The organism is Brevibacterium sp. UMB1308A, from assembly GCF_030230605.1.
In the GTDB taxonomy this organism is placed as follows: domain Bacteria; phylum Actinomycetota; class Actinomycetes; order Actinomycetales; family Brevibacteriaceae; genus Brevibacterium.
On the sequence record NZ_JASPDO010000005.1, the window covers coordinates 1 to 115,059 of the forward strand.

113 protein-coding genes and 1 rRNA gene (1 of these 114 only partly in view) are annotated in these 115,059 nt (G+C 57.2%); 44 read left to right on the forward strand and 70 right to left on the reverse strand.

The annotated features are described in order from the left end of the window. Positions 1 to 74, reverse strand: a 16S ribosomal RNA gene (locus tag QP868_RS03770); the annotation flags it as partial. A 510-nt stretch (positions 75 to 584) separates the two neighbouring features. Between QP868_RS03770 and QP868_RS03775 the strand changes: the two genes are divergently transcribed. Further along, positions 585 to 1,628: an LLM class flavin-dependent oxidoreductase gene (locus tag QP868_RS03775; protein WP_284925296.1), complete on the forward strand. Its 1,044-nt coding sequence runs from the start codon at positions 585 to 587 to the stop codon at positions 1,626 to 1,628. A gap of 42 nt (positions 1,629 to 1,670) precedes the next feature. On the opposite strand, the gene QP868_RS03780 is transcribed toward QP868_RS03775, so the two are convergent. Next, positions 1,671 to 3,188 (reverse strand): glutamate-cysteine ligase family protein, encoded by a 1,518-nt coding sequence (locus QP868_RS03780; protein WP_284925297.1) that lies wholly within the window; start codon positions 3,186 to 3,188, stop codon positions 1,671 to 1,673. 106 nt (positions 3,189 to 3,294) lie between these two features. Between QP868_RS03780 and QP868_RS03785 the strand changes: the two genes are divergently transcribed. Together QP868_RS03785 and menC are read left to right on the forward strand one after the other, a co-directional pair. Continuing rightward, entirely contained in the window at positions 3,295 to 4,428 is a 1,134-nt protein-coding gene (locus QP868_RS03785) for a M20 family metallopeptidase (protein ID WP_284925298.1), read from the forward strand. A 23-nt stretch (positions 4,429 to 4,451) separates the two neighbouring features. Beyond that, positions 4,452 to 5,576, forward strand: a complete 1,125-nt coding sequence (menC, locus tag QP868_RS03790) for an o-succinylbenzoate synthase (protein WP_284925299.1) — start codon at positions 4,452 to 4,454, stop codon at positions 5,574 to 5,576. 64 nt (positions 5,577 to 5,640) lie between these two features. Here the strand turns inward: menC and QP868_RS03795 are convergent, their stop codons facing one another. Further along, a complete protein-coding gene (locus QP868_RS03795; protein WP_284925300.1) occupies positions 5,641 to 6,135 on the reverse strand; it encodes a hypothetical protein in 495 nt (164 codons plus the stop codon). Between the two features lie 88 nt (positions 6,136 to 6,223). After that, positions 6,224 to 6,676, reverse strand: coding sequence for a DUF3817 domain-containing protein (locus QP868_RS03800; RefSeq protein ID WP_284925301.1), 453 nt, complete (start codon positions 6,674 to 6,676; stop codon positions 6,224 to 6,226). Between the two features lie 123 nt (positions 6,677 to 6,799). On the opposite strand from QP868_RS03800, the gene QP868_RS03805 reads away from it, so the two are divergent. After that, positions 6,800 to 7,873 carry a VIT1/CCC1 transporter family protein gene (locus tag QP868_RS03805; protein ID WP_284925302.1) on the forward strand — a complete coding sequence of 358 codons (1,074 nt, stop codon included), beginning with the start codon at positions 6,800 to 6,802 and terminating at the stop codon, positions 7,871 to 7,873. A 96-nt stretch (positions 7,874 to 7,969) separates the two neighbouring features. Here the strand turns inward: QP868_RS03805 and QP868_RS03810 are convergent, their stop codons facing one another. Next, positions 7,970 to 9,712 (reverse strand): M20/M25/M40 family metallo-hydrolase, encoded by a 1,743-nt coding sequence (locus QP868_RS03810; RefSeq protein WP_284925303.1) that lies wholly within the window; start codon positions 9,710 to 9,712, stop codon positions 7,970 to 7,972. Between the two features lie 190 nt (positions 9,713 to 9,902). Here QP868_RS03810 and QP868_RS03815 point away from each other — a divergent pair, with 190 nt between their 5' ends. Together QP868_RS03815 and QP868_RS03820 are read left to right on the forward strand one after the other, a co-directional pair. Continuing rightward, positions 9,903 to 10,802 carry an aminotransferase class IV gene (locus QP868_RS03815; RefSeq protein WP_284925304.1) on the forward strand — a complete coding sequence of 300 codons (900 nt, stop codon included), beginning with the start codon at positions 9,903 to 9,905 and terminating at the stop codon, positions 10,800 to 10,802. 51 nt (positions 10,803 to 10,853) lie between these two features. After that, positions 10,854 to 11,150 carry a DUF4235 domain-containing protein gene (locus tag QP868_RS03820; RefSeq protein ID WP_005882781.1) on the forward strand — a complete coding sequence of 99 codons (297 nt, stop codon included), beginning with the start codon at positions 10,854 to 10,856 and terminating at the stop codon, positions 11,148 to 11,150. A 4-nt stretch (positions 11,151 to 11,154) separates the two neighbouring features. On the opposite strand, the gene aroD is transcribed toward QP868_RS03820, so the two are convergent. From aroD to dcd, 16 genes are all read right to left on the reverse strand, one after another. After that, positions 11,155 to 11,964, reverse strand: a complete 810-nt coding sequence (gene aroD / locus QP868_RS03825; protein ID WP_284925305.1) for a type I 3-dehydroquinate dehydratase — start codon at positions 11,962 to 11,964, stop codon at positions 11,155 to 11,157. 84 nt (positions 11,965 to 12,048) lie between these two features. Further along, complete coding sequence (locus tag QP868_RS03830; RefSeq protein ID WP_284925306.1) at positions 12,049 to 13,317, reverse strand: Dyp-type peroxidase; 1,269 nt, start codon at positions 13,315 to 13,317, stop codon at positions 12,049 to 12,051. Next, positions 13,310 to 13,966 carry a copper chaperone PCu(A)C gene (locus QP868_RS03835; RefSeq protein ID WP_284925307.1) on the reverse strand — a complete coding sequence of 219 codons (657 nt, stop codon included), beginning with the start codon at positions 13,964 to 13,966 and terminating at the stop codon, positions 13,310 to 13,312. The genes QP868_RS03830 and QP868_RS03835 overlap by 8 nt, the downstream gene beginning before the upstream one ends. Before the next feature lie 85 nt (positions 13,967 to 14,051). Next, positions 14,052 to 14,618, reverse strand: a complete 567-nt coding sequence (locus tag QP868_RS03840; protein ID WP_284925308.1) for a hypothetical protein — start codon at positions 14,616 to 14,618, stop codon at positions 14,052 to 14,054. Between the two features lie 79 nt (positions 14,619 to 14,697). Then, positions 14,698 to 15,087: a cysteine hydrolase family protein gene (locus QP868_RS03845; RefSeq protein WP_284925309.1), complete on the reverse strand. Its 390-nt coding sequence runs from the start codon at positions 15,085 to 15,087 to the stop codon at positions 14,698 to 14,700. A gap of 12 nt (positions 15,088 to 15,099) precedes the next feature. After that, positions 15,100 to 15,777 (reverse strand): hypothetical protein, encoded by a 678-nt coding sequence (locus QP868_RS03850; RefSeq protein ID WP_284925310.1) that lies wholly within the window; start codon positions 15,775 to 15,777, stop codon positions 15,100 to 15,102. After that, on the reverse strand, positions 15,774 to 17,174 hold the full coding sequence (locus tag QP868_RS03855) for an ATP-binding protein (RefSeq protein ID WP_284925311.1): 1,401 nt from the start codon (positions 17,172 to 17,174) through the stop codon (positions 15,774 to 15,776). Before QP868_RS03855 ends, QP868_RS03850 begins: the two co-directional genes overlap by 4 nt. Positions 17,175 to 17,182: 8 nt before the next feature. Continuing rightward, positions 17,183 to 17,914 carry a response regulator transcription factor gene (locus QP868_RS03860; protein ID WP_005882773.1) on the reverse strand — a complete coding sequence of 244 codons (732 nt, stop codon included), beginning with the start codon at positions 17,912 to 17,914 and terminating at the stop codon, positions 17,183 to 17,185. Then, entirely contained in the window at positions 17,911 to 18,318 is a 408-nt protein-coding gene (gene mnhG, locus QP868_RS03865) for a monovalent cation/H(+) antiporter subunit G (protein WP_284925312.1), read from the reverse strand. The genes QP868_RS03860 and mnhG overlap by 4 nt, the downstream gene beginning before the upstream one ends. After that, positions 18,315 to 18,716 carry an MrpF/PhaF family protein gene (locus QP868_RS03870; RefSeq protein ID WP_284925313.1) on the reverse strand — a complete coding sequence of 134 codons (402 nt, stop codon included), beginning with the start codon at positions 18,714 to 18,716 and terminating at the stop codon, positions 18,315 to 18,317. The genes mnhG and QP868_RS03870 overlap by 4 nt, the downstream gene beginning before the upstream one ends. Next, positions 18,713 to 19,312, reverse strand: a complete 600-nt coding sequence (locus QP868_RS03875) for a Na+/H+ antiporter subunit E (protein ID WP_284925314.1) — start codon at positions 19,310 to 19,312, stop codon at positions 18,713 to 18,715. Before QP868_RS03875 ends, QP868_RS03870 begins: the two co-directional genes overlap by 4 nt. Next, positions 19,312 to 20,889, reverse strand: coding sequence for a Na+/H+ antiporter subunit D (locus tag QP868_RS03880; protein WP_284925315.1), 1,578 nt, complete (start codon positions 20,887 to 20,889; stop codon positions 19,312 to 19,314). Before QP868_RS03880 ends, QP868_RS03875 begins: the two co-directional genes overlap by 1 nt. Further along, positions 20,886 to 21,386 (reverse strand): Na(+)/H(+) antiporter subunit C, encoded by a 501-nt coding sequence (locus tag QP868_RS03885; protein ID WP_284925316.1) that lies wholly within the window; start codon positions 21,384 to 21,386, stop codon positions 20,886 to 20,888. The genes QP868_RS03880 and QP868_RS03885 overlap by 4 nt, the downstream gene beginning before the upstream one ends. Next, complete coding sequence (locus tag QP868_RS03890; RefSeq protein WP_284925317.1) at positions 21,383 to 24,403, reverse strand: Na+/H+ antiporter subunit A; 3,021 nt, start codon at positions 24,401 to 24,403, stop codon at positions 21,383 to 21,385. The genes QP868_RS03885 and QP868_RS03890 overlap by 4 nt, the downstream gene beginning before the upstream one ends. A 111-nt stretch (positions 24,404 to 24,514) precedes the next feature. Further along, positions 24,515 to 25,381 (reverse strand): hypothetical protein, encoded by an 867-nt coding sequence (locus QP868_RS03895; RefSeq protein ID WP_284925318.1) that lies wholly within the window; start codon positions 25,379 to 25,381, stop codon positions 24,515 to 24,517. Beyond that, positions 25,378 to 25,968 (reverse strand): dCTP deaminase, encoded by a 591-nt coding sequence (dcd, locus tag QP868_RS03900; protein WP_005882765.1) that lies wholly within the window; start codon positions 25,966 to 25,968, stop codon positions 25,378 to 25,380. Before dcd ends, QP868_RS03895 begins: the two co-directional genes overlap by 4 nt. A 173-nt stretch (positions 25,969 to 26,141) precedes the next feature. On the opposite strand from dcd, the gene QP868_RS03905 reads away from it, so the two are divergent. Together QP868_RS03905 and QP868_RS03910 are read left to right on the forward strand one after the other, a co-directional pair. Continuing rightward, complete coding sequence (locus tag QP868_RS03905) at positions 26,142 to 27,917, forward strand: LPXTG cell wall anchor domain-containing protein (RefSeq protein WP_284925319.1); 1,776 nt, start codon at positions 26,142 to 26,144, stop codon at positions 27,915 to 27,917. A gap of 7 nt (positions 27,918 to 27,924) precedes the next feature. Further along, positions 27,925 to 28,959: a hypothetical protein gene (locus QP868_RS03910; protein WP_284925320.1), complete on the forward strand. Its 1,035-nt coding sequence runs from the start codon at positions 27,925 to 27,927 to the stop codon at positions 28,957 to 28,959. 42 nt (positions 28,960 to 29,001) lie between these two features. Here QP868_RS03910 and QP868_RS03915 read toward each other — a convergent pair whose 3' ends face one another. Beyond that, complete coding sequence (locus QP868_RS03915; RefSeq protein WP_284925321.1) at positions 29,002 to 29,991, reverse strand: acyl-CoA thioester hydrolase/BAAT C-terminal domain-containing protein; 990 nt, start codon at positions 29,989 to 29,991, stop codon at positions 29,002 to 29,004. Between the two features lie 85 nt (positions 29,992 to 30,076). On the opposite strand from QP868_RS03915, the gene QP868_RS03920 reads away from it, so the two are divergent. After that, positions 30,077 to 31,030, forward strand: a complete 954-nt coding sequence (locus QP868_RS03920; protein WP_284925322.1) for a hypothetical protein — start codon at positions 30,077 to 30,079, stop codon at positions 31,028 to 31,030. A gap of 9 nt (positions 31,031 to 31,039) precedes the next feature. Here the strand turns inward: QP868_RS03920 and QP868_RS03925 are convergent, their stop codons facing one another. Beyond that, positions 31,040 to 32,956 (reverse strand): NHL domain-containing thioredoxin family protein, encoded by a 1,917-nt coding sequence (locus QP868_RS03925; protein ID WP_284925323.1) that lies wholly within the window; start codon positions 32,954 to 32,956, stop codon positions 31,040 to 31,042. Positions 32,957 to 33,077: 121 nt separating this feature from the next. Between QP868_RS03925 and QP868_RS03930 the strand changes: the two genes are divergently transcribed. Genes QP868_RS03930 through QP868_RS03955 form a run of 6 tightly spaced genes read left to right on the forward strand, consistent with a single transcriptional unit; the run spans position 33,078 to position 37,704 of the window. Next, a complete protein-coding gene (locus tag QP868_RS03930; RefSeq protein ID WP_284925324.1) occupies positions 33,078 to 34,391 on the forward strand; it encodes a molybdopterin molybdotransferase MoeA in 1,314 nt (437 codons plus the stop codon). Positions 34,392 to 34,442: 51 nt separating this feature from the next. Continuing rightward, entirely contained in the window at positions 34,443 to 35,015 is a 573-nt protein-coding gene (gene moaC / locus QP868_RS03935) for a cyclic pyranopterin monophosphate synthase MoaC (protein ID WP_284925325.1), read from the forward strand. Beyond that, complete coding sequence (locus QP868_RS03940) at positions 35,008 to 35,409, forward strand: TOBE domain-containing protein (protein WP_284925326.1); 402 nt, start codon at positions 35,008 to 35,010, stop codon at positions 35,407 to 35,409. Before moaC ends, QP868_RS03940 begins: the two co-directional genes overlap by 8 nt. A gap of 38 nt (positions 35,410 to 35,447) precedes the next feature. Beyond that, complete coding sequence (gene modA, locus QP868_RS03945) at positions 35,448 to 36,197, forward strand: molybdate ABC transporter substrate-binding protein (protein ID WP_284925327.1); 750 nt, start codon at positions 35,448 to 35,450, stop codon at positions 36,195 to 36,197. Continuing rightward, positions 36,194 to 37,048 carry an ABC transporter permease gene (locus QP868_RS03950; protein ID WP_350309963.1) on the forward strand — a complete coding sequence of 285 codons (855 nt, stop codon included), beginning with the start codon at positions 36,194 to 36,196 and terminating at the stop codon, positions 37,046 to 37,048. The genes modA and QP868_RS03950 overlap by 4 nt, the downstream gene beginning before the upstream one ends. After that, complete coding sequence (locus tag QP868_RS03955) at positions 37,045 to 37,704, forward strand: ATP-binding cassette domain-containing protein (RefSeq protein ID WP_284925328.1); 660 nt, start codon at positions 37,045 to 37,047, stop codon at positions 37,702 to 37,704. The genes QP868_RS03950 and QP868_RS03955 overlap by 4 nt, the downstream gene beginning before the upstream one ends. A 186-nt stretch (positions 37,705 to 37,890) precedes the next feature. Here the strand turns inward: QP868_RS03955 and QP868_RS03960 are convergent, their stop codons facing one another. Both QP868_RS03960 and QP868_RS03965 read right to left on the reverse strand, forming a co-directional pair. Further along, a complete protein-coding gene (locus QP868_RS03960) occupies positions 37,891 to 39,087 on the reverse strand; it encodes a ThiF family adenylyltransferase (RefSeq protein WP_284925329.1) in 1,197 nt (398 codons plus the stop codon). A gap of 8 nt (positions 39,088 to 39,095) precedes the next feature. Beyond that, positions 39,096 to 40,094 carry a molybdenum cofactor biosynthesis protein MoaE gene (locus tag QP868_RS03965; protein WP_284925330.1) on the reverse strand — a complete coding sequence of 333 codons (999 nt, stop codon included), beginning with the start codon at positions 40,092 to 40,094 and terminating at the stop codon, positions 39,096 to 39,098. Between the two features lie 39 nt (positions 40,095 to 40,133). On the opposite strand from QP868_RS03965, the gene moaA reads away from it, so the two are divergent. From moaA to QP868_RS03990, 5 genes are all read left to right on the forward strand, one after another. After that, positions 40,134 to 41,276 carry a GTP 3',8-cyclase MoaA gene (moaA, locus tag QP868_RS03970; protein WP_284925331.1) on the forward strand — a complete coding sequence of 381 codons (1,143 nt, stop codon included), beginning with the start codon at positions 40,134 to 40,136 and terminating at the stop codon, positions 41,274 to 41,276. A 1-nt stretch (position 41,277) separates the two neighbouring features. Continuing rightward, a complete protein-coding gene (locus QP868_RS03975) occupies positions 41,278 to 41,571 on the forward strand; it encodes a MoaD/ThiS family protein (RefSeq protein ID WP_473964624.1) in 294 nt (97 codons plus the stop codon). A gap of 102 nt (positions 41,572 to 41,673) precedes the next feature. Next, positions 41,674 to 42,519 carry a fumarylacetoacetate hydrolase family protein gene (locus QP868_RS03980; RefSeq protein ID WP_284925332.1) on the forward strand — a complete coding sequence of 282 codons (846 nt, stop codon included), beginning with the start codon at positions 41,674 to 41,676 and terminating at the stop codon, positions 42,517 to 42,519. Continuing rightward, positions 42,516 to 43,763 (forward strand): MalY/PatB family protein, encoded by a 1,248-nt coding sequence (locus QP868_RS03985; RefSeq protein ID WP_284925333.1) that lies wholly within the window; start codon positions 42,516 to 42,518, stop codon positions 43,761 to 43,763. The genes QP868_RS03980 and QP868_RS03985 overlap by 4 nt, the downstream gene beginning before the upstream one ends. Then, positions 43,760 to 44,476, forward strand: a complete 717-nt coding sequence (locus tag QP868_RS03990; RefSeq protein WP_284925334.1) for a YggS family pyridoxal phosphate-dependent enzyme — start codon at positions 43,760 to 43,762, stop codon at positions 44,474 to 44,476. Before QP868_RS03985 ends, QP868_RS03990 begins: the two co-directional genes overlap by 4 nt. Positions 44,477 to 44,569: 93 nt before the next feature. Here QP868_RS03990 and mmsB read toward each other — a convergent pair whose 3' ends face one another. The 10 genes from mmsB to rpmB form a co-directional block, all read right to left on the reverse strand. Continuing rightward, a complete protein-coding gene (gene mmsB / locus QP868_RS03995) occupies positions 44,570 to 45,478 on the reverse strand; it encodes a 3-hydroxyisobutyrate dehydrogenase (RefSeq protein WP_284925335.1) in 909 nt (302 codons plus the stop codon). A 69-nt stretch (positions 45,479 to 45,547) separates the two neighbouring features. Beyond that, positions 45,548 to 46,432 (reverse strand): LysR family transcriptional regulator, encoded by an 885-nt coding sequence (locus tag QP868_RS04000; protein WP_284925336.1) that lies wholly within the window; start codon positions 46,430 to 46,432, stop codon positions 45,548 to 45,550. Between the two features lie 118 nt (positions 46,433 to 46,550). Beyond that, the gene (locus tag QP868_RS04005; RefSeq protein ID WP_284925337.1) at positions 46,551 to 47,315 is read right to left on the reverse strand and encodes a 3-hydroxybutyrate dehydrogenase; all 765 of its coding nucleotides are present in this window, start codon (positions 47,313 to 47,315) and stop codon (positions 46,551 to 46,553) included. Continuing rightward, positions 47,312 to 48,661: an MFS transporter gene (locus QP868_RS04010; protein WP_284925338.1), complete on the reverse strand. Its 1,350-nt coding sequence runs from the start codon at positions 48,659 to 48,661 to the stop codon at positions 47,312 to 47,314. Before QP868_RS04010 ends, QP868_RS04005 begins: the two co-directional genes overlap by 4 nt. 136 nt (positions 48,662 to 48,797) lie before the next feature. Beyond that, the gene (locus QP868_RS04015; RefSeq protein WP_284925339.1) at positions 48,798 to 50,858 is read right to left on the reverse strand and encodes a bifunctional copper resistance protein CopD/cytochrome c oxidase assembly protein; all 2,061 of its coding nucleotides are present in this window, start codon (positions 50,856 to 50,858) and stop codon (positions 48,798 to 48,800) included. Positions 50,859 to 50,966: 108 nt separating this feature from the next. Beyond that, entirely contained in the window at positions 50,967 to 51,833 is an 867-nt protein-coding gene (locus tag QP868_RS04020; protein ID WP_284925340.1) for a nitrilase-related carbon-nitrogen hydrolase, read from the reverse strand. A 124-nt stretch (positions 51,834 to 51,957) separates the two neighbouring features. Further along, entirely contained in the window at positions 51,958 to 52,242 is a 285-nt protein-coding gene (locus QP868_RS04025) for an HU family DNA-binding protein (RefSeq protein WP_005882699.1), read from the reverse strand. A gap of 60 nt (positions 52,243 to 52,302) precedes the next feature. After that, positions 52,303 to 52,608 carry a 30S ribosomal protein S14 gene (gene rpsN / locus QP868_RS04030; RefSeq protein ID WP_102239482.1) on the reverse strand — a complete coding sequence of 102 codons (306 nt, stop codon included), beginning with the start codon at positions 52,606 to 52,608 and terminating at the stop codon, positions 52,303 to 52,305. A 3-nt stretch (positions 52,609 to 52,611) separates the two neighbouring features. Then, positions 52,612 to 52,779 carry a 50S ribosomal protein L33 gene (gene rpmG, locus QP868_RS04035; protein ID WP_005882695.1) on the reverse strand — a complete coding sequence of 56 codons (168 nt, stop codon included), beginning with the start codon at positions 52,777 to 52,779 and terminating at the stop codon, positions 52,612 to 52,614. Then, a complete protein-coding gene (gene rpmB, locus QP868_RS04040) occupies positions 52,779 to 53,015 on the reverse strand; it encodes a 50S ribosomal protein L28 (protein WP_005882693.1) in 237 nt (78 codons plus the stop codon). The genes rpmG and rpmB overlap by 1 nt, the downstream gene beginning before the upstream one ends. Positions 53,016 to 53,409: 394 nt before the next feature. Here rpmB and QP868_RS04045 point away from each other — a divergent pair, with 394 nt between their 5' ends. Further along, positions 53,410 to 54,231: a hypothetical protein gene (locus QP868_RS04045; RefSeq protein ID WP_284925341.1), complete on the forward strand. Its 822-nt coding sequence runs from the start codon at positions 53,410 to 53,412 to the stop codon at positions 54,229 to 54,231. A gap of 95 nt (positions 54,232 to 54,326) precedes the next feature. Here the strand turns inward: QP868_RS04045 and QP868_RS04050 are convergent, their stop codons facing one another. From QP868_RS04050 to QP868_RS04075, 6 genes are all read right to left on the reverse strand, one after another. Beyond that, positions 54,327 to 55,697, reverse strand: coding sequence for a dihydrolipoamide acetyltransferase family protein (locus QP868_RS04050; RefSeq protein WP_284925342.1), 1,371 nt, complete (start codon positions 55,695 to 55,697; stop codon positions 54,327 to 54,329). 9 nt (positions 55,698 to 55,706) lie between these two features. After that, positions 55,707 to 56,681: an alpha-ketoacid dehydrogenase subunit beta gene (locus tag QP868_RS04055; protein WP_284925343.1), complete on the reverse strand. Its 975-nt coding sequence runs from the start codon at positions 56,679 to 56,681 to the stop codon at positions 55,707 to 55,709. A gap of 2 nt (positions 56,682 to 56,683) precedes the next feature. Further along, the gene (gene pdhA / locus QP868_RS04060; protein WP_284925344.1) at positions 56,684 to 57,820 is read right to left on the reverse strand and encodes a pyruvate dehydrogenase (acetyl-transferring) E1 component subunit alpha; all 1,137 of its coding nucleotides are present in this window, start codon (positions 57,818 to 57,820) and stop codon (positions 56,684 to 56,686) included. Positions 57,821 to 57,962: 142 nt separating this feature from the next. After that, positions 57,963 to 59,405, reverse strand: coding sequence for a lipase family protein (locus tag QP868_RS04065; RefSeq protein WP_284925345.1), 1,443 nt, complete (start codon positions 59,403 to 59,405; stop codon positions 57,963 to 57,965). Beyond that, entirely contained in the window at positions 59,405 to 59,965 is a 561-nt protein-coding gene (locus QP868_RS04070; RefSeq protein ID WP_284925346.1) for a hypothetical protein, read from the reverse strand. Before QP868_RS04070 ends, QP868_RS04065 begins: the two co-directional genes overlap by 1 nt. Continuing rightward, positions 59,962 to 60,216, reverse strand: coding sequence for a hypothetical protein (locus QP868_RS04075; protein ID WP_284925347.1), 255 nt, complete (start codon positions 60,214 to 60,216; stop codon positions 59,962 to 59,964). Before QP868_RS04075 ends, QP868_RS04070 begins: the two co-directional genes overlap by 4 nt. A 245-nt stretch (positions 60,217 to 60,461) precedes the next feature. Here QP868_RS04075 and purB point away from each other — a divergent pair, with 245 nt between their 5' ends. Next, the gene (purB, locus tag QP868_RS04080) at positions 60,462 to 61,880 is read left to right on the forward strand and encodes an adenylosuccinate lyase (RefSeq protein WP_284925348.1); all 1,419 of its coding nucleotides are present in this window, start codon (positions 60,462 to 60,464) and stop codon (positions 61,878 to 61,880) included. A 98-nt stretch (positions 61,881 to 61,978) separates the two neighbouring features. On the opposite strand, the gene QP868_RS04085 is transcribed toward purB, so the two are convergent. From QP868_RS04085 to QP868_RS04105, 5 genes are all read right to left on the reverse strand, one after another. After that, complete coding sequence (locus tag QP868_RS04085) at positions 61,979 to 62,704, reverse strand: response regulator (protein WP_284925349.1); 726 nt, start codon at positions 62,702 to 62,704, stop codon at positions 61,979 to 61,981. 103 nt (positions 62,705 to 62,807) lie between these two features. Next, complete coding sequence (locus QP868_RS04090; protein WP_284925350.1) at positions 62,808 to 64,562, reverse strand: sensor histidine kinase; 1,755 nt, start codon at positions 64,560 to 64,562, stop codon at positions 62,808 to 62,810. Next, entirely contained in the window at positions 64,559 to 66,712 is a 2,154-nt protein-coding gene (locus QP868_RS04095) for a heavy metal translocating P-type ATPase (RefSeq protein WP_284925351.1), read from the reverse strand. Before QP868_RS04095 ends, QP868_RS04090 begins: the two co-directional genes overlap by 4 nt. Continuing rightward, positions 66,713 to 66,919, reverse strand: coding sequence for a heavy-metal-associated domain-containing protein (locus tag QP868_RS04100; RefSeq protein WP_284925352.1), 207 nt, complete (start codon positions 66,917 to 66,919; stop codon positions 66,713 to 66,715). A gap of 54 nt (positions 66,920 to 66,973) precedes the next feature. Then, positions 66,974 to 67,231 (reverse strand): hypothetical protein, encoded by a 258-nt coding sequence (locus tag QP868_RS04105; protein WP_284925353.1) that lies wholly within the window; start codon positions 67,229 to 67,231, stop codon positions 66,974 to 66,976. A 46-nt stretch (positions 67,232 to 67,277) separates the two neighbouring features. On the opposite strand from QP868_RS04105, the gene QP868_RS04110 reads away from it, so the two are divergent. The 3 genes from QP868_RS04110 (at position 67,278) to QP868_RS04120 (ending at position 70,039) form a co-directional block, all read left to right on the forward strand. Continuing rightward, positions 67,278 to 67,898, forward strand: a complete 621-nt coding sequence (locus QP868_RS04110; protein ID WP_284925354.1) for a hypothetical protein — start codon at positions 67,278 to 67,280, stop codon at positions 67,896 to 67,898. Between the two features lie 68 nt (positions 67,899 to 67,966). After that, the gene (locus QP868_RS04115) at positions 67,967 to 68,767 is read left to right on the forward strand and encodes a response regulator transcription factor (RefSeq protein WP_284925355.1); all 801 of its coding nucleotides are present in this window, start codon (positions 67,967 to 67,969) and stop codon (positions 68,765 to 68,767) included. Between the two features lie 45 nt (positions 68,768 to 68,812). Further along, positions 68,813 to 70,039 carry a sensor histidine kinase gene (locus QP868_RS04120; protein WP_284925356.1) on the forward strand — a complete coding sequence of 409 codons (1,227 nt, stop codon included), beginning with the start codon at positions 68,813 to 68,815 and terminating at the stop codon, positions 70,037 to 70,039. On the opposite strand, the gene QP868_RS04125 is transcribed toward QP868_RS04120, so the two are convergent. Then, a complete protein-coding gene (locus tag QP868_RS04125) occupies positions 70,036 to 70,608 on the reverse strand; it encodes a hypothetical protein (RefSeq protein ID WP_284925357.1) in 573 nt (190 codons plus the stop codon). The genes QP868_RS04120 and QP868_RS04125 overlap by 4 nt on opposite strands. Positions 70,609 to 70,720: 112 nt before the next feature. Between QP868_RS04125 and QP868_RS04130 the strand changes: the two genes are divergently transcribed. From QP868_RS04130 to QP868_RS04145, 4 genes are read left to right on the forward strand one after another with little or no spacing between them, the layout of a single operon-like run. After that, a complete protein-coding gene (locus QP868_RS04130) occupies positions 70,721 to 71,365 on the forward strand; it encodes a hypothetical protein (RefSeq protein WP_284925358.1) in 645 nt (214 codons plus the stop codon). Between the two features lie 25 nt (positions 71,366 to 71,390). Further along, a complete protein-coding gene (locus tag QP868_RS04135; RefSeq protein ID WP_284925359.1) occupies positions 71,391 to 71,966 on the forward strand; it encodes an ArsR/SmtB family transcription factor in 576 nt (191 codons plus the stop codon). 33 nt (positions 71,967 to 71,999) lie between these two features. Continuing rightward, complete coding sequence (locus QP868_RS04140; protein WP_284925360.1) at positions 72,000 to 73,049, forward strand: serine hydrolase domain-containing protein; 1,050 nt, start codon at positions 72,000 to 72,002, stop codon at positions 73,047 to 73,049. Then, positions 73,046 to 73,468 (forward strand): hypothetical protein, encoded by a 423-nt coding sequence (locus QP868_RS04145; protein WP_284925361.1) that lies wholly within the window; start codon positions 73,046 to 73,048, stop codon positions 73,466 to 73,468. Before QP868_RS04140 ends, QP868_RS04145 begins: the two co-directional genes overlap by 4 nt. Positions 73,469 to 73,508: 40 nt before the next feature. Here QP868_RS04145 and QP868_RS04150 read toward each other — a convergent pair whose 3' ends face one another. Genes QP868_RS04150 through QP868_RS04160 form a run of 3 tightly spaced genes read right to left on the reverse strand, consistent with a single transcriptional unit; the run spans position 73,509 to position 75,862 of the window. Further along, positions 73,509 to 73,919 (reverse strand): Rieske (2Fe-2S) protein, encoded by a 411-nt coding sequence (locus QP868_RS04150; RefSeq protein ID WP_284925362.1) that lies wholly within the window; start codon positions 73,917 to 73,919, stop codon positions 73,509 to 73,511. Between the two features lie 32 nt (positions 73,920 to 73,951). Then, positions 73,952 to 75,025: a phosphotransferase gene (locus tag QP868_RS04155; protein WP_284925363.1), complete on the reverse strand. Its 1,074-nt coding sequence runs from the start codon at positions 75,023 to 75,025 to the stop codon at positions 73,952 to 73,954. A gap of 9 nt (positions 75,026 to 75,034) precedes the next feature. Then, positions 75,035 to 75,862, reverse strand: coding sequence for a trimeric intracellular cation channel family protein (locus QP868_RS04160; RefSeq protein WP_284925364.1), 828 nt, complete (start codon positions 75,860 to 75,862; stop codon positions 75,035 to 75,037). A gap of 164 nt (positions 75,863 to 76,026) precedes the next feature. Here QP868_RS04160 and udk point away from each other — a divergent pair, with 164 nt between their 5' ends. Then, positions 76,027 to 76,632 (forward strand): uridine kinase, encoded by a 606-nt coding sequence (udk, locus tag QP868_RS04165; RefSeq protein ID WP_284925365.1) that lies wholly within the window; start codon positions 76,027 to 76,029, stop codon positions 76,630 to 76,632. 29 nt (positions 76,633 to 76,661) lie between these two features. Here the strand turns inward: udk and dnaB are convergent, their stop codons facing one another. The 4 genes from dnaB to QP868_RS04185 form a co-directional block, all read right to left on the reverse strand. Next, positions 76,662 to 78,038: a replicative DNA helicase gene (gene dnaB / locus QP868_RS04170; RefSeq protein ID WP_005882633.1), complete on the reverse strand. Its 1,377-nt coding sequence runs from the start codon at positions 78,036 to 78,038 to the stop codon at positions 76,662 to 76,664. Between the two features lie 51 nt (positions 78,039 to 78,089). Further along, positions 78,090 to 79,595 (reverse strand): ABC transporter permease family protein, encoded by a 1,506-nt coding sequence (locus tag QP868_RS04175; protein WP_284925366.1) that lies wholly within the window; start codon positions 79,593 to 79,595, stop codon positions 78,090 to 78,092. Then, entirely contained in the window at positions 79,592 to 80,398 is an 807-nt protein-coding gene (locus tag QP868_RS04180) for an ABC transporter ATP-binding protein (protein WP_284925367.1), read from the reverse strand. The genes QP868_RS04175 and QP868_RS04180 overlap by 4 nt, the downstream gene beginning before the upstream one ends. 107 nt (positions 80,399 to 80,505) lie before the next feature. Then, positions 80,506 to 81,816 carry a DUF445 domain-containing protein gene (locus tag QP868_RS04185; protein WP_284925368.1) on the reverse strand — a complete coding sequence of 437 codons (1,311 nt, stop codon included), beginning with the start codon at positions 81,814 to 81,816 and terminating at the stop codon, positions 80,506 to 80,508. Positions 81,817 to 82,103: 287 nt separating this feature from the next. On the opposite strand from QP868_RS04185, the gene QP868_RS04190 reads away from it, so the two are divergent. Beyond that, positions 82,104 to 83,024 (forward strand): endonuclease domain-containing protein, encoded by a 921-nt coding sequence (locus tag QP868_RS04190; protein ID WP_284925369.1) that lies wholly within the window; start codon positions 82,104 to 82,106, stop codon positions 83,022 to 83,024. 154 nt (positions 83,025 to 83,178) lie between these two features. Here QP868_RS04190 and rplI read toward each other — a convergent pair whose 3' ends face one another. From rplI to QP868_RS04230, 8 genes are all read right to left on the reverse strand, one after another. After that, the gene (rplI, locus tag QP868_RS04195; RefSeq protein ID WP_284925370.1) at positions 83,179 to 83,637 is read right to left on the reverse strand and encodes a 50S ribosomal protein L9; all 459 of its coding nucleotides are present in this window, start codon (positions 83,635 to 83,637) and stop codon (positions 83,179 to 83,181) included. A gap of 17 nt (positions 83,638 to 83,654) precedes the next feature. Continuing rightward, on the reverse strand, positions 83,655 to 83,894 hold the full coding sequence (rpsR, locus tag QP868_RS04200; RefSeq protein WP_040347790.1) for a 30S ribosomal protein S18: 240 nt from the start codon (positions 83,892 to 83,894) through the stop codon (positions 83,655 to 83,657). A gap of 26 nt (positions 83,895 to 83,920) precedes the next feature. After that, complete coding sequence (locus QP868_RS04205) at positions 83,921 to 84,556, reverse strand: single-stranded DNA-binding protein (RefSeq protein WP_284925371.1); 636 nt, start codon at positions 84,554 to 84,556, stop codon at positions 83,921 to 83,923. An 88-nt stretch (positions 84,557 to 84,644) separates the two neighbouring features. Continuing rightward, entirely contained in the window at positions 84,645 to 84,935 is a 291-nt protein-coding gene (gene rpsF / locus QP868_RS04210) for a 30S ribosomal protein S6 (RefSeq protein WP_284925394.1), read from the reverse strand. A gap of 107 nt (positions 84,936 to 85,042) precedes the next feature. After that, positions 85,043 to 86,356 carry a hypothetical protein gene (locus QP868_RS04215; protein ID WP_284925372.1) on the reverse strand — a complete coding sequence of 438 codons (1,314 nt, stop codon included), beginning with the start codon at positions 86,354 to 86,356 and terminating at the stop codon, positions 85,043 to 85,045. A gap of 83 nt (positions 86,357 to 86,439) precedes the next feature. Next, positions 86,440 to 88,746 carry a transglycosylase domain-containing protein gene (locus QP868_RS04220; protein ID WP_284925373.1) on the reverse strand — a complete coding sequence of 769 codons (2,307 nt, stop codon included), beginning with the start codon at positions 88,744 to 88,746 and terminating at the stop codon, positions 86,440 to 86,442. Between the two features lie 233 nt (positions 88,747 to 88,979). Then, positions 88,980 to 90,692, reverse strand: a complete 1,713-nt coding sequence (locus QP868_RS04225) for an AMP-binding protein (RefSeq protein WP_284925374.1) — start codon at positions 90,690 to 90,692, stop codon at positions 88,980 to 88,982. A gap of 42 nt (positions 90,693 to 90,734) precedes the next feature. Next, positions 90,735 to 92,252, reverse strand: coding sequence for a tRNA nucleotidyltransferase/poly(A) polymerase-related protein (locus QP868_RS04230; RefSeq protein WP_284925395.1), 1,518 nt, complete (start codon positions 92,250 to 92,252; stop codon positions 90,735 to 90,737). A gap of 107 nt (positions 92,253 to 92,359) precedes the next feature. On the opposite strand from QP868_RS04230, the gene QP868_RS04235 reads away from it, so the two are divergent. The 7 genes from QP868_RS04235 (at position 92,360) to QP868_RS04265 (ending at position 101,711) form a co-directional block, all read left to right on the forward strand. Next, positions 92,360 to 92,851, forward strand: a complete 492-nt coding sequence (locus QP868_RS04235) for an NUDIX hydrolase (protein WP_040347783.1) — start codon at positions 92,360 to 92,362, stop codon at positions 92,849 to 92,851. Further along, entirely contained in the window at positions 92,848 to 94,971 is a 2,124-nt protein-coding gene (locus tag QP868_RS04240) for a DUF6049 family protein (protein WP_284925375.1), read from the forward strand. Before QP868_RS04235 ends, QP868_RS04240 begins: the two co-directional genes overlap by 4 nt. Positions 94,972 to 95,038: 67 nt before the next feature. Further along, positions 95,039 to 96,652 (forward strand): murein biosynthesis integral membrane protein MurJ, encoded by a 1,614-nt coding sequence (murJ, locus tag QP868_RS04245; RefSeq protein ID WP_284925396.1) that lies wholly within the window; start codon positions 95,039 to 95,041, stop codon positions 96,650 to 96,652. A 96-nt stretch (positions 96,653 to 96,748) separates the two neighbouring features. Next, the gene (locus QP868_RS04250; protein ID WP_284925376.1) at positions 96,749 to 99,163 is read left to right on the forward strand and encodes a hypothetical protein; all 2,415 of its coding nucleotides are present in this window, start codon (positions 96,749 to 96,751) and stop codon (positions 99,161 to 99,163) included. Between the two features lie 70 nt (positions 99,164 to 99,233). After that, positions 99,234 to 100,172 (forward strand): thioredoxin-disulfide reductase, encoded by a 939-nt coding sequence (gene trxB, locus QP868_RS04255; protein ID WP_284925377.1) that lies wholly within the window; start codon positions 99,234 to 99,236, stop codon positions 100,170 to 100,172. A gap of 14 nt (positions 100,173 to 100,186) precedes the next feature. Further along, on the forward strand, positions 100,187 to 100,507 hold the full coding sequence (gene trxA, locus QP868_RS04260) for a thioredoxin (protein ID WP_005882597.1): 321 nt from the start codon (positions 100,187 to 100,189) through the stop codon (positions 100,505 to 100,507). Between the two features lie 67 nt (positions 100,508 to 100,574). Next, positions 100,575 to 101,711 carry an N-acetylmuramoyl-L-alanine amidase gene (locus QP868_RS04265; protein ID WP_284925378.1) on the forward strand — a complete coding sequence of 379 codons (1,137 nt, stop codon included), beginning with the start codon at positions 100,575 to 100,577 and terminating at the stop codon, positions 101,709 to 101,711. A 54-nt stretch (positions 101,712 to 101,765) separates the two neighbouring features. Here QP868_RS04265 and QP868_RS04270 read toward each other — a convergent pair whose 3' ends face one another. From QP868_RS04270 to rpmH, 8 genes are all read right to left on the reverse strand, one after another. Continuing rightward, a complete protein-coding gene (locus tag QP868_RS04270) occupies positions 101,766 to 102,893 on the reverse strand; it encodes a ParB/RepB/Spo0J family partition protein (protein ID WP_284925379.1) in 1,128 nt (375 codons plus the stop codon). After that, the gene (locus tag QP868_RS04275; protein WP_284925380.1) at positions 102,886 to 103,782 is read right to left on the reverse strand and encodes a ParA family protein; all 897 of its coding nucleotides are present in this window, start codon (positions 103,780 to 103,782) and stop codon (positions 102,886 to 102,888) included. Before QP868_RS04275 ends, QP868_RS04270 begins: the two co-directional genes overlap by 8 nt. Positions 103,783 to 103,934: 152 nt before the next feature. Beyond that, the gene (gene rsmG, locus QP868_RS04280) at positions 103,935 to 104,567 is read right to left on the reverse strand and encodes a 16S rRNA (guanine(527)-N(7))-methyltransferase RsmG (protein WP_284925381.1); all 633 of its coding nucleotides are present in this window, start codon (positions 104,565 to 104,567) and stop codon (positions 103,935 to 103,937) included. Next, positions 104,567 to 105,070, reverse strand: coding sequence for a Jag family protein (locus QP868_RS04285; RefSeq protein ID WP_284925382.1), 504 nt, complete (start codon positions 105,068 to 105,070; stop codon positions 104,567 to 104,569). The genes rsmG and QP868_RS04285 overlap by 1 nt, the downstream gene beginning before the upstream one ends. Before the next feature lie 6 nt (positions 105,071 to 105,076). Further along, a complete protein-coding gene (yidC, locus tag QP868_RS04290) occupies positions 105,077 to 106,036 on the reverse strand; it encodes a membrane protein insertase YidC (RefSeq protein ID WP_284925383.1) in 960 nt (319 codons plus the stop codon). 11 nt (positions 106,037 to 106,047) lie between these two features. After that, positions 106,048 to 106,347 (reverse strand): membrane protein insertion efficiency factor YidD, encoded by a 300-nt coding sequence (yidD, locus tag QP868_RS04295; protein WP_350309966.1) that lies wholly within the window; start codon positions 106,345 to 106,347, stop codon positions 106,048 to 106,050. 89 nt (positions 106,348 to 106,436) lie between these two features. Beyond that, positions 106,437 to 106,781: a ribonuclease P protein component gene (gene rnpA / locus QP868_RS04300; RefSeq protein WP_284925385.1), complete on the reverse strand. Its 345-nt coding sequence runs from the start codon at positions 106,779 to 106,781 to the stop codon at positions 106,437 to 106,439. After that, positions 106,782 to 106,919: a 50S ribosomal protein L34 gene (gene rpmH, locus QP868_RS04305; RefSeq protein WP_284925386.1), complete on the reverse strand. Its 138-nt coding sequence runs from the start codon at positions 106,917 to 106,919 to the stop codon at positions 106,782 to 106,784. A gap of 452 nt (positions 106,920 to 107,371) precedes the next feature. Between rpmH and dnaA the strand changes: the two genes are divergently transcribed. The 6 genes from dnaA to gyrA form a co-directional block, all read left to right on the forward strand. Beyond that, positions 107,372 to 108,802 (forward strand): chromosomal replication initiator protein DnaA, encoded by a 1,431-nt coding sequence (dnaA, locus tag QP868_RS04310; protein ID WP_284925387.1) that lies wholly within the window; start codon positions 107,372 to 107,374, stop codon positions 108,800 to 108,802. Positions 108,803 to 109,266: 464 nt separating this feature from the next. Then, complete coding sequence (gene dnaN, locus QP868_RS04315; RefSeq protein ID WP_284925388.1) at positions 109,267 to 110,406, forward strand: DNA polymerase III subunit beta; 1,140 nt, start codon at positions 109,267 to 109,269, stop codon at positions 110,404 to 110,406. Positions 110,407 to 110,418: 12 nt separating this feature from the next. Then, complete coding sequence (gene recF, locus QP868_RS04320) at positions 110,419 to 111,537, forward strand: DNA replication/repair protein RecF (RefSeq protein WP_284925389.1); 1,119 nt, start codon at positions 110,419 to 110,421, stop codon at positions 111,535 to 111,537. Further along, positions 111,537 to 112,058 (forward strand): DciA family protein, encoded by a 522-nt coding sequence (locus QP868_RS04325; protein ID WP_284925390.1) that lies wholly within the window; start codon positions 111,537 to 111,539, stop codon positions 112,056 to 112,058. Before recF ends, QP868_RS04325 begins: the two co-directional genes overlap by 1 nt. 206 nt (positions 112,059 to 112,264) lie before the next feature. Then, positions 112,265 to 114,259, forward strand: a complete 1,995-nt coding sequence (gene gyrB, locus QP868_RS04330; protein WP_005882568.1) for a DNA topoisomerase (ATP-hydrolyzing) subunit B — start codon at positions 112,265 to 112,267, stop codon at positions 114,257 to 114,259. A 60-nt stretch (positions 114,260 to 114,319) separates the two neighbouring features. Continuing rightward, on the forward strand, positions 114,320 to 115,059 hold the 5' end (the start) of the coding sequence (gene gyrA, locus QP868_RS04335; protein ID WP_473964625.1) for a DNA gyrase subunit A. The gene runs 1,909 nt beyond the window's last position; only the first 740 of its 2,649 coding nucleotides appear in the window; the start codon lies at positions 114,320 to 114,322; the stop codon falls past the right edge of the window.

Below are 115,059 nucleotides of genomic sequence, written 5' to 3' on the forward strand. Positions count from 1 at the left end.
CTTCAGCGTTCGACTTGCATGTGTTAAGCACGCCGCCAGCGTTCGTCCTGAGCCAGGATCAAACTCTCCACAAAAAAAGAAAGAAAAACCCCAGCACCCAAAAAGAAAAGACAAGAAAAATAATCAAGCCAAAATCAATTTGAGAACCAGAAAAAATAAAATAAAACTGGCATCACAAAAACAAACAAACACGCTATTGAGTTGAAAAAGAACAGACGCACAGCAACCTTCTCACCAGGAGTTTTGGTGTTCCAGCCGCGGCGGCCGAGTCACTACTCTAAACCATTAGATCTCATTTCGCAAATCAGCCAAGTGCAGTAATTCCGCACAGCTAAAATCGTCGATTCATCGAATCTATCGAAATGGAATCTGCTTGATTGACGTTCGGTTCCAGTGGAAACGGGGCCGCGCTTGATTCTGAACGAATCTTGTATTGGGGCCCGCTCGCTTCGGTGTTTTCCCGCCTGAGCAGTGATAACTAATTTACACACCTCGGGCACCCAAGGCAACTCGAAATGGTGTGATCCCCATCTCTATTCCCCTGCCGGAATAAACACACCGCACTCATCGCTATTAGTGACACCATGAACAGTATGAGTGCACCCACGGCAAACAACAGCTACCAACCCAACCCAGACAAAACACCTCTGTCTCTGATCGACTTCGCCACCATCTTTTCCGGCGAGCACCCCGCAGACTCCTACGCCCGGTCCGTCACGCTTGCTCAGCGCGCAGAGGAACTCGGCTACTCGCGCATCTGGTACGCCGAACACCACAACATGTCCTCTATCGCCTCGGCCGCCCCTGCCGTCCTCATTTCCCACGTGGGTGCACACACCTCCCGCATCCGCCTCGGCGCAGGTGGGGTCATGCTTCCCAACCATTCGCCACTCGTCGTCGCAGAACAGTTCGGCACTCTGGCGGAGCTGTACCCAAACCGGATCGACCTCGGCCTTGGACGTGCCCCAGGCACCGACCAACGCACCCTCCTGGCGCTCCGCCGCGACCCCAGCGCAGCCGACCACTTCCCCTCAGACGTCGCCGAACTCGCCGGCTACCTGAGCGACGAATCCCGTATTCACGGCATCAACGCCACCCCTGGGCAAGGCACGCACGTGCCACTCGTCATCCTGGGGTCATCGCTATTTGGCGCCAGCCTGGCCGCGCAAATGGGACTGCCGTACAGCTTCGCCTCGCACTTTGCTCCGCAGGCGCTCGAAGAAGCCGTGGCCCACTACCGGGGCAACTACCAGCCGTCAGAGCGCTTCCCGGAACCGTACGTCATCGCCGCCGTCAATGTGACAGCCGCGGACACCGCCGAGGTCGCTGAAGAACACGCTGAGCATGTCCGCCGAGGTCGCGTCAAGGCGTTCTTGGGACGGCAGGCTGGGCGCCGCCTTTCCGACGAAGAAATCGACATGCTGGTCGAATCACCACAGGGCAAGCAGATTATTGCCATGCTCAAGTACTGGGCGATCGGCACTGGTGAAGAGGTGCGTTCGTACTTGACCGACTTCACCCAAACGGCTCGCGCTGATGAACTCATGATCTCGCTACAGTCCCCAGACACCGACTCAACTATGCGGTCTCTGGAGATCCTGGCTGACGTGTGGGGGATCAGCGGTTGATCGACGCGTGGCCCTGGCTACGCCTAGTTGCTCAGACCATTCCTAGTTGGAGCGGTACTCCGGTTCAATGACGGGCCACGTGTGCACCGGCTTACCCGACTCCTGGTTTTCGATGTACACGTCCACCAGGCGGGTAAGGGCTTCACGGCGGGCCTCAGTATCAGGCTTTGACACACTTGGGTTCATTGCCGACAACGTGCGCATCTGCCACACCGCACCGTTCTGGCGGGTGGCGGCGCGTTGGTCAATAATGCCCAAGTAATAGTCGATGAGCTCAGGGTCGACTTTGAGGTCCTCCAGACCCTTGCGGGCTCGGTCAAGCAGGTGATTCCGCACCAGCTTGGCAACATCAATCTTGCCCAAGGTGGGCCATTTGACGCGCGCAAACATACCGTTGCGGCATCCTTCATAAAAGTTGGCGCGCGCTTCGTTAAACGACATGCGCGACCACACCGGCCGGTTCTGTTCACTTAAGTAATTGACCATGCCGTAGTAAAACGCGGCGTCAGCGACCATGTCAGTTGCAGTGGGCCCTGCTGGGAGCAGGCGGTTTTCCACGCGTACGTGGGCTGTTCCATCTCCTGAGTCACTGGGGGCGTAAATTGGCCGGTTCCACCGCCACACAGTGCCGTTGTGCAGGTTCAAGTAGTGCAAGGCCGGAGCCTTGCCTTTCATGATGGGTGCGCCGGAATCTTCCCGCGACTCCGGCAACAGGGGCGGGAAGTACCGCACGTTTTCTTCAAAAAGGTCAAAGATCGAGGTAATCCAGCGTTCCCCAAACCACACCCGAGGTCGTACCCCCTGGACCACAAGCTCCGGGGTTCGCGTGTCAATCGACTGCTCGAACACCGGGACCCTGGATTCATGCCAGAGTTTGCGACCCAAGAACAGAGGAGAGTTAGCGCTTAAGGCTGCTTGCACACCGGCGATCGCCTGCGACGCGTTCCATGCATCAGCGAAGCGGTTGGGTGCTACCTGCAAGTGCAGCTGCATCGACGTGCACGCCGCCTCTGGGGCAACGTCGTTGAACTCGGCTGCAAACGACTCACGGTTGCTCAGGTCAATGTGGACGAGTTCACCGCGGGATTGCACCACCATGTTGGACAGTGCACGGTACCGGTTTTCATCCGTGATCCACTCTGGCGCGTCCAAGAACTCCTTGGTGAGCGTGGGCAATGTGCCAATTGAAGCAACACGCGCGCCACATTTCTTGGCCCCAGCGCGCGCCGCCAAAAGTCGGGCGTCCAAACCGTTTTCCAGGTTTTTCAGTCCCGCGCCCTCAACAGACAACACCGGGTGGTTGAGTTCGAAGTTAAATGACCCGATCTCTGTTTGAAAGTCAGGGTTATCGATTGCTTCCAACACTTGTTGGTTCACCGGCGCCGGCTGCTGGTTCTCATCCACCAAGTTGAGTTCGAGCTCCAGTCCAATGGTTCCACGCGCCAAGAAATCCGCGTCCTGCAAATACGCGTCAAAGGTTTCGAGGTCGTGGCCCAGCTGTTTGCGGTAGTCAGTCCGCTGGCGAGGCGTGTAGCTCTGTGCGGAAATTGCGTCACCCATACCCATAGCCTTGCATAACTTGTCACGAATGTGGGACCACAAGCACTAAAGAAAACTGCGAGACTACTATGAAGGCAGCGATGTTTGACAAGGGAGGAAACCCAACATGAATTTTGAACACATTTTGCAACAGTCACACGACCGACTCCCCCAGATGCTCGCCGACATCGAACGAGTCATCAACATCGAAACTCCATCATCGGACAAAGAAGCCGTCAAGCGTGGAGCACAAGACTTCGCCACACTCATGATTGAGCGGCTGGGCGCCACACCCGAACTCGTTGAGATTGACGGGGTGACCCACGTTCGCCTGCGGTTTGGCGACGGGGCCCGCAAAGTCATCCTGGTCAACCACCAAGACACCGTGTGGCCTCACGGAACCCTGGACCGTCTCCCCTTCAGCAACAAGGACGGCGTTCTCCGTGGCCCCGGCGTTTTCGACATGATCACCGGCGCCATCATGAGCGTCCACGCCACTGCGCTCTTACAGGAAAACGGAACAGACTTAGATGGACTCACCATCCTGGTGACGGGCGACGAAGAAGTGGGGTCAACCACCTCGGCGGACTTCATTGTCAACGAAGCGAAAGGCGCGGCCGCAGCGTTTGTCCTGGAAGCCTCCCAACACGGTGCGCTCAAAGTGGAACGTAAGGGTTCGTCGATCTACACGGTCAACGTTCACGGAAAAGCCGCCCACGCGGGACTCGAACCAGAAAAAGGCATCAACGCCGGGCTGGAACTTGCCCACCAAATGCAGGTCATCGCAGGCTTCGCCGACGCTGGGGCCGGCACCACCGTGACACCCACCGTGTTCTCCGGCGGAACCACTACCAACACCGTCCCCGCATTCGCGACAGTCAACGTGGACGTGCGTGCTAAGACCACAGAAGAACAAGAACGCGTGGACGCACTCATGCGCGGGCTCACCCCGTCTGTTGAAGGCGCGCGGATTGAACTCATCGGTGGCATCAACCGTCCCCCAATGGAACGCAACATGGCGCAGGGACTGTTCGACCGGGCAGTTGAACTGGCTGAGAAACTGGGCATCGAAACCCCGACAGCGGTTGCCGTGGGCGGAGGCTCGGACGGAAACTTCACTGCCGGAGCCGGCGTCCCCACCCTGGACGGACTGGGTGCAGTAGGAGACGGCGCCCATGCCGAACACGAGCACGCGCTGGTCGACCAGATAGCACCTCGGACGGCGCTCCTCGCAGCCCTGATCGCAGACCAACTCGCCTAACCACCCACGCCCAAGGAGGAACTGTGAAACTGTCATCCATCCGACTGCACAATGTAGCCGTACCGCTCGTCACCCCGTTCGAAACGTCGTTCATGCGCGAAACCGAAAAAGAGTGCTACCTCATTGAGGCGACCTTCGACACCGACTCTGGCCAAGTCACTGGTTGGGGCGAGTCCGTAGCGATGTCGGCACCCCTGTACTCCTCGGAGTATGTGGAAGGCGGGATCGACGTGACCCGCCGGTGGATCGCTCCCATCTTGTTTGACGTGGAAGACCTGCGCGCCGAACGCGTGGCCTGGCACCTGCGCCACATCATTGGCCACCAGATGGCTAAGTCGGCCATGGAAATGGCCGTCCTGGATGCTCAGCTGCAGGCCACGGGGCTGTCTTTCAAGGACTACCTGGGTGGCGTGACGGACACGGTTCCATCCGGTGTGAGCGTGGGAATCCAGGACTCCATCCCTGAACTGCTCAAGGTCATTGGCGGGTACATGGAAGAGGGTTACGCCCGCATCAAGCTCAAGATCAAGCCGGGCAAAGACATCGAACCTGTTGCGGCTGTGCGCAAGGAGTTCGGTGACGACTTCCTGTTCCAGGTCGACGCCAACGCCGCCTATACCCTGGTCGACGCCGCTCACCTTAAGAAGCTGGACGACTACGGGTTGCTACTCATCGAACAGCCCCTGGGTGAGGCAGACATCCGCCAGCACGCGTTGCTCGCCAAGCAGATGAGCACGCCCATGTGCCTAGACGAATCAATTGTGTCCGCTGAAGCCGCCGCCGACGCAATCTCGCTGGGTGCCGCCGACGTCATCAACATCAAGCCAGGCCGCGTGGGTGGCTACCTCGAAGCGAAGAAGATCCACGACCTGGCCTCAGCCCACGGTGTCGCGGTGTGGCACGGCGGAATGTTGGAGCTGGGAATCGGACGCGCTGCTAACGCTGCGATGGCGTCCCTGCCCGGGTTCACCCTGCCCGGCGACATTTCCGGGTCCAAGCGTTTCTTCCACGAAGACATCACGGAAGAAATCGTTCAGCACGACGGTGTTGTCGACGTCCCTACCGGACCTGGATTCGGCGTCACTGTCAACCGCGAGACACTTGCGAAGTTCACCCGCGAAACAATCGACATCACGCCTCAGAAGTAACAGGTTGAGTGAGACGAAACGGCGCAAAGCGAGCGATACGGCGCATTATATTGCGCAGTTTCGCTCACTTTGCGCCGTCTGAGTCGTCGTCAGCGTTGTGGTCGCCACGACCTCGGCGGTCACGTTCCGCAAGCGCGTCACTGATGAACTTAGCGATCTCAGCGGCACCCGGGTAAGAACTTGGGCGGGGGTCCTGTTGAGACGCTGGCTGAGACTCCGGCTGTAAGTCTGAGTGGGATTCCGGCCGAGGTGGCCCCTGGGGGTCTGCAGAAAAACCTGCCCTGCGCGATGGGCGAGGATCTTCGCCCCAAGTGAAAGGGAAATCGCGCATGAGATCCCCCAGAAGTTCCTGTATCTGTGCGGGTGGAGCGCAACGTTCGGCGTGGGTGCGGGGTTCGCGTTCGCGCTGGTCAGAGCCTTTCGCTCCTGACTGTTCGCCCGAGTCGTGCTCTTCGTCAACGTCACCCAAGTGACGGCGCAGGGACGCAACTTCACGGCGCAACGACTGCAATTCTGCTCGGATGTGGGTCAGTTCATACATGATGTCGTCAGAGTCCATGCTTCAAGGCTCCCACATGAACTCACCCCGCGCGATGCAGTTTTCCCCCGCATAAACCACAGAGTGAACGTGGCCCACCTACTGCGAACTAGTTTTGCGGAATGGGCGGTCCCAGGATGAGCAGAACAGTGAACAGAATTGCCACGCCTACGAACCCAACAAGAACTGCCAAGAACGGGTGAGTGATCGCCCAGCCACACAAGCGTTCAAACCAGTTGCGTGCCTGGCGGTTGTGGGGCAGTTCCCAGTCGCCGTCCAACACGCCAGCCTTGTTGGCGTTGATTTCAAAGGGAATGGTTGCGTACGGCACGACCGCACTCACCAACCCAAGCAGGGTCCGTCCCAGTTTCCAGCGCTGCGAGGTTCCTACCAGAACAGTCACCACACAGTAAGCAAGAAACACAAAACCGTGGATACTTCCACCGATTCGCACGCCCACTTCAGTCACTCCGGTGTATTTCAGGATCATTCCCGCGATTAGAAGCGTCCATGTCACGGCTTCCGCAAAGGCGAAAAGAGAGAATAGTTTTTTCGGTGTCACGCAGATAAGTATGACGGATCTGTCTGACAACCGGATCAGCCAAACGGTTGATCTCCGAGCACCCAACATTTAATCAATTGCGCAAATGTTGAATTAATCAACGAATGCTCATACAGTTATGCCGTGAGCACTCAAGCACAAGACATTCGTCGCTGGAAAAAACACCTGGCCAATGAGCGCGTCGAAGAGCGCGTGTACCGTTCCTTGGCCCAGAAACGGCAGGGTGAAGAACGTGAAATCCTGCTCGAACTCGCCGATGCCGAACGGCGCCACCAAGACCACTGGATCGCCCGACTTGGAGAGCATGCACATGACACCGTGCGCCCGTCACTCAGCATTCAGCTACTAGCCCTGATGGCTCGAATGTTCGGGTCGATTTTCGTGCTTGCTCTGGCGCAGCAGGCAGAAAGTCGCTCGCCTTATGACAGTGAGTCTGGCGCCACTGCACAGATGGCGGCTGATGAGAGGGTGCACGCCGAGGTCGTTCGGGGTCTCGCTGCGAAGTCGCGTGCCCGCATGTCGGGAAACTTTCGAGCAGCAATCTTCGGAGCTAATGATGGTCTCGTGTCCAACGTGGCCTTGGTGCTGGGTGTGGGTGCTGCGGGGGTAAGCCCGCAGATTGTGCTCCTCACTGGTGTTTCTGGCTTGTTAGCTGGCGCGCTTTCAATGGCGGCCGGGGAGTACATTTCAGTGTCTTCGCAGCGCGAACTTATTGAAGCGGGGAACCCTAATCCCCACGCCGCTGATGGCCTGACCAGGTTGGACATAAATGCGAATGAGTTGGCTCTAGTGTTTAGGGCTCGAGGCATGGATGCGCAAGAATCTGAGGTGGCGGCGCGCACCGCGATCAGCAAAGCCAACGATCAGCGTAACCCCACTTTTTTGCCAAAGACGATGACTGAACAAGACACCGAGGATCTGGGAACAGCGATGGGGGCAGCCACCAGTTCGTTCGTGTTTTTTGCAACGGGAGCGATCATTCCCATCTTGCCGTACATCTTTGGAATGGAAGGCATCCCGGCAATGGTGGTTTCTGCTGTCCTCGTGGGTATCGCGTTGATGTTCACTGGTGGAGCGGTCGGCGTGTTGTCCGGGAAGGCGCCTACACCTCGGGCGTTCCGCCAACTTGCGATTGGCTATGGCGCAGCCCTGATCACGATTCTTCTGGGCATGCTTTTTGGAACTGTGACCGGATAGCAGGACAAGCAGACAACTGGATACGAAAAGCGCGTCTTGAGAAACAACTCAAGACGCGCTTTTCTATCTAATTTCTAGCGCTGGTTCGCACTATTTTTACTGACGCTTGCGTCGGGTGAGCACCACTGTTGCCGAACCAACGGCTACGAGCACTGCAGCCCCAGCGACCCACGGCATCATTTCGCTACCGGTGCGTGGCAGGTTGGCGTCGCCAGCCTTGGCGTCGTCTTCCTTAGCGTCGCCCGAGTCGTCCTTGGCGTCACTTTCTGGCTTTTCGCCCTTAGGGTCTTCTTCCTTCGGCTTGTCTTCGCCCGGAGCTTCCTTTTCAGGAGCTTCCTCTTCTGGAGCTTCTTCCTCAGGAGCTTCTTCTTCAGGCTTCTGAGCGTCTTCAGCCTTGTGTTCATCGGTGTACGCCAGCTGGTACGTAGCGTTCGCCATCGATGGAACAATCGCGTTGACGGAGTCGACGTTCACGTTCTCCAGGGTGTCGGTGATCTTGTGGTAGTTGGTGTCAAGCTGCTTGCCAACTTCACCACCGAACAGCTTGGCTTCTTCTTCCGTCTTGACTTCGTCAGCACCGGAGTTCACACCACCAACGGGGATACCGGCGTCCATGAACGCCTGGTAGTCGGAGCGACCGGAGAAAGCGGCACCAATGTATGGCTGGTCAACCGAGTCGAAGTAGTCAGTGTAGAGCTGTTCAAGCTCAACCGAGCCCTCAGGAACAGTGACGCCTTCAGGAATGTCACGGTAGTCACCGTTAGCGTCCAGAGTGGAAACTGCGTAGTTGTTTGAGCCGATCATGTCGTAGTTGAGGTATGACGTGATCTTGCCCAGCTCTTCTTCAGACAATGATTCGACGTAGTGAGTGGATCCAACGAGTCCGACTTCTTCAGCGCCCCAAATACCGATGCGAACCTTGTTGTCGACTTCGCGTTCCTGGTTGGCAAGGCCTTTAGCAACGGTGAGAACACCGGCTACACCTGAGGCGTTGTCGTTAATACCTGGTCCTTCTGGAACGCTGTCCAGGTGCGCACCAAGCATGTGGACGTTGTTGGGGTCACCGGCCTTGGTTTCAGCCAGAATGTTCCACGTCTTGGATTCCGTGAATTCGGTTTCCAGGGTGAGCGAAGCCTTGACGTCAGCGTCTTCTGCAGTCACCTTGTCGCGAAGCGAGTCACCTGTAGCTTGGTCCACAGAAACTGCCGGAGCAGACCCTTCAAAGCGTTCACCAAGGGTACCGTTCAGGTCGCCCTCAGTGTTGTTGTAAATAACTACACCGGCCGCACCCTTTTCAGAAGCATTCTTTACCTTGTCAGAGAATGCGCACTCACCGCGCTGAACCAGCACGATTGCATCTTTCACCGTTTCGTCGAAGTCGTCGGTTGAGCATCCAAGCTCACCACCGGCGCTGTCACCGTACTTGTCATCAACAGGCAGAACGAGGGCCGCATCGGTGATGGGGTCCTTAGTTCCCTCTGTGTACGACAGGGACTTCGCCTTAACGTTTTCGCCGTCGACTGTCAGTTCGATCTTTCCGAACTTCTGGCTAGGAACGGTGAACTCTTGGCGCTCGACCTCATAGCCGAGGTCGGTCAGCACCTTTTCGACGTATTCGCTGGCTTCTTCGTAACCCTTGGTTCCGAGTGCGCGGAACTCTTCATCTTTGTGCTTCAACGTGATGTCTGAAATGTCTTTCAGATACGCCATGGCGTCCTCACCTGTGACGCCCATGGTGTTGAAGTGGGTTTCAGGTGCGGCTAGTGCTGGCGATGCCACCGAGGCACCTAACGCCAGAGCAGCAACGCTGGCTCCGGCTCCGTAAAGGAATCGCTTCATTGTGATTTCTTTCGCTAGTTTCCAGGAATGCAATGTAACTTACATCACAGAAACATAACAGTAACCTGTTTTTTCCTGAGGTCGAGAGTTTTGTAACTTTTTTTCACATGAACTCTCACCCGACGCACTCCACGACCCGAGTCCGCAAACCTACTCGTCTACCAGCACTTCACCTGCTTAAATGAGGCGTATGACCGTGAAAAACACCGCTGCACTCATCGACGTTGAAGCGAACAACTTCGCCTTAAGCGATCCATCACAATTGTTGCTTTCACTTGACGATTTAGCCGCCCACCGGGGTGACGGAATCTTCGAAACTGTGCTGGTGACATATCGCGACGACGCCACCTACATCCACAACCAGGCACTCCACCTCCAGCGCTTCATCGAGTCGGCCCGCATGCTTGAGCTCCCTTCTCCAGACCCCAAACTGTGGGAAGAAGCGCTGCACGCCACGGCCAAGCAGTACAAAGAACTCAACCCAGACGCCCACACCGTCTCAATCCGCTACACCTTAAGCCGCGGGCACGACAGCGACACCACTGCGCACACACCTCACGGTTGGGTTGTCACAGCACCCGTGCCACGCCCCGAACCCACCGAAATCACCGTCATCACCTTGAACTCTGGCCTCGATTCCAGCATCGCAGAGTCAGCCCCCTGGCTCCTCCGAGGCGCAAAAACCCTTTCATACGCCACCAACCAGGCCGCGAAACGGTATGCACTCAGCAACGGAGCCGACGACGCGCTCTTCCATACCACCGACGGCTACGCCTTAGAGGGCCCCAACTCCACACTCATCCTGCGCATAGGCGACCAACTCATCACCCCAGACCCCAAAATCGGGATCCTGCACGGCACCACCCAACGGTGCATTTTTGAAAACGCAAGCTCACAGGGCCTTCTCGCCCAGTACGCCAACGTCACGTTGGACGACCTCGGCAACGCCCAAGGAGCGTGGCTCGTGTCCTCCGTCCGCGGCTGCCGGCCCATCTCAACGATCCTTTCAAGCACCTCGGGCCCTGCCACCCACATCCCTGTCGATCACGACCTCACCGAACACATGCTGCAGTGGGTTCTGTCTAGCTGACAGAACGCGATAGCCTGGGTCTGTACAGACATCGATTCAAGAAGGTCTCTCATGGGTAAACTCGCGTATCAGTTGCTTGGTGTTGGTGGAGGCGCGCTGGCAGCTCTGGCTGCACGTAAAGCGCTCCAGGTCGTGTGGGAAAAGACCATGGACCGCCCTACCCCTAACCAGGACACTGACGACGACTCGACACTGGCCGAAGCACTCGCCTGGACCATCGTTTCCGGTGTGGGCGTAGCCGTGGCTCAGCTGGTCGTACAGCGTTACGCAGTCCAGACGGTGCGCAACAACTTTGGCGAAAGCGCACTGCCAAAGAAGCTCCGCAAGAAGAACGAAGAAGAGGCTTAAGCCTTTACGCCTTCAGCACCTGGGCCAGTTGCCTCACCTGAGCGACTGAATACTGCCCAGGGGCTGAGGCCCCTTGCGGTCCTGTTGCGAACGTTGCGCAGGACCCAAACTCAGCGCCCATGAGCCGGGTGACGGCTCCCATGCGTCCCATCGAGATCGCAATCACTGGGATATTCAGTGCGTCCTGGGCCCGATTCGTCACGTCCAGGACTCTGATCACATCGTCCATGCTGGTGGGTGTCACTGCGATTTTCGCGACGCTCGCCCCGATCTGTTCCATGATGCGCATGCGTTCCAGCAGATCGTGTGGCGTAGCCGAAAAGTCATGAAATGACGCAATCACATGTGTTCCCTGCGCACGGGCCTTCTCAATCAACGAGCGCGAATCGGGGCGGGCCACCTCCACGTCCAAGGCGACCTGAACGCCGGTTGCTCCGCTGGTTTCCGCGCACTGAGTAAGTGCCTCCACCGCCGAGGTGTACGCCGCTTCCGCGCACTGCCCACCTTCCGTTTCCGACCGCACAGTGAAAATCAGCGGAAGTTGGGCGCGTTCACGCAGGGCCGTGGCCACCTCGGCGATTTTCTCACCGAGGTCGCCCTCACTTGCCACTCCCCCGCCAACTGAGTTCCCGCCGGCCGGACTGGCTGTTGCCAGCTCGCTCACGAGGGGGTCAACCCGCCACTCCACAACATCTGGGCTGGTGGGCCCGGGTGTGAGCCACTCGTCGCCCACACCATGAACGTCGTTGACGCTAGTGCAGGTGACAGACGAAATGATTGCGGGCGTACGCGAACAGAACGGCAACGGTTTCATACCCATAGCCTACGTGGCATCGCAATCGCCCGGTCGCCGTGGCTCATGCCCGCGACCTGGCCGCGAGCGCGCAACACTGCCGAGCTATGTGAACAGCGTCTGCCCCACGAATCCGCCTTCGCTGGCCCCTGGCGGAATCGCCCACACGGTCGAACCCACTGGCGAGGTCCATTCGTTGAGCAGATCCGCTTGCGCCAACCGTTCCTGAATGGGCAGGAACTGGCGGTCAATGTTTGCCTGATATGACGCAAAAATCAGCCCCGTAGCCCCCAGCCCTTCTTGGTACGAGTAGACGCGCCGGTAAATCTGTTCCGCCGGCTCCTTTGTGTTGCGCGACCGCGCCACGTGACTCACGGGCGAAATGACCGTAAGGCCCAGCTCGTTCTTTGCTTCCAGGTCTGGGATATCGTGCTCATCTGTTCCGGTCAGCGGTGCGCCAGTTGCCATGTCTCGGCCCACGGAAAACTCGCGCGCCGGGCGGTCCGCCTGGTCCCACGTGGCCATGTTCATCTCGACATCGCGGATGACCAATGTAGTTCCGCCTTGCAACCATTCGGGGTAATGATCTGCAAGGTCCCGAGGTGGTTCCCCCCGGGCGGAAAACACCGCCGGGGTCGCCCCCGTGGTTGTCCCCCATACTAGGCGGGCGAAGTCTTCTGATCCGGGACCGGGGTTAGCGGTTCCGTCGACTTGCCCAAATGGGTTGCGCACCGTGGTGCCTTGCGGGTCCGAACCATAGGCACGGCGGAAGCCTTCGCGCGTCCACGCAACATCAGTAAATGCGCGAGCGTCCTTCATGAGCATGCGTACCGCGTGGGCCACAGTGGATGGATCGTCGCTACACACTTGCAGGAGCAAGTCCCCGTCCGTACGCCCCGGTTGGAACCTGTCAAAGTCAAAACGGGGCAAGGGCTTGAGCCAATCCGGTGCAGAACGTACACGCTCAACCAATCCACGCCCGAACCCAAACGTGACGGTCAGTCGCGCCGGCCTTGCGGTCATTTCAGGTTCGGTATCAGCCAGCGGTGGTTTTCCCTGCGTGAGCGCTGCCGCGTCATCCGACAGCAAAGTGAGCAGTCGGCGCACGCCCTCACGCTTCACATCATCGCGAAGTTTAAGCGAAATGAACATGCCATGCGCTTGCGGAGGCGTTTCAACTCCCGCTTGGTGTTCACCGTAAAACGGGACCGTTTCCTCACCGTTTAAACCGGTGGTATCTGGGCGTGGGCGCTGTGGTTCTGCCTTCGCAGTTGAGCGTCCAGTACCAAAACCTACTGCTCCGGCAACCCCCACGGCACCCACCACCGTCGCACCCATGAGGGTGCGACGGTTTGGTGTGGGCTGATTAGCCATTGTGCTTGTCGTCACCTTCCCCGTGGTCGTGACCACTGTGCTCGCCGTGGCCCTCGTGCTCGCCGTCTTCACCATGGCCCTCATGGCCCGCGTGATCACCGTGCCCCTCGTGCTCACTGTGGTCACTGTGATCCCCAGGAGCGTACTCCTCTTGAGCCCCAGTGAATTCCTTCGCGGTGAACTCCAGTGGAATGTCACCCTGCGAAGACGACACCGTGATCGTGATCTTCTCACCAGGTTCAATCGCCTTGGTCATCTTCATGAGCATGATGTGATCGCCACCGGGCTCAAACGTCTTGGACTCACCTGGCTTGATGGTGAAACCTTCATCTTTGCGCTTCATCTGCATGCCACCGGCCCCGTCGGAAACCGTTTCGTGCATTTCTACAATGTCCGCGTGGTCAGACTTTCCGCCGGTGATAGTGAGGTCTTCGTCCGAGGTGTTTGTCACCGTTCCGAACGCGCCAGTCATGCCGTCTTTTGCGGCTTTGATCCACATATCTTTTGTTTCAACTGGCGAAGCATTTGCTTCTTCTTGAGCCCCAGCTGAAGCGTTGTCTGTGGGCTGTGAGGAACCGCAACCGGTCAAGGCGAGAGCCGCTCCAGCGATTACGGCAGCAGGAATGAGGGAAAACTTTTTGAGGTTCATGATGTCTCCGTGTGTTTAGGAAGCACAGATTCTTCATCTGTGCATGAAAATGCGGATGAACTGATCCGCGCCAGTGATGTGAGGTTTAAACGGAGACAGGTGGAGCCCGAGGTTGAAGCTCATACGCACTAGCCTGCGTGCGCAACACTGCCACGTCAGTGGAAACCGTTGCACCAGCTACTGTTACTACCGGCCACGCCCACGAAACATACGAGAGCGCGGTGCCTGCCACCTCGGCGGCCAAAGCCACGAGAAGCTTTTCACCCCAACGGACAATCGCAACCGTCACTACTGTTGCGAAAATGTGCGCGACCAACATGGCATTACCGCCGCCTGAATGGTGGCTCGCGGTCACAGCGTGATCGTGAAAGAAGTGACTGCTCTCAATAATGGCTCCGGTCCCAGACGAATGAGTGGGAATGAAGCTCATGAGCCAGTGCATCGCAAACTGAGCGACACCCACAATGAACGTGAGGGCCACAGTCCCCCACGCACGCCCGGCAAGCAGGACACTCAACCACAGAGTGACGACAAACGTCACCACCAAGGACAGAACGCTGGAAGACCCTCCACTCGAAGAGTGAAACGCCCACGCAACAATCGTCGCAACAGCAGCTGCGACCGTAGCGCGTGCAATTCGGGTCTGATTCACACTGCGAATTCTACTTGATGTCGCACTACCGGCAGGACGCAGGGTCACCTGCCTCATGCCCATCGCTTTTCATGAGGCTCTACATGCGCAACCACACGTCGGTGCTCACCTGCGCACCCGACTCAACCGCTTGCTGCACGTGCTCACTGGATTCGGCCACAATCACCGCGTCAAAGCCAAGAACAATCGCAGCGGTTGCCGTCTGGTCGATAGCCTCATCCGTACTATCGCCAACGAAAATCATCCGGTCTACACCCATAGACTCCAGGCCAGGCGCAAGGTCGTCTACCCCGTCGAAAACATCGGGAACGTCACTGTGCACCACAAGAGTGTCGAAGTCCTCATCAGTCACACTGCGAGGTTCACGGTCCCCCGTGAAAGCTTCGACAACGATGCCACCAGCGACAATCGCCTTGCTGAGCACTGGGGACTGAGAATCCGTGACATTCATGAGCATGAGAGCGTCCATGCTCACAGCATGTCACATATCTTCCCACTTAAGCGTCTTGAGCTTCTGCCCATCAACCGTGATGTGGTCAAGGATGGTCTGGTGCTTTTTAGCGACCGGTTCATCACCCCACGGGCTAGTTGCGTGTATTTTGAGCTCCCACGCCGCGCCGTCAGCGTAGCCTGCATATACTGTGGCCACCATCTGCATGTCTTTGTTCGGCGCGTACGCTTCGCCCTGCGCGAGTTTCGCTTGAAAAACCCCGGCAGCTGCTTCGCCGATTTCGTACCTATTTTGCAAGAGCATGTCCGAGTCCGGCTCACTTATCGCGTAGTCCAGATACTTGTCGCGTGCTTCAGTAAGCGACTTGTAAAACGTATTCCTGCATGTCACTACGACACTCTTATCAAGGCTGGCGGAACCGTCGGAAAAAATGGTCATACCCCCTATTGGGCCGTTCATTTTGTACTCGTCCGGTATCACCATGGTCGTTTCAAACGGGCACTCACCTTGGAGGGTGACTTTTTTAAAGCCCTCAGGAACAGGGTCTTCAGTAGGTTCTGGGCCTGGCGCTCCACCCTTCTGCTCAGATACACCCACTTTGAGGGGCCCACCGCTTTCCTCGGCGACTCGCACGCCAAGGCTTCCGCACCCCACAAGTAGGGTCGCGCATGTGAGCGCTAAGGCAGAAGTTACGATTCGCTTTCTCATTGCTGTTCCTCGCCTGAGCTGTGTTGTGGCGGGTTCGACGGCATGGGCGGGGCAAAGTGCGGATCGGTTTTGTTGCTGTACTCCCGCTCAACATGAGCTGGCCCCTGGGCCTGGTTCGGATGTTGCCCAAATTCCTGTTGGCTGGGTTGTGTCCACTCCTGCTGACCTTGTGAACCGTACTGTTCAGGCGCTCCCGGGTGTGGGCCGAGGTGCTGGTCAGGTTGCGCGTAAGAGGCACCTGGTTGCGCCCCAGCGTGAGGTCCAGGAGCACCCTGTTGAACTGCTCCACCCTGCGGACCAAACCCACCCTGAGCCCCTGGCCCCTGCGAGTCGGGAATCACCGGGTGCGGATCGTTTGGAGTTCCGAAGGTTTCGCCCGTATTGGTGTCCGTGAGCTGGCCGTCGATCATCTGAAGACGACGCTTTGACGTACGCCGTGGCGTACCCAGAACCTCGCCAGCTTTTTTCGCTGCTCGCACGTTCCGTGACCCTGCAACAGCTTGTGCCACGCCGTGCGTGGACTGGTCGGGTGCCAGAACCGGCAGGATCACGCGCACCGACGTCCCAACACCTTCTTGGCTGTACAGTTCAACAGACCCGCCGTGCCGCTGAATAATCGAGCGAACAAGAGCCAAGCCCATTCCAGAACCGGGAACCGACCGCACGTGCTTACCACGTGACAGTTCTTCCCACACACCAGCTTGTTCGTCTACCGGGATACCTGCCCCGGTGTCGGCAACCTCAATGACCACCCAACGGTGGTTATCAATGACCTGCTCATTGGCACGCAACTCAACGACATCCGTCTCAGACGAGTATTTGATTGCGTTCGCAAGCAAATTCAGAATCGCCGAAAGCAACAGGTCTTCCTCACCTGCCACCTCGGGAAGCTTCCACGGTGCACGCGCCACGGTCACCACAATCATGCGGTCTTCCGCACCTGGAGCGGTCCGTGCGTCTTCGACAGCCTGATGCACCAGACGGTCCATGTCGATGCGCTGGAAGTCGATGTGACGCGACTCCACATCAGCCAGTTTGCGCAGGTCGGCGAGCAAACGCGCAACCCGCCGGGAGGAAACGTCGAGCTGTTTCACGGACTCCAGAGTGGCGTCCCGGTCCAAAGGTTCGTCCTGGACTAAAGAGCGGACGTTTGCCGCCGAGGTGCGAAGTGCTGTGAGCGGATTCTTAAGTTCGTGGTCCAAGCGGATGAGCATGCGGTTGCGGTTGGCAACCGCCTCGACCTCAGCGGCTTCGTACGCCTGAGTGCGAATGGTCTCTTCCCTCTTCTTCCACCAGCGCCACGCAAAGAACACGACTGCGGCGAGTGCGATCAGCCCCAAAAACAGTAGGAGCAGAAATAGCCAAATCTGGATTTCGAAAACGAGAAAATGTCCCATGCCTAGCCCTACTCGTGTGACCCAGTGACGTCAGCGACAAACTTGTATCCACGACCCTGAACAGTGGCAATCCAGCGAGGTTCGGTAGCGTCTTCGCCTAGGACACGGCGGAGTTCCGCCACTCGTGAATCGACTGCGCGCGTCCCTACAGCGTCGTCGAATCCCCACAGCACTTCTAGCAAACGTGATCGTTCTATGAGTTCGTCTTTGTGAACCATGAGGTATTCCAGCAATGTAAAACCTTTGGGCGTGATGACCAGTTCACGGTCACGTAGCCACGCGCGTCGGCCCACCCGGTCAATTTTGAGACCAAACGTGGACGTCAAAATGCTGGCTGTGGCAAGCGGAGGCTCACCTGCACGAGTGCGGCGCAGAACCGCACGTACACGGGCTACAAGTTCGTGCGGGTCGAACGGCTTGTTGATGTAGTCATCGGCCCCTTCTTCCAGGGCCATGGCGCGTTCGACAGCCTCTCCCACCTGGGTTAAGAGAACCACAGGCACCCAGTTTTCTTCCCGGCGCAAAGTACGCAAGACTTCACGACCGTCAGCTCCGGGCATCAGCACGTCAAGAACACAAGCATCCGGGTTGTGCCGGCGAATTTCATCAAGGGCGAGCTTCCCATCGCTGGCGCTGATGACGCGGAAGCCGGAACGATTCAAAAAGGGAACGACAGCTCCCAGAACGTCGGGCTCGTCGTCAGCCACTAAAACGAGTGGCCGAGTATCTTCTTCACTCATCGCTCTCCCTTTGCTTCTTCCGTTCTACGGTCGCGCGATTTAGGCACCCGCTGAGTAACGTCACGAGCGTCTGCTTTTGCAACAGCCTCCGCCAGCTGGTCTTGATACAGCATGGAACGTCGCAGGTGCTTAGTCCTGTACCCCGCTCTTCCCACCATATGTGTACCAACCGGGGTTGTCGCCATTTGGAACAGAACAATAAGTAACAAAGTGGTGAGAATTCCAAACGTGGGGGCTTGAATTGCGATCGCAATCATAGCCAAGATCAGTCCCAAAACCTGCGGTTTAGAACCCGCGTGCAAACGAGATAGAAAGTCAGGGAACCGCAAAAGGCCCAGTGCGGCAAAAATGCTCAAAAACGCGCTGAACATCAGGAGCACGCACGAAACAATATCGAGGATCACAGGCGCACCTGCTTTCCGTCGGCTCCGCGGGCAGACGCGTGATGGGGCGACTCACTGTGGTCAAATTCGTCAGCGTCAACAGCGTCGTGAGCCATTCCGCCAGCAAAGTCGGTAAGTTCTGAAGTAGGGGTACGGCTCACATAGCGTGACACGGACACTGACCCCACAAATCCAAACAGCGAGAGCACTACCAGCACAACCAAAAGGTCGTGCCTGCCATAGAACGCAATGTACCCTCCTAGCCCGCACATAATTGTGGCTAGCAGAACGTCTGTTCCCACCACTCGGTCCAGAATGGCCGGCCCGCGGATGATCTTAATAACTGCAGTGACGGCCGCAACAGCGAAGAGGATTCCTATCACGGGCCCAAAGTACGTGGCTACTTGCGTATCAATCATGACCGCCTCCTGCGGTTTGATAGCGACCAACTCTTAAGGATCGGCTCTTTGCCTTCGCTCACCAGACAGTCGTTCATCACTTCGATGTCGTGGGGTGATCCCATGGCTTTGATGAGCAAGATTTCAATTTTTCGGGTCTGCTGAAGGTTAGCCTCGATGGTTTCAGGGGTGTTGCAGTTGAGCACGTGCAAGTACAGAACAGAGTGTGCGCGATCAATTTCTGTTACAAATGTTCCTGGGATGAGCCCTGAAATCTGCCCTACGAGTGTTGTCAGCAGATCCGAACGGGTGTGGAGTTCTACTGCGATGACGCTTCCGGGGTTGACCGGCTTGGGCCGAACTGCCACCCAAGCGACATGCAAGGACCCGTGGATCATTGACACTATGAACCAGCCCAGCAGGTACAGAAAGTGGAACACGTTGAACCGTGCAGGCAATTCGACTGGCGGTAGGTAGAACAACCTTGTCGTCAGAATCGCCACGATCACACCCGTAACTACGTGGGTAATAGTGACTGTGTCCCAGAGAAAAATCCACACTGCTACAAGGAGCACTACAAGAAGAAATTGCCTGAAAAATTCGCGCGCTTTGCTCACTACCGCTCCTCTACATGAGTTGTGAGGGAGGTGGATACGTAGTTGCCAGGGTCACGCATGTTTTCACCGGCTCGCTGCGAAAAGTCCCACAAGGGACCGGCGGCCAAAGTGAGCAGGCAGGAAACAGTGACAATGGCGGCCGTGGCGCCCACCATCATCGCGGGAAGGCGCGGACCCCGAGGTCGTCGTTCGTTCTTGTGAATGGCCGAGGTGACCTGCTGAAATTCAGTGACGAGTTCGGTGGTCGGTGATTCGACATCGGCGGGGTCGTTCCAAAATGCCAGGCTCCAGGTACGTGTCACTACGTACAGCGTGAGAAGTGAGGTCAGGGTTCCCGCGATGACCACAATAATCTCCAACCAGTTACCCCCAGCGATCGCGGGTGCAAAAAGCCCAATCTTGCCCAAGAATCCTGAGAAAGGTGGGATGCCACCCAGATTGAGCGCTGGAATGAAGAACAAAAGTGCCATGAACGGTGCCAGCCGTGCAAGTCCGCCAAGTTTACGTGTTGATGTAGTACCTACACGCTGTTCCACCAAGCCCACAGCCAGGAAAAGCGCAGTCTGCACAATAATGTGGTGGACCGTGTAGTAGACCGTGGCTGAAAGCGCGTCGACCGTTCCCATTGCCACCCCAAAGAGAAGGTACCCAATGTGGGAAATCAGGGTAAACGACAACATTCGTTTCATCTCTGTTTGCGCTACGGCACCCAGAATTCCCACAATCAGAGTCAGTGCCGAAACGACTAAGAGCGGCACCTGCATTGAGGATTCGTGGAACAGCAGTGTTTCTGTTCGGATGATCGCGTAAATCCCCACCTTTGTGAGCAATCCAGCAAAAACGGCGGTGACAGGAGCTGGCGCGGTGGGGTATGAGTCAGGGAGCCAGAACGACAGGGGAAACACCGCTGCTTTGATCCCAAACCCAATCAGCAAAGTGACGTGGAGGAACAGCTGCACGTCTGGCGGAAGCTCAGCAATGCGCTGAGAAAGTTGCGCCATGTTGACTGTTCCCGTTGCGCCGTAGATCAAACCGATCGCAGCAAGGAACACGATCGAACTCAAAAGGGAGACCACAATGTAGGTGGCTCCTGCTCGAATACGACCAGGGGTTGCTCCTAGGGTGAGTAGCACATAAGACGCGGCCAGGAGCATTTCAAAGCCCACGTAGAAGTTGAACAAGTCCCCAGCCATGAAAGCGTTGGAGACACCCGCGCACAGGATCAGATATGCCGGGTTAAAGACGCTGACGGGTGACTCTCTGTTGGTATCAGCCATTTCCTGGCTGATGGCGTACACCAAAACGCACAGTGTCACGATTGAGGACACCACCACCATGACGGCGCTAAGCCGGTCCACGACGAGCGAGATACCAAAGGGGATCCCCCACCCGCCAACTGCAACCACTTGAGTGCCGTGCGCGTCGACATAGAACACCATGGCGACTTCAAAACACAGGGTGATGACGATCGTTAAGACCGTAACGATGTTCTGGATTCGCGTTTTACCCAGCAAGAGGAGCGAAAGTCCAGCACCCAAAAGTGGAAGAACAACCGGAAGAGGCACTAAAGCTGTCATGTATTGTCGCCTCTCTCTTCCGGTGTTCCGTCATCGTCCAAATCAACAGCACCGGGAACCGGGTGGTCGGCTTCGTCACCGAATTCGGTATCGTCTTGGCTTTCGCTGGTTTGAGCTTCTTCTGCCAGACGACGACTCTGTTCTTGAGCCTCTGCCAAGTCTTCGCCTTCGTCGTCAATTGTTTCCGCACGAACTAGACGCCAGGACCGGTAGATGAGCGCGAGCATAAAGGCAGAAATTCCGAACGTAATAACGATCGCAGTAAGGATAAGCGCGTGTGGAAGCGGGTCACTCATACCGGATGTCGATAGGTTAACGCCATCGGTGATGGGTGGGTTCCCCGGTGGCCCTGCGGTCAGCATGATGAGCAGGTTGACCCCGTTACCTAAGAGCAGGAACCCTATGAGCACACGGGTGAGCGAACGGTCCAACATGAGGTACACGCCACACGCCATGAGGACGCCCATCGTGATGAGCAGAATTAATGAGGTGCTCACAGGCCGTCACCTCTTCTTCCGGTGCGACTACGCAGACTGTCGATTCGACCCATGATCGCAGAAAGTTTTCGCTTGTCCGCTTGTTCGTCGCCTTCGGCCAAGACTTCAGCCAAACGCTGCTCGTCGGCTTCTTGGTGTCGGTCAACTTCAGCACCCAAGGAGCGCAAAATGTCGAGCATGAGCCCCATGACCACGAAATAGACACCGATGTCGAAAAGAGTCGAGGTTCCGAAGGACAGGTCACCCAAAATTGGGAGTGTGGTTGACCAGTACTCCGACTGCAGCACCGCGTCCCCCCATAAGAGTCCGCCAAGCGCCGTAACAATGACCACAGCGAGCCCCAAGCCCAGCAAACGTCCGGCGTCAAAAACTGCAGCTTCAGCAAGTTCAAAACGCCCACCTGCTAAGTACCGTACTGTCAACGCCAACCCAGCTACCAACCCTGCTGCGAAACCTCCTCCTGGGGCGTTGTGGCCGGCGAACAGCAGGTACACGCTAAGAACCAGCATGGCGTGAAACACCAAGCGAACAAGAACTTCCAACATGATCGACCGGTGGCGCGGGTCGAGTGTTCGTCCCGCCATGAGCCACGCATTGCGTTTGGACTCTTGTTTGCTGGACGTTTCATCAGCTTTTTCATCTGCGGCCTTAGGCGCGAGTTCATCTGCGACCGGAACAGTGAAGCGACCCAGCCCCGACGTGACATGACTTGGGAGTTTTACTCGCTGAAGCTTTTGCTCACGCGATTGCACAAAGATGAGGCTCGCAATTCCCGTAGCGGCGACAACGACAACGGAAAGCTCACCCATGGTGTCCCACGCTCGAATATCTACCAGCGCAACGTTGACGATGTTCTTCCCGTGGCCCACGTTGTATGCGAGTTCACCCCACATATCGGAGACCGGCGTGTGGATGCGGTTGCCCATGGCAACAACCACACCAACCATCATCAACAGACCAAATGAGGCGCCGATGATCGCACGTATCGGTGGCGAGAAATTCTTTGATGGGTCGCCTGCCATGTCGACTGGCAAGCGACGAAGCACCAGAATGAACACGACAATCGTGATAGTTTCGACCAGCGCTTGTGTCAACGCGAGATCTGGCGCACCCTGCATCGCAAAGAATGCGACCATTCCGTAACCAGTAACCCCAACGATCACAACAGCTTGGAACCGCTTTTTTGCAACGGTTGCAGCGAGTGCGGCAGGAATAATGATGGCTGCTACTGCTACCTGGCCCCACGATTGCGCGAACTCCGGCAGCACGCCCCACGAATTGTTTGCAAGGAGCGTGATACCCATCCCACCGATTGCCACTGCATAAATCACTGACTGGTAGAACGGCATTGACCCGCGTTGCGTGCGCGAGGTGACATATGCTGCCGTTGCCACAAGCCCCTGCATGATTCGGCTATACGCACGCGAAAAGTCGATGATCGTGGGCATATGACTTTGGAACTGCGAAACGTACGGTCCCGCATAGATCAGAACAGCACCTACCGCAAAAATAGCACCTGATATCGCGAGCGCCGGCGTGAAACCGTGCCACAGGGCCAGGCTATAGGCGTGGCCGGAGAGGTCGTGAGTGTACGCGTCAAAAGGACCGTTAAGAACAAAGCTCAAGGGGCCCAGAATCGTCAGCGAAACAGCGAGGATAATCGGCGAAACCATGAGGAGGTTGCTGGTCGAGTGTCCAGACACGGGCTCGACATTTTCCTTGGTGGCAAATGCGCCGTAGACAAACCGCCACGCATATCCCACGGTCATCACTGAACCCAAGAAAATACCAGCTAAAGCAATGTATCCAGCTTTTGATTGGGTGGCCAAAATGGTTTCGACAACCGCTTCTTTCGCAACGAAACCGTACAAGGGTGGCACCCCCGCCATCGATGCAGCAGCCAGGATTCCCACCCCTGCGAGCCACGGGTCACGTTTGCCGTAACCGGACAGTTTTCTCAAGTCACGCGTACCCACTGCGTGGTCAATGATTCCGACAGTGAGAAACAGGGTGGACTTAAAAAGTGCGTGCGACACCAGCATCGCGAGAGCAGCGACGGTTACACCTCGAGTACCGAAAGCAGAAACTGCCGTCAGGAATCCAAGCTGAGACACGGTCCCGTATGCCAAGACCAGCTTGAGGTCGAACTCGCGAAGCGCCTGCCATGCACCAATCAGCATGGTTCCGACACCCACAGTCACAAGCACAGGCACCCAGCCCGGCATGGTGTAGAAACTTGGAGCAAATCGAAGGATGAGGAAGATTCCGGCTTTCACCATGGCCGCCGCGTGCAAGTACGCACTGACAGGGGTGGGCGCGGCCATAGCACCTGGAAGCCAAAAGTGGAATGGCACAAGTGCCGACTTAGAAATTGCACCAATGAGGATCAAGTACATGGCGATAGCAACTACCACGTTGCCCTCAAGGTAACCGCGCGACGCGATGTCTGAAATGCGCCCCGTGCCGTACTCATGGCTGAGTATCAGCATTCCTACCAACATGATGAGCCCACCGAATGTGGTGACAACTAGCGCCTGCAGTGCAGCACGGCGACTCTGCTGGCGGGTAGATGAGAACCCGATGAGCAAGTAGGAAAACACTGTTGTGCCTTCCCAGAACATGAACAGGACTAGGAGCTCATCGGCGAGTACTAGCCCATACATCATGCCAGCGAACGCGGTCAGGTTGGCCGCAAACCCGCCCAAACCTGGGTCGCGCTCGTTGAAATAGCGGGCGCAATACAGGAACACCAAGGCCCCCACACCAGTGACCATGAGTGTCAGGATCCACGACAGAGTGTCCATGCGGAAGATGATGCTCATGTCCAAAACGGGGAGCCAATCGTAAAGCTCCCACGGGGGGCGACCCGCCAGAACATCGGGCGCTTGGATGATCGAAAAAATGAGACCCGTGAGTGGCACTGCGGCCAAAAGAAGGAACGCGTTACGTCCTAAAAACCGGAAAAGAAGGGGAGCGAAACATGCGGCGACGAAAAAAGCAGAGAGGATAGCGCCCACGTGCCACTCTCCTCTCGTCTAGTCGAACCCCTATTTTTTCACACTTTTTTTGCGACTGACTAACCCGTTCGGCATGCGAGGCCTAAAACATCCGCCCAAATAAGCCCATATTCACGTCCCGCTGAGCTGCGATTCGGTGACCAAAAAACCGTCAGCGTCGATGCCGATTCCTGCCGTAGCACGCATAAGAGCACCGGCAATCCGTTCCAGTTCGCGAACAACTTGAGCGCGCACATGTGGTGCCACATCAGGGTCGCCGACGGAGCCCGGAGCAACCCATCGCACCAAATAGGAAATCAGTGGCGCCTGCGCGTACTGGTCCACAGCGGGAGGTAAATGATCCTCCACGAGGACTACCACCTCGGCCGGGTAGTCCGGGCCCGCCGCCAGGGTGGCCGTCACAGAGTACCCGTCCAACAGGATGGGTTCGTCAGCTGCGATGGTGGAGGCATCCAGGGTGAACTGTTCGTGTGATTGAACCTCCGGCATCACTTGCCGCACCGTGTCCGCGCACAGTGCCGGGTCTAACCAGTAGCTTGAGAACACGGTGTAGACGGCGTGCTGGTCAGGGTCGGGGGTCACGGTTCTGGGCGCCGAGGTGTCCCCCGCCAACCGCACGGAGCCGTGGAGGCGGCGAGCAAGTGCCAGCAAGAGTTCGATATTGCGCTCTTCTTCTTTGATGGGCAGGCCGTGTGGGAAGAAAGCGTCGAGGGGGCCGTCGCCTACAGGCGGTGTGCTTTCACGGTCGGTGGGGCCCCACAGGGCGAACACCACACTGTCACGTTCGCACTCAAGCTGGGCGCAGTCCTGCTCGGTGAGGGCGATTGGCCCTTCGAGGTGTGAATGACGTGACAGTTGAACCCGGCCAGTGTCTGTGTTCACTTCGATGCGAGGGCGCACATTGCGGATCAGAGTAAAGACGTCCGTGGGTTCCGTATGGGCGTCTGCGATCAACACGTGAGCAGACGTGTACGTCATACCGATGGGCTCCGGTAGAAGTTTTGGAAACTGCGCGAGGCGGTGGGGCCACGCTGACCCTGATACCGGTTGGCGGTGGCTGGGTTGGACCCGTACGGGTTGTTTGTGGGTGAACTCAAGTTAAAGAAACACAGCTGCCCAATTTTCATGCCCGGCCACAATTTGATGGGCAAAGTGGCCATGTTGGAAAGCTCCAGTGTCACGTGACCGGAAAATCCAGGATCAATAAACCCGGCTGTTGAGTGTGTGAGCAGGCCCAAGCGCCCCAGTGAGGACTTACCCTCTAAGCGGGCGGCGATGTCTGTGGGCAGGGTTACGACCTCGGCGGTGGAGGCCAACACAAATTCGCCTGGGTGCAGAATAAACGGCTGGTCCGTTTCAACTTCGACGAGCCGGGTGAGTTCCGGTTGCTCAACCGAAGGGTCAATGAACGAGTATTTGTGGTTGTCAAACAGACGGAACGACTTGTCTAAGCACACGTCCACACTCGCCGGTTGCACCAACACGGGGTCGAACGGGTCTAACGCGATCCGGCCGGCTTCAATCTGGGAAATAATGTCGCGATCTGAAAGCAAACTCACACCCATAGGTTACCGGTTTTGCTTCAACATGCAGGAAATACTTGGACACGGAACCAAGTCTGCTTTAAAGTGTACGTGTACTACGCCCGCGCTTTCGGTGCCTTCCCCCTTAGCCAACGCGGATTCGGTGGGTAGTGCACTGGCTTTGCGGTCGACTCCAAAACCGAAAGGCCAATACTGTGAAGACTTTACCGAGTCTTGTGCTTGCCCCCGCAGTTGCAGCCGCGGTTACCGGCATGATTGCCGCGCCCGCTGTCGCTACTTCTACAAGCCCTGAACCACAACAAGACCCAACCAGCGACGACGCATCAAAAGCGTCGAATGAGTCATCTGAGATAGAAGTCTCCGTCGCTGACACCACGGTGTCCGTCGCTGACATTACAAATGCTGATAAGGGTGTGACGTTTAAGGGCGAAAACTTCAAGCCCAACACCACGGCCCGCGTGTTTGTTGAGGGTCCTAACGGTCAGCAGTACCCTGCGAACACAGAGCTGTCGGTAAACGACAAGGGCGAAGTTAACGGAACGTACTACTTCACCGTTGAAGAAAACGCAGAAGTGCCGCTTGGGCAGTACTCGCTTGCCTTGCGTTCCATGCAGGACGAAAAAACCACTGACCCTGCGACGTTCAATGTGACGCAGGACGGTGAAGCGCCGGCACCGGAGCCAACACCAGAGGCACCGGAAGAAACCCAGGCTCCAACACCAGAAGAAACCCAGGCTCCGAAACCGGAACCAACACCGGAAGAGACCCAGACGGCGGAACCAACTCCGGAACCAACTCCAACACCGGAAGAGTCCCAGACTCCGAAACCGGAACCAACTCCGGAAGAGACCCAAACTTCGTCTCCGGAGCAGACTCCGACCGAGGAACCAACACCGGAACCTAAGCAGACACCAACAGACAAACCGTCTGCACAACCCTCCGAAACCCCAAAGCCGGAAGAAACACCGACGCCGGAAGAAACCCAGGCTCCGACACCGAAACCAACTCCGACACCAACGGAAAACCCGACCTCGGAGCCAGAGCAGACACCAACCGAAACACCGTCTGCACAACCGACACCGGAAGAAACTCAGACTCCATCTCCGGAGCCAACCCCGGAAGAAACTCAAACCCCGTCTCAGGCACCGACTGAAGAACCAACCTCGGAGCCAACTCCGGAAGAAACACCGACACCGGAGCAGACTCCGACCGAAAAACCAACACCAGAAGCACCAGCTGCTGACGCTTCGCTGTCGATCTCGCCTTCGAAGATTTCGGCTGAGGCGTTCGGTGACAAGAACAAGGGTGTCAACGCAACCGTGACCGGCCTGAAAGCCGGATCGAAGTACACCTTCAAGTTCGAACACAGCGAAGGTAAGACATCCGCGTACGAAGTCACCAAGACCGCTGATGACAAGGGCGTTGCCACTGCAGGTGTTGCTGCTGGTGAAGGTTCAAAGGTACACCCCGGTAAGTACACCGTGACGGTGACTGGCGATGAGCTGGACAAGCCACTCACTGGTTCGTTCACGGTTCTTCCTCCCGAGGGTGACGCTCAGGACGACTCGGCAGAAGACAACGCACCTGAAGACACTCCCGCAACGCCAGACGACGGTGGTCACTCCACCGAAATCGACAACTCCCAGGGCGGTCAGGGTGACACGTCAGAAGACGAGCAGGAAAACTCAGAAGCTCCCGCTGAAGACGACTCCTCAAGCGACAACACAACTGAGAACGATGAAAGCACCGGCTCAAGTGACAGCGAAGAGTCGTCTGACGCCTCGCGCCGCCCAGCAGAAGAGCGCGCGCCACGTCACGGCGAAAACGCTACTGCACCGGAGTCGAGCAATGACCTGCCACGCACCGGTACTGAACTGACCGGTTTGGCATTGGGTGTTGGGCTGATCGTCGTAGGTGGAGCGGCAGTCGTTGTGACCCGCCGCAAGGCCTCGACGGACGGAACCTTCTAGTTCAACAGTGGCCATTTCTGAAGGGCTCCCCCAGGATCTAAGCGACCTCAACCGAATCGTTCTCATGGGGCAAAGTGAGGACGTTGATGTTGCTTCGGCACTCCTGGGGGAGCGCCCGTATGTCACCCCCGCGATAACACCGCAACCTCGGTCACCTCGGACCCGGGTCACGCGGGTCATCCGCGACGCCTGCAAAACGCACGCGTCTGCCAGCCACGAACTCGACCGCGCAATCGACGCGACGTGCACGCTGTGGGGCGTGGCACCTCGGGCCAGGGTGCGCGACGTCGACTCCCGCCTCCTCCCGCTGATCGCCGGGTTCGCACATGCGCGGGCGACGAACGCCAGCCACGTGCTCCTTACAGACCCGCTCCACGGTCTGACGTCGAGCGCTCGCACGTCCCTACGCAACCGCATTCTGGACACGTGCGAACGTTTAGACCTTGGGCTGATTATGTCGACGTCATCACTCACCGACGCTTTTGTGATTGGCGGCTGGGCAATTGTTGTGGAGAAAGAGCAGGTGGCTGATCAGGGGCCTATAGAGGCCCAACTGGCCACGCCGAGGTCGAACCTCGCAGCCGCGCACCGGCGGGTTAACGTGTTTTCTGGGTTGGCGCGCAAAGGGTGGCTTTCAATTGGGCATTCGCAGGTACGAGCCCGTACCGAGTTGGATGGGAAAGTTTTTGTGACCATCCCGGTCAACGCTGTTGCGATGTCTTTTGACGAGTTCGACCCGGTATTCACTGACGAAACAGTTTTCGAGGCGCTCGTGACTCAGGTGCGTGATGCTGGCGAGCGCGTCCAGGTGGTCCTGTCGCCTGTGGACACCGAGGTGGGTCTGGCGATGACTGCCGATCTGTGGGATTTCTCGGGTCAAGGTCAGTCGTCCGGTTCACCGGTTTTGCACCCAGCCTTGGGTGAAGATGTGAGCGAGCAAGCTACGCGGGTGCGGGCGGGGTCGCACGTGTTTGTGCAGGTTGATACGGCACGCATGGAGGCGTACCCAGTTGAGGATGCGGCGCCTACCGCTGTGAAGTGACGTTGCGCGGGGTTACTTATCCCCGTGCCACTCCGACAACTTCTAGGTGACCAGTTCCATCGACTCTTTGGCGGCTTTCGCATTGCCGTCAACGGTTCCGCCGAACATGATCTGCCATCCGTTGCCCATGGATTCAATGTCTTCCATGAACAAGTGGCCTGCGCCGGGGTAGATGACGCTTTCAAATGCGGGAGCCTGTTCTGCGAGTGCTTTGGCTGCTACTTCGCCCTGCCACATTTTGTCTTGATCACCAGCGAGAAACAGCGCGTTGCCGTCAAAGCCAGATAGGTCTATTGCCGCCTGGTCATCGGCGTGTTCGGCGGCGTTTTCGTAAGTGGGGCGGTACTCAGGTGGGTACGCAGTGGCCATGTCCCACATGAGCTTTATGCCCACTTTTGCATCGCCATTCCTAAACGAGGCGAAGGGAACCGGTTTACCGTCGTGGGTAAACGACGGCTTCTCATCTTGAGAACTAAAGTCCAGTCCGGGGTAACTGTAATGCGCCGGCGTGAAGTTAATCAGGTTGTCCACCGGATACCCATGAGCGGCCAGGTTCGCGGTGAACTCTGCCCCCTTAGAAGTTCCAATCGCCGTGATGGGGGTGGGGTTCTCTATTGACTTTTCTGCGTACTCGACGACTTCATTGAATTGCTCAAGCGGAACCTGGGCAAGCGACGGTTTCTGGTTGTCTTGCCCAAAAAAGTAGAGCGCTAAGACTTCAAAACCCTTTTCGCTCAAAGCCTTCGCTTGTTCATATGAAGGCGACCCTTCCGAACCTCCATAGACCACCACGGTGCCTTCATGCGAGCGTTTTTCTGGAGAAAAGTGGAAGCCGTTGAGGTACTCCCCCTCAATAGGTCGAACACGGTCATTCGTGGGATAAGCGCCCTTGTCCTGCAGGCCAGCACTCGCCTGGGTCACCGGGTACTTGTTCTTGTTGTACATGCGGAACCCAAAAACTGTGCCACCGCACACCACGAGGGTGAGCGCCACTCCACCGGCAATACGTCCTGTCCACTTCAGAAACTTCACGCTCTCATTCTAAGTTCTCGTATGTGAACGCATTTGTTTTGTAAGCTCTATCTGATGGACCCAAGCTCTACCCAAGGGGGTGAACATGAAGCGGAAGTGGCCAATCGCCCTCATCTCCACGGGACTCATCGTGTGCCTGCTCACCCTGGTCTCAGTGCCCGTCCTCAACTTCACTGTTCACACACCCGGAAGAGCCGTACTCACATATTTCAAGGCCCTTGAAAACCACGACACCCACCGAGCCTTATCCATGCTCGATATACCGGGCAACACAAACCTCAACGGTGTCACTGACGACATTCTTTCCGGCGCCGCGAGCGTACCCAGACAAGCGAAAGTGCTGGACTCAACCCGGGTGAACGACGACGCGTACGACGTAAAAGTCTCGTACATCCAAGGCTCAGACACCCGTGAAACTACCTTCCGCGTGAAGCGTGACGCGCGTACTTTTGGCACAGTCCAAAAGTGGTACATCAAGTTAGACCAGTGGCCCGTCATTACGATCGACACTGGTGGCGCGCCCACTGCGCAACTCAACGGCGTTTCCGTGCCCGCAGGAGAAACTCCTGTTCTTTTCCCCGTCACCTACACGGTCGGCTTCAACAGCACATACCTGCGTTCAGACCTCCAAACAGTCGATGTGACGGAACCCGATACCACCTCGGCCGTTCACTTAACGGGCAAACCCACCCCGGAGCTCACCAAAAAGGTCTCTGAAATCCTCAAAAAGCAGATTGACCAGTGCGTCAAGGAGAAAACCCTCATGCCCGCCGGTTGTGGCTTTGGGAAAGAAACCACCAACCAGATTCTGGGTGACGTTAAGTGGTCGGTGAAGTCCTACCCAAACGTCACGCTTGAAAACGGCGCGTCAGGCATTGAAATGGCACCTGCCAATGTGGAACTCACTGTGAGCGGAAAACAACGCGACGCTGTCACCGCGTTTGAATCCACTTTTACGGACACGGTCACTGCTCGCATGCGCGCTCAGGTCCGCATCGAAGGTAACAACGTCACGGTTGTGCAGGAGGAAGCGGAGTAGCGGGTCCACTTACGCCCCGCGCAGGTCCAGTGCCAAATCGTTTGGCCCGTCCGCAACCACTGCAACCGGAATACCCCAGTCCTGTTGGTACAGGTGGCACGCGGCGTGGAGTGGAATCTCACCGCCCGGTTCGCCGTCGCAGGCCGCCGCGCGGGCGGTGACGTGCAGAACACCGGAGGTCACCTCGGGGTTGAGAGTGACTGTGCGTTGGGTGCCTTCCTTGCCGCCTGCCCCGTCGACAATGAGGTTCTCAGGAGTCGAGGACACTTGCAGGAACGTGGGGTCACCCCAGCGGTCGTCAAGCTTCTGACCTGCAGGAACAGTGAATGCCACGGTGATGTCCAGGGGTCCAGGCCCGATTTCCGTGACCGGCCTCTTGGTCTGCTGAGCACCTTCGTTCACTTCCAGAGCTTCTTCTGGAATGGCTACGGCCGTGAGCTGGTGAGCCGCGGATTCTGCGACCAGCAAGTAGCCCGAGGTGGTGTCGTCTCCCTGCATCAGCAGGATGTCCGAAGGTTCCTTCAGTCCGCGCGCCAGGGTGGACACGGTGTTGGTTTGGGGGTCAAACCGGCGGATGGCGCCGTTGTAGGTGTCGGCGATGGCGACCGTGCCGTCTGGAAGTTCGAGCGCTCCCAGTGGGTGCTGCAGGCGCGCGGATTCGGCTGGCCCGTCTTGGAATCCAAAGTCGAACAGGCCCACGCCCACGTATGACGTGACGGCACCGGTCGATGGGTCGAGTTTGCGCAGTGCCGAGGTTTCGGAGTCGGCCACCCACACGTTACCGTCGCTGGCAAGCCGCACGCCAGACGGTTGGGCGAACCATTCGTCTAAGTCAAACGGGGTTGCCGCCGCCGAGGTGTCCCGCAGGCCTTCGTTGAGAGACCCGGAGATGTGCGCGACGGTTCCGGCTACCGGGTCGAAGGTCCACATGGTGTGGTTACCTGCCATGGCGATGACCACGTTGGACGTCTTGGGCGCGTACACCACGTCCCACGGGCTGGAGAGTTTCACGGACGTGGCTGGACCGTCGTAGCGTCCGGAAAATCCGGGCTGATCAGGAACGTTGTCGCTGGCTCCCACCATGTACTGTTCGCCGGTTCCGGCCACGGTGGTCACGGTTTGGGTTTCCAGGTTGATTCCGCGCAGCGTGTGGTTGACCGTGTCGGCTGCGACTAAGTGGTAGCCAACCTGTTGTGCGATTTCAGGTGGCAGCTGGGCCACTCCGCCGGGTTCTGAGAACTGGGCGGTGGCAAAGTCGCCGTCAACGTTTCCGCGTTCCCCGGAGCCGATCCGACCAAGCAGGTTCGCGCCTTCGCTGTCGTAGAGCACGTAGCTGTGGTGGCCGGAGTCGGCCACGATTAACCGGCCGTCGTCTAGGCGCACCACCTTGCCGGGGTAAAACAGGTCCCCTTCCCGAGGTGCGGGCGGCACATAGGGGGCGTCACCTCGGCGCAGAGTGCCTTTGGCTTCGTGTTCCGCGGCGACTTCTTCGATGAGGCTGATAAGGCCCGAGGTGTGCCCCTCTCCTGACATGGACGCGACGATGTAGCCTTCCGGGTCGATGACGACCAGGGTGGGCCAGGCGCGTGCGGTGTAGGCTTTCCAGGTTTCGAGGTTGGGGTCGTCTAACACGATGTGTTCGACTTGGTAGCGTTCGACTGCCCGGTCGACGGCTTCGATTTCGCGTTCAAACTCAAACTTGGGTGAGTGGACACCAATCGTGACCAGGACGTCCGCGTACTTTTCTTCGAGTGGTCGCAGTTCGTCGAGCACGTGCAGGCAGTTGATGCAGCAGAACGTCCAAAAGTCGAGGAGGACGATCTTCCCGCGCAGATCTTCCAGGTTCAGATTCTTTCCGCCGGTGTTGATCCAGCGTCGGCCAACGAGTTCGGGGGCACGCAGTTTTACGCGGTTCGCATTGCTCATGCTCTCATTGTTCCAAACTCTGGGCTGAGCATGCGTTCGAGTGTCACACACGGACACGGAAGGGCGATCTCTAGGGGTTCGTGCTCTGGCACGTGTGCGGCGCGGGCCGTAGTCTACTGACATGGTCTCGATTGCAGATTATCGCGAAAAACTTTTCGACTTCCTCCTGCTCCTGAGTAGTTGGGAGTACCGCGATCTCACTCAGGTGGCCGCCCACCCCATGCCCTTGCGGGCAGCCCAGCACGTTGAGTCCACTGAGCAGGTTCCTCGGTTCGACAACTCCCAAATGGACGGGTTTGTTGTGCACCCCAGCGATCCCGAGGTGGTAGCTGGTAAGCCCGTTCCGCTCCTTCCCATGGCGGCCGCCGGGCACAATCCCGAACCGCTCACACCTGGCTTCGCGATGCCCATTATGACGGGGGCGAAGATTCCCGAATGGGATGGCCCTGCGTACGACGATGACGAATTCGAGTACGACCTGTGTGTGGTTCCGGTGGAAGAAACCGTGTCTGGGTTTGATGACCTTTCACATGTGACGTTTACGCCCCAGGCCACGTTTGAGCCCGGCAGGTTTGTTCGGCACCGGGGTAGCGACATCGACTATGAGGAAAAACTTTGTGCTGTTGGTGATCACCTCACACCAGCGCTGCTCGGTTCGCTCGCATCCGTGGGGCTCACACAGATTGCCGTGTTTAAACCATTGCGAGTCCTGGTTGTGTCCACGGGTGATGAAGTGTGCCAACCGGGTCAGCACCCAGGGGCGGCGCAGATCTACGATTCCAACACCTCGGCGGCGGTGGCAGCACTTTCAGCAGCGGGGGCCCACGTTGTAGGCACCCTGCACGCCCCCGACCACCCAGATTTGTTGCTGGACGCGGTGCGCTCATGGCAGGCAGATGACGATCGGCGCGCCGATGTGGTCGTGTCGATGGGTGGCATTTCCATGGGGGCCCGCGAAGTCATTCGATTGGCCTCTGAGCTGGAGGTGCAGCGGGGGGTCGAAAACTGGTACGGGGGCGCGCAGTCTCCCAGACTCCCCAACAGTGGCATGGAGTTCTGCCGTCTTCCCATGCAGCCGGGTGGCCCACAGGCAGTGGGCCAGTTGGCAGGGGTTCCGTGGGTTGCGTTGCCTGGAAATCCGGTATCCACTCTGGTGAGCATTGAAGTGTTGTTGCGCACTTCGATGTTTGGAGCACATCCCCGAAACCGCATGAACGTCACGGTGCGCACGCCTGACGGTGAGCCGGTGAGCAGTCCGGCGGGGAAGACCCAGATGCGATTCGCGCGCGCTGATGCTGATGGAAGCGCGCAGTTGGAGTGCAGCAACAGTTCCCACTTATTGCACATGCAGGCCGATGCGACCCTGCTGGTGATGATCCCGGAAGATGTCTCGGTCATCGAAGACGGCGACATGTTTGAGGCGCTCGCGCTCTGAGTTGCTGTAGGCGAGGGGTTGCGCGCACTGGAACCTGCTAGCGTGTGCCTCATGACAGGCAGTTCGGAGCACAGCGCACCTCAGTTGTCTCACGTGGACGAATCGGGGGCCGCACGCATGGTGGATGTGGGTGGCAAACCCGTGACAGCCCGGCGGGCTGTGGCAAGCGGAACGGTGATCACCACACCAGAAGTCATGGACCTGATCGCTTCAGGAAACCTGCCTAAAGGAGAAGCCCTGCCAATCGCTCGCGTTGCTGGAATCATGGGGGCAAAACGAACTTGGGAGCTCATTCCCCTGTGCCACCCGCTGGACCTTTCTGGCATCGATGTGACGTTTAGCCTTGAGCGCGACCGTGTACACATTCAGGCCGAGGTGAAGACTTCAGGCAAAACGGGCGTCGAAATGGAGGCACTGACCGCTGTTTCGCTCACCGCTCTGACCATCTACGACATGATCAAGGCCGTTGACAAGCACGCGGTGCTCACTGACATCAAGGTTGACGCGAAGTCCGGCGGCAAGTCAGGCGACTGGACCCGCGAACCCGGAAACCACCTCGGGGACGGCGCCGTTAACCACCTCGGGGACGGCCACCCATTTCCACCCAAGGATTCACATGACTGACGCTCCTATGTACCGCGTGTCCGAAGCCGCCCGCTACCTCGACGTGAGTACCGACACGGTACGGCGCTGGATTGCAGCCGGCACGCTCACCCACCACACTGATTCCGCGGGGCGCACGGTGGTGGACGGGGTGGAGCTGGCTCGCCACGCCCGCAAAATCACGGTCCTGCCCGAAGACCCGCGTCACATGTCCACGAGCGTGTCGAACCGGTTCTACGGCATTGTCACCGACGTCAAGCGTGGTGATGTCATGTCGATGGTGGAGATCCAAGCCGGCCCGCACCGCATCTTTTCCTTGGTGGGCACCGATGAGATCGAGCGCATGGGCCTCATTCCGGGAAGTGCTGTGATCGCCAGCGCCCTGGCGCAAGCGATCGCTCTGGAGCGCATTTAAGAATTACTGAATACCCGGGCGCGTCCTACCATGAGGGTATGAAGGTGATGAAGACTCTAGCTACGGTTGTGGCGCTCACACTGGCGTGTTCGGCGCTTACTTCATGCGGTGAATCGGAAGCAGATTCCACGTTGACCGTTTTCGCTGCTGCTTCATTGAAGAAGTCGTTCGAAGAAATCGGTAAGCAGTTTGAGGAAGAAACCGGCACCGCTGTGTCCTTCAACTTTGCTGGTTCGTCCGGTTTGGTTGAGCAGATGAAGTCTGGTGCGCCGGCCCATGCTTTCGCCTCCGCTGATGAGCCGACCATGAAAACCGCGATTGAAGCCGGGCTGGTTCAGGAGCCTCAGATTTTCGCTACGAACACGCTCACCATCGCCGTGCCTGAAGGTAACCCGGCCAACATCACTGACCTGGAGTCACTGGCAAAGCCAGGCGTCAAGGTTGCCGTGTGCGCCCCTGCCGTGCCGTGTGGAAACGCCACCAAACAGGTTCTTGACCTGGCTGGTGTGTCTCTGACCCCGGCGACGGAAGAGCCCAAGGTGACGGCCGTGCTCACAAAGGTGGAATCTGGTCAGGTGGATGCGGGGCTCGTGTATGTGACGGATGCCAGCGCATCAGACAAGGTTGAGTCGGTGGATTTCCCGCAGGCCGCCGAGGTCGTTAACCGCTACCCCATCGCAGTCACCTCCAAGGGTGAAAAGGACGAGGGCGCTGAAAAGTTCGTTGAGTTTGTTCTGGCTGAGCGTGCTCAGCAGGTGCTTCAGTCGAACGGTTTTGGGACACCGTGAGTGGGTCTGGGCCGGGTGCTGAGTCTGGGGCTGGTGCTAAGTCCCGCTCTTCCGTGAAACCGCCTGCGGGAACGCCGTTCCCTTCCTGGATGTGGGTGCCGGCCGTTGTGGCGGCAGGCTTTGTGGCTTTCCCCATTGTGGGTTTGGTGCTTCGGGCTGACTGGCCGGAGTTTTTCTCGCTGGTCACCGCCCCTTCTGCTCTGCAGGCATTGCGTCTGTCGCTCATTACAGCCACGTGCGCCACAGTGTTTTCGGTACTGTTAGGCATTCCCTTGGCGCTGCTCACGGTCCGTGAATTTCCGGGTGTGCGGTTGTTACGCACGGTGGTGCTTTTGCCTTTGGTTCTTCCGCCGGTTGTGGGAGGTATTGCGCTTCTTGCAACTTTTGGGCGCGCGGGGCTCATTGGTTCTTCTTTGGAAGCCGCTGGTGTTTCGATCGCGTTCACCACGGTGGCTGTGGTTGTGGCTCAGACGTTTGTGGCGATGCCTTTTGTGGTGCTCACGGTCGAAGGCGCGCTCACCTCCCTGGACCCTGGGTTCGCCAAGGTTGCAACCACGTTGGGCGCTGGCCCTACCCGCACGCTGTTTCGCATTGTTTTGCCTCTGATCCGGCCCGCGCTCATTTCAGGTGCGGTGCTAGCGTTTGCGCGCGCTCTGGGTGAGTTTGGGGCGACCGTGACATTTGCGGGTTCGCTCCAGGGGGTGACGCGCACGTTACCGCTCGAGGTGTATTTGCTGTCTGACTCTGGAGACACGGCAGGGGCTATTGCGGTGTCCGTGGTTCTCATGGTGGTGGCGTTCGTGGTGGTGGCCACGATGTATCGCAAAACGTCCCGAGGTGGCCGCCAGTGACCTTGCATGTTGCGTTTTCGTTGCCCCAGCGAGGTGTGAACATTGACGTTGAGCTCCCGCTTACGGGTGTCACTGCGGTGATTGGCCCTAATGGGGCGGGTAAATCCACCACGTTCGATGTCATCGCCGGTCTGCTACCGGTGCGGGGTGCCACCGTGCGGGTGGGGCAGCGAGACTTCAATTCGCCTGCTGTTCCTGCGCATAAACGCAGGATCGGCTATGTCATGCAAGACCCACGTCTGTTTCCGCATATGAGTGTGGAAGCCAATGTTGCTTTTGGTCTGGCACGCGGTGAGAAGGGGCGCGCGGTTGAGGAACTCAAGCGTTTTCACGTTGAGCATCTGCGGGATCGGATGCCGAATACGCTGTCTGGCGGGCAAGCTGCCCGAGTTGCTTTGGCTCGTGCGCTGGCCCCGCAGCCGGAACTGCTGTTGCTGGATGAACCGTTTGTGGCTTTGGATGCGCCTGCGCGCGCCGAACTGCGCGCACACCTGCACACGCTCAGCACTCCTGTTCTTCTCATCACTCACGACCGAGCAGATATTGAGATCGCCGATCACGTTGTGGTTCTTGAGGATGGGCACGTTGTGCAAGTAGGTACCAGAGCCGAGGTCGCAGCCCAGCCACGCGGTCTCGCCACCGAACTCGTAGGCTAGGTGTCTTCCTCACACGAAACGGCGCAAAACGAGCGAAACTACGCAATATAACGCGCCGTATCGCTCGTTTTACGCCGTTTGGACCTGCACTAATCGCCAGTTTCACATTCACACACAACGGTTAGCCACGGGTTTCGTCTTCGCCCCGGTGGCTTAATTCCGGGTTTCGTCTTCACACGGGTTGGCTTAATTCCCGGTTTCGTTTTCGCGCGTAGCGGTTTGCACAACCGGAAGTCCGGCTCCCATCCAACCGTACATGCCGCCGATCACGTTGGTGAGGCGAATGTGCTGGACCTCGGGTTGGGAGTGGAACATCTGGATCGCGTACTGCGAGCGCACACCTGCCTGGCACATGACATAGACGTGTGGCTCCGGGGTGCCTTCAACCTCTAATGCGAGTGCGCGCGCCGAGCCTTCCGGGTTATCCATGATCGTCGACAAAGGCAACAGGCGTGCACCTGACGCGTGCCCCGAATCGAACTCGTATTCTTCACGCACATCCAGAACAAAGGCGCCGTTAGGAATCTGTGCGGGGGCCACCTCGGCGGGCTCGAAGCGGTCAGGCTCCTCGCCCACTGAGTGGGTTTCAGACTCAGGCGTTGAATGGGGCTCGGACTGTGACGCCCCACCCGAGCCCACTAACGACACGTACTCCCACATGCCGGTGAGCATGTCATACACTCCAACCTGCCCCACCAAAGGTTGGCCTAGGCCGGTGATGAGCTTCAGCGCTTCAGCTGCTTGGGCCACCCCCAACTGGCCCGGAACAACCCCCAGAACCCCGGCCTCGGCGCACGTGGGAACATCGGTGGGAGCAACCGGGTACAGGTCACGGTACGTGGGCCCGTAGGGCATGAACACCGACATTTGCCCGCCAGTTGTCAGCACGGCCGCCCACACGTGCGGAATCCCTACGTCCCGGCACGCTTCCGAAACGACGTAGCGGGTCTCAAAGTTATCGGCTCCGTCAAGGACCACGTCATAATCACGCACAAGTTGGCGGGCGTTGTCCGCGGTGAGTCGTTCACGGTGCCTCACCACGTGGACGTCCGGGTTCAGGGCCGTTAAGTGCGCAGCCGCGGATTCGACCTTGGGCTCCCCCACCGAATCAGTCATGTGGAGCGGCTGGCGATGCAGATTCGACGTTTCAACAACGTCGTCGTCAACGAGCCCAAGCGTGCCCACACCCGCGCTGGCCAGATAAATCGCCGCCGGAGAGCCCAAACCACCAGCACCAACGACCAGCACGCGGGCCCGCGCTATCGCCTGCTGCCCAGCCACGCCCACAACGTTGAGCTGCCGCATGTAGCGCCCGCTCACACGAGCCTGGCCTCCGTGATCGCCCGGGCTTCCCAGGTTTCCCACGCCCTCCGGGTCTCTCATGCCGTCCGTCACTGCAAGCCCACCCAGTCGTGTCCGCCGGAGTCGTAGTGCTGCTGCTTCCAGATAGGCACCCGTGCTTTGACCTGGTTGACCACGTCTTCGCAGCAGTCGAACGCGGCCTTCCGGTGAGCGGCTGCAACCGCAACTACGATCGCCACGTCGCCCACCTGCAACGATCCCACCCGGTGTTCACACAGAACCCGAGTCCCCGGGTGCGCTTGGGCAACCTCACCCACCACCTGCGCGAGTACTTTCTCCGCATCCGGATGGCACGTGTAGTCCAGGCCTACGACGCCACCTCGGCCAGAGTCGTGGTTACGGATGACGCCACTGAACTCCACGATCGCCCCGCATTCCGCGGTGATGACTTTGCTAACCGCGTCTGTGATGCACGGGTCGTGCGTGATTCGGGTTGCCACCACCGCCGAGGTGGTCGCCGGCTGGTCTGTTACCCCCGAACTGGCCTCCGGCTGGGCGGCCACGCCCCCAGGAGGCGCGGCGACCGCGGACTTTTCACCACCTCGGTCGTGGGTGCGAATGTTGGCGATCTGGTCACACGCGTGCGACAACAGGGGCGCAAGCGTGACCATGGCGTCGCGAACAGCCGACCGCGAACCCGGAAGGTTGATCACCAGCGTCGACCCTGCGACCCCAGCAATTCCTCGGCTCAAAGCAGCATGAGGAGTGTGTTCCAGGCCCTGCGCAATCAATGCCTGTTCGATTCCAGGAATCCGACGCTCAACAAAACGCGCGGTCATTTCAGGTGTCACATCGTCCGGGGTCAGCCCCGTGCCACCTGTCGTGATCACCACCGCAGGTGCGTCGCGCAGGATCTGCTCAAGCGCATCGGCGACCGCATGCCCGTCACTCACACGCACCGGTTCAGGGGTGGCAAACCCCAACCCGCGTAACCATTCGGCGAGTTCGGGACCCGTGGTATCAGTCGCGTCACCGCGAGCAACTGAGCTCGACACCACCAGAACAAACGCAGCGTCATTTTTCCTCATGCACTTAACACTACCTGCGCTCGCGGATACCCTAGTGAGATGAACGTGTCACTGGGAATGCCGTCGATCCGCACAGAAAGTGTCGCAGACCGTGCCGCGCACACCCAGAACACTTTGGATCGGCGCGCGCACGATGCTCCCACCTCGGGCCCGCTAGCCGACACATTCGGTCGCACGGGCACTGACCTGCGGGTTTCGCTCACTGATCTGTGCAATCTGCGGTGCACGTATTGCATGCCCGCGGCCGGGATGACGTTCCTGCCTAAGGACGCTGTTCTCACCGCCGCCGAGGTGGTTCGTCTTGTCCGTGTCGCAGTGGACGTTCTGGGGGTGTGTGAGCTCCGGCTCACCGGCGGAGAGCCGCTGTTGCGTCAAGACCTGGCGCACATCATTGCGAGTATTCGCGACAACCACCCGGACCTGCCGATCGCCATGACTACCAACGCGATTGGTCTTGATAAACACCTGCCTGCACTTCACAAAGCCGGCTTGAACCGCATTAACGTTTCGCTGGACACTGTGGACCCTGCGACGTTCGCTCAACTGTCCCGGCGCACTAAGTTTTCCGAAGTCATGGATGGGCTTAACGAGGCCTTGCGTCTGCGTGACCAGACCGCCGGAGATAGCGCTCCGTTCGGGGTGAAAATCAACAGCGTGCTCATGCGCGGAGTCAACGACCACCAGGCAGTAGACCTCGCCCAGTTTGGAATCGACCACGGAGTCACGGTGCGGTTCATTGAACAGATGCCGCTCGACGCCGACCACGGCTGGACCCGCCAAAACATGGTCACCGCCCACGACATCGCCACCCAGCTACAACAGCGGTGGGAGCTGCGACCTCGGACCGGGCGCGGGAGCGCACCTGCGGAGCTCTTTGACCTGGTGGACGTCCGAGGTGTTGTAGGGCAGGTGGGGATCATCGCGTCAGTCACGCGCCCGTTCTGCTCAGCCTGCACGCGCACGCGGATCACCGCGGAAGGCAAGATCCGGTCGTGCCTGTTTTCCCACGAGGAGTTCGACCTGGCCGCGCTGTTGCGTTCCGGGGCCAGTGATGACCAGATTGCGCAAGCGTGGCGGCAAGCCATGTGGCTCAAACCCAAAGCGCACGGAATGGGTCAGGCTGGGCTAGATTCGGATGCATATGAGCAACCCAACAGGTCGATGAGCGCGATTGGAGGATGACATGAGTGCGAGTGCCCAGAATCAGGTGTCTGTTCGCTACTTCGCCGCCGCCCGGGCCGCAACCGGTGTTGAGCAGGAAGACGTTGCGTTGGACGGCCAACTGAGTAGCGGGGCAACCCGTGAACAGTTCATTGAACTGCTCATCAGTCTTCACCCCGAGGTGCCTGCCGGGGAACCGCCGTTGGCACGGGTGCTGTCCCAGTGTTCGTTCCTGGTTGACGGTGTCGCGTTGACCGACGGCAAGGTTGTGCCTGGGAACCGCGTCGATGTCTTGCCCCCGTTTGCGGGCGGGTGAGCGCACTGAGCCCCCGCGATTGTCTCCTGTCCCGTCTCGGCCCCTCGCCCGAGGTTCGCACCTGGAGACTGCTACCCCACCCGTACTCGTGAAGGAGAACTCATGGAACTTATGCGCGTAGGCCCACGTGGCCAGGAAATCCCCGTGGCTAGGCTGGACGGCCGCCACTACGATGTGCGAGCCCTCACCGGCGACTTCAATGCTGAGTTCTGGACACGCGGGGCTAACACCCTGACCGCGGCTCAGGTCACAGAATGTCAAGAGATCAGCATTGACGGTCAGCGAATCGGCGCCCCGGTGGCTCAGCCGGGCGCGATCATCTGTATTGGCACCAACTACGCCGCCCACGCCGCAGAAGCCGGACTCCCCACCCCAACTCACCCCGTGGTTTTCCTCAAAACCCCCAACACGGTAGCCGGTCCGTACGATGAGCTGGAACCACCTCGGCGATTTTCCCAACTGGACTGGGAAGTTGAACTTGCCCTGATCATTGGGCGGGCGGCCCACAACCTCGACTCGCCCGAACAGGCCCGGGACCACATTGCTGCGTACACGGTTGCCAATGACCTGTCCGAACGGATCTTCCAAACCCAGGAATCCGGCGGGCAGTGGTCCAAGGGAAAGTGCTTCCCCGGTGCCCTACCTCTGGGGCCGGTCGCGGTGAGCGCTGACGCATTCGACCCCACGAACGCCCGTCTGACCAGCCACGTGAACGGGGAGCCTCGGCAGGATTCTTCCACGGCTGACATGGTTTTCGACGTGTTCCAGCTGGTGTATGACCTGTCCCAGTACATGCGGCTAGAACCTGGAGACGTGATCGCGACAGGAACCCCGCAGGGCGTCGCCATGTCCGGCCAGTTCCCGTACCTGGAAAGCGGCGATGTCGTCGAGGTCGCGATCGAAGGACTAGGTACACAACGCACACAGATTGGCATAATGGCCCCATGAGCTACGACGACATCACAATTGACTCCCTCATTGAAAAGGGAAGCTTCAAATGGACTGCCTACCCCGGCACAATCGGCGCCTGGACGGCAGAAATGGACTTTGGGGTCGCGCCGGCGATCCGCGCCACACTTGAGCAGTTGGACGCCCGCGACCTGTACGGGTACTCCACCCCTGCGCTCATGAGCGACATGGCCCAGGCGACCGCCCAGTTCTACAGCGACACCTACGGTTGGGACGTCAACCCCGAATGGGTCTCACCCGTGTCAGACGTGCTCACCGGCATGCAAGCGGTGCTGAGCTTCTACACCGAACCGGGCGCCAAACTGGTGCTGCCCACCCCCGCCTACATGCCTTTCCTGTCCATGCCTAAGCTGCACGGGCGCGAGATTGTCGAAGTTCCCATGCTGCGGAATGAAGCGGGGGCTGGAAGCGCCGCAGGGGCTGGTTCAGGGTCGGTGGAGCCTGCCTGGTCCATGGACTTCGAGGCGATCGACCGCGCGCTGTCCACTGCCGGTGCCGACGGTGGCCCAGGTGGTCTGCTGGTGCTGTGCAACCCGCACAACCCGATTGGTCGCGTGTACACCCGTGGTGAGCTGGAAGAACTGTCCCGCATCGTTGAAAAGCACGGGGCCCGGGTGTTCTCCGATGAAATCCACGCACCACTGACCTTCACCCGTCACGCCCACGTGCCCTACGCGTCCATCAACGAAGCGGCCGCGAACCACACCGTTACGGTCACCTCGCACTCCAAGAGCTTCAACACCCCCGGGCTCAAATGCGCGCAAATCATCTTCTCCAACGATGCCGATGTCGCCACATGGAGCACGCATGGCATGTTCACTGGGAAATCGGCTGCCAACCCCGGACTGCTGGCAGCCGTGGCCGCCTACCGTGACTCGCGAGACTGGCTGGCGGACACCTCGGCGTATTTAGAACGCAACCGGGACGCACTCCCCGGCCTTTTGGAGCGCCACCTGCCACAGGCCGTGTACCAACCGCCAGAGGGCACGTACCTCGCCTGGATTGACTTGAGCGCGTACGACCTGGGCGATGACCTGACCTCGTTTTTTGTGGACCGGGCGCGCGTGTCCATCATTGACGGGGCGCTGTGCGGAGAAGCCGGCCGAGGTTTCATCCGGCTGAACATGGGCACCCCGCTTCCGATCCTGGAAAAGATTGTGGAGCGCTTGGGTGCGGCTGTCGCTGGCACTCCCGTTGCGCCGGTTGGGGAGGGGTCCGCGTGAGTGAGACCTTGAGTGCCCACGAAGCGGAGCAGATTAGGAGCAAACTAGACGACGTGGCTGAACGTGTGCGCGCGGCGAGTGAAGCGTCCGAACACGTTGACCGCGTGCAGGTCCTGCTGGCTACGAAAACGCAGCCGGCCAGCAAGATTCGGGTGGCGTTGGAGCACGGGTTCACGTTGATTGGTGAGAACCGGGTGCAGGAACTCAATGAGAAGTTCGACGACTTGGCTGGTATTCCGCACGAAACTCACCTCATTGGCCCGTTGCAGCGCAACAAGGTCAATCACACGCTGGGTCAAGCGACGTGCATTCAGTCGATCGATTCGATGAAGCTCGCCACCAAGATTCACAACCGCTTGGAGCTTTTGGACCAGACGGTTGAGGCGTTTGTGCAGGTCAACACCAGTCGCGAGGACACCAAATCAGGCGTAGCGCCAGAAGAACTGGGCGAGTTGCTCAAGGAGATTGCACCGTTAGAGCGGATTCGGGTGCGCGGGCTCATGACGATTGGGCTCCCAGGGTCTACCGAGGCCGAGGTGCGCCCGTCGTATGCGGACCTGCGGAACCTCCGCGACACGCACCTGGAGTCCGGTCTGCTGCCAGAACACGCGACCGAACTGTCCATGGGGATGAGCAACGACTTTGAGCTTGCGATTGCAGAAGGCGCCACCATGGTGCGCATTGGCTCAAGTGTGTTTGGTGCGCGGGCCTAAGTAGGTGCGAAACGGCGCGAAGTGAGCGGTACGGCGCGTTACATTGCGCCGTATCGTTCACTTCGCGCCGTTTGGTGGAGTCACGTACGCGGTTTAGTCCTGCGGCAGGCCTTTCGCGTTTTCGTCAACCAGCCCGATGATCGCGGAGCAGTCGAGGTCACCGTTCCCGTCGTCGATGAGCTGTTGCAGGCGGCTGTAGACCAGTTCGGCTGCTGACAGGGTCACACCCTGAGTCTTCGCGCCATCGAGTGCCAGGCCCACGTCCTTGTGCATGAGCATGGTGGAGAACCCGGCCTCAAAGTTGTTGTTAGCAGCTGCTGTGTCGACCACGCCCGGCACTGGGTACCATGTGCGCAACGGCCAGGAATCACCCGACGAAACCTTTGCGATGTTGTAGAAAACTTCAGGTTCGAGACCAAAACGTTCCGCCAAAACGGCACCTTCGACAACACCCTGCAGGCTGATCGCCAACAGCATGTTGTTCACAATCTTGGCTGCCTGACCTGCACCTTCGCCACCTGCGTGGAAGATGTTTCCTGCCATTGGCTCAATGAACGTCTTTGCGTTTTCAACATCGGTGTCGTCCCCGCCGAGCATGAAGGTCAACGTTCCAGCTGCCGCGCCAGAGACACCGCCGGAAACCGGACCATCAACGAACTTGAAGCCACGGTCACGTGCTTCTTTGTGAAGTTCTGTTGCGGTGTCGAAGTCGATCGTGGACGAGTCGACGAGCAACGTCGAAGTGGACGCACTTTCAAAAACGCCCCCCTCACCTAAGTACACAGTCTTAGCGTGCTCACCCTTAGGCAACATCGAGAAAACGATGTCGGCACCTTCAACGGCTTCCGCGATCGAGCTCTTAGCTACAACACCGTGGCCCGCAGCGGCTTCGACTGCCGCCGGAACAACGTCGAACCCGTTAACCGTGTGACCTGCAGCGATCAAGTTCTTTGTCATTGGGCTGCCCATACGACCGAGCCCGATCCAACCAATTACTGCCATGTTTGCCTCCTTGCAGGGACTTCTTTCCTTGACGACTACCTTATGCTGTACGTCACACTCTGAGGCTCATCAGGTCTGCGAAACTTGCGCACTACGTGTGTGCGCAAGTGCACGAACCACTTCGACAACTACCTGCCTGCGCGCCGATTCATTCCGCACAACCGCCCAATACTCCATGGGCGCTGAAAACTCAGGGACCACCCGCACTAATCCCTCCGATGCGAAGTCAGGGAGCAAACCCACGCCGATTCCAGCGCGCGTAGCGGCAACGTGCAAGCGCACCGAATTTGACCGGAAAAATCCGGCTGGCCGGGGAAATCCCGCAGGTGCACCCTCGAGCCCCTCAACCCCCAAAGAGTGTTCTGGATAAAAAATGAACCGGTGCTGGCTCAGCTCTTCGATCGTTTCAGGCACTCCCCGGTCACGCGCATAATCCGGAGACACGTACAGGCAGAGCGAATAGCTGCCCATCCTCTGTAGCTGCGAATGAGGTGCTGACGGTTGACCCACCACGATCTCAACATCGACACCCGACCTGTACTTGCTGGCACGTTGCGTGGCGGTCACTAGATCGATCTGTACATCCGGATACGTCTTCTGCAGAGCTATGATCCGTTCAAAGCCCCCATAATCCACAAAGCCTTCCGGGGCAGCAATTCGGACGACACCGCTCACCCCTGAAATTCCACGCACCTTACCGGCCTCTTCGAGGGCAGCTTCAACGGCCTCGGCGGCGGAAATCAACTGCTCCCCCGCCTGGGTGACCTCCCAGCCGTCCGGCGAACTTGCCAACACCGGCTCACCCACCGACTTTTCCAACGCTGCAATGCGCCTGGACACGGTGGTGTGATTCACGCCCAGCACCTGAGCGGCCGCCGTGTACTTACCCAAACGGGCCACAGTCAACAGGGTGAGAAGGTCATCCGGAGCAATCCGACTGCGAGCGCTGATCATGCACAAAGTTTATCGGCAGGGCCTGGGGAATGTGACCTAGTAAAAGGCTTCCGCGTGTATGCCAACTGCGCGTGTATGACCGCGACGGGACGAACCGCGGGCTACGGGACTGCCAACGTTATTGGGCCGCCCAACCCCCGTCGATCGAATGTGCCGCACCGTTGATCACACCGGCTGCATCAGAACACAGGAACAGGGCCAGACGAGCGACTTCTTCTTCAGTTGCCAAACGCTTGACCGCGGAATGGCCCAAGAACACCCGGTCTAGGACTTCGTCTTCAGAAATGTTCTGCGTGCGAGCCTGGTCAGTGACCTGCTGTTCAACCAGTGGCGTCATGACGTAGCCGGGGTTGATCGCATTGCATGTCACGCCCTTGGGCCCGCCCTCAAGGGCAGTGGTTTTGGTCAGGCCCATGAGGCCGTGCTTGGCAGCAACATAGGCGCTTTTGAACGCAGAAGCGCGTAAACCGTGGACCGACGACACGTTGACGATCCGACCCCACCCGCGCTCATACATGCCGGGGAGGACCGCTTTTGTGAGCACGAATGGCGATTCGAGCATGAGCCGGTGGATCAAGCGCCAGTCTTCTAGCGGGAACTCCTCGATCGCGTGGATACGCTGGATGCCGGCGTTGTTGATAAGGATGTCGGTGTCGATCGGTGTGCTGTCCAGGGCGTCCGTGTCGCTGAGATCCACTTCCCACGCTTCGCCACCCACCGCGGTCGCTACTTCACGGGCAGCCTCACCGTTGAGGTCGGCCACCGTCACGTTGGCGCCCGCTGACGCGAGCGCGTGCGCCATGGCTTTGCCCAAGCCCGAGGCGCCTCCCGTGATGAGAGCGGATTTCCCCCTTAGGTCAGCAATAGGTTGGTTTTCAGTCATCCGATACGCACCTCCCGGTTCTCCCTGTCAGCGGCGTCAATTTCAGCAAAGTCCACACCTCGAGTTTCACGAGTAAACACCAACGCCACCATGGAAATTGCACAAGCGATTAGCAGGTAGACCGCGATCGGTACAGACGATTCGAACTCGCGCAACAAGAACGTTGCAATGATCGGGGCGAAGGACCCTGCCACGATTGACGTCACCTGGTATCCCGTGGACACACCGGAGTTGCGCATGCGCGTGGGGAACATTTCAGCCATGATCGCCGGCTGGCCCGCGTACATCAGAGCGTGGAACAGCAGACCAATCACCAAAGCGATGAAGATATTGAGTGGCTGCGCCGTGTCATACAACGGGAACGCGAAGAATCCCCAGGTCGCCGTCAACACGATTCCAATAAAGTAGGGAGGTTTGCGACCAAAGAGGTCAGCGAGCTTTCCGACGAATGGCACACAAACTGCGTGGATCGCGTGCGCACCCAGGAGCAAGCCCAAAATTTCGTGCGACTTAATGCCCACTTGAGTGCTCAAGTACGTGATCGAGAAGGTCACCACCAAGTAGTAGTGGATGTTCTCCACCAAACGCAGACCCATAGCGCAGAAGACTCCACGGGGGTAGCGCTTAAACACTTCGAAGAACCCGTGAGACTTGTCTTCGTGGTGAATTTCCTTCTGGGCTTCTTGGAAAATCGGGGCGTCCGACACTCGGGTGCGAATGTACCAACCGATCAGCACGATGACCGCTGACAGCCAGAATCCGATCCGCCAACCCCAAGAGATGAATTGTTCTTCAGGCAAAACTGCCGTGAGTACAAACAGAACAGCCGTTGCCAGCAGGTTGCCTAAGGGCACTCCCGACTGGGGCCACGAAGCCCAAAATCCGCGACTCTCTTTAGGCGAGTGTTCGGCGACAAGGAGAACAGCTCCACCCCATTCGCCACCCACAGCGAAACCTTGAACGAAACGCAAAAGGACCAAAAGGATCGGAGCAATCGCGCCGATCGCTGCGTAAGTTGGCAAGCACCCCATCAGGAAGGTCGAAACACCCACCAAGATGATCGACAGCTGAAGTAGCTTTTTGCGTCCGTGCTTATCGCCAAAGTGGCCAAACACGATGCCACCAATAGGGCGAGCAATGAAGCCCACTGCGTATGTGGCAAACGCGAGAAGAATTGGCGTAAGCGGGTCATTGGCCGGTGGGAAGAGGATCTTGTTAAACACCAAGGTTGCAGCTGAGGCGTACAAGAAGAATTCGTACCATTCGACGACGGTACCGGCCATAGATGCCGCAACGACACGCGAAAGGGTACTGGTGTCGGCGGTCTTTTGAGTTGGCGTGCTCATGAGAACTCCATCACGTCATTGTGCACACGCACAGGGCTGTAGAACTACATCTCAAAATAACCCCACCGACTCTGTGATGTCAGCAACTTTCAGCACCACTCATCCGCAGACCTCTTGTGCGGATATGCACGATGACCTATTTCTTCTGCGCCTTATTCAAACGCTCGAGCATCTCGTTATATGCACGAAGTTCCGCGTCACCCGTACGAGCTTCTGACCGGTCCGCCCGCTTCGCTTCACGTTCCGACTGCTGGTTCCAGTGGATCGCAGCAATAATTGCCATGAGCAACGTTGGGATCTCACCGATTCCCCAAGCGATACCGCCACCGAGCTGCTGGTCGTCAATCGCAGAAATCCACTCTTGCCCTATGTTTCCGAACCAATCGCCTTCGATGAGTGTGGTAGCACCCATAATTGAGATACCGAAGAACGCGTGGAACGCCATGGTGATGAGCAGAACAAGGAACGAAATCGCTGGTGGATAACGCTTAGTCCCTGGGTCGATACCCACAAGAGCAGCAGAGAACAAGTAGCCGGCTGCTAAGAAGTGAATGATCATGATTTCGTGGCCCACGTGTGTTTTAAGCGCTGGCCACATGAGACCACCCCAGTAAAACACCACCAACGAACCCGCAAAGTTGATCGAAGCGACGATCGGGTGTGCCCAAAAACGCAGATAACGCGAGTGGATGAGAATCAAGATCCACTCTCGGAAACCTCGGGACCCGTCCTGCCGGGCAGGTGCTGCCCGCATAAGAAGAGTAATCGGAGCACCCAAAACCATAGGAAGCGGAACCACCATCACCAGCAACATGTGCTGGATCATGTGCCCAGAGAACAACACGCGCCCGTACACCACTGGACCACCGCACGTGACGTACACCAGAAACGCCATGCCAGTAATCCACCAGATCACCCGCATAACAGGCCATTCGCCACCCTTTTTGCGGATGGCCAGATAACCGCGAATGTACAGGTACGAGGTTCCTACGGCAACAACAATCCACAGCGGGTCCCACAGCCACTGCGTGAAGTAGTTGGCGTACGTGGGTTCAGGGGGCAGTGGTTCATAGGACAGAATTTCTGCCGGTGAAGGAGTTGGCGGCGGCTCCTGGGGAATGGGAGGTTGCGAACGAGCGAGCGCGATTCCAGCTCCAAGTGTCGCCGCTAAAAGTGCTGTTTCAACTAGTAGGAGTCGCCAGAATTCAACCCGCGCAGACATTTGATCAGCAGTGGGTGCGGCACCACGCTTTGCCCGCAATTGCGCCCGCGTATTCAGCAACTCTCCCAAACGGCCAATAACAAACTTGCGGTGCCACAGACCTATCACCGCAACAGCGATCGTGACCACTATCTTGGCGATAATAAGCATGCCGTACGGAGTCTGCCAGTCGCTCAAGGAGTGCACCCGCAACACAGCGCTCATGAAACCTGAGAAGCCAACCACCAAAACGGCAGCCAGCGCCAACTGCGAGTAACGCTCCACAATGTTGCGAAGATCAGACCTACCGATCAAACGGGGAGCCAAAAGCGCCAATACCAGGATTCCACCCACCCACATGATGACGGCAAGCAGGTGTAGTAAAAGACTGTTAACAGCCTGTGTGTGGCCGGAGGCGCCTACTGTGTGTCCCATGAGGCCTAATGGGATGAGCGGAAACAACGAAATCCCCGCGGCCCACGCAACACCAGCGAAACTACGCACCGCAAAGATCACGGTCGACGTCACCGCTGTGGACAGAATGATAGTGAGCCACAGTCGACCCGAATCCACTTGAGTCACATACTGCCCCAGCTGCGCGGAGAAGTTACCGGCGTAGGCTTGCCCACCAGCAGTGGACACATATGTGAACACCAGCACGGCGACACCGGACAATGTCCACACAACAGATGCCACTTGGGCAATCATCACCGATCCCAGCCATGCCGGGTCGAGGTCTTCTTCGCGTGTCACAGTCCCCTTGCGCTCGCGAGTGATGGCATCTGTGCGGGGGAACACCAATGAAGCCATGATGAGGCCAGCCACGGTGAGCGTCATGGAGGAGTTGAACACGAACTTGGCCACCGGCAAACCAAACCTTGCCAATGGCCCAGCGTCACCAATCAGGGTGGGCGCCCACGCGCCGGTCAGCACCATCGCGGCAGCGCCACCCACGAGCCCAAACACCACGTAAATGGGCATGACCCACGTGCGCACGCCCCTTCCCGAGGCGGTCGCGGCGTTACTCGTTTTAGTTCGGGTCGTCAGTGTTGTCATTGAGTGAGAAGTCGTTGTGTGCGTTGTCGATTGTGCGTGGTCAGGGTGTCAGGGCAACGTGTAGCTCAGGCGCCGGTCGTCCAGCGCAGGGAAGCGTTCCCTCCTGGTCGCAGTCGCCTCGAGGTCCAGGGTCGCAGTAATGATGGTCTGCGCTTCACCTGCTTCTGCGAGCGGAATTCCCGCGGCGTCCAAGATCACCGAATGCCCACCCATCTGTGTGCCACCGTGGTATCCGGCGGTGTTGACCGCGATGATGGGGAACAGGTTTTCAATGGCCCGAGCGCGCAAAAGAGCAGACCATTCGCGCACGCGGGGCGCGGGCCATGCTGCTGGGATGATGAGGCCTTCCGCACCTTGCGCGACCATTTGGCGGAAAAGTTCTGGGAACCGCAGGTCATAGCACGTCGCGAGAGCAAACCGGGCTTCCCGACCGTCGATGTTCAATGTGGGAATGACGATCTCGGTTCCCGGCTGAAGAAGTTTTGGTTCCCCGGACCCAAATCCGAATCGGTGGATTTTGCGGTATGTTGCCTCGATCTGCCCGTCGGGGTTGATAAGGACCGAGGTGTTCCACAGTCCACGTTCGTCATCAGGAAGTTCTGGGAGGGCTTTCACGTCATAGTTGACGTCTTTGAGACGTGCAAGCGCGTCAGGGCTGGCTTCAATAATGGATCCGGCGTGAACATATGCACCCACTGAACGCGCGGCGTGAGCGATCCGTTCGATCACAGGACCATTAACGGCTTGAGCTGCCCTGCCCCACCTGGAGTAGTCGAACCCAGTGGGTGCCCACAGTTCCGGAAGAACAATCAGATCAGCTTCGCGTTGAGATTCCACCGCGTGAGCGGCGCGCACAACGCGATCCTCGAGGCTTTCACTGTCCGAATAACCGAGCTGAATAGCAGAGACACGCATACGCATAAGGATACCGTGCCCAGTTTCGGCAGGGTCACAGCGTTACCACCTCGGCCGGAAAAGCAAGTTGCTCCCCACCATGAGGCGGGGAGCAACTCAACACAAAACCGTAGAGGTTTACATATCAGGGCTTGCCAGCAGCAGCCTTGAGCTTGGAGCCAGCTGACAGCTTAACGGAGTAGCCAGCTGCAATCTGGATTTCTTCACCGGTCTGTGGGTTACGACCCTTGCGAGCTGCACGTTCGGTGCGCTCAACTGAGAGCCAGCCAGGAACGGTGAGCTTTTCACCCTTGGAAACAACGTCTGCGAACGAGTCGAAAACGCCGTCCAGAACGTCCGAAACCTGCTTCTGGGTGAGACCAGTCTTTTCTGCTACTTCAGCTACGAGTTCGCTGCGGTTCTTAGCCATGTAAGTGTTCTCCTCTGATAGGACGGTTAATCGGCTTCTCCGATAGTAACGGAGTTCAGACTACCAGCTCGACTTGGTGACACCAGGGAGTTCGCCTCGGTGTGCCATTTCGCGGAAGCGAACACGGCTGAGACCAAACTTACGCAGGTAACCGCGTGGACGACCATCTACCTGGTCACGGTTACGCAGACGAACTGGGGAAGCATCACGGGGGAGCTTCTGGAGTCCCAGGCGTGCTTCTTCACGCTGTTCGTCGGTGGAGTCTGGGCTGACGAGCTGGCGCTTCAATTCTGCGCGGCGCTCCGCGTAGCGCTCGACGATTTCGAGGCGCTGCTTATTACGAGCGATCTTTGACTTCTTAGCCATGAATTAGCGCTCCTCTCGGAAATCGACGTGCTTGCGGACCACTGGGTCGTACTTCTTGATGACGAGACGGTCGGGTGTGTTGCGACGGTTCTTGCGCGTCACGTAGGTGTAACCCGTGCCAGCGGTTGACTTGAGCTTGATGATTGGGCGTACGTCCTGTGCCTTTGCCATTAGAGCTTCACTCCCTTAGCCAAGAGTTCGGCAACAACCGTGTCGATTCCGCGACGGTCGATGACTTTGATTCCGCGTGCAGACACGGTCAGCGTGACATTGCGACGCAGGGACGGTACGTAGTACTTCTTTTTCTGAATGTTCGGATCAAACCGGCGCTTGGTGCGGCGGTTCGAGTGGGACACATTGTGTCCGAAACCGGGGGTGGTCCCGGTTACCTGGCAGACAGCTGCCATGTCTCTCCTCCAGTTCACTAATTAGACATCAGGTTCACCGGGCCGAATCCTTCACGCTTAAGCATGACTATGGTTTCTTGCGGTGACGTTAATGCCCGGTGAGGGCCGTGTTTAAGCAAGTTGGATGGCTCGCTTAAAACAGATGTCACACCAGCGGGGAAAAGCTGATGGCCTGTGAGAGAGGGCCGAGCTCGTTGTTCGCAGTGTGAGCACAGTTGACCAATGGTCAACACAACAGTCATTCATATTAAGTGGAAATCCACATACACCGCAAGTTCGCACATGACAAACAGACACGCCACTCGCAGCACGCTGCCGTGGGGTTCACCCGCGACACACTTGTATTATCAACCGGTAGTTGCTCATTGCCCCGGGCCGTGCGAAGGTTAAAAGCATGCACAACGGTGACGGCTCACGGCCTCGGATCCGTCCTGCAGTCAGCAATCGTTTCGACAGCTCCTCGTATTACGAGTACCTCGAACGGCAGACAGCTCACTCGGATCCACAGGCCCAACCTGCGCAGCAAAGGCAGGTTATCCAGCCGTCCCAGAACTCAACACAGCGGCCTTCCCCGCACACTCTTCAGCAGAACCAGGCGCGCAACCAGCTACATGGCCAACCGGCCCAAGCCACGCCGCCACCGGCACCTCGGAAATCTAAAAGCTCCATGTGGCTGTCAGCTATGGCAGCGATTGCTGTTGCCGCCCTCTTAATCACAGTGGGGGTTGTTCTTCTGGGTCCCAACAAGGGCGTGGAACCCACACCGCCACAGGGAAAACCGGCAACCAAGTCAGATGACGCTCCCAGTTCGCCAGACGAGCCCGAGTCCACAAACGAACAGGCGAAGAGCGAACTCGAAACGATTGTTTCTGACAGCAAATCTGATCTCAGTGCACTGGAGGAAAAGTGGGTTGTGCAACTGTCTGCCAAACAGCCCAACGACAACGCGGGCGACGAAGAGTGGGACTACTCCAAGATACTGAAGGAGTACCAAGACAACGAAAAGACGTACGGCACACTCGCCATGCTAAAAAGTGAAGATTGGTCGTCTTTTCGCGTCAAGGATTACTGGGTGACCGTCATTCCCACCGGGTATGACTCCCCCGAACCGGCGTTGAAAAAGTGCGAAGAGTTCAAACTCGACCGCGATCACTGTTTCGCTAAGCGTTTGAGCCACACGAAGGGCCCCGACGGCTCCACCAAACTGCGCGAATAAGACCGGATACACATGTGTGGGCCACAGGAAACCATTTCCGTAGCCCACACATGTTGTTGAGGCAGTCGCCCTAACAAGAACGACCTCAGTGCGCTTTACACCAACAGAAGTGTTGGGTCTTCCATGACGCGAGCGACGTCGGCCAAGAACTTCGAAATCACTTCTCCGTCGACAACTCGGTGATCTGCGGAAACACCCAGCGTAGTGATCTCGCGTGGCACGATGTCGTCACCCACGACCCACGGACGCTTACGGACCTGACCAAACGCCAGGATCGCTGCTTCGCCCGGGTTGATGATAGGAGTTCCGGTGTCGATTCCGAACACCCCGATGTTAGTAATCGAAATGGTTCCACCCGCCTGAGCTGCCGGCGTGGTCTTCCCTGCCCGCGCGGTGCGGGTGAGTTCGCCCAGTTCGGTGGCCAGCTCGCTCAAGCCCATGGCGTGTGCGTTCTTGATGTTTGGCACAATCAGCCCACGTGGCGTGGCTGCTGCAATACCCAAGTTCACGTACTTCTTCACAACGATCGAGTCGCCGTCAAGAGCCGAGTTAATCCGCGGGTTCCGCGCAACGGCCCAGCACACGGCCTTGGACAGGATGAGCAGCGGTGAGACCTTGACGCCTTCGCCCAAGGTTTCGTTTGCCTTGAACTTCCGCACCAGGTTCATGGTTTCGGTGACATCCACGTCCACAAATTCGGTGACGTGTGGGGCGGTGAACGCGGAGTCGACCATGGCCTGAGCCATGAACTTGACGACTCCCTTGAATGGGATGCGTTCTTCCGTGCCGTCCAGGGCACCGCTTCCTACCGGGGCGGGTGTCTGGGCGTGGCTTTCCGTGGCTCCCTGCGCTGCGGTGGTCCCATGGTTGAGGACGTCTTCGCGGGTGATCTGCCCGTTAGGTCCGGTTGGAGTAACGTCCCCGAGGTCGATCCCGCGGTCTTTTGCCAGTTTGCGTACGGGCGGCTTGGCTAGTGGCTTCGATGGTGTTGAGGCGCGGGTCTCCGCAGGCGCGCTTGTGGCAGTTGCGGGCGCCTCCTGCGCTGGTGCCGGTGCTGGTTCAGCCTTCGCCGAGGTGGCCGCAGCTGGCGTTGCACCCCCCTTACGTGGGCGCCGCTTTGTGGAGCTGGCTTTAGTTCCGTACCCCACGAGGTTGGGGCCACTTTCCTCATCGCCAGCGGACTGGTTTTGTGCGGCACCTTCTGCGGTGTTAGGCGTTGCTACTCCCTGAGCGCCACCGAAACGGACGATGGGCGTACCCACCTCTACGGTTTCGCCTTCTTCCACCAGGATCGCTTCAATGGTTCCTGCCTGCGGGCTTGGGAGTTCGACGAGCGATTTAGCGGTTTCGATTTCGACCAGGATCTGGTTGACGGTCACGGTGTCGCCGGGGGCTACTTTCCACGAAACGATGTCAGCTTCAGTGAGCCCTTCTCCGACGTCGGGAAGGTTAAATTCGTTAGACATGTAGTCCTCTCAGTAGGCGAGGGCGCGGTCCACGCCATCCAGAATGCGGTCGAGGTCAGGGAGGTAGTGCTCTTCGAGCTTGGAGCCAGGGTACGGGGTGTGGAATCCGCCCACACGAATAACGGGTGCCTCCAGGTTGTAGAAGCAACGTTCGGTGATGCGTGCAGCGATTTCTGATCCCAGGCCCAGGAATACGGGAGCTTCGTGAGTGACGACCAGACGCCCGGTGCGCTTGACCGAGTCCTCGATCACTGAGAAGTCGATGGGGTTGATCCCACGAAGGTCGATGACTTCAATCGATTTACCTTCTTCTTCAGCAGCCACTGCCACGTCCATTGCGGTGGGAACCAGCGGGCCGTATGTGACCAACGTGAGGTCCGTTCCTGGACGCACAATCTGTGCACTGTACGGGTCCAGACCGCGGTTTGCTTCGTCGACCTCGCCACGCAACCAGTAGCGGCGCTTTGGTTCGAAGTACATGACAGGGTCGGGGCTGTGGATCGCTTCTTGGATCATCCAGAAAGCGTCGTGCGCGTTGGAAGGGCTCATGATCTTGAGCCCGGCGTGGTGCGCAAAAACAGCTTCTGGGCTTTCCGAGTGGTGTTCAGGGGACCCGATTCCACCGCCGTAGGGCACGCGGATGACAACAGGCAGGTTTTCTGCGCCACGGGTACGGGCGTGCATCTTTGCGAGCTGCGTGACGATCTGGTCGTACGCAGGGAAGATGAACGCGTCGAACTGGATTTCTACCACGGGGCGGAAGCCCCGCTTTGCCATCCCGATTGCCGATCCCACGATTCCGGATTCAGCCAGTGGTGCGTCGATGACGCGGTGTTCTCCGAAGTCTTTTTGCAGACCTTCAGTCACACGGAAAACTCCTCCGAGCTTTCCAATGTCTTCACCGATCAGAACAACCTTGGGGTCGTCTTCCATGGCCTTGCGCAGACCGGCGGTAATGCCTTTCGAAAGGGGCATTGTTGTCATTGTTAGTTGTCCCCTTCTACGTCTGCAAACGAGGCCAGGTATTCCTTGTAATCGCGCTGTTCTTCTTCGATCATCGGGTGTGGTTCCACGAAAACCGAGTCGAAGATTTCATCGACCGGTGGTGGTTCCATGTTGACGCACGCGCTTCGGATGCGTTCTGCCAAAGCATCGGCTTCGTCGTCGATTGCAGTAAAGAACGCCGCGTCCACGTCATTGGTGTTTTCGAGATACTTGCGCACGCGAAGAATCGGGTCTTTCGGCTTCCATGCCTCGACCTCGGCGTCGTCGCGGTACTTGGTTGGGTCATCGGCCGTGGTGTGCGCTCCCATGCGGTACGTGTATGCCTCGATAAGCATGGGGCCTTGTCCTGAACGGATGCGGTCGGCGTATGCACGGCACACGGAGTACACGGCCAAGATGTCGTTTCCGTCGACGCGCACACCTGGCACACCGAATCCTTGCCCACGGGTGTAGAGCGGCACCGAGGTCTGCACCTTGTTGGGTTCGGAGATGGCCCACTGGTTGTTCTGGACATAGAAAAGAACAGGCGAACGGAAAGCGCCAGCGAAAGTCAGCGCTTCTGAAACATCACCCTGGCTGGTGGCACCGTCACCACAGCAGGCCACTGCAATGGTGTCGCGGTCCATGTCACCGGTTCCCACCGCACCGTCGATCTGCACGCCCATCGCGTAACCGGTCGCGTGCATGACCTGTGAACCGATCACGATCGTGTACACGTTGAAGTTGTTGTCCTTGGGGTCCCAGCCGGAGTGGTTCTGTCCGCGGAAGATTCCCAGTAGCGTTTCTGGTTCGACACCTCGGCACCAGGCGACGCCGTGTTCACGGTAGGTGGGGAACACGTAGTCCTGTGGGCGCAGTGCGCGTCCCAGCCCGATCTGCGCAGCTTCCTGCCCCAAAAGTGGGGCCCACAAGCCCAGCTGGCCTTGGCGCTGGAGAGCGTTGCCTTCTGCGTCAACGCGACGGATCAGCACCATGTCGCGGTAGAAGCCTTTGAGGTCGTCAACGGTGAGTTCGTGGGCGTATGCGTCGAAATCGCTGTTAGGTACGCGAGTTCCGTCGGGCGTCAGCATCTGGACTACATCGTCCACACCCATGGTTGGATTCGACGTCGATGTCATGCCTTCTCCTTAGCGTCAGGGCTGGGCCTTGGGTTAAGTCAGCCAAACGAGGTGGACCATGCAGCTTGTGGCGCGCAAGTCCAAAGTGAGCTATTTCATAAGGTGATACATAATCTAACTGAAACTTGTGTTTCGCACCACTCTACGGACGGGTTCCTTCATATTGGTGTGACTCTGTTACAGTTCCCGCAAAAAACTCGCTTCGCTTACGTTTGAAGGCCTGCACGTCTGGGTCGTCTTCGATCCCTGAAATGGCATCCGCGTATACGTCACCGCTGTGCGCGTCTTGGGCTTGCTGGCCGTTCCCGAGGTGTGGCGAAGTGGTCACGGTTGTCCAGTTGTGCTGGTCTGGGTTCTTCCGCCCGTCGAGTTGGGGAACGAGGTCGTGGTCATGTTCGATCGACAACACTTCCACACTGTCTGGAACCCGGTAGTCAGAAACGGGCGACCCCACGGTCACAACCGTGGTGACGTTGTATTTTGCAGTAAAGCCTGGGTCATCTGCCAGTGACATGGCGACGATTCCGCCTTGCGAGTAGCCCACCATCATGACCTCGGTTGCACTGTCTACTCCGGCATCTTCAAGTGCCTGCCGAACAACCTTTCGCATGGCTGAGTCCTTACCCGCTATGGTTTCCAGGTTCGTTTGCATGTCAGTGCCATTCCCACTTCCAACTGACCAGTCCGTTGTCGCGGGCACGTACACAACCACACGTTCAACGCCGTCAGCTCCGCGGACCTTGTCGACTCGGACCTGGCCATTGTCTTTTCCCGCATGCACCGAACGTTGACTCGCGTACAGTTCGCTCAAGTTTGTGGGATGCGTCTGTAGCTCTCGTGACTCCCCCACTTTGGTCACGGTGACGCTCGAATCAAACACTCCCACCGTGTACCCCGCGTTCACCATCATTGTGGTGACCTGTTCTGAGGAATGCGGTGTGCGAAACAGATTTTGGATATTGGGAGGAAATCCCGCGAAACCTCCCACAAAACCGGGGATCACGTGCTCGATGACCCGCCGGCTCACTTCAGGGTGCGTAAATGCCTTCTGAGTGAGGTTGTCAATGCCGCGTTGCGCAATATCAAAAGCGTTTTTTGCAAGTGCTCGCGTCAAAACGAAGTCCGGACCCTCAACCCCTAGAAATCTGCGCACGAAATTCACCTGAAGATCCACCGCGAGAATCGGTAGGTACGCCGATATGACAAACGAAGGAAGTAAAACAAGAGCTCCTCGCGCTACATGCCCCGCGATGTTGCCCACGGCAGTGAGAGCGTCATCAATAATGCGCTCGCTGATCTGCTGAGCTTGTCGATACGCCCTGACACTGGCCCGTAAAGCCACTGCAGTAGCTTCCAGTCGCGTGGCGCTCGCCCCCACGAATACCGTGAATTCACCCATGTTCTGGCGCACTTCCAGCCAGGTGGGAGGAGACGCAATGACACTGACGCCCAGTCCAAGGTCCCCCTGAGACACCAGCGACCGCGTCCCTACAAGCGCTAACTCACGCGCCAAACGCTCCAGTTCGTCCGCTTTCCTCTCCATGTCGTCGAGGTGGGCGCTCACACCTCGTGCTCCGCCGCTCATCACGTGCTCGCATGATTCACGGTGTCGACGTACATCCCCACATTGCGCATGTGAGCGCGCACCGCAGCTTCAACTAAAAATTCCAGAGTTTGTGCCTCACCATTCGCTACTAAAGGAGTATCGGACCACGGGATCTTCTGTCCGGCTCGTTCCAGAACCGCCGGCCCAGGACGGATCAGACCCGTGACGTTCATATGTCCCTTAGACAGGACGATTGCAGAACACAGGTCGGGAAAGTGCTCAGCCTGAATCACGTCACCCACCACCAAACGACGTTTCTCCACACATTCGGGACAGTCACCACCGGCGTATTGGATGAGCGCTACACATATCGGGCCGGATATATACCCGCAACACCTGAAGTCATGTTCACCTGTGAACCGCACATGAGCGACGATTTCTGCTGCATTCATGACAGCCAAAAAACCGTGGACCACGTCATGGTGGAACTCGCGAGGGCCGTCACTTTCAGGGTTCTGGGGTCGCATCGACTCCGGCCAGCACTGCGTCAATTCATCTGGAAAGTCTTCTAATACATCTGTGTTTATCCCTATGATCATCTGCCCAGCACCACCTTCGACACCGCTTCAACGGCTTGTCCGTGAACCGCAAGCGCGTGACTCACTCTTTCTGCAAGGTTCGCCGCCGTGTGAAAGTCTGTTGCCCGCGCTTCGACGTCACGTTTAAACGCGTCAGCTGATACTGAATGCCACGCGACACCTTGAAGGCTGCTGGTCTGATGAGCGTGTGTGCGCAAGGTGTCTGCGATGTGCATCCATTCCTTGATCGCAGTTTCAAACGAAGTATCCATGCAAAACAGAGTCCGCTTCCACGTCCAGGAGCACCACCACACAATCACCGCTTGTGGAAAGCACGCGCCCGTCCACAGACTGAGTGCCACCCACAAGCTCACCCAGGAACGACCTCGGCGGAACAAAACCCCACCTCAACCCACCCACCCTGGCGCTCCCCCGCACACTCCACAGGCACCTGCCAGTCCAACACCGCACAGTCCACACGTCTCTGGCTACTCAAGAGCCATGAAACAATGGCGGTATGACTCGTGTGACTCTTGCAGATCTCGACCCCGCAATTGCTCTGGGCCCACTCGATGGCCGTTACCGTGGCGATGCCGCCCCACTCGTTGACTACCTTTCGGAAGCCGCTCTGAACCGCAACCGGATTCACGTGGAAGTGGAATGGTTCATTCACCTGCTCGAATCCAATGTGTTCGAAGGTGTTCGCGAACTCCATGGCGACGAAAAGCGCCAGTTGCGTGGGCTCGTCGAAACGTTCGACCACTCAACTATTTCGCAGCTGGCGGCGTTTGAAGCTGTCACCGTGCACGACGTCAAAGCCGTTGAGTATCTCATCAAGGAATCACTGTCGCAGATTGGCGCAGACGACCTGAGTGAACTCGTCCACTTCTGCTGCACATCAGAAGACATCAACAACTTGTCCTACGCCGTGGGCCTCAAGGGCGCTATCGAAGACGTGTGGTTGCCACGCGCTCGCGCGCTCATCGACGCCCTAGCTCAGATGGCTGAAGACCTGGCTGACACCCCTATGCTCAGCCACACCCACGGACAGCCTGCAACCCCATCCACCATGGGTAAAGAGTTCGCGGTGTTCGTGCACCGCTTGGCTCGTCAGTACCGTCGTATCGAAAGCACGGAGTACCTGGGCAAGATCAACGGCGCTACCGGAACCTATGCAGCTCACACGGTTGCAGCCCCAGGTGTTGACTGGCCACACGTTGCGCAGACGTTCGTGGAGAAACTGGGCCTGACGTTCAACCCGTTGACAACGCAGATCGAATCCCACGACTTCCAGGCGGAACTGTACGCTGACTTGGCACGTTTCAACCGCATCGCGCACAACCTGGCCACGGACATGTGGACCTACATTGCGATGAACTACTTCATCCAGATCCCGGTTGAGGGCGCCACTGGATCGTCCACGATGCCGCACAAGGTCAACCCCATTCGGTTTGAAAACGCGGAAGCGAATCTCGAACTCAGTTGCGCACTGCTGGACTCTTTGGGCTCCACGCTGGTCACCAGCCGTTTGCAGCGCGACCTCACCGACTCCACCACGCAGCGCAACATCGGTGTTGCGTTTGGCCACTCGGTGTTGGCGCTGAACAACCTAGTCAAGGGCTTGGGTCGCCTGGCAATCAACACCGACGCTCTCAACGCCGACCTCGACTCCAACTGGGAAGTCTTGGCTGAGCCCATCCAGTCGGTCATGCGCGCGGCGTACCTCCAGGGCGTTCCAGGCATGGACAACCCGTACGAAAAGCTCAAGGAGCTCACGCGCGGTCACCGCATCACACCAGAACAAATGCGCGAATTCATCGCGGGTCTGGGCCTTCCGGCTCACTTCGAAGAACCGCTGACACAGTTGACACCTGCCACGTACACGGGTGTGGCTGCTGATTTGGCCCGCGCCGAGGTGGCTGCCTGGCGCGCGTAACCGTCACCTTCCAGCCTGGCTAGCTTCCAGCCTCGGCGGGGCGAGCCACAGTGCTCGCCGTGGCAGAGCGCGCCCCGCCACGAGGTGCAGGGCCCGGATTATTCGGTGCTGTCGTCCGGCAGGGTGTACTCCAACACCGGCCGGCCTGCGGAACCGTATCGAGGCTGACGTTTCAGAATTTCAGCGTCGGCCATCGCTTCTAAGTACCTGCGAGCGGTGACTCGGGATACCCCCAAAAGGTCTCCCGCCTCGGCAGCCGAAAGAGCCCGCCCACCTTTCAGAGTGGCAAGAACAGCGTGCTGAATCTCGGCTGGAACCTTTTTAGCCAGACGGACCTTAGGTTCGGCTGAAAACGTGGACATGAGCGCGTCGATCTCTTGCTGCGACGCTTTTTCTGGGCAGTCTTCGAGTGAGCGTCGGTATTCGACATAGGCTGCCAGCTTGGCTTGGAACACCGGGAAAGTGAACGGTTTGACGATGTACTGGAAAACGCCCAGGCTTTTCGCGTTGTGTACCACGTTGAATTCGCGAGATGCGGTCACTGCTATCGCGTCAACGTTGACGCGGTGTGTGCGGAATGCTCGAAGTAACTGAATCCCGTGGCCATCGCCTAAGTTCATGTCCAACAGAACCAGGTCAATCGCTTGTGGATCGATCGAAGGAACCTGGCCCAGCATGACCGCCAAGGCTTGGCTCGCGTTCTTGGCGATACCCACGACATAGAAGTCGTCCAGACGGCTCACGTAGTTCGCGTGCGCACGTCCAGCGATCGCTTCGTCTTCAACGACAAGCACGCCAAACTTCTGTTCACTACTACGCGACATTGGTTCCTAAAAATCATTCGACCAGTTGTTCTTCTTTCGAACTATAGCCAATGGTCGTTACAACGTGGGCATATTTGTGTGCCAAGCGCGACACATCTGGGCACTACTTGGTCACATCTGGTGCGCCGGGCAACCACACAGAGAACTCAGCGCCGCGTAGTTCACCCTGGTCTGCTTCCTCGCCAAGTCCGCCGTCTACGTCAATTGCGCCGCCTAACCGTTTGACGGCCTGCACCACAATGTCGAGTCCCACTCCACGCGACCCGTCGCTCTGGGTTCCTTCCCCAGTGTCGTGCTCCACACCGTGATGTTTGGTTGACCATCCGCGTTCAAAAATGTGGTCTACGGTGTCGTCGGGGATTCCGGGTCCGTCGTCGCGCACGGAGATGGTGTATCCCGAGGCGGCAGACCCTGACATGGTGAGTTCCACCTGCTTGCGGTCGGCTGGAATGTCGGGCCGGCTCACCGCGTCGAATGCGTTGTCGAGCAAGTTGCCCAACACTGTCACCAGGTCACGTTCATCACCGGGGATTTGGCTTTGCAAGTTGGACGCGTCGACATGGAGATCGATGTTGTCTTCTTTAGCCTGAGCAAGCTTGGTGTACACAAGCGCTGCGATGACGGGCTGGTTGAAGCCACCCAGCAGATCTTCCGGTGCAGTAGACGTGTGGGCGACAGACTGGGTAGCAAACTCAAGTGCTTCTTCTGGGTTTCCTGTCTCAATCAGCGAGGCAATGATGTGCATCCTGTTGGCGAATTCGTGCGTCTGCGAGCGCAAAGAATCCGAGAAAGATCGAATGGACACCAACTCACCGGTGAGTTTTCGCAGTTCGGTGTGGTCGCGCACAGTGACAACCCATGTGTCGACATTGGGTTCATCGTGCATATATTCACGTGCGGGTTGCTGATTGACAAGTAGCACGCGAGACGCGGTGTAGTGGATCTCATCGCGCACCAACCGGCCGGATTCAATAAGGTTGCGGAGTGTTTCAGGCACGGGTATTTGGTCGAACTGAATAGACGAATCTGTTTCCGGTAGCCCCAAAAGTTCACGAGCAGTGTCGTTATACAGAACGATTCCCTCGTTTCTGTCAACCAAAAGCAAACCGTCGTTCACGGCCTCCAAAACTGACCTGTAATACGCGATCAGATGCGCCAGTTCTTTTGTTCCGTAGTCCCCGGTGACGCGTTTGAGCCCTCGCGATGTCAACCAAATCGCAGCTGTTCCCAGCACAAAAGTAAACGCGCCACTTGCGATCAATAAGTTCCCAACGGGTTGGAAACTTGCTTTCACCGTTGACCTGTCAATCCCAGCGACAATCACCGCGCGTTTGTAACCAGGTGGCGTGGGTTTGACCGGCACCAGCGTATAAAGCGTTCCACCGCGTTCATTGGCCAGATAGACGGTGGCGGTGTCTCCGTTAACAACCTGTCGAACGATACTGGGAGAAAAATTCGGCACGTCGTTCAGGTCGTCACCTGTGGGCGACTGGGTTCCTACTCGGTGAACCTCCTGATCGCCCAAGACATCTTCCGGACCGCTGATACTGAGTTGCCCTTTTTCCAGTTCGTCAAGCGGAATAGACACCAACAGGTCTAGATCGTTGAGCCTTTTGAGTTCCGTCAAAGTTCCCGAAAGTTGGGCACGCCCCATACTGTGCAGATCAGCGGTAGTAGCGACGGCCTCGGCGGTGGAAACCACGCGTTCTTCTTCGTCCTGCGAATGCCGATCCGAAAAGAAGATGTACAAGACCGTAGAGATCACGATCACGATTCCCAAAAGCAAAACGGACGACGCCACCAGGATTCGCCCGGCAACGCCCATGGGCATCCACCCTGCTTTTGGAGTGGTGCTCACGTGTTCCCCTGCATGGTTCGTTCGAGCACCCTCGACATGGGAACCACAGACACAAGGGACATGAGAACCACCAAAATCGAGCTCATCGCCATCGCCTGCCCAGCAAGCATGGGGTCAAGTTTTCCAAACATCGCGAACGGGATCATGAGCAGGTTATAACTAAATGCCCAGAACAGATTGACTTTGATGAGCGCCACTCCCATGCGGGATAGCCGGATCGCGGCGGGAATAGTGGCGGGGTCTGAGCGGGTGAGAGTGACGTCCGAGGCGGCAATCGCTGCGTCTGTCCCCTCACCCATGGCGACCCCCAGGTTGGCCTGGGCTAACGCGGCGGCGTCGTTAACTCCGTCGCCCACCATGGCCACGTGCTCACCAGTTTTTTGAAGCTGAACAATGTGGTCGAGTTTGTGTTCCGGCCGAACATCCGCAACCACTGTGTCAATGCCCAGTTCGGTGGCGACGGCATGGGCGGGGCCGGGAGCGTCACCGGTGAGCATTACCGTTTTCAAACCCAGTTTGTGCAGGCTGGCAACGGCGTGAGCTGAACTGTCTTTCACTGTGTCCGCAACATCGATGACACCCGCGTATTGCCCGTCGATGGCGACTGCCACCCGCGTGGTGTTACTACTGGGAATGCGCACGCCGGTTTCGTCGCTGACAAGTGGCGGGCGACCAACTAAAACAGAGTGTCCGTCTACAGTAGCCCGCACTCCCCCACCTGGGATGCTGGTGAAGTCGGTGACGTCGAGTTCTTCTGTGCTGGCTTCCGCCAGCGCGCGCGCAATGGGGTGTTCGCTGTTGCGTTCAGCGTTCGCGGCAAGGGTGAGCTCACGTTCGCCGAGGTCGTGGCTGACGACCTTCATGTGCCCCTGTGTGAGGGTGCCGGTTTTGTCTAGAACGACGGTGGTGACTTTGCGTGCGTGTTCCATGACTTCTGGGCCAGCGACCACGATTCCGTTTTCCGATCCCAACCGTGAAACGGTGACAACCGCAATGGGGGTTGCCAGCCCCAGTGCACATGGGCAGGCTACAACCAAGACCGCGATCATGGCGTAGAGGCCCCCGGTCCAGTCACCTTTGACTCCCCACACGGTGAGCGTGAGAAGGGCAATGACAATGACAACAGGCACAAAAATGCCGGAAATTTTATCGGCCAGCCGTTGCATGGCTGGTTTGCTGGTTTGGGCTCGTGCCACAAGCTTGGCGATATGGGCAAACGCGGTGTCTTCGCCCACGCGGGTCGCACGAACAACAATGGAGCCGGTGGTGTTGATTGTGGCCCCGGTGACTGTAGATCCCGGTGCGACATCGACAGGGGTGGGTTCGCCCGTGAGAGCGGATTCATCTACCGCAGATTCACCACTTATCACTTCGCCGTCAGTAGCGATTGTTTCACCCGGACGTACGCGGAACTCATCTCCCACGCTCAGCTTTTCAACCGGAACCTGCCATTCACGACCATCGCGTATGACGTTCGCGGAGCTCGCTCCCAGTTCAAGCATCTCTTTAAGCGCTCGCGTGGCGCGGTTCTTCGCACGTTCCTCGATCAGGCGCCCCAGCGTGATGAACACAATGATGGTAACCGCAGATTCAAGCCACACGTATTCGTGAGGTGAGATCGCAAAACCTTGTCCACTTACGGCGCGTACAAGTCTGTAAAACGAGTATCCACATGCCGCCCATACACCCAAAGTGATGAGCGTATCCATCGTCCCTAAACCACCTCGGGCGGCTTTATACGCGGCCACATAAAAAGGCCAGCCACCCCACGTAATAATGGGCAAGGCGAGCGCAAGAACCACCCACTGCCAACCTGGGAAGTGGACGAACATCGAGATCGCAACCACTGGGATACCCAGAATGAAGCCCACCAGCAGACGGGGTCTGAACCCTCGGGGGTCCGGATTGTCTGGGGCAGGGGCGACTGGGTTGTGAACCGTGGCCGAATAACCGGCTTTTTCAACTGTTGCGATGAGCTGGTCGCTAGAAACATTTGGCGACGCTTCCACCAGAGCAGAGTTCAGGGGCAGATTGACGGTAGCGTGAACCCCGTCGAGCTTATTAAGTTTCTTTTCGATCCGGTTGGCACACGAAGAACAGGTCATCCCTGTGATGTCGAGTTCAATATCGCGTGTACGCGTGCCAGACATTTAGACGACCTCGTAACCGGCCTCGTCGATTGCCTCCACAAGGTCCTGGTGACTGATGGGTTCCGTCGACTCCACTGTCACGGTCGATGGGGTGCCCAGCTCGACGTCGACCTGCGTGACGCCGCTGATCTCTCCAACTTCTTGTTTCACGGCACGCACACAGTGCTCGCAAGTCATTCCGGAAACTGACAAAGTCTGAGTTGCCATATCGCTTTCTCCTTTTAACTGATGTACCGCGGGTAAGTGTTTGTATTCGGATAACTAGTGCAAAACAGGGCCGTCCTGCGTGTCGCTCTCATGGTGTTGCTTGGCCACCACCGCGTTGAGACCCATAGCGATCAACGTGACCACAACGAAAGTTCCGACGGAAAAGCCCACGGAGAGCAGCAGTGCCTGAGACGATTTCCACGCGCCCATCGCAACGATCGTCACGATCAAAACAACCCAAGCGCAAATCACTCCAAAAATCACTGCATGTTTGTACGGAGCTGCGACCGGACGCTTGTGCGCGGAAGTCATACGTTCACCATTTTCTCTTCACATGTTTCGTCACTACACTGAGAACATGGTATCGACGCCGTATATTCCCGCGCACTTCAAGGCGTCTTTCCGCGGATCTTTCAGAGCTCTCGCCACCATTTTCTGCACGCTGGGGCTAGCTGGCTCACTCACCGCCTGCGGACCCGATACCGGCCTGCGCATCGACGAAGAACACGTTGACAACGCCCCCGAAGCCCCTCCCACCTCGGACGCGGGCCCGCGTGACAAACCGTTCAGCGCCACCCAAATCCGTGACGAACTCCTCCAAAACCCGTCCGTGAGCAACGTCAAAGGTTTCGACGAAATCCACGACGTGGTGCTCGCGTGCGAATCGTGCATGGAAATGGACCCGCCGCTTGTTGTTCTTGGCGACAAGTTTCAAATGGCCAAAATCAACACGCCAGCTGATCGCAAATCATTCGCCACCGTGGTCATTGGGGAACACGAAGGGCAACCCAACATCGAACTCATCTTGGTAGGGAACGATCTCACCGTGACACCTGGCCGAGGTGGCACACTGGTCGCGCAAGAATCCGTATTCAAACCCAACGACGAACCGTGTTGTCCTTCCGGTTGGGCAGTGCGCGTCTTCCGCTACCACGACGGAAAGTTTGAAGCGGGTCAGCGCATCAGCCGCTTGGAATAGCCGTCAACCAGAACTCAACTAGAATCAGCTGGACTAGTATTAACTCAGGCTTGTGAAAGGGGGCACGCGTGCACATTGTTCTTGTCGAAGACGACGAGGTGATTCGGGAAACCACGCAAATCGCCCTCGAACGCTTTGGGTACACCGTCACTGGCTTTGAGGATGGGCGTGACGGATACGAATTTATCGCTTCTCACGGTGCCGATGTTGTCCTGCTGGACCTGATGTTGCCCACCATGAATGGGGCTTCGATCACGCGTGCTATTCGGGAACGCTCAAACGTGCCCATCATTGTTATTTCTGCCCGCTCTGAACCCATTGACATTGTGCAAGCACTGGAAGCAGGCGCAGATGACTATCTGACTAAGCCGTTTGATATGCAAGTTCTCAACGCTCGCATTCGCACGGTGGTGCGACGGTTCATTACCGCCGAAAGCGCACAGATGGGCTTTTCTCCTCAGCCAGAGGAGCCCAAGGATGAAAGCTCCGTGTCGCTGGACACGCAAGGCATCCCAGAAGTGTTGGGGCCCACTCCAGGACACACCAATCCCGCACCGCGCCAGCAGTCGTCCACAGAAGTCCGGGTTGAGAACCGGTTGGGTACCCTGGTGTTGGACACTGCTCGGTGCATGGTCTACGTCAACGACGAAGAAATCCACTTAACACCCACAGAGCTCCGGATCCTCATGTTGCTCACCGAAGAAGTGGGGCACGTGTCTTCGCGCGAAAAGATCGCCTACACCGTATGGGGTTATGAGTGGGGTGGCGACTCCCGCGTGGTTGACGTCCATATTCAGCGCCTCCGCAAAAAGATTGGTGCCGCCTGGATCGAAACTGTCCGTGGTTTTGGCTACAGGTTTTGCGCGTAACTCATGAAAATGCGACCAGCTTCACTCAGGTTCAAAATCCTGATCGTGATTGTCACGAGTGTGGTCATCGCTGTTCTCACGTGCGGGCTGATTGTGCGTCAAGCTGCCGCCCGTGCTGAAGACAACCGGATGCGTGACAACATTTCCAACCAGTTGCGCGAAGCGTCCTCCATTTATTCTGAAACAGGTGTTCTAACACTCAACGCCGCAGTTGACGACCCAGCTTTGCCTCAACCGGCCAAAGAGGCCGCGCTCAACGGCCAGTCTGTGACTATGCGGTCTGAAATTGATAACACCGAGGTCGTGTGGGCTGCCGCTCCCATCAAGGTGGGTTCCCACACGGCGGTCATTTCGGTGCGAGCAACCACCGCGGAGTCGCGGGCGCTGGTTGGTGATATTGACCGCGCGATTCTCATTTCGATGCTGGTATCCGCTGTGGTGATTGGTGGAATTGGGTTTGTTGTTGCCGGCCAGATTAGCCGCAGGTTGACCCTGGGTGCGCAGGCTGCACGCCGGATCGCCTCAGGTGACACCACGGTCCGCATTTCTGATGTGGTTGAGCACGGTGATGATGAAGTGACGGCGTTTGCGGAAGCTGTTGACACAGCGGTCGAGCGTCTTGCTGAGCGCCTCGATTCCGAACAGCGGTTTACAGCGGATCTGGCGCACGAAATGCGCACTCCGTTGACGGGCCTGGTAAATGCGGCGAATCTTTTGGAAGAGGATTCTCGTCCGGCCGAATTAGTGCGTGAGCGCACGGAGCGTCTTCAGACCCTCGTTGAGGACCTGTTGGAAGTGTCACGCTTGGATGCCGGAAGAGCTACGCCAGATTTACAGCCGGTCAACATCAACCACATGCTCAAGTCCTTGTTGTTGAATTTGCGGTCTTCTGGGCTCATCGTGGATCACGAAATCGAGGAAGTGTACGCAGACCCATCTCCTCACATCACTACCGACCCGCGCCGTTTCGAGCGAATCGTGTCTAACCTGATCGCGAATTCGATCAAGCACGGGGCCGACCCCATCCGGATCGAAACGACCGCTCACTCAGTGATTGTGACTGACGGTGGGCCGGGCTATCCGGCGGACATCATCGCTCAGGGACCCACCCGTTTTGTGTCCTCCGGCGGTGGGGGTATGGGCTTGGGCCTCGTGATTGCGCAAGGGCAGGCAAAGCTGTTGGGAATGCACATTGACTTCCGTAACGCCCCTGAAGGGGGCGCCCAGGCCGAGGTGGTTTTCCCGGATGCGGTCGCGCCAGTTGGCAGTTAAGACTCCTCGTGGGCCAGTTTGCGTCGCGTAAGTCCTCCAAGAATGTACAGAACTCCTGCGATCAGGGTGGCCGCCGAGGTGAAACCGATGATGGTGAGGGCGCCGAAATTGTCGCCAAATATGAGAATGACGCCTAAGAGCCCGTGCGCGATTCCGGAGTACAGGTAGTCCGAGGCTGACGCGGTTCCGCGCATATCTTTGTACATCCAGAGTTCAAGTGCAGCGTGCAGAAGCGCCCACGCTAAAACGGCTGCGCGAAGCTGCCCTGGATAACTTGCGAACACCAGGAAGATGAGTGCTGGAATCGCAATAACGGCTTGGCCCCACAACTGGGTGCGTAGAGGTTTTGTAGAAGATCCCTGGCCCACCAATAAGAGCGCGTTCAACCCGATGTAGCCCATGAGCAGATAGTCAACAAAGTCGACGCGAAGGGCAAGTTGAGCAATTGAGCCCAACTGTTCGCGGGGAACGAAAGCGGCGACGATAGCGAAGATAACGCCCAGAACACCTCGGGCAATCATCCACGGTGCGGTAGCAAGCTGAACTTCTTTTTCTGACGTTTGGGTCACCCCCCTAGTGTAGAGCCCACTGTTGTTCACCGGAGCGACCCCTCAGGTTTGCGATCCCGTCGTGTGGCCTCACTATGCTTTCGTCGAATCTACTTAGTGACGAGTGATACGGGTGCGCGCAACTTCTTCTACAGACTTCCGCCGAAACCTGCCTTTGGGCCGTTCGGCGTTGTGGTTGTGCGTGGGTTACGGTTGCGGCGCTGTGATTGGGTCGGTTCTCCACTTTCTGCTCAACGTGGGGCAGCCACAGTACTCTTCAGCGTTAACGCTCATGTGGCCAGTGCTGATTGGTCTGATGGGCGGGGTTCTTTTGGTCATTGGCACCATGCCGTCCTCCCGGATTGCGATCAGCATGAGTGCTGCGAATGCGATTGGACAGTCCGGAACTCCGGGGCTTGCCCGTATTCGGTATTTGAACTCGACGTCGAATGGTTCATTCAAGACAGTGAGTGTTTCCCTCGACGTCGCCTGTAGCTCAAGCAGGGTATACCGGTCAGAGCTGGTGTGGAAACTCTCTGCAGTTGACGCAATGAAGCTGCGACCGGCAGCGATTATTCCTGTCCGCATTGATGCTCATGCGCCTGCTCGCGTGGTCTTCGATACGCGGGCTACCTCGAACGATCTGGGCCCGGATCCCAACGAAGTGTTCAGTGTGCGCAACCGCTTCAGGCGACGCCTGTCGATGATCCGACCGCTTTCGTGTATCGCTACTCTGGTGGGCTTAGCCGTTGGGTTAGGAATTGGGCTATTTACGTAATTACGGAATTATGTATTATTAGTGCATGAGCACTTCTTCCCATGAACTGCGCGCACTGCGCCAGGAAATCACTCAGCAACTCTCCCAACTCGATGCGCGTTTACGTGACGTTGAAGAGCAGCTGAGTGGCGGGGGCAATGACGCACGGGAAAACTCACATGACGCTGGTGTCACACAGCTCAAGCTCCCGGCTGACTCTAACGCGCAAGATTTGTGGGCGCTCAACGAACTGGGGAAACGCTATGACCAGCCTGCTGTCATGTTCGCCGGAACGGCAGAAACTGAGGGCGGTCCAGTCATGTGGCAGTACGGACGCTTTTCCGAACACCTTAAGAACACAGATGCCTTCGCAGTATCGCCTGCTTTAGAGGCTATCGCCCACCCCATCCGTCTCACCCTACTTTTGGCAATCATCAACGGGACAACCACCTCGGCGAAATTGGCAGAACTTGAACAAGTAGGCACGTCAGGACAGGTCTACCACCATCTGAGCCAGCTCAACGCTGCCGGTTGGATCCGGTCTGTGAAGCGCGGCCAGTGGGAGGTCCCAGCATCCAAAATCATTCCCCTTCTCACCATCATTTTGGCCGCCCAGGAATAACAGGACTCTCCTCAAACACCCCAGGGAGCACTCATGAAAAGAACACTCATAGCTGGAGTCGTAGCGTGCGTCGTTGTCGCCGTTGCTGCGATCTGCGTGCCGTGGTCGTTCGGTTTTCCACACCGCGGAACCGGCGATCAGCATGTGCTCGACACTACCGGACCATACTTGTCACACGGGTACCGACGTGAAGCCGCGGTAGCGCTCATTCCCCCGTCTGGCGAACCGTCGTTCGCAGGTTGGGGAGCCGATGAGAACACGGTGTTTGAGATCGGTTCGATCACGAAAACGTTCACGGCACACCTTCTTGCGGACGCGATTGAGCGTCAAGAAATCAGCGCGGATACCCGAGTTGACAACGTTTTCGACGAACTGAAGGGGACCTCCGTAGGGAAGGTGACCATGGAGCAGTTGGCGACGCACACCTCGGGACTCCCCCGCATTACAGACGTCAACATGGGTAGCAACCTCGCGCGGAAAGACCCGTACACCGCTGATCTACCGCAGTTCCTTGAATCCTTGGCTGATCTTGATGTCACCCCGGGTGAGATTGCGTACTCAAACACCGGGTACGCACTTCTGGGGCAAGCGGTTGCGAAGAAAGCGGGCAAGGACTACCCCACTTTGGTGCGTGAACGACTGCTCGAACCTCTAGGCATGGACCAGACAACGGTTCCCACTACGCCGGAAGAGCTACCAGCCGACCACCCTACGGGGTACACCGCCAACGGTCTTCCAGCAGGAGCGTGGACCATGCACGCGAACGCTCCTGCGGGGTCCATCCGGTCAACGACTCGGGATTTAAGTACGTGGCTCATTGCTGTCAGGGTCGGGAAAGCGCCTGGGTCGTCAGTTGAACCCACCAAGGTCCGCGCTGAAGAAGATACAAAGAAACTGGGCCTGGCCTGGCACACAATAGAAGAAGACGGTGCCACGGTGATATGGCACAACGGAGGAACCGGCGGATACACGTCATTTGCCGGATTCAACGCAAACGGCGACGGCGTGGTCGTTCTCAACAACACCGCTACCAACTCTGACGATGTCATTGACTACTTGTTCGATGCGGAGGACAAGAAATGATTCAACTTCTCATTCCCTTTTTCGGTGTTCTCCTTCTGCTAATGACCCTAGGCACGCACGCCTGGCAGATTCGCCCCACACGAAGTGAACGCAAGCCCAAAGCCCGCAAACACCTCACACGAGGTGGGCTCATGGCGGTGGCTGCCGGGGCAGTGATGTACTTCGTACTGGTTCGCTTGTTCTTTATCTTTGACGGAGTACTGGGTATTGCGTGGATCGTGGCTCTTCTGTTGCTGGGATTCATCGCGTTCCGGGTGGTGCAACTGTGGCCGTCAAAAGAAGACAACGCGCAGTTGGTGGCATCGCTTCAGAGCGACGGCGTGAAAGTGAGAAGTCGCCAAGGCGTTGGCACGGTCATGACCGCTGTGGTTCTTCTAGTGGTTGCCGTTCTGTGCTGGTTCGCACCGGTGCTGTTTTAGCGGGAGCTTCTTGTGCCGGGGCTTCTTGTGCCGGGGCTACTTAGCCTTCCAGTGGCCCCACTTGTAAGGAGTCGCCGTTGTCAGCGACTTTAGCTTTTTTCAACCCGTCGTTCGCCGGGCCATACAGTTTGGCCCCGTCTTGGGTTGAGAAGCCGGAGGAGTGGCACGGGCACACGATTTCTTCTTCCGTGATGGTCCGCACCAGGCAGCCCTGGTGCGGGCACACCGCGGTATATGCCTTGAAGTCACCTTTGGTTGGCTGAACCACCACGTAGCTTCCGGCAACAACACCTGAACCTACCGGCACTTTGTCTTTCGCAACGGTTTCCGGTTCAGCGTCCTCGGTCTTCGAGGAGTCGTTAACGCACGCCGAAAGCCCACCGGCGACCGCAACGGTTGCGGCGACGCCACCTGTTGCTTTGAAAACTTGACGGCGGCTGTGCTGATTCATGCTGTTCCTCTCTGTTCGCTAAGTCTGGTGTTTCACTGTGCCAGTTGTTCGATGACCGGCCACGTGCGAGCCAAGCGCTTTTGGCCATATGCGTGTGCGGGTTCTTGGGGTCGGGTCGTCAGCACGCGGGCCGCCCATGTGCACGCGCCCAAGCACAGACGAGTGATTGCAGCAGTTTCGAGCGCGTCAAGTTCTGTGCTGGTCAAGTGCTGGTCGGTGCCCTGGGTGGCATCTTGGTAGGCGTCCGCTACGCGGGAAATAACGTCCCGAGGTGATTCCCCGCTCCTCCCTTCACGGACCGTGAGTACGTAGGAGGAGGCGATTGCCACCTCGGCCATGCGGGCAGCAACCCGACAGTCCCCAAAGTCCAACAACCCGGTGATCTTTCCGTCACTGACCAGCACGTTCTGGTCGTTGATGTCTTGGTGGAGGACCTGCTGGGGGAAGTCGTCGAGGAGAGGTTTGACGGTGGTTTCAAAGTCGTGGGCGATATGGCGTGAGAACGCCAGCACCCGGGTGAGCGACGGGCCGATGTCAGCGGGAACGTGTCCGGAAGCCTCCCAGGTTTGGAGTCGTTCAGACGCGAACTTTACGTTTACACCTGTGGATTCAAACGCCCACGGGTGCAGGATCATGTCCGGGGCAGGTGGCACGTTCGCTAACGAGGTGGCCACGTGCCCGGCGAGGGCTCCAATCTGAGTTGGGTAGTCATCGGTGAGGCCAGCTGTGGACGCTTCAGTACCGGTGAGGAAGCTTTGCAGGCGCACGATCACCGGTTCGTCATCAACGTGGGCAACTGAAACGAACCCAGACGATTTTCCTGAAGAGGCTTGAAACGGGTTAGTGGCCGGGATTTGCTGTGCGACCGGCACGTTTGATTCATATGCCGCCTGGTGGGCGGAGCTGAGCCAGTCGGCGTATTCGGGGGTCATGGTGCGTGACGGGTATTCGGCTTTGAACACATACGCCGAATCTTGAGCGGTCACACGGGCGTTGATCGCAATTTCACCGGACAAGAACTGGTCCATCTGAACGTCGAGGCCAAAGCTGTCGCTAACGAGCACACGAATTTCGTCATCGGTAAGTGTGCGAAGTGACCTGCTCATACAACAAGACTACGTTACTGGGCCCGTTGGGTCTGCAGGTCCGGGGTTTTCTGAACCAGTTGGGTCTGCAGGTCCGGGCTCGTCGTCGCCCTCAACCTGCAAAGGTGGGCGGTATTGCTGACTGGAACGACCTCGGGCGAGGTTGGTTGCACGCTTTAAGCGCGTGAGTTCACGCAGGCGGCGGGCTTTTTCAGTTAACCGTGGGTATGTCCAACCACGAACCGTTGATGGGAGTTGCCAGCGGAAGTAGATGGCCAGTAGGCGCACGGTAACAACGAGGACGATGGTGCCGAACATGATCCAGTAGGACCAGATTCCATTGGAGTACAGAATCGCGGTGAGGAGTGCACCAATAAACGCTGGGGTGAGGTAGAGGTCGGACGCTTTGAACAGGGCAGGGTTCTGGTTGGCGACGACGTCACGGAGAAGTCCTCCTCCGGTTCCGGTGACGATTCCTAGGAACACTGCGGACACCATGTGGAGGTCGTGAGTGAGTGCAATGATCGTCCCGGACACGGCGAACAGGCCCAGCCCGCAGGCGTCGAAAAAGATGATGGAACGGCGTGTGCGGAGGGCGGGTGTACCGATGAGGTACACGAGCACGGTAGCGATTGCCGGGGGTAGCAGGTAGATGGGTTGCTGGAGGGAAGCGGGGACCTCGTTAAGCATGAGGTCACGCGTGATTCCGCCGCCCAGGCTCACCAACAGACACAGCATGAAACTTCCCGTGATGTCGTAGTTTTGGCGTGCTGCTGTGACCGCTCCGGAAAGAGCGAAGAAGAACACGCCAACGAGGTCAGCGAGAAGAAGGACGAACTGCGCGCTGGGAAGATCCATGTGTTCCTTTTAAGGGTTGGGCTGGGCGGTTGACTTGTGGCCCTGTGACTGGCTGTTGGGTGACGGTTAGGTGATCGGATTTGGCACTGCTTTTCGCGTGGAGCATTTAGTGTAGTGCAGTAGATTGGTTGCAGTTAAATGCGTTTGCAGGGTGAGGAGCGGGTGTGCCTATCGTCATTGGAATTGCTGGTGGAACCGGCAGTGGGAAGACCACGCTGACGCAGGCTTTGGCGGACAAGTTTGCTGGGCGCACCACGGTGATCTATCAAGACAACTATTACAAACGCCAGGATCATTTGACGTTTGAAGAGCGCACACGCGTCAATTACGACTCACCTGACGCTTTTGATATTGATCTCATGGCTGAGCACATTGAGGATTTGAAGGCGATGCGCCCGGTGCAAGGGCCGGTGTATGACTTCAGCATTCACAACCGCACAGATGAAACCGTGGACATTCAGCCAGAAAGTGTGATTCTGGTCGAGGGGATTTTGCTGTTACACGAACCGCGTTTGTGTTCCCTTTTAGATATCAAATTGTTTGTGGATGCGGATGCTGATGTGCGCATTCTGCGCCGGATTAAACGTGACGTGTTGGAGCGTGGCCGGTCGATTGAGTCGGTGGAAAAACAGTATTTGGAAACTGTGAAGCCCATGCACGAACTCTATGTTGAAACCTCAAAGCGCAACGCCGATCTCATCATTCCTGACGGTGGTCACAACCTGGTTGCTTTAGACATGCTGGTACACCGGCTGTCACGCGAATTGTGAGTGTGGGGCTGGGTTGAGACCCGCCTTCACTACCTAGGCATATTCGCAAATCGCGAGCGCGCGCCCTGGAACGCCACGGTGATTTCGCCCGTGGGTCCGTTACGGTGCTTTGCCACCATGATGATCGCTTCACCCGCGTGCGGAGATTCCTTGTCATACATGTCTTCACGGTGAATGAGCAGCACCATGTCCGCGTCCTGTTCAATCGAACCGGACTCACGCAGGTCGGACACCATGGGGCGCTTGTCATTGCGCTGCTCGGACGAACGGTTCAACTGCGACAGCGCGATCACGGGCACTTCCAGTTCTTTGGCCAGAAGCTTGAGCGAACGCGAAAACTCAGAAACTTCCTGTTGACGCGACTCAACCCGCTTACCGGACGTCATCAGCTGCAGGTAGTCAATGACGACCATCTTCAAATCGTGTTGCTGCTTGAGGCGACGGCACTTAGCACGAATCTCAGTCAGCGCCATATTGGGCGAATCATCGATGAACAGAGGCGCGTCATTGATCTTGCCCATGGTGTTGGCCAGCGTGGTCCAGTCACCACGCTCATCATCGAGCTTCCCTTGGCGCAACTTCTGCAACGGAATACCCGATTCTGCTGACAACAAACGCGTGGTCAACTCAAGGCGCCCCATTTCCAGCGAAAAGATCACTGTGGTCTGCCCGTGGTCAATGGCTGCTGACCGCGCAAAGTCCAGCGCCAAGGTGGACTTACCCACACCGGGACGTGCTGCAATCACGATCATCTGTCCGGGGTGCAGACCGTTGGTCAGTTCGTCGAACTCGAAGAACCCGGTGGGCACGCCGGCCGTATCGCCGTCGTGCGAACCGGAACGTTCGATCTCTTCGACCGTTGGTTGCAACACTTCTGACAGTCGCACGTAGTCTTCGCTGGAACGGCGTTCGGTCACCTGGTAGATCTCGGACTGTGCGCGGTTGATGAGGTCGTCCGTGTCGCCCTGCGCGTCGTACCCCATCTGCACAATGCGGGTGCCCGCTGTCACTAGGCGGCGGAGAAGGGCAAGTTCCCGCACAATTTCGGCGTAGAAAATGGCGTTCGCCGAGGTGGGAACCGACTGGATCAGTGTGTGAAGGTACGCTGCCCCTCCGATCCGAGCTAGGTCACCGGACTTCGACAAAGCGTTCGATACTGTCACCGCGTCAGCTGGTTCACCAGACGCGTACAGGTCCAAGATTACGTCGTAGATTGTTTCGTGAGCAGGCTTGTAAAAGTCTTCACCGCGCAGGTTTTCAACAACGTCAGCAATAGCGTCCTTGGACAACATCATGGAACCCAAAACACTGGTTTCCGCATCCAAATCCTGAGGCGGAGTGCGTACACCCGATTCAGCTCGTTGCCAGTTGTCCCCGGACCATTCGTTACCCTGCTGCGAACCCACGCCCTCACCTTTCTGCCGATTGCCTACTCATCGTAGCCGACCTCGGGAAGGTCAGAAACGGGCAACAACTCTCGCAATAAGTGGGTTTGTGATGGCTAAACCTGCGCGCACAACAAGCGCGCCCACAAGCACCATGCTGATGACTGTGAGGAACGAATACGGTGACATCACAAGTGCAAATCCAGCAAATGGAAGCACCAAGAACAAGCCCAGACCTGCAGAGATCGCACTTATCCACGCGACAGGCAACATCACCGACGCCACTGAAATCTTCCGGATGGTTCCGTCATCCATTCCTGCCGCATTGAGTTCCTGGAACGTGCTTGCACGGTCATAAATATCGGCCGCCTGGTTAATCACCGCAGACACCGTGATGAACACGAACGCGATACCCAATGTGAGAAGAATTCCCGTAAACATGTCTGTCATCAACAGGACGTCTTCACGGGACATTTCAACACCTTCAGAGGTTCTAACCGCCTGCATCAACGCAACCCCAGTTCCGCAGAACGTGGCAATGAACGAGGTTAAAGCTAGACCAGAAACCCGTCGCCAGTACGACTTAGGCATCGCACTCACCAAACGGGAGGCGACCATTACGTGGACCTTTTTACTACCTCGGCGGATACGTGCCACCAGGCGAACCACCAGCACGCCCAAAACGTCGACCACCAGCAGACCGGCAAGCACCATGCCAAAGAACCCGGTCAACACGATGGCCATACCACCACCCATCCGTGACAGCGCCATTCCAACGGCTACGCACACCAGGAGCACAACACAGGCCACAATCCGACCCCACGGGAACGACGACGACAGTGCCTTAGTGCGCACACCCAGCGGCGAGACAACCACCTTGCGCAGACCCATCAGAGCCGCCACAGTGCTGACTCCAATGAGCGCAACAACAGTCGCCAGGATCATCCACCACGGCAGAATCATGTTGCCGTACCCCAAGGATTCGCCACGCAACTGCACCAGGCTGACGGGAAGGGCGAGCGCAAAGTAGCCCGCAACCCCGGCCAACGCGCCCACAGTCGCTGCCACCAGTGGTTCGGTGAGTGCCGCGGCCACGATCGTCGACCTCGGGGCACCCAGGAGCGCCAGCGTTGACAGCTGTTCGTCCTGCCTGCGCGTAGCCAAAGTCGCTGCCGACTGGCCCAGGGTGAACGCCGGCACCACCAGCAGTGTCGTAGCGAACGCGGCCAGCATGCGGTAGGCGCCAACAATTTCGTCCGAGGTGTCCCACGCAAAGATCGCGAAAGTTCCAGCGGCCACTGTGAGCAACAGCGCCGAGGTCGCCGCAAACGCCAGCATCATCAGCACCGTTGGGGTGCGTGTGAACCTGCGGAATGAGAACAGGGTCGGGAGAACTCGGGCTGTGAGTGTGAAAGGTGAGGTGAGGGTTGGGACTGGCGGGTTTGAGGCGGGTTCTCTTGTATCCACGTTTGATCGTGTTTCGTTTCTAGGCGCCGGTTGCGTCACTGATGTTGTCTGCGAGTACACGTGGTCTCCGTACTGGTAGTCGGGCTCTGCGTAGGAGTTCTGCAATTTCATGGCTGCCCCTGGTAAAAGGTGGTTGGAGCCGGGTGGTGCTGTGGTTGAAGGGGCACCTGCGCCGAGGTGGTAGCTGGTCCGCTGTGAGAGACAGCTGAGGTGGAAGGTGGGGCGGTGTCTGAAACAATCTGCCCGTCACGGAGGCGCACGGTTCGCGTACACGTGGCAGCAACATTTTCGTCGTGCGTCACCATAATCAAGGTGCGGCCACGGCCCGTGGTCGTGGAAAGGAGAGTATGTAAGACCTCGGCGCCCGTTTGCGAGTCCAGCGCACCGGTAGGTTCATCAGCAAAAACCAGAGCAGGCTCGGTAACCTGAGCGCGCGCAATCGCAACACGTTGCGCCTGGCCACCAGAGAGCTGGCCGATCAGTTTGGAACTGTGTTCCGCAAGACCCAGGCGGTTGAGCCAGTCACCGGCCATTGCCATGGCTTGAGAACGCGGGGCGCCTTTGAGCATGGCGGCCATGGCCACGTTTTCGACTGCGGTGAGTTCGGGCAACAAGAGGCCCTGCTGGAACACAAACCCAAACACCTCACGACGCAAACGGGTGCGACCAGATTCGTTGAGAGCGGTGATATCGGTCTGTTGTGTGTGGGCAGTAGCACCCAACTGGACGCGGCCGTGGTCAGTCGAGATCATGCCGGCCAGAGCGTGAAGCAACGTGGTTTTACCGGAACCAGACGGCCCCATGATGGCGAGCGATTCACCTTCGTGAACGTCCAGGCTGACACCGCGCAAAGCGTGGGTATTACCGTAGGATTTTCCGAGTTCAGAAGCAGTGATAACCGATGAAGTGTTCATGCTTCTATCGTTGTACGTGGCCCAGAACACCACTACGAAGATGACCGTCAGCTTGAGGTGGGGAAAACCTCCGTAGCCGGCTGTGGGATTCCTGCGCGGGTGTTGCTTTACAGCCCGGGCACCAGCACCGTAATCGCGTGAATGAGCAGACCCACCAACGCGCCCACTACGGTTCCGTTGATGCGGATGTACTGCAAGTCCTTGCCCACGTAGAGCTCGATCTTGTCCGCGGCGTCCTTGGCGTCCCAGCTTGCGATCGTGTCAGAAATGACTGACGCGAACTCCGGACCAAACGACTCTGTCAAATCCCCAGCCGTCGTGGCCAACTTCTGGTCAAGCATGGTGGCAAACTCAGCATCGTTTTGCATGCGGTCAGCGGTTTCAGACAGAAGCTGGCGAACGCGCGCCTTTACTTCACCATCGCTGTCTTCAACCGCTGCGTACAGCAACCGCTTGAGTGAAGTCCAGATGTCCAAAACAGACTCAACCACGCCATCCTGAGCTAACAGATCATCAAAAACGACCTCGGCGCGCTGAGCGATTGACGTATCCTCACTCAAGTCACGCGACAACTCAAGCAACCACCGATCCAAGGCCTGCCGAGCCTGGTGATAGCGGTCGTCACGCACGTCAGCAACCCAGCCCAACACCTCGGTCTGAAGGCGGGAAGCGACCGTACGATTCACAAACTTGGGCACCCACTCTGGGGCACGATCTCCCACAATCTGCTCAATGACCTGCGGGTTCCGTTCCAACCACACGTACGCCTCGTACACCACCAAATCCACGAGGCGGTGGTGCGCGCCGTCCCGCACGATCTCAGTGAGCAGCCGCCCCACAACCGGCGACTTGTGCGTGGCGATAAGTTTAGGGACCAGAACGTTGCGCGTGAGCGACTCGATTGCAGAATCATCGACCCTGGCCAGCACGTAGTTAATGCCCTGACCGGCCCGCTCCACCACAATGTCCTGATTGCGTTTTACAGCCAACCACGCGCCCACACGCTTGGTCACCTGCGCGGAACGGATCTTGGGTGCCACAGTTTCTGCGCGCAAGAAGTTCATGGCCACAAACGTCGACATGGACTCTCCCAGCACGTCCTTCTTGCGCGGAATGATCGCGGTGTGCGGGATGGGAACCCCAAGGGGGTGCCTGAACAGTGCGGTGACGGCGAACCAGTCGGCCAAGCCACCGATCATGGCCGCTTCAGACGCCCTGGACACGAACCCCCACACACCGGTCTGGTCAGTGAACAGGTGAACGGCCAGAAAGATGAGCGCCGCCAGGATCAGGAGCCCTGTTGCGACTGCGCGCATGCGGGATAGCGCCGCACGTCTGGCCTGTTCGTCTTCAGGTGTCTCCCCCGGCGGAGTGGCCAGCGACCGTGGGGTGTTCTGGTTCATGTGTTCCGCGTCCACTCCCCCAACTCTAGTCCGTGGGGTGGGTTGGGTGCGGGCATGGGGTGCGTTTGGGGTTGTAGCGGGGGGTTGTAGCGGGGGGTGCTTCCGTTGGTTTCGATACAGTCCACGCCTTGAACTGAACTCGACTGTAGCCAAAAGCACCCACATTCACGGATTTTCCCCTAAAAACACCAAAAATCCGGCCGTTTGGATACAGTCCAGATTCTCGACTGTATCCAAACGAGTTATCCACAGAACTGAAGCACCCCCTAGTAACGAGCCCCGCATACCGCTAGCTTCAGTGCATGGAACACCACACCAGCAGGCAACGCGAACTTGCGCTTCCACTGAAGCTCTCTAACGCTCGCGCTCTTAGCTTGAAACAGTCAGACCTCAAACCCGTGACCCTGCACGGGCAAAAACTGCACGGTATCTACACGTCTAAACGGCACACACAAACCGTCACTGTTCCGCAGTGGGCTACCCAAGACCCGCTCTGGTGGGCACTATTTACCCAGCTCAGAGCCTTAACGACTGGCCGCCCTCATGCGATGGTCACGGGCAATAGTGCCGCATATTTGCGTGGGCTCCCGGTCAAACTCAGGCCACAACTGGACATCGCTGTGCCCCAGCACGCAGGCGTCATCAAGCGACCAAAGGTCAATACTTTCCGCGTTTCCAACACAGCATCAGTAGAAAAAGCAGGCATGCGGTTTCACGACCTCGGCGGGATTCTCAGCATCATTGCCCGGCAGGAGCCTGTGGAAAACCTAGTCACAGTTCTTGACGCGATTCTGGGTCCGTGGCGCAGGCCCGCTGAAATGACGCGCGCTGAACTTGAGCCGCTCATCAACTCCCTCCCCCGAGGTCCTTCCTGGTCCACGCTCAAACAAGCGTTCGCGTTGGCGCGCGAGAGGGTCGCGTCCCCTCAGGAAACTCGGTTGCGGCTGGCGTTGGTGCGCGCTGGTTTGCCGGAACCACAGGTGGCACCACCTGTGTGGATTGAACGCTTTGGCCGGTTCGTCCACCCAGATTTGGCGTATGCATTCGCAAAACTCGCGATCGAATACGAGGGCCGCCACCACTTTGAGCTCACAGACCAGGTGCTCAAGGACACTGAGCGGTACTACGAACTGGGCCTGTTGGGGTGGACGGTGATTCGGGTGACGTCGCTACACAGTTTCGACTCAGTGGTGGTCAAGGTGAAGGAGTTTTTGGGGCTGTAATTCGCCGAGGTGGACGCCAGTGTCTCTGACCGGTCGCCAAGCTCGCCCCGCCACCAAAGCGCCCAGAGGTGGACGCCAGCCTAAAAACGCTACGGGCGTCACAGCAAATGCTGTGACGCCCGTAGCGTTTCCCATAAAAGGGTAGGTTGGCTCGTTAGGCCTTACCGATCACGTCGAACTTTGCGTTCGCGGTGATTTCGTCGTGTACGCGCACGGTTGCGACGTAGGATCCAGAGGTCTTGACGTGGCCGGTCAGGGCTACCTGACGGCGGTCAAATTCGTGACCGGTGGATTCTTTGAGTGCGTCGGCAACGAGGACGGGGGTGACGGCTCCAAAGAGGCGTCCACCCTTTCCGGCCTTCATTTCGATGCGTGCAACAGTGGACTCGAGCTTGTTCTTGAGTTCCACAGCGGCTTCGCGGTCAGCGATCTGGCGGGCCTGGCGTGCTTTACGCAGGATCTCAACCTGCTTTTCTGCGCCTGCGGTCCATGGTGAAGCCCAGCCGCGAGGAATCAGCAGGTTGCGTGCGTAACCAGCCTTGACGTCGACGACGTCGCCAGCTGCACCCAGTCCATCAACTTCCTGGTTAAGAATGACTTTACGAGTAGGCAATGTTCTTCCCTTCTACCTCAGCGGTTTGAGCTCGTGTAGGGCAGAAGTGCCATTTCGCGAGCGTTCTTAACTGCCTTGGCGATCAGGCGCTGTTCCTGGACGGATACACCAGTGACGCGACGCGCACGGATCTTTCCGCGGTCAGAAATGAACTTGCGCAGAGTTGCTGTGTCTTTGTAGTCGATCGAAGCAGCTTCGCCCGGCTTGAGCGGGTTTGCCTTCTTCTTGATCGGCTTCCGGATTTCCGGCTTTGCCATTTTTATCTCCTGTTGAAAAGTATTTTTTAGAACGGTGGTTCTTCGTTCGTCGGGTTGCCCCATCCGCCTTGGTTACCCTGTGGCCGTGATGACTGCCATGGGTCGTTGTCTTGGTTTCCGGAACCACTTCCCGAGTTGTTCCAGCCTCCGCCGGACTGCCTCTGGTTGTCGTAGCCACCGGATCCGCCGGAGTTGTTCCAGCCGGAGCCACCCTGGTTACCCCAGTTGCCCTGGCCCCCCTGGCCTCCTTGACCGCCACCGGATCCGCCCTGGTTGCCGCCTCCGTAGCCACCGCTGCGTTCGTTACGTGAAACGCTCGCGGTTGCGTATCGAAGGCTCGGACCAATTTCGTCAACGTCGAGTTCGAAGACGGTGCGACGGTCTCCTTCTTTCGTGTCGAAGGTGCGTGACTTGAGTCGTCCTTGGACTACCACACGAGTGCCGCGAGACAGTGACCCCGCCACGTTTTCAGCGAATTCGCGCCACACTGAGCAACGCAAGAAGAGGGTTTCTCCATCTTTAAATTCGCCCGAAGCGCGGTCAAAGGTGCGCGGAGTTGACGCCACGGTGAAGTTGGCTACTGCCGCACCGTTGGGGGTGAATCGCAGTTCAGGGTCAGCGGTCAGGTTTCCTACAACGGTGATGACGGTTTCGCCAGCCATGGGCACTCCTTTGAGAAGACGATTTCGTTCAATCTACGTTCGTTGTAATCAACAATAGTGAGATTGAGCGGATGTGTGCGAGCTAGTTTTACTTAGCGTCTGGGCGAACGATTTTGGTACGTACCACGATCTCGTTGATGCCAAGCTGGCGGTCAAGTTCTTTCGTGGTGTCTGGGTTTGCAGTGAAGTCGACGACTACGTAGTAGCCTTCTGACTTCTTCTGGATTTCGTACGCGAAGCGGCGACGACCCCAGATGTCTACGTTGTCCACGGTTCCGCCTTCTGCGGGGATGACGTGGAGCAGCTTTTCAACAGTGGATTCTACGGAACGCTCGTCGAGTTCCGAGTCCAGAATGAGCATGAGCTCATATTTACGCACGTGTAACCCACCTCCTTTGGTCTTTACGGCCATGGTCGGTCCATGGCAGGAGGGTAAATGCGTGTATGTGGGCTCTCAATTGCCAAGAGCACACAGACCTGTCAATTCTAGTTGGCTTGGGAGTCTGGGGCAACCGCCGAGGTGGCAGCCACCTCGGTCTCTGTTTTCGACTGTTCGAGGGTTGAGGGCTCGCTGGACACAGAACTCCGGGATACACCCCCGCGTTCGCTACACACGTACGTCACCATGAGCCCGACAAGCCCCAGTCGCACGATCGTCAATAGCGCTAACCACACGTCGCTGAGCCCCGTGGCTTTTTCCAAATGAAACGCAACGTTGAGGTTCACCGCGATCAGGAGGGCCACCTCGGCCAGATTCCATGCCAAGTGGGCCCACACATACGGGACGACCAGAGCGAAGAACGGCAGGGCCCACAGAGCCAAACTCGTTGGCGACGACGGAAGCGTCAACAGCGCCCACCCCACGCACACGCTGACAAGCAGCGGAAGCGACGGCCGTGTCACACCAGCTTTCCGCAGCAGAACTAGAGTCAGCGCCACGGCCGCAATCCACGCCAGAAGCGAAAGCACCACAATCACGTTGTGATCGACGCGTGAACTCACAAGGGAACCCACCGATCCCCAGGTCACCGCGGATGAAAAGGCTAGTCGAATCCGCTCAGTGAGCGAAGCATCCAGCATCACCAAAAGACCCAGCAGAATAGTCGCCACGCCGGCGAGATTCAGCGCATCGCTCTTACGCCCTGACCCCAGAAGCCACGCGATAAGGGCAGCCCCAACCACCACGGCAAACGGTTGTACAAAGACTGCCACTACAACGGCAATCGCGGCCAGCACAGGAGCTCCAGGAACTCCGTTCAGAGCATCCCCGTCGCGCCGTTTCAGCAGAAGGAACCACGCGGCAACAACGAACATGATGCCCAGCGGATCGAACGACTGGCCAAGCGTGAGCGCAATCATGGGCGACGCACAAACGAACACCAACCACTGACGGCCCGCATCCGCAAAGATCCGGAACAGCAAACAACCCGTGACGATCCACGCACATGCGTTGACCCCCACCGCCAGCATCATTGCAGTAGTGACACTGTCACCTGACCCTAATGCGCGAACAAAGTAGTCGGTGAACACGCTGCTCGCGATCAACTGTGTGGTGGCGTCCGTGCTGGGCGTGCCGGGTGCGCCCAAGGCTGTAGCCAGGGGCGACTGGCACACTCGAAAAACCGCACTGGGCAGTTCATACCCTTTGCCAAAACAGGGCGCCTGCTTCACAACACCGGCGATCAGATTGAGGAAGAGCAGAGCCAGAAGCGCCACCGCGTTCGTGATCAAGTACCGGCGGTTTGCCGGACCCACGAATTTTCCACGCGGAATGCCTGCAAGCTCAGCAGGTGAGTACATGGATGTCGCCTTCACTCTTGTCTTCCGTCCCGAGGTGTCCCTTACGCACGCGCGGTGGCCCCTACCCACTCATAGTGTCATGTCTACCCTGTGGTGGTTGAGGATTTCGACGACTTAGATTTGCCGTCAGAGTTCGACTTGGGCTGTGGCTTTTTGGGTTCTTTTTGCTTAGGTGGGTTCTTGCCATCTTCGCCACCAGGTTTGTCGTTCCCTGGTTTCTTGCCACCTGAGTCGTTCCCGGAGGAATCACCCTTGTCTTCAGAGCCCTTGTCACCCGAATCATCTGAGCCGCCTAAATCCTTGTCTGAATCGTCTGATTCATTCTGGTCTTCAGGCTTCTTTTCGTCGTCCTTATTGTCCTTGTTGTCCTTTGAGTCGTTCTTATCGCTACGTTTCTTGCTTGACGAACCTGACGAGTTGCTCTTGGGTGCGGACTTTGAAACTCCCGACTTATTCGTTGGCTTTTCCTTATCAGGCAGGTCAGGTCGCTTAGGGAACTTGCTCTTGGGTTCTCCCTCTAAAGCATCACTCATGTACTTTGTCCACACTTGGACGGGGAATGATCCACCCGTGACTTCGCCACGTCCACCGTATGCCCCGATCTTCTGCGGATGACCTTCGTCATCTTCGCGGAACAGGGACACAGCGGTCGAAAGTTCCGGGGTGTACCCCACGAACCACGCTGACTCCGCATCCGAGGACGTACCTGTTTTACCGGCTGCTGGGCGACCCAGATTTTGCGCATATGACCCAGAACCACTCTGCACAACCTGCGACAGGGCATACGTGGTTTCCGCCATGATGTCCTGTTCGAACTTGCGTTCACCCTTGGTGTCGGGCTTGTACAGTGTTTCACCGCTTGGGTCTACGGCTTCGCGCACAAAGTGAGGCGACCGGTACATACCTTCGGCTGCAAACGTTGAGAAAGCCGAAGCCATCTGCAGAGTCGTTGGACTTGCCGTACCTAGCACGTTTGAAGCGTTATCTTCGAGCCCGGACGTGTTTTCAGGCAGGCCAGCGCGAACAGCCACATCGCGGGTCTTATCCGGACCAACATTGATGTTGAGCTGTGCGTATGCCGTGTTGATGGAGCTCTGCGTTGCCTTGAGCAGGGTCACTGATCCATAGGAAGCACCACCGTAGTTCTTTGGTGTCCACGGGTTCCCGTTATTGGGGAAGGTCACAGCTGATCCATTAAACGTGTCGTTCAGACGGTATCCCGCTTCCAACCCCGCAACTAGCGCAAACGGCTTAAACGTAGATCCAGCCTGCGCGGTGTCTTGCGTGGAGTTGTTCTGCATCCGCTCAAAGTACTTAGGGCCACCGTAAAACGCCTTGACCTCACCAGTAGCAGGGTCAATTGAGGTCAGTCCAGCGTGCATACCCTTTTTCATTTTGGGTAGCGTGTCGATCGCATCTTGAGCGTCGCGCATCCGGTCGCGGTTGAACGTGGACGTGATCTTCAATCCGCCACGGTCAATCTGATCGTCGCTCATGCCCTGTTTCTTCAGTTCGGAACGAACGGCATCCATCATGTAGCCCGCCTGTCCCAAACGTTCGTTGTCCGACCGCGGTTTTTTCACCTCGGGCATTTGCGCGTTCTTCGCGTCTTCTTTTGTGATGAACCCGTTTTCGGCCATGTTGTTGAGAACGTACCGGAAGCGGCTTTCGTATTTTTCAGGGTGTTCGGACGGATCAGCCAGGCTGGGTTGCTGGATCATCGCTGCCAGAAGGGCGGACTGTTCTACCGTGAGTTCTTTCGCCGAGGTGTCAAAGTAGTTGTGTGCCGCGACTTCAATTCCGTAGGACTTGCGTCCCAGGAAGATGGTGTTGAGGTAATCGGCCATGATTTGGTCTTTAGACTTCTCTTGGTCGATCTTGATCGCGATGAACATTTCTTTGAGCTTACGCGTGAGCGTTTTCTCGTTGGTCAGATAGTAGTTCTTGACGTACTGCTGCGTGATTGTGGACCCACCACCAGCGTAATTGTCAGTGATGACACCCACTGCGGCACGAGACAGACCCTTGACACTGATACCGCGGTTTTCATAGAACGACTGGTCTTCTGCGGCGATCGCGGCCTGTTGCATGCTGGGCGAAATGTCTTGGATGTCTACGCTCTTGCGGTCTTCAACTTTGAAGGTACCGATTACGGTTTTTCCGTCGTCGTAGTACACGGTGGACGTCTGACCTGCCGCTTCGGCGTTGGGCTCGGGGATCGATGTGCTGAGGTAACCAACGGTGAAAAGACCAATGATGAGAACGAAACCGGTCAAAATACCCAAGCCAACCAGACGCAACGATGGGAACCATTTGGCCCATCCCGTGTGCCCGGCCCGCGGGTAGTTCAGCAGGCTCTTGGTCTCATCTTTTCGTGTCCGCGTCCCCACGCGTCTCCCTTCACCACAAAAGTCAGTGCGTTTAGCCCCACTACTCTGCCATTCAAAGTTGAGAGTTTACTTGGTTTAACTTTGTATGAGTCTTGGAACATGTTCGGGACCCGGTACAGCACAAGCGGTCCACTCACATTGTCGCATGTGAGTGGACCGCTTGGCGGTGAAGCACCCCCGCCGAGGTGTGTGTCACCTTGCGCGGGTGTGTGTCACCTTACGTTGAAAGCGAGTTAGCCCTTGAGTTCAGGGAAGTCCGTGTCAGCGTATTCCTGACCTGACACGGTAGGGTCACCAAGGTCGGGGTGCAGTTGTTGTTCGCGTGAACGCAATTCCACACGGCGGATCTTTCCAGAAATGGTCTTGGGAAGTTCGGTGAACTCGATGCGCCGGATGCGCTTATACGGCGCCAGTTCTGCACGGCAGAAGCGCAGAATCTCCTTAGCAGTTTCTGGTCCCGGTTCAATTCCGGGTGCCAGCACCACGTACGCCTTAGGCACTGCCAGACGAACTGGGTCGGGGGACGGAACCACAGCCGCTTCGACCACGTATTCGTGTTCAATGAGCACACTTTCGAGTTCGAACGGTGACAAGCGGTAGTCGGAAGCCTTGAACACGTCGTCGGCACGGCCCACGTACGTGATGTAGCCGTCGGCATCCCTGGCAGCGACGTCACCAGTGTGGTAGACCCCGTCAGCAAAGGCTTCTGCCGTTTTTGCTTCGTTGTTCCAGTAGCCCTGGGTGAGGCCCACCGGGCGGGGGTCGAGGGTCAGACAGATTTCACCTTCGTCACCGAGTTCGCCAGTGGCAGGGTCGCGAAGAACCACGTTGAAACCAGGCAACTGGCGTCCCATGGACCCGGGCTTCATGACCTGACCTGGGGAGTTACCGATCTGCAGGGTAGTTTCCGTCTGCCCGAACCCGTCACGAATAGTGACGTCCCAATGTTTCTGCACGCGCTGAATCACTTCTGGGTTGAGTGGCTCACCGGCACCCAGCGCCTTTGTGGGTGGCGTCTTGAGTTCACGCAGATCAGCTTGGATAAGCATGCGCCACACGGTGGGTGGTGCACAGAAGGAGGTCACTCCCACCCGTTCCATGACACTCATGAGCTTGGAGGCGTCAAAGCGGGAGTAGTTGTAGAGGAACACACACGCTTCAGCGATCCACGGGGTGAAAATGTTGCTCCATGCGTGCTTGGCCCATCCTGGGGAGGCGACATTGAGGTGAACGTCACCGGGTTCCAATCCCATCCAGTACATCGTGGACAGGTGCCCCACCGGGTAAGACACGTGGGTGTGCGCCACCATCTTGGCCTTTGACGTGGTTCCCGAGGTGAAGTACAGCAACATCAGATCGTCGGCTTTGCTCTGCCCCTGGGGGTCAAACTGAGTTGGCGCGTCCACGTAGTTGGCGTACGCAAAGTCACCTTCTCGAGAAGGTTCGGCTCCCACCACAATACGGACGAGCGGGTGTTCGACGTCGTCAAACTTGGCGCAATCTTGTTCGTTTGCAACCACAAACTGAGCCTCACCACGTTCTGCGCGGTCAGACAGGTCAATGGGGCCCAGCTGTGTTGTGGTGGGCATGATGACGGCACCTAGCTTGATGCCGGCAAGCATGGTTTCCCACAATTCCACCTGGTTGGTGAGCATGACCATGATGTGATCGCCACGCTTGACCCCACAGCTGCGCAGGTAGTTGGCCAGTTTGTTGGATCGTTCAGAAAGTTCTTGGTAGCTCCACTTTCCTTCTTCCCCATCTTCTTCCACGATCCACAGAGCAGGGTTGTCGTTGCCTTTTGCGATTTGGTCAAACCAGTCCAGGGCAAAGTTGAAGTTCTCAAAGCGCGGCCAGCTGAACTGTTCACACGCGGCGTCGTAGTCTTCACGAAGGTTGATCAGCAGGTCACGTGCCTCACGAAACTGCTCTGTTTGTGGGTTCATCCGGCTCTCCTATGACGAATGTGCTGTAACGCACAATATACATTACGGATTTTGTTGCTGGCCTGAGCCCAACTCCGCACTTTCCCACCAGATGAGAAGCTGACGCCGAGCTTCCTCATAGGACAGCGGACCATGCTCCATCCGGATGTCGAGCATGTGCTTATACGCACGCCCGACTACTGGCCCAGGGGAGATCTCCAGAATCTCCATAATTTGCTGCCCATTGAGATCTGGGCGGATCGCACCAATCGCCTCTTTTTGCGCGAGCGCTTCGATCCGACTTTCCAGATCGTCATAAGCAAAGGCCAAACGTTCAGCTTTTCTGCGGTTCCGAGTCGTGACATCAGACCGGGTAAGTATGTGCAAACGCGTGAGCAGATCACCTGCGTCAGTGACATAACGGCGCACAGCCGAATCGGTCCACCCGGCGTCCCCGTAGCCATAGAACCGCAAGTGAAGCTCCACCAGACGAGCCACCTTGGTTGTCGTTTCTTTGTCGAAGTTCAACTTCTTCATACGGGAGCGCGTGAGCTTAGCGCCCACCACATCGTGATGGTAGAACGTCACCGCACCCCCGGGCGCGAACTTGCGGGTTGCCGGTTTCCCCACGTCGTGCATCAGTGCGGCGAACCGGACAATAAAGTCAGGTGCGGTAAATTCCGGGTCCACGGTGGCTTTTTTCGCAGTGTCCTGCGCCTGCTCAGCGACGGAATCCCCCGCTTCGCCTTCGGCGTTGCTCAACGCCCGCTTTGCATACTCCGCTTCAAGCTGAACAGCTTGGCGCAGCACCGTGAGACTGTGGTGATACACGTCCTTGTGGCGATGGTGCTCATCGCGCTCCAAACGCAACCCTGACACCTCGGGAAGAATGTGGTCAGCCAAGCCCGTATCAACAAGGGCGTCGATACCCTCCCACGGCTGAGCACCCACAATAAGTTTGGTCAACTCATCACGCACCCGCTCAGCGGAAACGATCGCAATGCGATCTGCCATATCCGACATCGCGGCACGCACCTCGGGAGCCAGAGTAAAACCCAACTGCGACACAAACCGCGCTGCCCGCATCATGCGCAAAGGATCATCAGTAAAACTCGTCGTTGCACTACCCGGGGTAGTGATGGTGCGACTCTCCAACGCACCCAAGCCGTTGTACGGATCCACAAATGCGCGGCTGGGAAGACGCACCGCCATGGCACCGATCGTGAAATCCCGGCGCACCAAATCGTCATCCAGATTGTCGCCAAAAGCCACCGTGGGCTTGCGAGACTGCGGGTCGTACGAATCAGCACGATACGTGGTGATCTCTACCTGATAACCCCGCTTCATCATGCCAATAGTGCCGAACTTCCGGCCAATATCCCAATACGTATCAGCCCACGGTGCAATGATCTTCTCAATGTCGTCAGGCCGAGCGTCAGTAGTGAAATCTAAATCTGGAATTTCCCGGCCCAGCAGAGCGTCACGTACCGAACCGCCCACCAGGGCAAGCTCAAAACCTGCCTCGTCAAAACGGTTCCCAAGCTCGCCCACAATCGGGTCCAATGAGTCGAGTACATCCATGAGCCGGACATGCGCTTCCGCAGCAAACACGAGGTTCCTTTCTTCCTGCGTCCCATGAAAGATTACACGTCTAGGGAATCTTCAAACTAGCAACGTAGGGTGGAAGTATGAGTAGACCACTTCCGCGACCGGGCCGTTACCCGGCCCTATCACGCACAGTGGAGGAAACCTCCGCTGGTGGAATCGTGGTCAACCTCAACTCTCCCGCACTCGAAGTAGCAGTTATTGCTCGAATTAACCGTGCCGGTCGCCTCGAATGGTGCCTACCTAAGGGACACTTGGAGGGTGAAGAAACACCCGCCCAAGCAGCAATGCGCGAAGTTGCAGAAGAAACCGGAATCGTGGGAAAAGTCTTAGCACCCTTAGGCAGTGTGGACTACTGGTTTTCCGCAGCCGGCTTCCGTGTACACAAGGTCGTCCACCATTTTCTGCTCCGCGCAATCGGTGGCGAACTCACGATTGAAAACGACCCGGACCACGAAGCCGTCGCTGCCGCATGGGTTCCGTTCGAAGAACTCCCCCAACGCCTGTCATTCGCAAATGAACGACGCATCGTCATCGCAGCCCGCCACACTCTCCCGCGCTTCGACCTCTCATGAAAATCCTGACCACACTAGGCTCACTGCTACTGGCCTTAATACTCATCGTCACGCCATCCACCGGGGCCCTTGCGCAACCCAACAGCCCCACCCCACAGCCCACTGACAGTACAGAAGCTGCTGACACCTCGGCGACCATCCACATCACCGAAGTCACCCCATGGCTAGACGAAAACGGCACGTTTAAACTTGCCGGAAAAATCGAAACCACAGCCAACATCAAGAACCCGCGCCTCAGCCTGCGCATGACACGCAACTCACTCTCCAGCGTGGACTCCGCCCGCACCTGGCAAGAAGGCACACCAACAGGCACCCGCCAACTCGCCACCGCAGAAAAACTCCCCAAAGAACTGCGCGCCGGCACCACAACCTCGTTCTCGTTCGAACTCACACCCGCCCAAATGGGACTGCGCAAAGGAAACCCCCTGAAAACATGGGGCGTGCGCGGAATCGCCGTCGCGTTGAGCGGCGACTCCCAGAACGACACCGTCGCCAAACCTCAAACCACATTCACAACGTGGTACCCACACCCCAAAATCGACCCCACCCGCATCAACATGGTCGTCCCCATCACCTTGACCGGGTACAGCGAAGACGGCCTCATCAGCCAAGACGAACTAGCAACAGCAACCGACGACGGACCGCTCAAAACCGCACTCGACATCGCGCGCTCCTACCCGAACGCCACTCTGGCAATCGACCCACGGGTAGTCGAATCCGTCGACCGAGTACTCAACCCACCACTGGTGGAACAACCGGAACAAACCGCACCACCACAAGACCCCGAAGAACCTCCCCGTAGCATCGCAGACTGGTGGGATGAACTTAAAAAAGAAGCCGAATCCTCTACCGTAGTGGCCCTCCCCTGGGCCGACGCCGACCTCGTTGGCCTGCAACAACACGACTTAAGCAACTACAAAAAAGAAGCCCTGCGCTCGCGTTCAATCGTCAAAGACCACTTCCCCAACGCCCTCGACTCGTGGGCCTGGGTCGGAACGGGAAGCGCCAGCATGGACAGCCTGGCCCAATTCGCCAACGACGGCGTCACCAACGTCATGCTCAGCGACACCCAACTCCCCACCTCCGACGGTGGCACGGTCAATGCCGTCCAACACTTGTGGAAACGGGACAGCGCAACTACCCCACTCACCACCTTCCCACGCGACCGCAAGCCGGACATGACAACTGTTGCCACCTCGGCGAACTTGGCAGAGACCTTTGTCACCCCCGGATCCAGTCGCGCCACACGCGTAGCCGAACTTGCCGCTAAAAGCGCCCTCATCACCAACGAACGCCCCTTTGACCAGCGTTCCCTCGTCCTGGCACTCCCCCGAGGTGGCACCCAGAAAACATGGACCGAACAAGTTCGCACTCTGGCGTCACTGCCGTGGGTGAAACCACAGACCTTCGACGACACCCTGAAAGCTGAACCCGGCACCCGCCTTCCCCTACAAGACGGCAACGTTCCCTCTGACATCAGCACGGCGCTCAACGACCTAAAAGAACCCGGCGCGAACCTCAACGAGTTTTCCTCAGTTTTCGTGAACCGTGCAGACGTGCGACAAGAGTTCAACCGTTCAGCGCTAACATGCACGTCGATTGCGTGGCGCACCCAACCCAGTGCGAAGGCGTGTACCACAAACTTCGCAAAGTCAGCGGGTTCGACAATGTCGGGACTCAATATTGAACGCGGGTCGAACGTCCTTTTGGTCACGGGTGAAAAGACCACCATCCCCGTCACGATTCACAACACCACGCACCACGCAGCCCGGTTGCGTGTACGCATCAATTCCGCATCACCACAACTGAAAGTGGGGAACTCACCCCTAGTTGAAATTCCACCTGGGCAGCGAGCGCGAGTCGAAGTTCCGGTCACTGGGCTAGCTAATGCGAACCTCGACACCACGATCCATATTGTCGCCACCGACGGTTACACCGTGCGCGACTCCTCGCCCCTACAGGTTCAGGTGCGAGTTGACTGGGAAAACATCGGTATCGCGGCAATTGGTATTTCGCTGTCGATCGTTTTTGTGGTTGCATTGTTTTTCTCTGTGCGTCGCGGACGACCCAAGATTCCAAAGAGCCAGCTCGAAGCTGCTCTGGCCCGCGCCGAACAGTAGATGAAGCTTTTAGCCTCTGTTTGAGTTTCCGTTTTCTTGCATATCGAAAGGGCAGTCCGTGGCATCGATGTCATCGCTTGCGAAATCCTCAGCGGTCATGACTGCGGGTACGCTGGTTTCACGCATTTTGGGTCTGGTGAAGACTGTTCTTCTCACCGCCGCGATCGGACTGGCTATCGGAGGTGCAGCGGACGCTTTTGACGTAGCTAACAAGGTGCCCAACAACCTGTACATGTTGTTGGCTGGCGGTATTCTCAACGCGGTTCTGGTGCCGCAGATTGTGCGCGCGTCCAAACAGGCTGACGGTGGCGCCGACTACATCAACCGCCTGCTCACCCTGTCGATCCTGCTTTTGGCTGGCTTCACCGCGGTCGCAACGCTGGCTGCCCCAATTCTTGTGCGCATTTATGCCAGCCCCACATGGGATGCTGACAAGATTGCGCTAGCAGTTGCGTTTGCGTTTATTTCTCTTCCCAAGATTTTCTTCTTTGGCCTGTACACCATGCTGGGCCAAGTGCTCAACGCAAAGGAAAACTTTGGGCCGTACATGTGGGCGCCAGTTCTGAACAATCTGGTTTCCATTGCGGGGCTGGGCTTGTTCATTTTCTTGTTTGGCCCTGGTGACCTGGGACAACATGCCGTGGGAACGTGGGACGCCGCCAAGATTTGGGTGATAGCCGGCACCGGAACCTTGGGCGTTGTCGCTCAGGCTCTCATTCTCATTTGGCCGCTCAAACGGATCGGCTTCAAGTACACCCCTACTTTCGGGTTCCGAGGTGTGGGCTTGGGTACCGCTGGCAAGGTAGCCGGGTGGACGTTCGCCGCAGTCCTTGTGGGCCAGCTGGGCTTCATTGTGACCTCGCAGGTTGCGTCCACGGCATCGTCTACCGGCACCGAGGTGACCCCCTCCTTGGCGGCGTACACGGCCGCGTACATGACGTTCATGCTTCCGCACTCGTTGGTCGCAGTGTCGCTGTCTACCGCACTGTTTACTGACTTGTCGCAGTCGGCAGCTGATCAGAACGATGAAAAGTTGGTTGATACTTACACACAAGGTGTGCGAGTTGTGGGTTTTGTCAACACGTTTTTTACGGTGGCATTCATTGTGCTGGCTGCCCCCATGTCGATGGTCATGGCGGGAGCGAACCAGACACAGGCCCATGCGGTTGGTCTCATCGTGATCACCATGATCATTGGGCTTATTCCGTTTAGTGGCATGTATCTCACACAACGTGTTTTCTATGCATACGAAGACGCCCGGACACCGTTTTGGATCCAGGTTCCCCAGATCATCATTCAGTCAGCCGGTGTGATTGCTTCGGCGTTCCTTCCCAAGCAGTACATCGTCGCTGGAATTGGTGCCTCCATGTCACTGGGCTATGTTTTCGCCTTGGCTTTGGCAGTCTGGTGTTTACGTAAACGTCTGCCGTCACTTCCCATTGCGTCCACCGTGTTTGCCCACCTTCGATTTGGACTCGCTGGCTTGGTCAGCGGGGCGGTTGGGTTTGCCATGATGTGGTTCCTGCCCGATCCCATGTGGGCAGGGCGTGCACGCGCGTTCATCGTGTGCGCCGTTATTGGATGTGTCATGCTGGGTGTCTTCATGCTGGCCGCGTGGCTGATCCGAGTTCCAGAAATGCGTTCGCTCGTCACAGCTGTCCGCACCAAATTAGGGCGGTAAGCGACCCCTGATAGTTCAGGACACTACTGTTTGCCGAGCTCAGCTCGGTGGCAGACATGTGACGTTCGCAGTCCGTTAAGATGACATGAGCAGGAGGTGAGGAAACTGCCACAGATCCAACGAGGCACAGCTATCGCAGACCGGTACGTCGTGTCCGAAATCCTACGTCCCTGGCTCGTAGATTTCCCCGAACGTGGGTCAATCCTTTTAGCACTCGACGCTATTTTGGATGTACCTCGCATCGTCTACGTTTCCCCCACCGAATACTCCGGACCCCTGCTAGAACGAGCCGGCCGAAGCGCACTCCTCGTCGACCCACGCGTACCAGCCATTGAAGATGCAGGCACGTGGAATGACTTCGACTACGTTGTGGTCGAACGCACGGGTGGAACATCACTTGCTCGAATACTCGCAAACGGCCCATTAGAAGCACCCGTTGCAACCGCTGTAGTGGGTGAACTTGCCACAGTTTTAACGCACGCCGCTTCCCGAGGTCTCCACCACGGAGTTCTAGGACCCGAATCAGTTGCCATCACCTCCGACGGCGATATTGTGGTCCGCGGTATTTCACTCGACGCGGCCGTCGCTCAGGAACCCCTGAACCTGGGCACCGGGAACATGACCGCATCCCAACTTAGCCAAACGGACGCCCGCGCACTTGTCGCTATCCTCTATGCGTGCCTCACTGGCAAATGGCCAGGTGACCAACCACGGGCAGGACTTGACGCCTCGGGACGCAAAAACAACCGAATCTTGCCCGTTAGCCACTTCGTAGACACGGTTCCTGAATCGATCGAAGAGTTCGCCTCAGGAGTTATGGGCGAACAAGACCCAGGCCCCCGCTCTCCCAGTGAAGTTGTGCGGTTCCTCGAACCCTGGGACACTCGCCTCCTCAGCACAGTCGACCAGTCATCCCGCACCGAAGACGAACTGTTTTCAGTCCGAACCCACGACCCCCAGACCGTTGTGGCGCCAGAAACTGGAGGCGAAGCAAAGTCCGACCACTCCCCCGGTGCGTCACCAGCCCAGCTCGCAGTCGCACTGGAACGCATTGGCCTCACACGACCCGGAATGCACGGGGCAGCCGCGGGCGTCAACACCGCCCACCCCGACCGTTACGCCGACCGCATCCAGATGCGCCGAGCAAGCACGTTCCCTATCGCTCCCGACAAGCTCCCGCAGGTCGAAGAATGGTCAGAAGAACGGCCACAGGGACCCGGCGACGTATCAGAAGCAGACCCGCACCAAACCGCACGAATCCTCAACCGCGATGACGCGTTCACGGATGACGGTGCTGAACCCGGTGAAGCTGAAGGTGGCTACGCGCAGGACAGTGAGACTGACAGCTCAAACGACGGTCTTTGGGACGAACCTGAAAACGATCTCGACGACAGTCCCGAATCAGATGCCACTGCAGAATCTGAGGACAACAGCAACGACTGGTTCATGGGAGGGGTATTCCAAACCCGCGAACAAGCCTTTGCCAGGCAACAAGCCGAATTTGAACGTGAACGCCAACTGGAGCGGCAGGCACGCGAACGTGCCCAACAAGTTCAGGCGGCGGCCACCTCGGCGGCGACCGCACAGACTGGCAACGATGAGGCTGAAGGGACGCGTGAGCCTGAGAACGACAGCGGCTCAAAGCCTGCTTCTGCGGGTTCTGCTGGCGCAGATTCCGATGGTGCGGGGTCCGTTGCCGCAGGTTCCGCCGAGGTCGTATCGGCGGGCGAAGCAGGTGCGGCAGGCGCGACGAGCTCTAAAGTCGTGACACCAGCGCGTTCGGAGAAAGTAGCCGAGTCGGAACCGTCAGGTTCGAGCCAGACGCAGTCCGAGAAGCCGGAGCAGTCCGACAAATCAGGGAAGCGTCGCTTTGGAGTTTTATTCGGCGTTGTAGCCATTATTGCGGCTCTCGTTTTGGTGGGTGTCGTGATTGTGCGATCAGTGGGGTCCGGCGAAACCACTACCGCCTCACAAGAGAACCACGAAGAATCTCAAGGGGAAGACCAAGGCGAGGATAAAGAAGCCGAGGATAAACAAAACGAGGAAGAAGCGGAGCCTCCCGCTCCCAAGGAGCCAGAAGGTCCCGCACCTGAAATCAACAAGGCCACGCCCCTAGACCCTGAAGGTGACGGTAAAGAGGGTAACGCGAAAGCGAAGAATCTGATCCCTGGTGAAGCAGGAAGCTGGGAGACTGACCGGTATAACTCAAAGGAGTTTGGCCAGCTCAAAAAGGGAGTGGGAATCGCTCTTGAGCTGAAAGAGCGAACCACAGTCAAGGAAGTCGGAGTTGAGTCCGAAGTAGGGGGCGGATCCTTTGACATCCTTGTAGGAACCGATAAAAACATCGACAAAGCTCAAAAAGTGGGATCTGGCGAATTCCAAAAAGGTAAAGTGACCACTGTAACGATCGATGATCCCGCAGAAGCCACTCACGTGTTCATCTGGATTAAAGAACTTCCTAAAGCCGGCGACGGTTACCGTGCCGTCATTCCTAACGTCACACTGTCTTAAGTCACGCAGCACTAAGCACATGGAATAACTGAGTAACGCACAGTGTTGCCTTGAACGACAAAGGAGATCAATGACTCAGACACAACTCGTCATCGTAGGTTCAGGGCCAGCTGGGTACACGGCTGCCGTCTACGCCGCACGCGCCGGCCTATCCCCCGTCGTTATCGCCGGGTCAGTCACCGCTGGTGGTGAACTCATGAACACCACTGATGTTGAAAACTTCCCCGGATTTCCAGAAGGTATCCAAGGGCCCGACCTCATGGAAAACATGCGCCAACAAGCTGAACGCTTTGGTGCCCAGGTCGTGTATGACGACGTCTCTTCGATTGGTTTCACACCAGGTGCACACAAGCTCACCACCGCGCTTGGAAGCGAGTACACAGCGCAGGCTGTAATTCTGGCTACAGGCTCCGCTTATCGTCACTTGAATGTCCCCGGTGAAGAAGCACTGTCTGGACACGGTGTGAGCTGGTGCGCCACGTGCGACGGGTTCTTCTTTAAGGATCAGCACATCGCTGTGGTTGGCGGGGGCGACTCCGCTCTTGAAGAAGCCACTTTCCTCACCCGTTTTGCTTCAAAGGTGACCCTCATTCACCGCAGGCAGGAATTCCGAGCGTCAGTGGCCATGCAGAAGCGCGCTGAAGCAGACCCCAAGTTGGAGTTTCTCTTGGATTCCGAGGTGGCAAGCATCCACGGTGACACCTCAGTCACGGGTCTCACGGTCCGCAATACAGTTACCGGAGAAGAATCCGAGCTTCCAGTTACTGGTCTGTTTGTAGCGATCGGTTCAGACCCACGCACAGACCTCTTTAAAGACACTCTTGATCTGCGCGAAGACGGCTACTTGGCTGTTGACGGACGTACGTCCAAGACATCGATCGAGGGAGTCTTTGCAGCAGGCGACGTCATTGATCCCGTATATCGTCAGGCAGTCACAGCAGCAGGTTCCGGCTGTGTGGCAGCCCTTGACGCCGAACATTACCTGGCCGAACTCACTGACCAGTCATAAACAAAGGAGAATAAATGGCACAGGAAGTTACAGACGCAACATTCAAGGAAGAAGTTCTCTCGAGCGATCTTCCTGTCCTTGTGGACTTTTGGGCACCATGGTGTGGCCCTTGTCGCATGGTTGGACCGATCGTGGACGAAATCGCCCAGGAACAGGCAGACAAACTCAAGGTCGTCAAACTCAACACCGACGATAACCTGGAGACCGCCTCGGCCTATGGCATTACTTCCATCCCTGCACTGTACGTGTTTAAGGGTGGCGAAGTAGCCAAGACCATTATTGGTGCACGTCCTAAGCCTGCTCTTGAACAGGAACTGGCCGAATTCATCGGTTAATCCATTGAGAACTCTTTAAGGGTGCCTGTTGTAAACTCAACAGGCACCCTTCTTCACGGTAAGGATCATGACAGTTTCCTCGATTCACCCTGGCGATTCAGACCCGTTAGTCGCAACGGTCAAAGCTCAACTTCACAGGTTGGGTTATCAGTGCGACCCTAGCTCTGAATTATTCGATCACCAGTTCGAATCCGTGATTCGTGAGTTTCAACAGTCCCGTGGGATCGTTGTAGACGGTGTGATTGGCGCGGAGACTTTTAAGGAACTGGAAATTGCGCGCTATAAGCTAGGTGACCGCGTTCTCCGCTTTGATCCTGTTAGGCCGTTGCAAGGTGACGACGTTACTGAACTTCAACACCGACTCTCACGCTTAGGTGTCTACACGGAATCAATCACATTTGAGTTCGGGTCAGCCACACACAACGCAGTGCGCGAAATTCAGAATGAGCTTGGCCTCTCCCCCGATGGCGTTGTTGGGCCGTCTACCTTAGCTGCGCTTTCGGCCGTGTATCGCCAGTCGTCGCATGGCAACTTGTGGGCGCTCCAAGAACGTGCACGCGTAACCGCTTCAGGCGAGTCATTGACCGGGCGCACCATTGTGATTGAGTCTGGTACGACCGCGCGCGATTTTGTTAACACCACTGCCACCTTCCAGTCACTTGAACAAGAAAGAACCTGGAGTGGCGACATTGCTTCCCGTGTCGAAGGCCGTTTGAGTGCTCTTGGTGCGTCGATTATGCACATCCCAAGCGATAAACCGCACCTCGCCGATGATCTGAACGCTGCGGCAGTTATAACGGTTAATCAAGATCACGCTCCCTCCCCTGCTCCAAACGGTATAGCCACTTTTTACTTTGGACAGAACAAAGACTCAAACATGGTCTCCCCTATCGGTCGTTCTTTGGGTGGCCTAGTACACCGTGAGGTTGTTGCCCGCACTCCCCTGTTGAACTGTGGCGTTCATGCACGTACGTGGGAAAGTTTGCGCAACGTCAACGCGCCAAAGGTTCAAGTCTTCGCTGGCTATATGTCCAACGAACATGACCGGGAGCTGTTAGCGCAAGCGTCCGTCCGGGATTCAATTGCAGAAGGAATTTCCGTAGCTGTTCAGCGTTTGTTTTTGCACAAGGACAATGACTACGACACCGGAACTCTGAATGTCGAGTCAATTCGTGAAATGCGCAACCTTTATTCTGCAAACTAGCTCTCAATGACAAAAGCCGCCAGTCGTTAGACCGGCGGCTTTTGCATACTCGGGCTATTCGTTAAGACCTAGTACCTTGAGAATTCGTTCTAGGTCCTGTTGATTAGCAAAATCAACTGTGATCTTTCCTTTGCGCTTCCCCATCACTATATTGACCTTGGTGTCGAGCTTGTCACCAACTGATTGAGCTAACGACACCAACTCAGGGTCTGCCTTCCGTGTTTCACGTGAAACATTTTTTTGATCACCACGATTCAAAAGAACTACAGCTTCCTCGGTAGCTCTGACGGATAGGCCTTCTGCCACGATGCGCTGAGCGAGCTCTTCCATTAACGCAGGATCATTGAGGCCTAATAACGCACGTGCGTGACCTTGTGAAAGAACTCCTGCTGCTACACGACGCTGCACTAATCCAGGCAGTCGAAGAAGACGAAGCGTGTTGGCAATCTGAGGGCGCGACCGGCCAATTCGTTCAGACAGCTCTTCCTGTGTGCATTTGAAGTCATCCAGCAATTGCTGGTACGCCGCAGCCTCTTCAAGCGGGTTGAGGTCCGATCGATGTAGGTTTTCAAGCAGTGCATCACGCAACAGGTCGTCGTCGCTGACTTCACGAACAATGGCAGGAATTTCTTTCAGCCCAGCTAACTTTGACGCGCGAAGCCTTCGCTCACCCATAATGAGCTCGTACGCCGGTTTCTTGGTGTCAACTACGCGAACGACCACCGGTTGCAGTACGCCTACCTCTCGAATCGAGGTGACGAGCTCGTCGAGATCATCTTCGTCAAAGACCGTCCTTGGCTGTCGCGGATTCGGCGAGATCGTATCAAGCTTCAGCATTCCGAATGCTGTTCCAGGTACTTTAACTAGCTCTGTTTCACGTGAAACATCGTCATTTGAAGCTTGCTTCGTCGTCTTGCGAGTTGATGACGTCTTTGCTGTCGTTGTTTTTCTTTTTGTAGCGTCGTTCTTAGAAGCTGTCGCCTTATCTTCATCCGTCTTGCGGGGGAGTGGCTTCTTCGAAGCGCGCGATTGTCGCATCGATTCCGCGGGATCCTTAGATGTTTCACGTGAAACACTCTTCTTGGTTTGAGGAAAAAAGACATCGACAGGACGGTCCTCATTGATCACGTCAGGAATGAGTGATCCAATTCCGCGGCCTAGTCCTCGTTTACGCTCAGCCATTCTGTGCTCCTCGCTCAGCTATTTCCTCCGCAACCTCTCGATACGAAAGCGCTCCGGAAGAGTTTGGATCATAAGTAATGACGGTCTTCCCATAGGAAGGCGCCTCAGAAATTCGGACATTGCGGGGGATAGGAGTATTGAGAGTCTGCGCTGGGAAGTGAGCGCGCACGTCCTCAGCCACCTGTGAGCTCAGATTGGTCCGCCCATCGTACATCGTCAAAAGAATAGTGCTTACAGATAGCCGAGGATTCAGGTGCTTTTGGATCAACTGAATATTCTTTAGCAGTTGGCTAAGACCCTCAAGAGCGTAGTACTCACATTGGATAGGGATCAGAACTTCTTCTGCAGCGACAAATGCGTTAACCGTGAGCAGTCCAAGGCTTGGTGGACAGTCGATAAACACATAATCAACTGGATTTCCTTCAGCCTCCCGTTGTTCCAAGTAGCTCTCGAGAGCCCGTTTGAGTCTGAATTCACGCGCGTGAACGGATACCAACTCAATTTCAGCACCTGCTAGATCGATCGTTGCCGGCACAGCACTTAGATTCTCGATATCTGGGCACTCGCTAACAACCTCGGCCATGTCCATACCATCGAGCAACACTTCGTAAACCGAGTTCACATCGGTTGAGTGCTCGATACCTAAAGCGGTACTCGCGTTACCTTGAGGGTCAATATCTATAACAAGGACCTGCAGTCCATGCATGGCCAGGGCAGCGGCAATATTAACAGTCGTCGTAGTTTTACCGACTCCACCCTTCTGGTTAGCGATCGTAAATATACGTGTACTTTGCGGTTTGGGGAAGCGCTTCGCCTCTAGACGCTCAGCTCGACGATTGTTTCGAGCGATCTCTGCGCCTAGGGGAGTCGAATCATCCAAAATGGGCATTTTGACTCCGTTCGTATCGTGACTACTCCATTCTAGGCCACATACGAACTGTCACTTCTGACGATCTAAACAGAATGTTTCACGTGAAACATTCCAAAAAGAAAACTCAGCAATGGGTAGGATTCGTTTAACTATCGAATACACGTTCTATTTTAGCGGCGTGAGGTTTCCACTACCCGTGTAGGAATCTCAAGGAACTCCTCACCCATGAGTTTGATAACCGGGGGAGTCATCTTGTGACGTTTGAGGACCTTCTTTGCCTTGTCGATCTCTTCCTGAGCTTTGAGTCCCTTGAGGGCAAGTAACCTTCCACCTGGGCTCAGAACTGGCGCCGACCATTCAACCAGCACGTTTAACGCTTTAACCGCGCGTGCGGTCACCACAGTAAAGACTTCGTCGTCTACGAGGTCTTCAACACGACCGCGAACGATACGAACGTTCTCAATACCGAGGTCGTCGACAACCATCCGTAACCACTCAACGCGCCTTTCCATTGCTTCGATAAGCACGAACGAGGCGTGAGGCTGTGCAAGCGCCAATACAAGGCCTGGCAGGCCAGCACCCGAACCAATATCACCCACGACGTCGTCATCGTGGATCATGGGCGCAACGACTGCGCAGTTCAGAATATGACGTGTCCATAACTTATCGAGCTCACGTGGCCCAATAAGGCCCCATTCCACACCAGTGGTAGCCAAGTGTTCGGCATAGGTGCGAGCATGGGGGAGACGCTCGCCAAAAATCTGTTCCGCACATGCGGGTACTGGTTCTACCTGAGACATCATTACTCAGCTGAGATAACCACGTGCCTGCGGTCGCCTTCGCCTTCCGATTCGGAAACCAAACCGGCCTTGGAAACCTGATCGTGAATAACTTTGCGTTCAAAAGAGTTCATGGGCTTGAGCGATACTGGTTCGCCAGAAGCCTTCACTTTCTCAATGTAATCGCGTGCCATTTCCTTCAAAGCGTCACGACGACGGTTACGGAAACCATCGATATCGAGCATCATCCATGAACGCTGGCCGGTAGCAGACTGCACTGCCAAACGGGTCAGTTCCTGAAGCGCTGCAAGCGTGCGACCTTCCTTGCCCACCAGTGTGGAAAGGTTGGAGTCTTCTTCATCGCAGACAATGGCAACCTGCGGGCGGCCTTCTTTCACATCGATGTCAATGTCACCATCGATATCGGCAATGTCGAGCAGTTCTTCCAGATAGTCCGCTGCAATATCGCCTTCTTCTTCAAGAAGTTCGGCACGAGTGGGCTTCTTTTCAACGATTTCGTCAGTCATGCTTCTCTACTTTTTCTTGTTTTTCTTCTTTTGACGAGCCTTGCTCATAGGTTGATGACGCTGTCCGGACTTAGGCTTTGTTTCCGACTCAGCAGCTTTCTTTGGCTGCATTGACTTAGGAAGCGGTTTACCCTGTCGCTCACGGCGAGCAATGAGTTCTTTTTCGGCCTTGGAACCAGGCGTAGGCATATTGCGAATCACGATGAACTGCTGAACCATGGTCCATACGTTCGAAACGAGCCAGTACACAATCAAACCAAGTGGGAAGTAAATACCACCCACAGCGAAGATGATTGGCATCATGTACAGAAGCATCTTCTGCTGTTGCATGAACGGGTTGTTCATAGCTGCTTCAGACATGTTCTTGGCCATGATCTGGCGCTGAGTGATGAACTGGGTAACACCCATGATCACGATTAGAATCGCGGTAAGAACCTTAGTTCCAAAATCACCCTGGAGGAAAGTGTCGGAAAGTTCGACACCAAAAATCGAAGCGTGGGTTGCCTGGCTTGCAAGCTCCTGTGTTAGACCCCCGATGGGCGGAATGTCACCGTTACCAATTCCTTCAGTGTTGCGAATAACGCGGAACAGTGAGAAGAAGATAGGCATCTGTACCAACAACGGCAAACATGAAGCGAATGGGTTGGTACCGTGCTTCTTAAACAGCGCCTGCTGCTCTTCTGCCATCTGTTGCCTGGAGAACTGGTCGCGCTTACCCTTGTACTTCTTTTGCAACGCCATCATCTCTGGTTGCAAAAGCTGCATCTTTCGCTGCGCCTTGATCTGGTAGACAAACAGGGGAATCAGCACAGCACGCACAACGATGGTCAAACCTGCAATCGCTGCGACCCACGTCCACCCGGCGGTTGGGCTCATTCCCAACGCGGTGAACGCCATGTGGAAGAATGCAAGAATCCAAGCGACGACCCACTCAATGGGCAGAAGTAGCTTGCCTAGCCAGTCCATGTAGTAATCTCCTAGACGCTGCGAGAAGCGTCATCTGTAAAAGCGTCAGGCACCATTGTGCCATTGTTCGCTCGCTTCATTTCCAAACTCCGCTGGTGAAGCACCGACCCGTGTACATAGTCGACACCACCGAGCGAAAAGGGGTTACACCTGAGCAGTCGCCACACTGTCATGGCCGTACCCACAATCAAACCTTTGACTTCAAACGCATCTAACGCATATTTCGAACATGTGGGGTAGTACTTGCACACGTTCCCATATAGCTTCGACACAGTTTTTCGATACCCGCGCATAAAGAGAACAGCTGGCATCCGCGGTGCTATGACACACGCATGCCCAATCTTTGCCCAAACACCACGTGGCCACGGTGGGAGCGATGACGGAGTGTTTTCCAATTCCTTCACTGGCTGTCCTCCGAAAGTACGCGGCTCAGAGCAACTTCGAAGTCGCGTTCTAAGTGGATGAACTCACTGAGAGCTGACTGGGGGAGTGCACGCACCACGTAGATCCCTGGCGGCATGTGAGCCAAACGTTCATGCGCGATGGCACGTAACCGACGTTTTACTCGGTTACGCATCACGGCATTTCCAATACCTTTAGAGACAACAAACCCCACGCGCGGGGCGTGGGATTCCGAGTTGAGTGCTACGTGAAGGATCAGGTTCCGGGTCCCGGCTTTCAGACCGGAGCGAAAAGCGCGCCGAAAGTCCTCAGAGCTACGAACCCGGTTCCCGACCGGTAACACTTAGGCTGAAAGGTTAGCGCGACCCTTGCGGCGGCGAGCAGCAAGGATGCTGCGTCCGGCGCGAGTACGCATACGCGCACGGAAACCGTGGGTCTTTGCACGCTTACGGTTGTTGGGCTGGAAAGTACGCTTGCTCACTTTAATACTCCGTCTATGTGGAAACTGTTTGCGGTGCCATGTACGGCACAGTGCGCGATCTACGGCGCTCCTGCGACCAGGCCGGATCAGTCACATCATGCAAAGGCCCGCAACACAGGACACTCCAGCATAAAGCGTGTGAGCCTCGCAGGTCAAACCCTATTGGCTCATCGGTGCTGAGGTTCACATTTTTGTCACCTCAACGTTGCTTGCACATCCTGCCCGTTACCTGACGTACACATCAAGTCTTCTTTGCAATTACACGTGTGTCGTTTTACGAGGTTTTAAACAACACCTTCCACAAATGACATGCATGTAGTTATCCACAAGGTTGTCCACCGATGTGGATAAATCAAGGGAACTGGGTTGAGAATTCCACATTGTGTGGAAAACTATGTGGAAGTAGGAACCATCTCTATCCACACGTGTGTTCACGCACCCTTAGGAACCACATGACCAATGAAAACGAGAACCTTCAACAAATCTGGACCGATGTCGTTGAAGGAATGCGCACTGATTCGCAACTTCAGCCTCGGCTGAAAGGCTTTTTGGGACTCGCCGAACCCAAAGCGATCGTTGAAGACTTAGTTGTGATCTCGGTCCCCAACGATCTGACCCGCCACACGTTTGAGCGTGAACTCCGGCAACCATTGGGGCAGGCTTTCAGCGAAGCTCTTGGCAGGCCTGTGTCGTTTGCTTTCGCGCTCGATTCCAGCATGAACACCGACCCGACACCTGCAGAGGAACCTGCAACGACCTCGGCGCCGGAACCCCAGATTGCAACACCTGCCCAACCCACGGTGGCAGCGCCTACAGAGTCTCCCGAGGTGGGAAGCTCAGATCTGAACCCCAAGTACACATTCGACAGCTTCGTTATTGGTGCGTCCAACCGCTTCGCTCACGCGGCCGCATTTGCGGTAGCCGAATCACCTGCCAAGGCGTACAACCCGCTGTTCATCTACGGAGATTCCGGGCTGGGTAAGACTCACTTGTTGCACGCGGTGGGCCACTATGCGCTCCAGCTCTACCCAAAGATCAGGGTGCGATACGTGTCCAGTGAAGAGTTCGTGAACGACTTCATTAACACGGTTGGTTCTCAAGTGACGTCGAATACGTTGCGTCCTGCGTTCCAGCGTCGGTACCGGGAAGTCGACATTCTCATGATTGACGACATTCAGTTCCTCCAGGGCAAAGACGCAACCGTCGAGGAGTTTTTCCACACTTTCAATGCTCTGCACGCTGAAAACAAGCAGGTCATCATCACGTCTGACCAGCCACCAAAGATGCTGAAAGGCTTCGAGGAGCGACTGCGGTCCAGGTTTGAGTCAGGGTTGCTCACTGACGTCCAGCCACCAGACCTGGAAACTCGTTTTGCGATTCTTCGTAACAAGGCCGCCAACGAAAACTTGGCCGTTCCAGACGAAGTCTTGGAGTTCATCGCTTCCCGCGTTTCATCGAATATTCGAGAACTCGAAGGAGCGCTCATTCGCGTCACGGCGTTCTCCAACCTCAACGAACAGGTTATTGACGTTGGACTTGCTCAAACCGTGCTGAAGGACTTCATCACCCACGATGAAACGCCCGAAATCACGGCGACAGACATCATGGGCCAGACCGCCCAGTACTTCAACCTGTCGATCGAGGACCTGCAGGGGTCTAGTCGTTCGCGCACGTTGACTACTGCGCGTCAGATCGCAATGTACCTGTGTCGTGAACTCACGGATCTATCGCTTCCCAAGATTGGTGAAGCCTTTGGCGGACGTGACCACACAACGGTCATGCACGCCAACCGCAAGATCGGCACCCAAATGGCTGAGCGACGCGCGATCTACACCCAGGTCACGGAACTCACTAACCGGATCAAGCAACAGCACCGGCTTTAAGACTCAGCGGCTAGGAGCCAACGTCCTCAATAAAACGTGCGCACGCACGTAATTAACACAGGAATTGCGTTGTACACAACTGTGGAAAAGTCTGTGCATATTGCATGTTTTCCTGTGGGGTGATGAATGAACTTCTCATGACCTCCGGTGGATGCCTGTGTAACTACTTCAATGTAACTCACAAGCATCCACTGACACGTGGAACTTTACGCACACACATGTGCACACGGCTGATTAGTCGCTTGGGCGCATAAAAGCTCGACGACATCGATGTAATTCCACAGTTTCCACAAGTCCTACTACTGCAAATATTTTCAAGCTGAATTACAAGAAGGGACGCCGCGCACTGCTCTGAGGACCCTGCTGTGAACCGATTTGCGAATGAGTAATTACAAGAATTGCTCGGGGTATCACCGGCGTGTAAAGTTGCAATCTGCAAATAAGTACGAACTTTGGGGAGAGACGTGAACGCAGACAGCACCGTGAAGTTCAAAGTTGAACGTGACGTCTTTGCCGACGCAGTGACTTGGGCAGCCAAGAATTTGCCTCAGCGTCCCGTAATTCCTGTTCTCACAGGTGTGTTAGTAACAGCAGAAAGTGACGGTACCGTCCGCTTTGCGTTCTATGACTTGGATGTTTCTCAGCGCATCACTGTTGAAGCTGATGTCGAAACACCGGGAACATTCCTGGTTTCTGGTCGCCTCTTGGCTGACATCGCGCGTGCTTTGCCGCCTCAGCAAGTTGTTCTTGAACTCAACAATGGCAAGGTAGACATTTCCTGTGGTTCATCGCGCTTCTCGCTGATGACCATGCCAGTTGAGGAATACCCTGACCTGCCAACAATTCCTGACACAACAGGTGTTGTGAGCGCATCCACCTTCCAGCACGCTGTGTCGCAGGTTGCCGTAGCTGCTTCACGTGATGACACTTTGCCTGTTTTGACGAGTGTCCGCATTGAAATTGAGGGCGACAAGGTCACTCTTCTTGCAACTGACCGTTACCGTCTTGCCGTTCGCCAGTTCACGTGGAACCCGCGTACACCAGACTTTTCTGCGAATGCCCTGCTTCGCGCTAAGACCTTGTCTGAAGTCGCTAAGTCAATGTCGGGCGATCTCGAGATTTCGGTTGCAGAATCCAACGGCAAGGAAATGCTGTCATTCTCTTCCGACGGCCGAGTTGTGACCTCACTTCTCATTGAAGGTGACTACCCTAAGGTGCGTTCGTTGTTCCCTAAGGAATCAACGATTACTGCAGTTTTGCAGGTGGGAGCACTCCGGGAAGCGGTTCGCCGTGTGTCTCTTGTCGCTGAACGCAACACTCCTATCAAGTTTGAGTTCACAGACGGCTCTCTTGTTCTTCGTGCTGGTGCTGGTGATGACGCTCAAGCAAGTGAAGCGCTTCCGGCCACAATCGAGGGTGGCGACATTCTCACTGGCTTTAACCCGCACTACATTTCCGAGGGACTTAACGCGATCGATACTCCGTATGTGCGTTTCAGCCTCACGGACCCCAAGAAACCGGTAGTGATTTCTGGTATGCAGGAGCCTGATGGTGAAGTCGATTCGGCTTACCGTTACCTGCTCATGCCGATTCTGCGTTTCTAAGCGAGGTTAAACATGTGGGTTTCGCAGCTGCGTCTGCGTAACTTTCGCTCCTACGAGTCCTTCGATGTCGCTCTAGAAAAGGGCGTAAGCACATTCGTTGCACCTAACGGGTGGGGAAAAACCAATCTTGTTGAGGCGTTGGCGTACGTTTCACACTTGAAATCCCACAGGGTTTCGCAAGATTTGCCATTGGTCAGGTCCGGTTGTGATGAGGCAACCGTTGCTGTTTTGGCTCACCGAGGTGACCGTCAGTTGGCCTTAGAAGTCACCGTCCGTGCCAAAGGGGCCAATTCGGCCAGGATCCAGCGTCAGTCGGTGCGTCCCCGTGAGTTGGTTGGTCTGTTGCCGTGTGTGGTGTTTGCGCCAGAAGACTTGGGTCTGGTGAAGGGTGAACCGGCTCAACGGCGGGATTTTCTTGATGACTTGTTGGTGACTCAGTCACCTAGATTCGTGGCCGTGCGGGCAGATTTTGACCGGGCGCTCAAGCAACGAAACGCCTTGCTGAAGGAACTGAAAAACAACCGCGATCCAGGTCTTGAGGCAACGCTTGCAATTTGGGATGAGGCGTTTGCGGAGGCTGCATCCCAGCTGGTGGTGGGGCGAATGGATTTGGTGGAGCGCCTTACTCAACCTTTGCAGAATGACTTTGCCACCTTGGCGCAGGATGCCAATGAGGACCGCAAAAGAGTGACCGCAACCTATACGTCGCGGATTGATTATTCGGATATCGAAGACGCTACTGATGCGAAGAACGCAATTATTGCGGCCCTTCAGTCCAGGAGGGTGCCCGAAATTGACCGGGGTCTCACGCTAGTGGGGCCACAGCGTGACGATCTTGAACTTGAGATCGGGGGAGTTTCGGCAAAGCACTACGCTTCGCACGGTGAGTCCTGGTCAGTGGCCTTGGCACTGAAGTTGGCTGGCTGGCACGTACTTCAAGAAGACAACAGTGGCCCGGATGATTCCGCTGTTTTGGTGCTCGATGACGTTTTCGCTGAACTCGATGAGGGCCGTCGCAACCGCTTGGCTGGAATGCTTGAGCCTGCGCAACAGGTTCTGATCACCGCCGCGGTCCCTGGTGACGTTCCGGAGTCCTTGCACTCGACCATTATTAACTTAAGGGACGCCTAGTGGGGCAGTACACCCTGGGGGATCCCACCACCTCGGTCGCGGTGTTAGAGGCGTTGGACCGGGTGCGCCGCATGGGGGACGGTGCGGATTTGGCAACTGGTGCAAAGCGTTCGTGGCGTAGTTTTACCCGCGCCGAGGTCGTCTATTCCGGTCCTGGTAAGGATCCTCGGGATCCGCAGAAGTTGGGTATCAGCTTGGCTACGCTGACGAAGAAGTTTGGGTGGGAGAGTCAGCTCGATGTGGGTGAGCTGATGGGTAGGTGGCCGCAACTTGTGGGTGCAAATGTGGCTGAGCACTGTGTACCGGTCGTGTGTGAACCGCCCATGTTGGTGGTGCGTGCGAGTTCGAGTACGTGGGCTACGCAGATGCGCGTGATGTCGATGATGCTTTTGGATCGGCTAGAAAAGGAGCTGGGAAGGCGCATCATTGACGAGATTGAGATTCTGGGCCCAACTCAGAAGTCGTGGAAGCGTGGAAGACGCTCAGTTAAAGGTCGGGGACCCAGGGATACGTACGGATAGAAGGCATCGTTTGTACGTCTGGAAAGTCCGCAAACTGGCGAAGCGCTGAACGCCCAAATAACGGCCGCACACCCGTGGAGCTAAGGGGCGGTGTGTGAATCGGGATAAACTTCCAAATTTGCCCGGTTTAAACGCCTTATATAGAGGTATGAGAGTTGCGAACACGGTACTATTGAGCAGTACGTATTGTTCAGACGAGGAGACCCATGACAGCGGACGACAACCGGCATTATGACGCGGACGATATTACCGTCCTGGAAGGTTTAGAAGCGGTTCGTAAGCGTCCCGGTATGTACATCGGGTCAACATCCGAACGTGGTCTGCACCACTTGGTATATGAAATCGTCGACAACGCTGTCGATGAGGCTCTGGCCGGGTTCAACGACAGAATCCACGTCACCATTTTGGCTGATGGGGGAGTGCGGGTAGAAGACCGAGGTCGTGGTATCCCGGTTGCCATTCACTCCACTGAGAAGGTCCCCACCTTGCAGGTGGTTCTGACGATCCTGCACGCCGGAGGTAAATTCGGTGGTGGCGGATACGCAGTATCCGGTGGTTTGCACGGTGTGGGTTCTTCAGTCGTTAACGCGCTGTCGAAGAGGATGGACGCAGAAGTTCACCGTGACGGATTTGTGTGGCGTCAAAGCTACGAGCGCGGTGTACCCACGGGTGAGGTCACCAAGGGCGAAGCGGCTGATCACACCGGAACGATCATCACGTTCTGGCCGGATGAAGAGATTTTTGACACCGTCCAGTTCAATTTTGAAACGCTACGCGCTCGCTTCCAGCAGATGGCGTTCTTGAACAAAGGGCTCAGCATTACTCTGCGCGACGAACGCGCAGAACAGGTCAATGACGACGACGTTCAGTTAGAAGAACAAGAAGAAGAGTTCAAGCCACGTGAAGTCACGTTTAAGTATGACAACGGCCTCTTTGATTACGTGAAGTACTTGAACTCCACTAAGAAGTCTGAGCCAGTTCACGAAGACATCATTTCGTTTGAAGCTGAAGACACTGAAGAAACCATTGCGCTTGAAGTCGCAATGCAGTGGACGTCGAGCTACGCAGAATCGGTTCACACGTATGCCAACACCATTAATACCCACGAAGGTGGAACGCACGAAGAAGGTTTCCGCATCGCGTTGACTAACTTGATCAACGCGTATGCGCGTGAACAAAAGCTCTTAAAGGAAAAGGACACCAACCTCACTGGTGATGACGTGCGTGAAGGACTCACTGCGGTTATCTCCATCAAACTGGGTGAACCACAGTTCGAAGGTCAAACCAAAACCAAGCTGGGGAACTCAGAAGCACGCGGGTTTGTGCAGCGGGTAGTCCGCGACCACCTCGGGCACTGGCTGGAATCCAACCCTATGCAAGCCAAAGAGGTCGTCCGCAAGGCCATCCAGGCTTCTCAAGCACGGATGGCTGCCCGCAAGGCTCGAGAGGCGACGCGCAGGAAGTCGCTGTTGGAGTCTTCGGGTCTGCCTGGAAAGCTCAAAGACTGCCAGTCAAAGGACCCGTCGATTTCGGAAGTGTTCATTGTGGAGGGTGACTCCGCTGGTGGTTCGGCGGTGCAGGGCCGTGACCCACTGACGCAGGCGATTCTGCCGTTGCGTGGAAAGATCCTCAACGTTGAAAAGGCTAGGCTCGACCGTGCGCTGTCGAACCTGGAAGTGCAGTCGATGATTACGGCTTTTGGAACCGGAATCGGCGACGAATTCGACATCGAGAAACTGCGCTACCACAAGATTGTGCTGATGGCTGACGCCGATGTTGACGGCCAGCACATCACCACGTTGTTGCTCACGCTGATCTTCCGGTACATGAAGCCGCTCATCGAGCGTGGTCACGTGTACTTGGCTACCCCGCCGCTGTACCGCATCAAGTGGTCGAATGCCGCGGATGAATTTGCGTACACAGATCGGGAACGTGACGCGCTCCTGACTGACGGGCGCGCCAACGGGAAGCGGTTGCCTAAAGAACTGGGTATCCAGCGCTACAAGGGTCTTGGTGAAATGAACTACCACGAACTGTGGGAGACCACCATGAACCCTGATCACCGTCTGCTCAAGCAGGTCACGCTGGACGACGCGATGGTGGCCGACGAGATTTTCTCGGTGCTCATGGGCGATGACGTGGATTCGCGCAAACGCTTTATTCAAGAGAACGCAAAAGACGTTCGCTTCCTAGACATTTAAGACATACGACGTTGCCAGCTCGCGTGTGCGAGTCAGCGTTCAGACATGAGGAGGGCTTAAGTGGCCGACGAAACTCACGGTGAGGACCAGACACCAGAAGACGCGCAAGGCGTAGTGGCCTCACGAGTTGAAAAGGTTGATCTCAACCTTGAAATGCAGCGTAGTTATTTGGACTACGCAATGAGTGTGATTGTAGGGCGTGCGCTTCCTGACGCCAGGGACGGTTTGAAGCCGGTTCACCGTCGCGTTCTCTATGCGATGTATGACGGTGGGTACCGCCCTGACCGTAACTACTCCAAGTGCTCACGTGTTGTGGGTGACGTGATGGGTCAGTACCACCCACACGGTGACTCCGCGATTTACGACGCTTTGGTGCGTTTGGTTCAGCCGTGGGCCATGCGCTACCCGCTCATTGACGGGCAGGGTAACTTCGGTTCGGCCGGTAATGATGGGGCGGCTGCTCCTCGTTACACGGAGTGCAAAATGGCGCCACTGTCCTTGGAGATGGTGCGTGACATCGAAGAAGACACGGTTGACTTCCAGGACAACTACGACGGGCGTAACCAAGAACCGGTGTACCTGCCGGCTAGGTTCCCAAACCTGCTGGTCAACGGTTCGGCCGGTATTGCGGTGGGTATGGCCACGAACATTCCGCCGCACAACCTGCGTGAAGTAGCAGCCGGTGCGCAGTGGTTGTTGGCGCACCCGGATGCCACAAACGACGAAGCTCTTGAAGCGTTGCTGGGCATTATCAAGGGGCCAGACTTTCCCAACGGCGCCACCATTTTGGGGCGCAAGGG

Bases quoted from the DNA above. Each gene is read 5' to 3' on its own strand.
- QP868_RS03775 (WP_284925296.1), top strand. From the start codon at position 585: ATGAACAGTATGAGTGCACCCACGGCAAACAACAGCTACCAACCCAAC.
- QP868_RS03780 (WP_284925297.1), bottom strand. From the start codon at position 3,188: ATGGGTGACGCAATTTCCGCACAGAGCTACACGCCTCGCCAGCGGACT.
- QP868_RS03785 (WP_284925298.1), top strand. From the start codon at position 3,295: ATGAATTTTGAACACATTTTGCAACAGTCACACGACCGACTCCCCCAG.
- QP868_RS03795 (WP_284925300.1), bottom strand. From the start codon at position 6,135: ATGGACTCTGACGACATCATGTATGAACTGACCCACATCCGAGCAGAA.
- QP868_RS03810 (WP_284925303.1), bottom strand. From the start codon at position 9,712: ATGAAGCGATTCCTTTACGGAGCCGGAGCCAGCGTTGCTGCTCTGGCG.
- QP868_RS03815 (WP_284925304.1), top strand. From the start codon at position 9,903: ATGACCGTGAAAAACACCGCTGCACTCATCGACGTTGAAGCGAACAAC.
- QP868_RS03820 (WP_005882781.1), top strand. From the start codon at position 10,854: ATGGGTAAACTCGCGTATCAGTTGCTTGGTGTTGGTGGAGGCGCGCTG.
- aroD (WP_284925305.1), bottom strand. From the start codon at position 11,964: ATGAAACCGTTGCCGTTCTGTTCGCGTACGCCCGCAATCATTTCGTCT.
- QP868_RS03830 (WP_284925306.1), bottom strand. From the start codon at position 13,317: ATGGCTAATCAGCCCACACCAAACCGTCGCACCCTCATGGGTGCGACG.
- QP868_RS03835 (WP_284925307.1), bottom strand. From the start codon at position 13,966: ATGAACCTCAAAAAGTTTTCCCTCATTCCTGCTGCCGTAATCGCTGGA.
- QP868_RS03845 (WP_284925309.1), bottom strand. From the start codon at position 15,087: ATGGACGCTCTCATGCTCATGAATGTCACGGATTCTCAGTCCCCAGTG.
- QP868_RS03850 (WP_284925310.1), bottom strand. From the start codon at position 15,777: ATGAGAAAGCGAATCGTAACTTCTGCCTTAGCGCTCACATGCGCGACC.
- QP868_RS03855 (WP_284925311.1), bottom strand. From the start codon at position 17,174: ATGGGACATTTTCTCGTTTTCGAAATCCAGATTTGGCTATTTCTGCTC.
- QP868_RS03860 (WP_005882773.1), bottom strand. From the start codon at position 17,914: ATGAGTGAAGAAGATACTCGGCCACTCGTTTTAGTGGCTGACGACGAG.
- QP868_RS03870 (WP_284925313.1), bottom strand. From the start codon at position 18,716: ATGATTGATACGCAAGTAGCCACGTACTTTGGGCCCGTGATAGGAATC.
- QP868_RS03880 (WP_284925315.1), bottom strand. From the start codon at position 20,889: ATGACAGCTTTAGTGCCTCTTCCGGTTGTTCTTCCACTTTTGGGTGCT.
- QP868_RS03895 (WP_284925318.1), bottom strand. From the start codon at position 25,381: ATGACGTACACGTCTGCTCACGTGTTGATCGCAGACGCCCATACGGAA.
- dcd (WP_005882765.1), bottom strand. From the start codon at position 25,968: ATGGGTGTGAGTTTGCTTTCAGATCGCGACATTATTTCCCAGATTGAA.
- QP868_RS03920 (WP_284925322.1), top strand. From the start codon at position 30,077: ATGAAGCGGAAGTGGCCAATCGCCCTCATCTCCACGGGACTCATCGTG.
- QP868_RS03925 (WP_284925323.1), bottom strand. From the start codon at position 32,956: ATGAGCAATGCGAACCGCGTAAAACTGCGTGCCCCCGAACTCGTTGGC.
- QP868_RS03930 (WP_284925324.1), top strand. From the start codon at position 33,078: ATGGTCTCGATTGCAGATTATCGCGAAAAACTTTTCGACTTCCTCCTG.
- moaC (WP_284925325.1), top strand. From the start codon at position 34,443: ATGACAGGCAGTTCGGAGCACAGCGCACCTCAGTTGTCTCACGTGGAC.
- QP868_RS03940 (WP_284925326.1), top strand. From the start codon at position 35,008: ATGACTGACGCTCCTATGTACCGCGTGTCCGAAGCCGCCCGCTACCTC.
- modA (WP_284925327.1), top strand. From the start codon at position 35,448: ATGAAGGTGATGAAGACTCTAGCTACGGTTGTGGCGCTCACACTGGCG.
- QP868_RS03960 (WP_284925329.1), bottom strand. From the start codon at position 39,087: ATGAGAGACCCGGAGGGCGTGGGAAACCTGGGAAGCCCGGGCGATCAC.
- QP868_RS03965 (WP_284925330.1), bottom strand. From the start codon at position 40,094: ATGAGGAAAAATGACGCTGCGTTTGTTCTGGTGGTGTCGAGCTCAGTT.
- moaA (WP_284925331.1), top strand. From the start codon at position 40,134: ATGAACGTGTCACTGGGAATGCCGTCGATCCGCACAGAAAGTGTCGCA.
- QP868_RS03975 (WP_473964624.1), top strand. From the start codon at position 41,278: ATGAGTGCGAGTGCCCAGAATCAGGTGTCTGTTCGCTACTTCGCCGCC.
- QP868_RS03980 (WP_284925332.1), top strand. From the start codon at position 41,674: ATGGAACTTATGCGCGTAGGCCCACGTGGCCAGGAAATCCCCGTGGCT.
- QP868_RS03985 (WP_284925333.1), top strand. From the start codon at position 42,516: ATGAGCTACGACGACATCACAATTGACTCCCTCATTGAAAAGGGAAGC.
- mmsB (WP_284925335.1), bottom strand. From the start codon at position 45,478: ATGGCAGTAATTGGTTGGATCGGGCTCGGTCGTATGGGCAGCCCAATG.
- QP868_RS04000 (WP_284925336.1), bottom strand. From the start codon at position 46,432: ATGATCAGCGCTCGCAGTCGGATTGCTCCGGATGACCTTCTCACCCTG.
- QP868_RS04005 (WP_284925337.1), bottom strand. From the start codon at position 47,315: ATGACTGAAAACCAACCTATTGCTGACCTAAGGGGGAAATCCGCTCTC.
- QP868_RS04010 (WP_284925338.1), bottom strand. From the start codon at position 48,661: ATGAGCACGCCAACTCAAAAGACCGCCGACACCAGTACCCTTTCGCGT.
- QP868_RS04020 (WP_284925340.1), bottom strand. From the start codon at position 51,833: ATGCGTGTCTCTGCTATTCAGCTCGGTTATTCGGACAGTGAAAGCCTC.
- QP868_RS04025 (WP_005882699.1), bottom strand. From the start codon at position 52,242: ATGGCTAAGAACCGCAGCGAACTCGTAGCTGAAGTAGCAGAAAAGACT.
- rpsN (WP_102239482.1), bottom strand. From the start codon at position 52,608: ATGGCTAAGAAGTCAAAGATCGCTCGTAATAAGCAGCGCCTCGAAATC.
- rpmG (WP_005882695.1), bottom strand. From the start codon at position 52,779: ATGGCAAAGGCACAGGACGTACGCCCAATCATCAAGCTCAAGTCAACC.
- rpmB (WP_005882693.1), bottom strand. From the start codon at position 53,015: ATGGCAGCTGTCTGCCAGGTAACCGGGACCACCCCCGGTTTCGGACAC.
- QP868_RS04045 (WP_284925341.1), top strand. From the start codon at position 53,410: ATGCACAACGGTGACGGCTCACGGCCTCGGATCCGTCCTGCAGTCAGC.
- QP868_RS04050 (WP_284925342.1), bottom strand. From the start codon at position 55,697: ATGTCTAACGAATTTAACCTTCCCGACGTCGGAGAAGGGCTCACTGAA.
- QP868_RS04055 (WP_284925343.1), bottom strand. From the start codon at position 56,681: ATGACAACAATGCCCCTTTCGAAAGGCATTACCGCCGGTCTGCGCAAG.
- pdhA (WP_284925344.1), bottom strand. From the start codon at position 57,820: ATGACATCGACGTCGAATCCAACCATGGGTGTGGACGATGTAGTCCAG.
- QP868_RS04065 (WP_284925345.1), bottom strand. From the start codon at position 59,405: ATGAGCGGCGGAGCACGAGGTGTGAGCGCCCACCTCGACGACATGGAG.
- QP868_RS04070 (WP_284925346.1), bottom strand. From the start codon at position 59,965: ATGATCATAGGGATAAACACAGATGTATTAGAAGACTTTCCAGATGAA.
- QP868_RS04075 (WP_284925347.1), bottom strand. From the start codon at position 60,216: ATGGATACTTCGTTTGAAACTGCGATCAAGGAATGGATGCACATCGCA.
- purB (WP_284925348.1), top strand. From the start codon at position 60,462: ATGACTCGTGTGACTCTTGCAGATCTCGACCCCGCAATTGCTCTGGGC.
- QP868_RS04085 (WP_284925349.1), bottom strand. From the start codon at position 62,704: ATGTCGCGTAGTAGTGAACAGAAGTTTGGCGTGCTTGTCGTTGAAGAC.
- QP868_RS04095 (WP_284925351.1), bottom strand. From the start codon at position 66,712: ATGTCTGGCACGCGTACACGCGATATTGAACTCGACATCACAGGGATG.
- QP868_RS04100 (WP_284925352.1), bottom strand. From the start codon at position 66,919: ATGGCAACTCAGACTTTGTCAGTTTCCGGAATGACTTGCGAGCACTGT.
- QP868_RS04105 (WP_284925353.1), bottom strand. From the start codon at position 67,231: ATGACTTCCGCGCACAAGCGTCCGGTCGCAGCTCCGTACAAACATGCA.
- QP868_RS04110 (WP_284925354.1), top strand. From the start codon at position 67,278: ATGGTATCGACGCCGTATATTCCCGCGCACTTCAAGGCGTCTTTCCGC.
- QP868_RS04135 (WP_284925359.1), top strand. From the start codon at position 71,391: ATGAGCACTTCTTCCCATGAACTGCGCGCACTGCGCCAGGAAATCACT.
- QP868_RS04140 (WP_284925360.1), top strand. From the start codon at position 72,000: ATGAAAAGAACACTCATAGCTGGAGTCGTAGCGTGCGTCGTTGTCGCC.
- QP868_RS04145 (WP_284925361.1), top strand. From the start codon at position 73,046: ATGATTCAACTTCTCATTCCCTTTTTCGGTGTTCTCCTTCTGCTAATG.
- QP868_RS04150 (WP_284925362.1), bottom strand. From the start codon at position 73,919: ATGAATCAGCACAGCCGCCGTCAAGTTTTCAAAGCAACAGGTGGCGTC.
- QP868_RS04155 (WP_284925363.1), bottom strand. From the start codon at position 75,025: ATGAGCAGGTCACTTCGCACACTTACCGATGACGAAATTCGTGTGCTC.
- QP868_RS04160 (WP_284925364.1), bottom strand. From the start codon at position 75,862: ATGGATCTTCCCAGCGCGCAGTTCGTCCTTCTTCTCGCTGACCTCGTT.
- QP868_RS04175 (WP_284925366.1), bottom strand. From the start codon at position 79,595: ATGAAATTGCAGAACTCCTACGCAGAGCCCGACTACCAGTACGGAGAC.
- QP868_RS04180 (WP_284925367.1), bottom strand. From the start codon at position 80,398: ATGAACACTTCATCGGTTATCACTGCTTCTGAACTCGGAAAATCCTAC.
- QP868_RS04190 (WP_284925369.1), top strand. From the start codon at position 82,104: ATGGAACACCACACCAGCAGGCAACGCGAACTTGCGCTTCCACTGAAG.
- rpsR (WP_040347790.1), bottom strand. From the start codon at position 83,894: ATGGCAAAGCCGGAAATCCGGAAGCCGATCAAGAAGAAGGCAAACCCG.
- QP868_RS04205 (WP_284925371.1), bottom strand. From the start codon at position 84,556: ATGGCTGGCGAAACCGTCATCACCGTTGTAGGAAACCTGACCGCTGAC.
- QP868_RS04215 (WP_284925372.1), bottom strand. From the start codon at position 86,356: ATGTACTCACCTGCTGAGCTTGCAGGCATTCCGCGTGGAAAATTCGTG.
- QP868_RS04225 (WP_284925374.1), bottom strand. From the start codon at position 90,692: ATGAACCCACAAACAGAGCAGTTTCGTGAGGCACGTGACCTGCTGATC.
- QP868_RS04230 (WP_284925395.1), bottom strand. From the start codon at position 92,252: ATGGATGTACTCGACTCATTGGACCCGATTGTGGGCGAGCTTGGGAAC.
- QP868_RS04235 (WP_040347783.1), top strand. From the start codon at position 92,360: ATGAGTAGACCACTTCCGCGACCGGGCCGTTACCCGGCCCTATCACGC.
- QP868_RS04240 (WP_284925375.1), top strand. From the start codon at position 92,848: ATGAAAATCCTGACCACACTAGGCTCACTGCTACTGGCCTTAATACTC.
- murJ (WP_284925396.1), top strand. From the start codon at position 95,039: ATGTCATCGCTTGCGAAATCCTCAGCGGTCATGACTGCGGGTACGCTG.
- trxB (WP_284925377.1), top strand. From the start codon at position 99,234: ATGACTCAGACACAACTCGTCATCGTAGGTTCAGGGCCAGCTGGGTAC.
- trxA (WP_005882597.1), top strand. From the start codon at position 100,187: ATGGCACAGGAAGTTACAGACGCAACATTCAAGGAAGAAGTTCTCTCG.
- QP868_RS04265 (WP_284925378.1), top strand. From the start codon at position 100,575: ATGACAGTTTCCTCGATTCACCCTGGCGATTCAGACCCGTTAGTCGCA.
- QP868_RS04270 (WP_284925379.1), bottom strand. From the start codon at position 102,893: ATGGCTGAGCGTAAACGAGGACTAGGCCGCGGAATTGGATCACTCATT.
- QP868_RS04275 (WP_284925380.1), bottom strand. From the start codon at position 103,782: ATGCCCATTTTGGATGATTCGACTCCCCTAGGCGCAGAGATCGCTCGA.
- rsmG (WP_284925381.1), bottom strand. From the start codon at position 104,567: ATGATGTCTCAGGTAGAACCAGTACCCGCATGTGCGGAACAGATTTTT.
- QP868_RS04285 (WP_284925382.1), bottom strand. From the start codon at position 105,070: ATGACTGACGAAATCGTTGAAAAGAAGCCCACTCGTGCCGAACTTCTT.
- yidC (WP_284925383.1), bottom strand. From the start codon at position 106,036: ATGGACTGGCTAGGCAAGCTACTTCTGCCCATTGAGTGGGTCGTCGCT.
- yidD (WP_350309966.1), bottom strand. From the start codon at position 106,347: ATGCCAGCTGTTCTCTTTATGCGCGGGTATCGAAAAACTGTGTCGAAG.
- dnaA (WP_284925387.1), top strand. From the start codon at position 107,372: ATGACCAATGAAAACGAGAACCTTCAACAAATCTGGACCGATGTCGTT.
- recF (WP_284925389.1), top strand. From the start codon at position 110,419: ATGTGGGTTTCGCAGCTGCGTCTGCGTAACTTTCGCTCCTACGAGTCC.
- gyrB (WP_005882568.1), top strand. From the start codon at position 112,265: ATGACAGCGGACGACAACCGGCATTATGACGCGGACGATATTACCGTC.